116 protein-coding genes, 3 tRNA genes and 1 pseudogene (2 of these 120 cut by a window edge) are annotated in these 114204 nt (G+C 74.0%); 91 read left to right on the top strand and 29 right to left on the bottom strand.

Annotated features, from left to right (window positions below; all coding sequences use genetic code 11):
- The 4 genes from BLASA_RS23640 to ilvC all read left to right on the top strand — a co-directional run.
- On the top strand, window positions 1-1654 hold the 3' portion of the coding sequence (locus BLASA_RS23640) for a putative bifunctional diguanylate cyclase/phosphodiesterase (RefSeq protein WP_014377558.1). Its footprint begins 1160 nt before the window's first position; only the last 1654 of its 2814 coding nucleotides appear in the window; the start codon falls outside the window, past its left edge; the stop codon is at window positions 1652-1654.
- 235 nt (window positions 1655-1889) lie between these two features.
- Entirely contained in the window at window positions 1890-3779 is a 1890-nt protein-coding gene (locus BLASA_RS17555; protein ID WP_014377557.1) for an acetolactate synthase large subunit, read from the top strand.
- A 93-nt stretch (window positions 3780-3872) separates the two neighbouring features.
- Window positions 3873-4400: an acetolactate synthase small subunit gene (ilvN, locus tag BLASA_RS17550; RefSeq protein WP_014377556.1), complete on the top strand. Its 528-nt coding sequence runs from the start codon at window positions 3873-3875 to the stop codon at window positions 4398-4400.
- Between the two features lie 142 nt (window positions 4401-4542).
- Entirely contained in the window at window positions 4543-5571 is a 1029-nt protein-coding gene (ilvC, locus tag BLASA_RS17545) for a ketol-acid reductoisomerase (RefSeq protein ID WP_014377555.1), read from the top strand.
- Window positions 5572-5634: 63 nt separating this feature from the next.
- On the opposite strand, the gene BLASA_RS17540 is transcribed toward ilvC, so the two are convergent.
- Together BLASA_RS17540 and BLASA_RS23635 are read right to left on the bottom strand one after the other, a co-directional pair.
- Window positions 5635-6222 (bottom strand): hypothetical protein, encoded by a 588-nt coding sequence (locus BLASA_RS17540; protein WP_014377554.1) that lies wholly within the window; start codon window positions 6220-6222, stop codon window positions 5635-5637.
- A gap of 123 nt (window positions 6223-6345) precedes the next feature.
- The gene (locus BLASA_RS23635; RefSeq protein WP_014377553.1) at window positions 6346-7044 is read right to left on the bottom strand and encodes a hypothetical protein; all 699 of its coding nucleotides are present in this window, start codon (window positions 7042-7044) and stop codon (window positions 6346-6348) included.
- A 125-nt stretch (window positions 7045-7169) separates the two neighbouring features.
- Here BLASA_RS23635 and serA point away from each other — a divergent pair, with 125 nt between their 5' ends.
- From serA to cimA, 3 genes are all read left to right on the top strand, one after another.
- Window positions 7170-8771: a phosphoglycerate dehydrogenase gene (gene serA / locus BLASA_RS17530; RefSeq protein WP_014377552.1), complete on the top strand. Its 1602-nt coding sequence runs from the start codon at window positions 7170-7172 to the stop codon at window positions 8769-8771.
- 16 nt (window positions 8772-8787) lie between these two features.
- A complete protein-coding gene (locus BLASA_RS17525; protein ID WP_014377551.1) occupies window positions 8788-9810 on the top strand; it encodes a 3-isopropylmalate dehydrogenase in 1023 nt (340 codons plus the stop codon).
- A 249-nt stretch (window positions 9811-10059) separates the two neighbouring features.
- Window positions 10060-11640 (top strand): citramalate synthase, encoded by a 1581-nt coding sequence (cimA, locus tag BLASA_RS17520; protein ID WP_014377550.1) that lies wholly within the window; start codon window positions 10060-10062, stop codon window positions 11638-11640.
- Here cimA and BLASA_RS17515 read toward each other — a convergent pair.
- Together BLASA_RS17515 and BLASA_RS17510 are read right to left on the bottom strand one after the other, a co-directional pair.
- Window positions 11631-12359 carry a glutamine amidotransferase gene (locus tag BLASA_RS17515; RefSeq protein WP_014377549.1) on the bottom strand — a complete coding sequence of 243 codons (729 nt, stop codon included), beginning with the start codon at window positions 12357-12359 and terminating at the stop codon, window positions 11631-11633. The two genes, cimA and BLASA_RS17515, sit on opposite strands and share 10 nt — an antisense overlap.
- A gap of 9 nt (window positions 12360-12368) precedes the next feature.
- Window positions 12369-12698, bottom strand: a complete 330-nt coding sequence (locus BLASA_RS17510) for a putative quinol monooxygenase (protein WP_014377548.1) — start codon at window positions 12696-12698, stop codon at window positions 12369-12371.
- A gap of 161 nt (window positions 12699-12859) precedes the next feature.
- Between BLASA_RS17510 and BLASA_RS17505 the strand changes: the two genes are divergently transcribed.
- The 6 genes from BLASA_RS17505 to BLASA_RS17480 all read left to right on the top strand — a co-directional run bounded on the left by BLASA_RS17505 (window position 12860) and on the right by BLASA_RS17480 (window position 16666).
- On the top strand, window positions 12860-13672 hold the full coding sequence (locus BLASA_RS17505; protein WP_014377547.1) for a fumarylacetoacetate hydrolase family protein: 813 nt from the start codon (window positions 12860-12862) through the stop codon (window positions 13670-13672).
- Entirely contained in the window at window positions 13669-15144 is a 1476-nt protein-coding gene (gene gltX / locus BLASA_RS17500) for a glutamate--tRNA ligase (protein ID WP_014377546.1), read from the top strand. The genes BLASA_RS17505 and gltX overlap by 4 nt, the downstream gene beginning before the upstream one ends.
- Window positions 15141-16226 (top strand): CPBP family intramembrane glutamic endopeptidase, encoded by a 1086-nt coding sequence (locus BLASA_RS17495; RefSeq protein ID WP_014377545.1) that lies wholly within the window; start codon window positions 15141-15143, stop codon window positions 16224-16226. The genes gltX and BLASA_RS17495 overlap by 4 nt, the downstream gene beginning before the upstream one ends.
- A gap of 79 nt (window positions 16227-16305) precedes the next feature.
- Window positions 16306-16377, top strand: a tRNA-Gln gene (locus BLASA_RS17490).
- Window positions 16378-16420: 43 nt separating this feature from the next.
- Window positions 16421-16493, top strand: a tRNA-Glu gene (locus BLASA_RS17485).
- 100 nt (window positions 16494-16593) lie between these two features.
- Window positions 16594-16666 (top strand) — tRNA-Glu (locus tag BLASA_RS17480).
- A 66-nt stretch (window positions 16667-16732) separates the two neighbouring features.
- Here BLASA_RS17480 and BLASA_RS17475 read toward each other — a convergent pair.
- On the bottom strand, window positions 16733-17833 hold the full coding sequence (locus BLASA_RS17475) for a sulfite oxidase (protein ID WP_014377544.1): 1101 nt from the start codon (window positions 17831-17833) through the stop codon (window positions 16733-16735).
- Window positions 17834-17916: 83 nt separating this feature from the next.
- On the bottom strand, window positions 17917-18618 hold the full coding sequence (locus BLASA_RS17470) for an IclR family transcriptional regulator (protein ID WP_041775829.1): 702 nt from the start codon (window positions 18616-18618) through the stop codon (window positions 17917-17919).
- A gap of 73 nt (window positions 18619-18691) precedes the next feature.
- Here BLASA_RS17470 and leuC point away from each other — a divergent pair, with 73 nt between their 5' ends.
- Both leuC and leuD read left to right on the top strand, forming a co-directional pair.
- Window positions 18692-20098, top strand: a complete 1407-nt coding sequence (gene leuC, locus BLASA_RS17465; protein ID WP_014377542.1) for a 3-isopropylmalate dehydratase large subunit — start codon at window positions 18692-18694, stop codon at window positions 20096-20098.
- Between the two features lie 3 nt (window positions 20099-20101).
- Window positions 20102-20701: a 3-isopropylmalate dehydratase small subunit gene (gene leuD / locus BLASA_RS17460; protein WP_014377541.1), complete on the top strand. Its 600-nt coding sequence runs from the start codon at window positions 20102-20104 to the stop codon at window positions 20699-20701.
- 74 nt (window positions 20702-20775) lie between these two features.
- Here leuD and BLASA_RS17455 read toward each other — a convergent pair whose 3' ends face one another.
- The 3 genes from BLASA_RS17455 to cofC are packed head-to-tail and all read right to left on the bottom strand — an operon-like array spanning window position 20776 to window position 24404.
- Entirely contained in the window at window positions 20776-21696 is a 921-nt protein-coding gene (locus BLASA_RS17455) for an NUDIX hydrolase (protein ID WP_041775828.1), read from the bottom strand.
- Window positions 21680-23752, bottom strand: coding sequence for an RNA degradosome polyphosphate kinase (locus BLASA_RS17450; protein ID WP_041776670.1), 2073 nt, complete (start codon window positions 23750-23752; stop codon window positions 21680-21682). Before BLASA_RS17450 ends, BLASA_RS17455 begins: the two co-directional genes overlap by 17 nt.
- A gap of 4 nt (window positions 23753-23756) precedes the next feature.
- Window positions 23757-24404: a 2-phospho-L-lactate guanylyltransferase gene (gene cofC, locus BLASA_RS17445; RefSeq protein WP_014377538.1), complete on the bottom strand. Its 648-nt coding sequence runs from the start codon at window positions 24402-24404 to the stop codon at window positions 23757-23759.
- A 114-nt stretch (window positions 24405-24518) separates the two neighbouring features.
- Here cofC and BLASA_RS17440 point away from each other — a divergent pair, with 114 nt between their 5' ends.
- The 3 genes from BLASA_RS17440 to BLASA_RS17430 are packed head-to-tail and all read left to right on the top strand — an operon-like array spanning window position 24519 to window position 27477.
- Entirely contained in the window at window positions 24519-25334 is an 816-nt protein-coding gene (locus tag BLASA_RS17440) for a lysophospholipid acyltransferase family protein (protein WP_014377537.1), read from the top strand.
- The gene (locus BLASA_RS17435; protein ID WP_014377536.1) at window positions 25331-26326 is read left to right on the top strand and encodes an NAD(P)H-dependent glycerol-3-phosphate dehydrogenase; all 996 of its coding nucleotides are present in this window, start codon (window positions 25331-25333) and stop codon (window positions 26324-26326) included. Before BLASA_RS17440 ends, BLASA_RS17435 begins: the two co-directional genes overlap by 4 nt.
- Window positions 26327-26334: 8 nt before the next feature.
- Complete coding sequence (locus BLASA_RS17430; RefSeq protein ID WP_231839486.1) at window positions 26335-27477, top strand: cystathionine gamma-lyase; 1143 nt, start codon at window positions 26335-26337, stop codon at window positions 27475-27477.
- On the opposite strand, the gene BLASA_RS17425 is transcribed toward BLASA_RS17430, so the two are convergent.
- Window positions 27448-28236 (bottom strand): CDP-alcohol phosphatidyltransferase family protein, encoded by a 789-nt coding sequence (locus BLASA_RS17425; RefSeq protein WP_014377534.1) that lies wholly within the window; start codon window positions 28234-28236, stop codon window positions 27448-27450. The two genes, BLASA_RS17430 and BLASA_RS17425, sit on opposite strands and share 30 nt — an antisense overlap.
- A 97-nt stretch (window positions 28237-28333) precedes the next feature.
- On the opposite strand from BLASA_RS17425, the gene BLASA_RS17420 reads away from it, so the two are divergent.
- Window positions 28334-29470 (top strand): D-alanine--D-alanine ligase family protein, encoded by a 1137-nt coding sequence (locus tag BLASA_RS17420; RefSeq protein WP_014377533.1) that lies wholly within the window; start codon window positions 28334-28336, stop codon window positions 29468-29470.
- 68 nt (window positions 29471-29538) lie between these two features.
- Entirely contained in the window at window positions 29539-30156 is a 618-nt protein-coding gene (locus BLASA_RS17415; RefSeq protein WP_166486577.1) for a hypothetical protein, read from the top strand.
- Between the two features lie 35 nt (window positions 30157-30191).
- Here BLASA_RS17415 and BLASA_RS17410 read toward each other — a convergent pair whose 3' ends face one another.
- Together BLASA_RS17410 and BLASA_RS17405 are read right to left on the bottom strand one after the other, a co-directional pair.
- Window positions 30192-30755: a DUF3515 domain-containing protein gene (locus tag BLASA_RS17410; RefSeq protein ID WP_014377531.1), complete on the bottom strand. Its 564-nt coding sequence runs from the start codon at window positions 30753-30755 to the stop codon at window positions 30192-30194.
- 11 nt (window positions 30756-30766) lie between these two features.
- Window positions 30767-31000, bottom strand: a complete 234-nt coding sequence (locus BLASA_RS17405; RefSeq protein WP_014377530.1) for an Lrp/AsnC ligand binding domain-containing protein — start codon at window positions 30998-31000, stop codon at window positions 30767-30769.
- A 92-nt stretch (window positions 31001-31092) separates the two neighbouring features.
- Here BLASA_RS17405 and BLASA_RS17400 point away from each other — a divergent pair, with 92 nt between their 5' ends.
- From BLASA_RS17400 to BLASA_RS17390, 3 genes are read left to right on the top strand one after another with little or no spacing between them, the layout of a single operon-like run.
- Window positions 31093-32133, top strand: coding sequence for a thiamine-phosphate kinase (locus BLASA_RS17400; protein ID WP_014377529.1), 1041 nt, complete (start codon window positions 31093-31095; stop codon window positions 32131-32133).
- On the top strand, window positions 32117-32647 hold the full coding sequence (locus BLASA_RS17395) for a GNAT family N-acetyltransferase (protein WP_041776666.1): 531 nt from the start codon (window positions 32117-32119) through the stop codon (window positions 32645-32647). Before BLASA_RS17400 ends, BLASA_RS17395 begins: the two co-directional genes overlap by 17 nt.
- Window positions 32635-33261 (top strand): AAA family ATPase, encoded by a 627-nt coding sequence (locus BLASA_RS17390; RefSeq protein WP_014377527.1) that lies wholly within the window; start codon window positions 32635-32637, stop codon window positions 33259-33261. Before BLASA_RS17395 ends, BLASA_RS17390 begins: the two co-directional genes overlap by 13 nt.
- 147 nt (window positions 33262-33408) lie before the next feature.
- Here BLASA_RS17390 and rpmB read toward each other — a convergent pair whose 3' ends face one another.
- The gene (gene rpmB / locus BLASA_RS17385; RefSeq protein ID WP_014377526.1) at window positions 33409-33600 is read right to left on the bottom strand and encodes a 50S ribosomal protein L28; all 192 of its coding nucleotides are present in this window, start codon (window positions 33598-33600) and stop codon (window positions 33409-33411) included.
- 185 nt (window positions 33601-33785) lie between these two features.
- Between rpmB and BLASA_RS17380 the strand changes: the two genes are divergently transcribed.
- The 12 genes from BLASA_RS17380 (at window position 33786) to smc (ending at window position 46202) form a co-directional block, all read left to right on the top strand.
- Window positions 33786-35384, top strand: coding sequence for a DAK2 domain-containing protein (locus BLASA_RS17380; RefSeq protein ID WP_014377525.1), 1599 nt, complete (start codon window positions 33786-33788; stop codon window positions 35382-35384).
- 2 nt (window positions 35385-35386) lie between these two features.
- Window positions 35387-37579: an ATP-dependent DNA helicase RecG gene (recG, locus tag BLASA_RS17375; protein ID WP_041775827.1), complete on the top strand. Its 2193-nt coding sequence runs from the start codon at window positions 35387-35389 to the stop codon at window positions 37577-37579.
- 13 nt (window positions 37580-37592) lie between these two features.
- Window positions 37593-38147 (top strand): 16S rRNA (guanine(966)-N(2))-methyltransferase RsmD, encoded by a 555-nt coding sequence (gene rsmD, locus BLASA_RS17370; protein WP_014377523.1) that lies wholly within the window; start codon window positions 37593-37595, stop codon window positions 38145-38147.
- Window positions 38144-38629 carry a pantetheine-phosphate adenylyltransferase gene (gene coaD / locus BLASA_RS17365; RefSeq protein WP_014377522.1) on the top strand — a complete coding sequence of 162 codons (486 nt, stop codon included), beginning with the start codon at window positions 38144-38146 and terminating at the stop codon, window positions 38627-38629. The genes rsmD and coaD overlap by 4 nt, the downstream gene beginning before the upstream one ends.
- Window positions 38626-39306, top strand: a complete 681-nt coding sequence (locus tag BLASA_RS17360; RefSeq protein WP_014377521.1) for a hypothetical protein — start codon at window positions 38626-38628, stop codon at window positions 39304-39306. Before coaD ends, BLASA_RS17360 begins: the two co-directional genes overlap by 4 nt.
- 117 nt (window positions 39307-39423) lie before the next feature.
- Window positions 39424-40065, top strand: a complete 642-nt coding sequence (locus BLASA_RS17355) for a YceD family protein (protein WP_166486576.1) — start codon at window positions 39424-39426, stop codon at window positions 40063-40065.
- 2 nt (window positions 40066-40067) lie between these two features.
- Complete coding sequence (rpmF, locus tag BLASA_RS17350) at window positions 40068-40247, top strand: 50S ribosomal protein L32 (RefSeq protein WP_014377519.1); 180 nt, start codon at window positions 40068-40070, stop codon at window positions 40245-40247.
- A gap of 20 nt (window positions 40248-40267) precedes the next feature.
- Entirely contained in the window at window positions 40268-41053 is a 786-nt protein-coding gene (gene rnc / locus BLASA_RS17345) for a ribonuclease III (RefSeq protein ID WP_014377518.1), read from the top strand.
- A gap of 4 nt (window positions 41054-41057) precedes the next feature.
- Window positions 41058-41960, top strand: a complete 903-nt coding sequence (gene mutM, locus BLASA_RS17340) for a bifunctional DNA-formamidopyrimidine glycosylase/DNA-(apurinic or apyrimidinic site) lyase (RefSeq protein ID WP_014377517.1) — start codon at window positions 41058-41060, stop codon at window positions 41958-41960.
- Complete coding sequence (locus BLASA_RS17335) at window positions 41957-42226, top strand: acylphosphatase (protein WP_041776664.1); 270 nt, start codon at window positions 41957-41959, stop codon at window positions 42224-42226. The genes mutM and BLASA_RS17335 overlap by 4 nt, the downstream gene beginning before the upstream one ends.
- Before the next feature lie 149 nt (window positions 42227-42375).
- The gene (locus BLASA_RS17330; protein ID WP_014377515.1) at window positions 42376-42567 is read left to right on the top strand and encodes a hypothetical protein; all 192 of its coding nucleotides are present in this window, start codon (window positions 42376-42378) and stop codon (window positions 42565-42567) included.
- Window positions 42568-42635: 68 nt separating this feature from the next.
- Complete coding sequence (smc, locus tag BLASA_RS17325; RefSeq protein WP_014377514.1) at window positions 42636-46202, top strand: chromosome segregation protein SMC; 3567 nt, start codon at window positions 42636-42638, stop codon at window positions 46200-46202.
- A 17-nt stretch (window positions 46203-46219) separates the two neighbouring features.
- Here smc and BLASA_RS17320 read toward each other — a convergent pair whose 3' ends face one another.
- The 3 genes from BLASA_RS17320 to BLASA_RS17310 all read right to left on the bottom strand — a co-directional run bounded on the left by BLASA_RS17320 (window position 46220) and on the right by BLASA_RS17310 (window position 49529).
- A complete protein-coding gene (locus BLASA_RS17320; RefSeq protein ID WP_014377513.1) occupies window positions 46220-46933 on the bottom strand; it encodes an alpha/beta hydrolase in 714 nt (237 codons plus the stop codon).
- A gap of 92 nt (window positions 46934-47025) precedes the next feature.
- The gene (locus tag BLASA_RS17315; protein ID WP_014377512.1) at window positions 47026-47838 is read right to left on the bottom strand and encodes an endonuclease/exonuclease/phosphatase family protein; all 813 of its coding nucleotides are present in this window, start codon (window positions 47836-47838) and stop codon (window positions 47026-47028) included.
- Window positions 47835-49529 (bottom strand): alkaline phosphatase D family protein, encoded by a 1695-nt coding sequence (locus tag BLASA_RS17310; RefSeq protein WP_014377511.1) that lies wholly within the window; start codon window positions 49527-49529, stop codon window positions 47835-47837. The genes BLASA_RS17315 and BLASA_RS17310 overlap by 4 nt, the downstream gene beginning before the upstream one ends.
- An 84-nt stretch (window positions 49530-49613) precedes the next feature.
- Between BLASA_RS17310 and ftsY the strand changes: the two genes are divergently transcribed.
- Window positions 49614-50840: a signal recognition particle-docking protein FtsY gene (gene ftsY / locus BLASA_RS17305; RefSeq protein WP_014377510.1), complete on the top strand. Its 1227-nt coding sequence runs from the start codon at window positions 49614-49616 to the stop codon at window positions 50838-50840.
- A gap of 4 nt (window positions 50841-50844) precedes the next feature.
- Here the strand turns inward: ftsY and BLASA_RS17300 are convergent, their stop codons facing one another.
- From BLASA_RS17300 to BLASA_RS17285, 4 genes are read right to left on the bottom strand one after another with little or no spacing between them, the layout of a single operon-like run.
- Window positions 50845-51588, bottom strand: coding sequence for an energy-coupling factor ABC transporter ATP-binding protein (locus BLASA_RS17300; RefSeq protein ID WP_014377509.1), 744 nt, complete (start codon window positions 51586-51588; stop codon window positions 50845-50847).
- A complete protein-coding gene (gene cbiQ / locus BLASA_RS17295; protein ID WP_014377508.1) occupies window positions 51585-52367 on the bottom strand; it encodes a cobalt ECF transporter T component CbiQ in 783 nt (260 codons plus the stop codon). The genes BLASA_RS17300 and cbiQ overlap by 4 nt, the downstream gene beginning before the upstream one ends.
- Before the next feature lies 1 nt (window position 52368).
- Window positions 52369-52683 (bottom strand): PDGLE domain-containing protein, encoded by a 315-nt coding sequence (locus BLASA_RS25635; protein WP_014377507.1) that lies wholly within the window; start codon window positions 52681-52683, stop codon window positions 52369-52371.
- Window positions 52680-53384: an energy-coupling factor ABC transporter permease gene (locus BLASA_RS17285; protein ID WP_014377506.1), complete on the bottom strand. Its 705-nt coding sequence runs from the start codon at window positions 53382-53384 to the stop codon at window positions 52680-52682. The genes BLASA_RS25635 and BLASA_RS17285 overlap by 4 nt, the downstream gene beginning before the upstream one ends.
- 220 nt (window positions 53385-53604) lie before the next feature.
- Here BLASA_RS17285 and BLASA_RS17280 point away from each other — a divergent pair, with 220 nt between their 5' ends.
- The 24 genes from BLASA_RS17280 (at window position 53605) to whiG (ending at window position 75096) form a co-directional block, all read left to right on the top strand.
- Window positions 53605-54948, top strand: coding sequence for an ammonium transporter (locus tag BLASA_RS17280; protein WP_014377505.1), 1344 nt, complete (start codon window positions 53605-53607; stop codon window positions 54946-54948).
- The gene (locus BLASA_RS17275) at window positions 54945-55283 is read left to right on the top strand and encodes a P-II family nitrogen regulator (protein ID WP_014377504.1); all 339 of its coding nucleotides are present in this window, start codon (window positions 54945-54947) and stop codon (window positions 55281-55283) included. The genes BLASA_RS17280 and BLASA_RS17275 overlap by 4 nt, the downstream gene beginning before the upstream one ends.
- Before the next feature lie 80 nt (window positions 55284-55363).
- On the top strand, window positions 55364-57733 hold the full coding sequence (locus BLASA_RS17270; RefSeq protein WP_014377503.1) for a [protein-PII] uridylyltransferase: 2370 nt from the start codon (window positions 55364-55366) through the stop codon (window positions 57731-57733).
- Between the two features lie 84 nt (window positions 57734-57817).
- Window positions 57818-58006 carry a hypothetical protein gene (locus tag BLASA_RS17265; RefSeq protein WP_014377502.1) on the top strand — a complete coding sequence of 63 codons (189 nt, stop codon included), beginning with the start codon at window positions 57818-57820 and terminating at the stop codon, window positions 58004-58006.
- Window positions 58007-58084: 78 nt separating this feature from the next.
- On the top strand, window positions 58085-59662 hold the full coding sequence (gene ffh / locus BLASA_RS17260) for a signal recognition particle protein (RefSeq protein WP_014377501.1): 1578 nt from the start codon (window positions 58085-58087) through the stop codon (window positions 59660-59662).
- Window positions 59659-60771 (top strand): amidohydrolase family protein, encoded by a 1113-nt coding sequence (locus BLASA_RS17255; RefSeq protein ID WP_014377500.1) that lies wholly within the window; start codon window positions 59659-59661, stop codon window positions 60769-60771. The genes ffh and BLASA_RS17255 overlap by 4 nt, the downstream gene beginning before the upstream one ends.
- A 19-nt stretch (window positions 60772-60790) precedes the next feature.
- Complete coding sequence (locus BLASA_RS25195) at window positions 60791-60961, top strand: hypothetical protein (protein WP_014377499.1); 171 nt, start codon at window positions 60791-60793, stop codon at window positions 60959-60961.
- An 80-nt stretch (window positions 60962-61041) separates the two neighbouring features.
- A complete protein-coding gene (locus BLASA_RS17250) occupies window positions 61042-62790 on the top strand; it encodes a proline--tRNA ligase (protein WP_014377498.1) in 1749 nt (582 codons plus the stop codon).
- 310 nt (window positions 62791-63100) lie between these two features.
- The gene (gene rpsP / locus BLASA_RS17245) at window positions 63101-63625 is read left to right on the top strand and encodes a 30S ribosomal protein S16 (protein ID WP_014377497.1); all 525 of its coding nucleotides are present in this window, start codon (window positions 63101-63103) and stop codon (window positions 63623-63625) included.
- A 3-nt stretch (window positions 63626-63628) separates the two neighbouring features.
- The gene (locus tag BLASA_RS17240; protein WP_014377496.1) at window positions 63629-63865 is read left to right on the top strand and encodes an RNA-binding protein; all 237 of its coding nucleotides are present in this window, start codon (window positions 63629-63631) and stop codon (window positions 63863-63865) included.
- 11 nt (window positions 63866-63876) lie between these two features.
- A complete protein-coding gene (rimM, locus tag BLASA_RS17235; protein ID WP_014377495.1) occupies window positions 63877-64422 on the top strand; it encodes a ribosome maturation factor RimM in 546 nt (181 codons plus the stop codon).
- A 71-nt stretch (window positions 64423-64493) separates the two neighbouring features.
- The gene (gene trmD / locus BLASA_RS17230; protein WP_014377494.1) at window positions 64494-65240 is read left to right on the top strand and encodes a tRNA (guanosine(37)-N1)-methyltransferase TrmD; all 747 of its coding nucleotides are present in this window, start codon (window positions 64494-64496) and stop codon (window positions 65238-65240) included.
- The gene (locus BLASA_RS17225; RefSeq protein ID WP_014377493.1) at window positions 65233-65730 is read left to right on the top strand and encodes an NUDIX hydrolase; all 498 of its coding nucleotides are present in this window, start codon (window positions 65233-65235) and stop codon (window positions 65728-65730) included. Before trmD ends, BLASA_RS17225 begins: the two co-directional genes overlap by 8 nt.
- A 162-nt stretch (window positions 65731-65892) precedes the next feature.
- On the top strand, window positions 65893-66249 hold the full coding sequence (gene rplS, locus BLASA_RS17220; protein ID WP_014377492.1) for a 50S ribosomal protein L19: 357 nt from the start codon (window positions 65893-65895) through the stop codon (window positions 66247-66249).
- Window positions 66250-66327: 78 nt separating this feature from the next.
- Window positions 66328-67278, top strand: coding sequence for a signal peptidase I (gene lepB / locus BLASA_RS17215; protein WP_014377491.1), 951 nt, complete (start codon window positions 66328-66330; stop codon window positions 67276-67278).
- Between the two features lie 149 nt (window positions 67279-67427).
- On the top strand, window positions 67428-68150 hold the full coding sequence (locus tag BLASA_RS17210; RefSeq protein ID WP_041775826.1) for a LuxR C-terminal-related transcriptional regulator: 723 nt from the start codon (window positions 67428-67430) through the stop codon (window positions 68148-68150).
- 109 nt (window positions 68151-68259) lie between these two features.
- Window positions 68260-69048: a ribonuclease HII gene (locus BLASA_RS17205; RefSeq protein WP_014377489.1), complete on the top strand. Its 789-nt coding sequence runs from the start codon at window positions 68260-68262 to the stop codon at window positions 69046-69048.
- The gene (locus BLASA_RS17200; RefSeq protein ID WP_014377488.1) at window positions 69045-69365 is read left to right on the top strand and encodes a DUF2469 domain-containing protein; all 321 of its coding nucleotides are present in this window, start codon (window positions 69045-69047) and stop codon (window positions 69363-69365) included. Before BLASA_RS17205 ends, BLASA_RS17200 begins: the two co-directional genes overlap by 4 nt.
- 70 nt (window positions 69366-69435) lie before the next feature.
- Complete coding sequence (locus BLASA_RS17195; protein WP_014377487.1) at window positions 69436-70020, top strand: calcium-binding protein; 585 nt, start codon at window positions 69436-69438, stop codon at window positions 70018-70020.
- A gap of 95 nt (window positions 70021-70115) precedes the next feature.
- Window positions 70116-70475 carry a YraN family protein gene (locus tag BLASA_RS17190; protein ID WP_014377486.1) on the top strand — a complete coding sequence of 120 codons (360 nt, stop codon included), beginning with the start codon at window positions 70116-70118 and terminating at the stop codon, window positions 70473-70475.
- Window positions 70472-71992 carry a YifB family Mg chelatase-like AAA ATPase gene (locus tag BLASA_RS17185; protein ID WP_014377485.1) on the top strand — a complete coding sequence of 507 codons (1521 nt, stop codon included), beginning with the start codon at window positions 70472-70474 and terminating at the stop codon, window positions 71990-71992. The genes BLASA_RS17190 and BLASA_RS17185 overlap by 4 nt, the downstream gene beginning before the upstream one ends.
- Window positions 71989-73236, top strand: coding sequence for a DNA-processing protein DprA (dprA, locus tag BLASA_RS17180; protein ID WP_014377484.1), 1248 nt, complete (start codon window positions 71989-71991; stop codon window positions 73234-73236). The genes BLASA_RS17185 and dprA overlap by 4 nt, the downstream gene beginning before the upstream one ends.
- A 31-nt stretch (window positions 73237-73267) precedes the next feature.
- Window positions 73268-74206: a tyrosine recombinase XerC gene (locus BLASA_RS17175; protein ID WP_014377483.1), complete on the top strand. Its 939-nt coding sequence runs from the start codon at window positions 73268-73270 to the stop codon at window positions 74204-74206.
- Window positions 74207-74295: 89 nt separating this feature from the next.
- Window positions 74296-75096, top strand: a complete 801-nt coding sequence (gene whiG / locus BLASA_RS17170) for an RNA polymerase sigma factor WhiG (protein WP_014377482.1) — start codon at window positions 74296-74298, stop codon at window positions 75094-75096.
- Here whiG and BLASA_RS24375 read toward each other — a convergent pair.
- Complete coding sequence (locus BLASA_RS24375) at window positions 74987-75742, bottom strand: M23 family metallopeptidase (RefSeq protein WP_014377481.1); 756 nt, start codon at window positions 75740-75742, stop codon at window positions 74987-74989. The two genes, whiG and BLASA_RS24375, sit on opposite strands and share 110 nt — an antisense overlap.
- Window positions 75743-76035: 293 nt before the next feature.
- Here BLASA_RS24375 and rpsB point away from each other — a divergent pair, with 293 nt between their 5' ends.
- The 5 genes from rpsB (at window position 76036) to BLASA_RS17145 (ending at window position 80578) form a co-directional block, all read left to right on the top strand.
- Complete coding sequence (gene rpsB, locus BLASA_RS17165; RefSeq protein WP_014377480.1) at window positions 76036-76971, top strand: 30S ribosomal protein S2; 936 nt, start codon at window positions 76036-76038, stop codon at window positions 76969-76971.
- Between the two features lie 93 nt (window positions 76972-77064).
- Window positions 77065-77880 carry a translation elongation factor Ts gene (tsf, locus tag BLASA_RS17160; protein WP_014377479.1) on the top strand — a complete coding sequence of 272 codons (816 nt, stop codon included), beginning with the start codon at window positions 77065-77067 and terminating at the stop codon, window positions 77878-77880.
- Window positions 77881-78067: 187 nt separating this feature from the next.
- Window positions 78068-78817, top strand: a complete 750-nt coding sequence (gene pyrH, locus BLASA_RS17155; protein ID WP_041776657.1) for a UMP kinase — start codon at window positions 78068-78070, stop codon at window positions 78815-78817.
- Between the two features lie 84 nt (window positions 78818-78901).
- The gene (gene frr, locus BLASA_RS17150) at window positions 78902-79459 is read left to right on the top strand and encodes a ribosome recycling factor (RefSeq protein WP_014377477.1); all 558 of its coding nucleotides are present in this window, start codon (window positions 78902-78904) and stop codon (window positions 79457-79459) included.
- Window positions 79460-79480: 21 nt separating this feature from the next.
- Complete coding sequence (locus BLASA_RS17145; protein ID WP_014377476.1) at window positions 79481-80578, top strand: phosphatidate cytidylyltransferase; 1098 nt, start codon at window positions 79481-79483, stop codon at window positions 80576-80578.
- 3 nt (window positions 80579-80581) lie between these two features.
- On the opposite strand, the gene BLASA_RS17140 is transcribed toward BLASA_RS17145, so the two are convergent.
- Complete coding sequence (locus tag BLASA_RS17140) at window positions 80582-81685, bottom strand: GNAT family N-acetyltransferase (RefSeq protein ID WP_014377475.1); 1104 nt, start codon at window positions 81683-81685, stop codon at window positions 80582-80584.
- Between the two features lie 17 nt (window positions 81686-81702).
- Here BLASA_RS17140 and BLASA_RS17135 point away from each other — a divergent pair, with 17 nt between their 5' ends.
- The gene (locus BLASA_RS17135) at window positions 81703-82353 is read left to right on the top strand and encodes a TrmH family RNA methyltransferase (RefSeq protein ID WP_014377474.1); all 651 of its coding nucleotides are present in this window, start codon (window positions 81703-81705) and stop codon (window positions 82351-82353) included.
- Here the strand turns inward: BLASA_RS17135 and BLASA_RS17130 are convergent.
- Window positions 82350-83120: a polyphosphate kinase 2 family protein gene (locus BLASA_RS17130; RefSeq protein ID WP_014377473.1), complete on the bottom strand. Its 771-nt coding sequence runs from the start codon at window positions 83118-83120 to the stop codon at window positions 82350-82352. The genes BLASA_RS17135 and BLASA_RS17130 overlap by 4 nt on opposite strands.
- Window positions 83121-83249: 129 nt before the next feature.
- Here BLASA_RS17130 and BLASA_RS17125 point away from each other — a divergent pair, with 129 nt between their 5' ends.
- The 3 genes from BLASA_RS17125 to BLASA_RS17115 all read left to right on the top strand — a co-directional run bounded on the left by BLASA_RS17125 (window position 83250) and on the right by BLASA_RS17115 (window position 86731).
- Complete coding sequence (locus tag BLASA_RS17125; RefSeq protein WP_051005059.1) at window positions 83250-84773, top strand: FAD-dependent oxidoreductase; 1524 nt, start codon at window positions 83250-83252, stop codon at window positions 84771-84773.
- A gap of 63 nt (window positions 84774-84836) precedes the next feature.
- Window positions 84837-86012 (top strand): 23S rRNA (adenine(2503)-C(2))-methyltransferase RlmN, encoded by a 1176-nt coding sequence (rlmN, locus tag BLASA_RS17120; protein WP_041776654.1) that lies wholly within the window; start codon window positions 84837-84839, stop codon window positions 86010-86012.
- Window positions 86009-86731, top strand: coding sequence for a VIT1/CCC1 transporter family protein (locus BLASA_RS17115; protein ID WP_014377470.1), 723 nt, complete (start codon window positions 86009-86011; stop codon window positions 86729-86731). The genes rlmN and BLASA_RS17115 overlap by 4 nt, the downstream gene beginning before the upstream one ends.
- Window positions 86732-86735: 4 nt before the next feature.
- On the opposite strand, the gene BLASA_RS17110 is transcribed toward BLASA_RS17115, so the two are convergent.
- The 3 genes from BLASA_RS17110 to BLASA_RS17100 all read right to left on the bottom strand — a co-directional run bounded on the left by BLASA_RS17110 (window position 86736) and on the right by BLASA_RS17100 (window position 88651).
- Window positions 86736-87608 carry an LCP family protein gene (locus BLASA_RS17110; RefSeq protein ID WP_014377469.1) on the bottom strand — a complete coding sequence of 291 codons (873 nt, stop codon included), beginning with the start codon at window positions 87606-87608 and terminating at the stop codon, window positions 86736-86738.
- A 113-nt stretch (window positions 87609-87721) separates the two neighbouring features.
- Window positions 87722-88156 (bottom strand): LPXTG cell wall anchor domain-containing protein, encoded by a 435-nt coding sequence (locus tag BLASA_RS17105; RefSeq protein ID WP_014377468.1) that lies wholly within the window; start codon window positions 88154-88156, stop codon window positions 87722-87724.
- A 192-nt stretch (window positions 88157-88348) separates the two neighbouring features.
- The gene (locus BLASA_RS17100; RefSeq protein ID WP_014377467.1) at window positions 88349-88651 is read right to left on the bottom strand and encodes a DUF2631 domain-containing protein; all 303 of its coding nucleotides are present in this window, start codon (window positions 88649-88651) and stop codon (window positions 88349-88351) included.
- A 76-nt stretch (window positions 88652-88727) separates the two neighbouring features.
- On the opposite strand from BLASA_RS17100, the gene dxr reads away from it, so the two are divergent.
- The 5 genes from dxr to BLASA_RS17075 all read left to right on the top strand — a co-directional run bounded on the left by dxr (window position 88728) and on the right by BLASA_RS17075 (window position 95394).
- Complete coding sequence (gene dxr, locus BLASA_RS17095; protein ID WP_014377466.1) at window positions 88728-89924, top strand: 1-deoxy-D-xylulose-5-phosphate reductoisomerase; 1197 nt, start codon at window positions 88728-88730, stop codon at window positions 89922-89924.
- Between the two features lies 1 nt (window position 89925).
- Window positions 89926-91296 carry a M50 family metallopeptidase gene (locus BLASA_RS17090; RefSeq protein ID WP_331371102.1) on the top strand — a complete coding sequence of 457 codons (1371 nt, stop codon included), beginning with the start codon at window positions 89926-89928 and terminating at the stop codon, window positions 91294-91296.
- 161 nt (window positions 91297-91457) lie between these two features.
- Window positions 91458-92618, top strand: a complete 1161-nt coding sequence (gene ispG / locus BLASA_RS17085; RefSeq protein ID WP_014377464.1) for a flavodoxin-dependent (E)-4-hydroxy-3-methylbut-2-enyl-diphosphate synthase — start codon at window positions 91458-91460, stop codon at window positions 92616-92618.
- 3 nt (window positions 92619-92621) lie between these two features.
- The gene (locus BLASA_RS17080) at window positions 92622-93473 is read left to right on the top strand and encodes a DUF4081 domain-containing GNAT family N-acetyltransferase (RefSeq protein ID WP_014377463.1); all 852 of its coding nucleotides are present in this window, start codon (window positions 92622-92624) and stop codon (window positions 93471-93473) included.
- 31 nt (window positions 93474-93504) lie between these two features.
- Window positions 93505-95394 (top strand): penicillin-binding transpeptidase domain-containing protein, encoded by a 1890-nt coding sequence (locus BLASA_RS17075; RefSeq protein ID WP_041775824.1) that lies wholly within the window; start codon window positions 93505-93507, stop codon window positions 95392-95394.
- A gap of 39 nt (window positions 95395-95433) precedes the next feature.
- On the opposite strand, the gene BLASA_RS17070 is transcribed toward BLASA_RS17075, so the two are convergent.
- Entirely contained in the window at window positions 95434-95886 is a 453-nt protein-coding gene (locus BLASA_RS17070; protein WP_014377461.1) for a DUF4439 domain-containing protein, read from the bottom strand.
- A gap of 12 nt (window positions 95887-95898) precedes the next feature.
- A complete protein-coding gene (locus tag BLASA_RS17065; RefSeq protein WP_041776653.1) occupies window positions 95899-96387 on the bottom strand; it encodes a hypothetical protein in 489 nt (162 codons plus the stop codon).
- Window positions 96388-96677: 290 nt separating this feature from the next.
- Between BLASA_RS17065 and rimP the strand changes: the two genes are divergently transcribed.
- From rimP to truB, 11 genes and pseudogenes are all read left to right on the top strand, one after another.
- Complete coding sequence (rimP, locus tag BLASA_RS17060; protein WP_014377459.1) at window positions 96678-97301, top strand: ribosome maturation factor RimP; 624 nt, start codon at window positions 96678-96680, stop codon at window positions 97299-97301.
- On the top strand, window positions 97298-98449 hold the full coding sequence (gene nusA, locus BLASA_RS17055) for a transcription termination factor NusA (protein ID WP_014377458.1): 1152 nt from the start codon (window positions 97298-97300) through the stop codon (window positions 98447-98449). The genes rimP and nusA overlap by 4 nt, the downstream gene beginning before the upstream one ends.
- Before the next feature lie 8 nt (window positions 98450-98457).
- Window positions 98458-98724 (top strand): YlxR family protein, encoded by a 267-nt coding sequence (locus tag BLASA_RS17050; protein ID WP_041776652.1) that lies wholly within the window; start codon window positions 98458-98460, stop codon window positions 98722-98724.
- 179 nt (window positions 98725-98903) lie between these two features.
- Window positions 98904-99047: pseudogene (locus tag BLASA_RS26345) on the top strand (translation initiation factor IF-2 N-terminal domain-containing protein); the annotation flags it as partial.
- A gap of 960 nt (window positions 99048-100007) precedes the next feature.
- Window positions 100008-101843: a translation initiation factor IF-2 gene (gene infB / locus BLASA_RS26015; protein ID WP_014377456.1), complete on the top strand. Its 1836-nt coding sequence runs from the start codon at window positions 100008-100010 to the stop codon at window positions 101841-101843.
- 153 nt (window positions 101844-101996) lie between these two features.
- Window positions 101997-102293, top strand: coding sequence for a DUF503 domain-containing protein (locus BLASA_RS17040; RefSeq protein ID WP_014377455.1), 297 nt, complete (start codon window positions 101997-101999; stop codon window positions 102291-102293).
- Window positions 102294-102409: 116 nt separating this feature from the next.
- On the top strand, window positions 102410-102922 hold the full coding sequence (gene rbfA, locus BLASA_RS17035; RefSeq protein WP_014377454.1) for a 30S ribosome-binding factor RbfA: 513 nt from the start codon (window positions 102410-102412) through the stop codon (window positions 102920-102922).
- Window positions 102919-103161 carry a hypothetical protein gene (locus BLASA_RS17030; protein ID WP_014377453.1) on the top strand — a complete coding sequence of 81 codons (243 nt, stop codon included), beginning with the start codon at window positions 102919-102921 and terminating at the stop codon, window positions 103159-103161. Before rbfA ends, BLASA_RS17030 begins: the two co-directional genes overlap by 4 nt.
- Complete coding sequence (locus BLASA_RS17025; RefSeq protein ID WP_014377452.1) at window positions 103158-104228, top strand: DHH family phosphoesterase; 1071 nt, start codon at window positions 103158-103160, stop codon at window positions 104226-104228. Before BLASA_RS17030 ends, BLASA_RS17025 begins: the two co-directional genes overlap by 4 nt.
- A gap of 64 nt (window positions 104229-104292) precedes the next feature.
- Window positions 104293-105567 carry an MATE family efflux transporter gene (locus BLASA_RS17020; RefSeq protein WP_231839485.1) on the top strand — a complete coding sequence of 425 codons (1275 nt, stop codon included), beginning with the start codon at window positions 104293-104295 and terminating at the stop codon, window positions 105565-105567.
- 94 nt (window positions 105568-105661) lie between these two features.
- Window positions 105662-106576 (top strand): tRNA pseudouridine(55) synthase TruB, encoded by a 915-nt coding sequence (truB, locus tag BLASA_RS17015; protein WP_041775822.1) that lies wholly within the window; start codon window positions 105662-105664, stop codon window positions 106574-106576.
- 50 nt (window positions 106577-106626) lie between these two features.
- Here truB and larB read toward each other — a convergent pair whose 3' ends face one another.
- Complete coding sequence (larB, locus tag BLASA_RS17010) at window positions 106627-107301, bottom strand: nickel pincer cofactor biosynthesis protein LarB (protein ID WP_014377449.1); 675 nt, start codon at window positions 107299-107301, stop codon at window positions 106627-106629.
- Window positions 107302-107358: 57 nt separating this feature from the next.
- On the opposite strand from larB, the gene BLASA_RS17005 reads away from it, so the two are divergent.
- From BLASA_RS17005 to BLASA_RS16980, 6 genes are all read left to right on the top strand, one after another.
- Window positions 107359-107697, top strand: a complete 339-nt coding sequence (locus tag BLASA_RS17005; protein WP_014377448.1) for an antibiotic biosynthesis monooxygenase family protein — start codon at window positions 107359-107361, stop codon at window positions 107695-107697.
- Between the two features lie 103 nt (window positions 107698-107800).
- Window positions 107801-108949, top strand: a complete 1149-nt coding sequence (locus tag BLASA_RS17000) for a branched-chain amino acid aminotransferase (RefSeq protein ID WP_014377447.1) — start codon at window positions 107801-107803, stop codon at window positions 108947-108949.
- 13 nt (window positions 108950-108962) lie between these two features.
- Complete coding sequence (locus BLASA_RS16995; protein WP_014377446.1) at window positions 108963-109931, top strand: bifunctional riboflavin kinase/FAD synthetase; 969 nt, start codon at window positions 108963-108965, stop codon at window positions 109929-109931.
- Window positions 109932-110080: 149 nt separating this feature from the next.
- Window positions 110081-110350, top strand: coding sequence for a 30S ribosomal protein S15 (gene rpsO, locus BLASA_RS16990; RefSeq protein ID WP_014377445.1), 270 nt, complete (start codon window positions 110081-110083; stop codon window positions 110348-110350).
- Window positions 110351-110624: 274 nt separating this feature from the next.
- Window positions 110625-112889 (top strand): polyribonucleotide nucleotidyltransferase, encoded by a 2265-nt coding sequence (locus BLASA_RS16985; protein WP_014377444.1) that lies wholly within the window; start codon window positions 110625-110627, stop codon window positions 112887-112889.
- A 75-nt stretch (window positions 112890-112964) separates the two neighbouring features.
- Window positions 112965-114204: the 5' portion of a M16 family metallopeptidase gene (locus BLASA_RS16980; RefSeq protein WP_014377443.1), read on the top strand. The gene runs 125 nt beyond the window's last position; only the first 1240 of its 1365 coding nucleotides appear in the window; its start codon is at window positions 112965-112967; its stop codon lies beyond the right edge, outside the window.

The following is a 114204-nucleotide window of genomic DNA, read 5'->3' as shown; positions in this document are numbered from 1 at the left end:
TGCCACCCGGAGCCGGCTGGGCTGGACCGACCGGGAGCTGACCGGCCGGCGGCTGACAGACCTGCTCGATCCGGCCGACCACGGGGTGCTGACCGGCGTGGTCACCGGGTCCCGGCGCTCGGCGCACCCCCTTCCCACCACGGTGCGCCTGCGCACCCGCACGGGGGACCTGCGGTACGTGGAACTGGCCGGCTCGGCACGGGCCGGTCTTCCGGACTCGGCCTTGGGCGATGGCCTCGTGCTCCATCTGCGCGACGTGACCGAGCGGCACGTCGCCCAGCGCGAGCTGGAGCGGCTCGCCTACACCGACTACCTCACCGGTCTGCCCAACCGCGCCCGGTTCGTCGCCGCGCTGGAGGAGGCCGGGGCGCGCGCCGCCGACGGCGAGCGGAGCTGCGTGCTGCTGGTCGACCTCGACGGTTTCAAGGCGGTCAACGACGTGGCCGGCCACGACGCCGGTGACCAGCTGCTCGCCCAGGTGGCCGACCAGCTGCGCGCGGGGGCGCGGGAGCAGGACCTGGTGGCCCGGCTGGGCGGCGACGAGTTCGCCCTGCTGGTGCCGGGCGGGCCCGACGAGGCGACCGGTCTGGCCGAGCGGCTGGTCGTCGCCCTGGACCGGTCCTTCCGGGCGCCCACCCTGGGCGACGACGGGGGCGGCCCGCTGTTCGCCGTCTCGGGCAGCATCGGGCTGGCCGAGGTGGGCGGCTCCGGCGACGTGCCGGCCGTCGTCCGCCAGGCTGACCTGGCGCTGCGGGCCGCGAAGGCGGCGGGGAAGCGCTGCGTGCGCTCCTCCGGCGAGGCGATCGACGCCGCGATCGGCCGGCGCACCCGGCTGGCCCGTGATCTGCCGACCGCGCTGGAGCAGGGGCAGCTGCGGGTCCTCTACCAGCCGGTCGTCGGCGTGCACGACCGGCGGGTGCTGGGCCTGGAGGCGCTCGTGCGCTGGGAGCACCCGCTGCTCGGCACGGTGTCGCCTGACGAGTTCATCCACCTCGCGGAGGAGGACGGGCTCATCGTCCCGCTGCAGCGCTGGGTGCTCGAGGTGGCCACGCGCCAGGCCGCCGTGCTGATGGCCGACGGCTGGGACGTCCAGATGGGCGTCAACGTCTCGGTCCGGCACCTGCAGGCCGGCTGCCTGGCTCCGGACGTCGCCGCGGCGCTGGCCGCGGCACATCTGCCACCGGGCAAGCTGATGCTGGAGCTGACCGAGTCGGTGCTGCTCGACGCGGAGGGCGGGCTGGTCAGCGACCTGGAGACCCTGCGCGGCATGGGCGTCGTGCTCTCGCTCGACGACTTCGGCCGCGGGTGGTCGTCGCTGGCCTACCTCGCCCGGCTGCCGGTCCAGGTCCTGAAGATGGACCGCGAGTTCGTGGCAGGGATCGAGACCGGCCCGCGGGGGCGCGCCCTCGTGGCCAGCGTGGTGGAGCTCGGCCGGACGCTCGGCATGGACGTCGTCGCCGAGGGCGTCGAGACCGAGGAGCAGGTCGCCGAGCTGCGGGCGATGGACTGCCGCTATCTCCAGGGCTACCTGTTCGGGCGGCCGATGCCGTTCGCCGACCTGCGGGCGCTGCTGGACACCTTCGACCCGACCGTCCTCGACGGGGGAGCGGCGGATCTGGACTCCGGTGTCCACATGGTGAGACCGGGCAGTTGACGTCCCGCCGTCGTGAGGCGCACAGTGTCTGCGTGCCTCGCACCAGCATGCTCGCCGACGCCCGCACCTGCGGCGTCCTCGTAATCGCGTAGCGCGTCCGGTCACCGACCGACGCGCTGACCCTTCGTGCCCGTGGCACGAGGGGTTTTTTGTTGGCCCTGACCTGCCGCACAGCGAGCACGCCGCCCGTCGCACCAGCCCGTACCACCGCCGCAAGGCACAGGAGATCCGCGCAATGACCAGCACCCAGCACGAGGCCCCGGGCTCCGAGGCCCCCACCCGCGAGGCTGCCGCGGCGCTGACCGGCGTCGAGACCACGGCCCGCTCCCTGGCCGACGCCGCCGCCGAGCCGGCCACCGGCATCACCGGGGCGCAGAGCCTCGTCCGCTCCCTCGAGGCGGTTGGCGTCGACGTGGTCTTCGGCATCCCGGGCGGCGCCATCCTGCCCGCGTACGACCCGCTGTTCGACTCCCACGTGCGGCACGTGCTGGTCCGCCACGAGCAGGGCGCCGGCCACGCGGCCACCGGGTACGCCCAGGCCACCGGCCGGGTGGGCGTCTGCATGGCCACCTCCGGCCCCGGCGCGACCAACCTCGTGACCCCGCTGGCCGACGCCTACATGGACTCGGTCCCGATCGTCGCCATCACCGGCCAGGTCCCCAGCGCCGCCATCGGCACCGACGCCTTCCAGGAGGCGGACATCCGCGGCATCACGATGCCGGTCACCAAGCACAACTTCCTCGTGACCAGCGCTGCGGAGATCCCGCAGCGGATCGCCGAGGCGTTCCACCTGGCCTCCACCGGCCGCCCCGGGCCGGTCCTGGTCGACATCCCCAAGGACGTCCTGCAGGCCACCACCGATTTCGCCTGGCCGCCGCGGATGGACCTGCCCGGCTACAAGCCGACCACCCGCCCGCACGGCAAGCAGGTGCGCGAGGCGGCCACCCTGATCGCCGGTGCCCGCAGGCCGGTGCTCTACGTCGGCGGCGGCGTGCTGAAGGCGGACGCCACCGAGGAGCTGGTCGAGCTCGCCCGCCTGACCGGCGCCCCGGTGGTCACCACCCTCATGGCCCGCGGCGCGTTCCCCGACAGCGACCGCCAGCACCTGGGCATGCCGGGGATGCACGGCACCGTCGCGGCGGTGACCGCCCTGCAGAAGTCCGACGTCATCGTCGCGCTGGGAGCGCGCTTCGACGACCGCGTGACCGGGGAGCTGTCCAGCTTCGCACCGGAGGCCCGAGTCGTGCACGCCGACATCGACCCGGCCGAGATCGGCAAGAACCGCAAGGCCGACGTGCCGATCGTGGGTGACGCCAAGGAGACGATCGCCCAGCTGACCGAGGCGCTCCGTGCCGAGCACGCGGCGGGCCGCACGCCGGACCTCGCGGCCTGGTGGGCACAGCTGGACGACTGGCAGGAGCGCTACCCGCTCGGCTACGACTGGCCGGAGGACGGCGCGCTGTCGCCTCAGTACGTGATCGAGCGGCTGGGCGCGATCGCCGGCCCCGACGCCATCTACACCTCCGGCGTCGGCCAGCACCAGATGTGGGCCGCCCAGTTCATCCGGTACGAGAAGCCGGGCACCTGGCTCAACAGCGGCGGCCTGGGCACCATGGGCTACGCCGTCCCGGCCGCGATGGGCGCCAAGTACGGCTGCCCCGACACGACCGTCTGGGCCATCGACGGCGACGGCTGCTTCCAGATGACCAACCAGGAGCTCGCCACCTGCGCCATCGAGGGGATCCCGGTCAAGGTCGCCGTCATCAACAACGGCAACCTCGGCATGGTCCGGCAGTGGCAGACCCTCTTCTACGAGGGCCGGTACTCGAACACCAAGCTGCAGGAGCGGGGGACCGGCGGAGGTGCCCGGCAGAAGCCGGTGCGCATCCCCGACTTCGTCGCGCTGGCCGAGGCGCTCGGCTGCGTCGGGCTCCGCTGCGAGAGCAAGGACGACGTCGACGCCGTCATCGAGAAGGCCATGGCGATCAACGACGCCCCGGTCGTGATCGACTTCATCGTCGGCTCCGACGCCCAGGTGTGGCCGATGGTCGCCGCGGGCGCCAGCAACGACGCGATCCTGGCCGCGCGCGACGTGCGCCCGGTCTTCGGCGACGGGCAGGTCTAGGACCCCCCCTTCCCCCACCCCTCGCTCCGCTCGCGACGGGCCCCTCGAGGGGGCCGCCACGGTGCCGGTCGATCCGAAAGGTCACCTTCCGCAATGTCACGCCACACGCTGTCGGTCCTCGTCGAGAACAAGTCCGGTGTGCTGGCCCGCGTCTCGGCCCTGTTCAGCCGGCGCGGGTTCAACATCGAGTCGCTGGCCGTCGGGCCCACCGAGAACCCCGACCTCTCGCGCATGACGATCGTCGTCGACGCGGAGAGCCAGCCGCTGGAGCAGATCACCAAGCAGCTGAACAAGCTCATCGAGATCATCAAGATCGTCGAGCTGGACGGCGGCGCCGCCGTCCAGCGCGAGCTGCTCCTGGTGAAGGTGCGCGCCGCCATGGCGGAGCGCACCCAGGTGCTGCAGACCGCGGAGCTCTTCCGCGCCCGGGTCATCGACGTCAACCCCGACACGGTGACGCTCGAGGCCACCGGGACGCCGGACAAGCTGCAGGCCCTCCTGGCGGTGCTCGCGCCGCTCGGCATCAAGGAGATGGCCCAGTCCGGCACCGTGGCCCTGGGCCGGGGACCGCGGGCCATGTCGGGCGCCGGTACCTTGCGCCCGGTCGAGCGCACCGCGTGACCACAGCCCTGGGAGCATCGCAGCGAGGCCGGCGTTCGGCTTCGAGCGAGGAGCGGACCAGGGCGCGGAGTCGCGCCATCGACACCGCTTGATCCCGCAGCCTGAGACTTCGCACAACCAACCGAAGGGAAACGCACACAGCATGGCCGCCGAGATCTTCTACGACGACGACGCCGACCTCTCGATCATCCAGGGGCGCACCGTCGCCGTCCTGGGCTACGGCAGCCAGGGGCACGCGCACGCGCTCTCCCTGCGGGACTCGGGCGTCGACGTCCGAGTCGGCCTGCCGGAGGGCAGCAAGAGCCGGGCCAAGGCCGAGACCGAGGGCCTCCGCGTCGTGACGCCGGCCGAGGCGTCGGCCGAGGCCGACCTGATCATGATCCTGGCGCCCGACCACGTGCAGCGGAACCTGTACAAGGACTCGGTGGAGCCGAACCTGCAGGACGGCGACGCGCTGTTCTTCGGCCACGGCTTCAACATCCGGTTCGGCTACATCCAGCCCCCGGCCGGCGTGGACGTCGCGATGGTCGCCCCCAAGGGCCCCGGCCACCTCGTGCGCCGCGAGTTCGAGAACGGCAAGGGCGTGCCCTGCCTCGTGGCGGTCGAGCAGGACGCCGGCGGTTCGGCGCTCCAGCTGGCGCTGTCCTACGCCGCGGCCATCGGCGGCACCCGCGCCGGCGTCATCCGGACCACCTTCGCCGAGGAGACCGAGACCGACCTGTTCGGTGAGCAGGCCGTCCTCTGCGGTGGCGCGAGCGCGCTGATCACCGCCGGGTTCGAGACCCTGACCGAGGCCGGCTACCAGCCCGAGGTCGCCTACTTCGAGTGCCTCCACGAGCTGAAGCTGATCGTCGACCTCATGTACGAGGGCGGCATCGCCAAGCAGCGCTGGTCGGTGTCGGACACCGCCGAGTACGGCGACTACACCTCCGGCCCGAAGGTCATCGACGCCCGCGTCAAGGAGTCGATGCAGGACGTGCTGGCGGCGATCAAGGACGGCTCCTGGGCCGCGGCGTTCATCGCCGACCAGGACGCCGGCGCGCCCGACTTCAAGGCCAAGCGGGCCGCTGCCGAGGCGCACCCGATCGAGGAGACCGGGCGCAAGCTGCGCGGCCTGATGAGCTGGGTGTCGGCCTCCGACGACTACACCGGGACCGCTGCCCGGAACTGAGGCAGGACGCGAGACGGCCCCCGCTGCGCGAGCAGCGGGGGCCGTCTCGCGTGTGGCCGTCGGTCAGACCGACTGGCCCCGCGAGGCGAAGTACTGCCGGGACTGGCCCGACCGGAGCAGCACCACGATGAGGACCGGCAGGATGAAGCCCAGCAGGCCGGTGACGACGAAGCCCTGGTCCCGGATCAGCCCCCACACCAGGTAGAGCAGCTGGGTGACGATCGAGGCGTAGCTGCCGAGGAGCAGCAGCTTCGGGTCCTGCCCGCGCAGCACCTGGATGCCGCCGATCAGCAGCACGACGGCCGCCGCGAACGACAACAGCGCCAGGATGCCCAGCAGCGCGTCCACCGCGAACAGCGTGCCGAGGGCGAAGAGGCTGAGCAGGCCGCCCAGGGTGCCCAGGCCCCCGATGACGACGCCGATGACCGCGGCGGCGGTCACCTGGGTCGGGCGCTGACCGCTGGGAGCCTGGCCGTAGCCGGCGGGGGCGTTCGGATGGCCGCCGGGCGGGTCCCAGCCCTGGGCCGGCTGGCCGTAGCCCTGGCCGGGCTGGCCGTAGCCCTGGCCGGGCGGGGGACCCCAGCCGGGCTGGCCCTGTGGCGCGCCGCCCTGGGGGTCGTCGGGGTCGGAGCCGTGGGTGGGGCTGGACATCGCAGCGTCCTCCTGGTCGGGGGGGCCGACGTGGCTCCCTGGTGACCGATCGTAGGGATCCTCACGCCGGTACGGGCTCCATGAGCTGACGCGGCCGCAGGTCCCCGCCCCGGATCACCCGGATCAGTGACCGGTGCGGCGGTACCGGTGCGCGGCGAAGTAGTGCGCGGCGGACTTCGTGCTGAGCAGCACGACGATCGCCGCGGCGGCCAGCAGGAACAACAGGTTCCCCACGAGCTCGGCGGCGCCGCTGCCGGCGAGGCTGCCGAGCATGCCCAGCAGGGCGATCGCGACGGCCACGGAGCCGCCGACGAGCAGCAGGACCCGGCTGCGTCCGGTCAGCGCCCAGACCGAGCCCCAGATCATCACCACCGTCCAGGCCAGGGCCAGCAGGCCGACCACCAGCAGGGCGCCACCGACCGCGCCGGCCATCGAGCCGAAACCGGGGACCTCCTGCTCCAGGTCGTCCCCGACGGTGGTGGCCGTCGCCCCCGCGATGATCAGGAACAAGCTGATCAGGGCACCGAAGGCCCCGAAGACGAAGCCGAGCACCGCAGCGGTGATCACCCCACCGGGCTTGGCGGGGGCCGCGGACGTGCCGTAGGCGCCGTAGGGCTGCTGGAAGCCCGCCGGCTGGCCGTACTGCTGGCCGTACTGCTGGGGGTAGGGCTGCTGGCCGTAGGAGACCGGCGTCGTGAACTGCTGCGTGTAGGCGGGGTCGCCGTACTGCCCCTGACCGTGCTCCGGCCGGCCGTACTGGGGCCCGCCGCCGGGACCGGAGGGCTGGGACTCGGAACGACCGTGGTCGTCGGACTGGCTCACTGTTCTCCTCCGTCGGGCGCCGGATGATTCCGGTTCTCCGCCGTCAGGATGTCGGGGCGCCCCCGCCGGAGCAAGGACCTGGGCGGTGGCCCCGCGGGTCCGCCGCCTCCCTAGGCTGTCCACCCGTGACCACGTCCGCGCCCGTCGTCCTGATCGCCGAAGAGCTCGCGCCCAGCGTCCTGGGGGTGCTCGGGACCGGCGTCGAGATCCGGCATGTCGACGGGGCCGACCGGTCGGCACTGCTGCCCGCGCTGGCCGAGGCGGCTGCCGTGATGATCCGCAGCGCGACGCAGATCGACGCCGAGGCGCTCGCCGCGGCCCCGAACCTGAAGGTGGTCGCCCGCGCGGGGATCGGCCTGGACAACGTCGACGTGGCCGCCGCCACCGAGCGCGGCGTCATGGTCGTGAATGCCCCCACCTCCAACATCGTCAGCGCCGCCGAACACGCCGTGGCCCTGCTGCTGGCCGCCGCCCGGCACATCCCGGCCGCCGACGCGTCGCTGCGCGAGGGCCAGTGGAAGCGGTCGGCGTTCACCGGCGTCGAGGTCACCGAGAAGACGGTCGGCGTGGTGGGCCTCGGGCGCATCGGTCAGCTGGTGGCCCAGCGGCTGGCGGCGTTCGACGTCGAGCTGATCGCCTACGACCCGTACATCCAGCCGGGGCGTGCCGCCCAGCTGGGTGTGCGCATGGTGTCGCTCGAGGAGCTGCTCCGGGAGTCGGACTTCCTGACCATCCACCTGCCCAGGACGCCGGAGACCGTCGGCCTCATCGGCGCCGCCGAGCTGGCCACCACGAAGCGGGGGGTGATCGTCGTCAACGCTGCCCGTGGTGGGCTGGTCGACGAGGCGGCGCTGGCCGACGCGCTGCGGTCGGGGCAGGTGGGCGCCGCGGGCATCGACGTCTACGCCACCGAGCCGTGCACCGACAGCCCCCTGTTCGCCCTGCCGAACGCCGTCGTCACCCCGCACCTCGGTGCCTCGACGACGGAGGCCCAGGACAAGGCCGGCGCCGCGGTCGCACGCTCGGTGCGCCTGGCGCTGCTGGGCGAGTTCGTGCCGGACGCGGTGAACGTGCAGGCCGGCGGCGTGGTGGCCGAGGACGTGCGCCCGGGGCTCCCGCTGGCCGAGAAGCTGGGGCGGGTGTTCACCTCCGTCGCCGGCGGCCTGGCGCAGTCGGTCACCGTGGACGTCCGCGGCAAGCTCGCCGAGTTCGACGTCTCGGTGCTCTCCCTGGCCGTGCTCAAGGGCGTCTTCTCCGACGTCGTCGAGGAGCAGGTCACCTACGTCAACGCCCCGCTGCTCGCCGAGCAGCGCGGCCTGGAGATCGCCCTGACCAGCGACCCGGAGAGCCCGACCTACCGGAACTACGTCCGGGTCTGCGGCGCCATGGCCGACGGCACCCAGGTGACCGTCTCCGGCACGCTCTTCGGCAAGAACCAGGTGCCGCGGCTGACCGAGGTGGCCGGCTTCGAGATCGACCTGGCCGCGTCCGGCCACCTGCTGTTCTTCGTCTACGCCGACCGCCCGGGGATCGTCGGCGCGGTCGGGGCGGCGCTGGGCGAGGCCGGGATCAACATCGCCGGCGCCCAGGTCAGCCGGGCCGACGAGGGGGGCGAAGCGCTCATGGCCGTGACCGTGGACAGCCCCGTCGGAGCCGAGCTGCTCGAGGAGATCGCCGGGCTCATCGGGGCGAAGGACGCCCGGGCCGCGGACCTCACGACGCTCTGACCTAGGGTCGCTTCCCATGCGCCTGGCAGTGATCCCTGGAGACGGCATCGGCCCGGAGGTCGTGGCGGAGGGACTGAAGGTCCTCCGCGCGGTCGCCCCCGATCTGGAGACGGCCCCGTACGACCTCGGGGCGGCCCGGTGGCAGCGGACCGGTGAGCTGCTGCCGGACACCGTGCTCGACGAGCTGCGCCAGCACGACGCGATCCTGCTCGGCGCGATCGGCGACCCCGGGGTGCCGCCGGGCATCCTGGAGCGCGGCCTCCTGCTGCGGCTGCGCTTCGAGCTCGACCACCACGTCAACCTGCGCCCGGCCCGGCTCTTCGACGGCGTCCGGAGCCCGCTGGCCGACCCCGGCCCGATCGACATGCTCTGCGTCCGGGAGGGCACCGAGGGCCCCTACGTGGGGAACGGCGGTGTGCTGCGCCGGGACACCCCGCACGAGGTCGCGACCGAGGTCAGCCTCAACACCGCGTTCGGGGTCGAGCGGGTGGTCCGGTACGCCTTCGAGCGGGCCGCCGCCCGTCCGCGCAGGCACCTGACCCTGATCCACAAGACCAACGTCCTCACCCATGCCGGCGGCCTCTGGTCGCGGACCGTCGAGGAGGTCTCGGTCGAGTTCCCCGAGGTCGCCGTCGCCTACCAGCACGTCGACGCCGCCTCGATGTTCTTCATCACCGACCCGGGCCGCTACGACGTCATCGTCACCGACAACCTCTTCGGCGACATCGTCACCGACATCGCCGCCGCGGTGACCGGGGGGATCGGCCTGGCCGCGAGCGGGAACCTCGACGCCTCGGGCACCAATCCGAGCATGTTCGAGCCCGTCCACGGCTCCGCGCCCGACATCGCCGGCCAGGGGATCGCCGACCCGACCGCGACGGTGCTGTCGGTCGCGCTGCTGCTGGATCACCTGGGTCGCGCGGAGCAGGCCCGCAAGGTGGACGCCGCCGTCGCCTTCGACCTGTCCACCCGCGACCCGCAGCGGCCGATCCGCACCTCGGACGTCGGCGACCGCCTGGCCGCGCTCGCCGGCGGCTGAGCGGGGCCAGCCCGGGGCGGCCGACCTCGCCGCACCGTCGCCGTCCTCGGGCTGCAGCCCGAGGACGGCGGACCCACGGTGAGGACGGCGATCGTGCTCGAGACCGTCCCGCTGTGATTCACTGACCGCGATGCACCCCAGCGGCACGATTCTCATCGCCTAGCGCGCAGTCAGCTCCCCGACTGCGCGCAGACCTCCCGTACCGGGGGGTCTTTTTCGTGTTCGGGCCCACGTCCCCGCGGAGATCCCATGACCAGCACCGACTTCCACGTCTTCGACACGACCCTGCGCGACGGCGCGCAGCGGGAGGGCGTCAGCTACTCGGTCGCCGACAAGCTCGCGGTCGCCCGCCTGCTGGACGAGATCGGGGTCGGCTACATCGAGGGGGGCTGGCCCGGCGCCCTGCCCAAGGACACCGAGTTCTTCTCCCGGGCGCGCACCGAGCTCCAGTTGAAGCACGCGCAGCTGGTCGCGTTCGGCTCGACCCGCAAGGCCGGGGTCGCGGTGGAGGACGACCTGCAGGTGCGGGCCCTGCTGGACGCGGAGACGCCGGTCGTGTGCCTGGTCGCCAAGTCCGACGTCCGGCACGTGCGGGAGGCGCTGCGCACCACGCTGGAGGAGAACCTGGCGATGGTGGCCGACACCGTCGCCTTCCTGGTCGGACACGGCCGGCGGGTGTTCGTCGACTGCGAGCACTTCTTCGACGGCTACGCCGCCGACCCCGGCTACGGGGTGCGGGTGCTGGACGCGGCGTTCGCCGCGGGCGCGGAGGTCGGCGTCCTCTGCGACACCAACGGCGGCATGCTGCCGATGGGGGTCGGCCGGGTCGTCGCCGACGTGCGGGCGCGGACACCCGGGAAGCTCGGCATCCACTGCCAGGACGACACCGGCTGCGCCGTCGCCAACACCCTCGCCGCGGTCGAGGCCGGGGTCACCCACGTGCAGGGGACGGCGAACGGCTACGGGGAGCGGGCGGGCAATGCCGACACCTTCGTGCTCGTCGCGAACCTGGTCACCAAGATGGGCATCCCCGCGGTGCCGGCCGAGTGCCTGCCGGAGCTGCAACGGGTCAGCCACGCCATCGCGGAGCTGGCCAACATCGCCCCCGACGACCACCAGCCCTACGTGGGTGCCTCGGCCTTCGCGCACAAGGCAGGTCTGCACGCCAGCGCCATCAAGGTCAGCCCGGGGTTGTACAACCACCTCGACCCCACCGTCGTGGGCAACGACATGCGCATCCTGGTCACCGAGATGGCCGGCCGGGCGTCGGTCGAGCTCAAGGGCCGGGAGCTCGGTGTGGATCTCGCCGGCCAGGCCGATGCCATCGGCCGGGTCGTGGACCAGGTGAAGGTCCTGGAGGCCGACGGCTGGTCGTTCGAGGCTGCCGACGCCTCCTTCGAACTGCTGCTGCGGTCCCAGCTGCCCGAGGCCCCGCCGCCGCTGTTCGAGCTGGAGAGCTACAGGACCTCGGTCGAGCACTGGCGCAACGGCGTGGTGGTCAGCGAGGCCACGGTGAAGGTGCACGTCGACGGGGAGCGGATCATCAGCACCGGCGAGGGGAACGGCCCGGTCAATGCGCTGGACAACGCGCTGCGCCAGGCGCTGGTGAGCCGCTACCCGCAGCTGGCCGACGTCGCGCTGGCCGACTACAAGGTCCGCATCCTGGGCTGGAAGGGCGGCACGAGCGCCACCACCCGGGTGCTCATCGACACCACCGACGGGGCGGGGGAGTGGACCACCGTCGGGGTGCACGCCAACATCGTCGAGGCGTCGTGGCACGCGCTGGTGGACGCGCTCGCCTACGCCGTCCTGCGCCGTCCTCAGCCGTAGCGGGCGACGAAGTTCGCCAGCAGCCGTCCGGGCGCGGTCACGGCCGCGGGGGTCAGCCGCCCGATCACCGCGTCGGTCTCGCTGGGCGCGAAGTACCCGGCGTGCTGGTAGATGCGCACCCGCTGCACGATCCCGGCGACGTCGAGCTCGGGGTGGAACTGGGTGGCGTAGAGGTTCTGCCGCACCTTGAACATCTGCACGGGGCAGGTCGCCGACGACGCCAGCAGCACCGCCCCGGGCGGCAGCTCCCGGCAGGCCTCCTTGTGCCCGGCGAAGGCCTGGAACCGGTCGGGGATCCCGGCCAGCAGCGGGTCGTCGCGGCCCGCGGGCGTGAGCGTCACCTCCACCGCCGACACCGGCTCGGCGTACGTGCGGTCGACCACCCCGCCCTGGTGGGTGCCCAGCGTGCCGATGCCGTAGCAGGCCCCGAAGAAGGGCTGATCCCGCTCGACGAGCTCGTCCAGCAGCTCGCCGACCTCCCGCTCCACCCGGACCTGGACGGCCGACTTCTCCGCCGCGGGGTCGCTGGAGTTGAACGGCCCGCCGCCGAGGAAGACCCCGGCGTAGCCGTCCAGGTCCAGCGCCGGCAGCGGGCCGGCCTCCAGCCGGATGCGGTGCAGCCGGTCCGCGGAAAGCCGGGTGAAGCGCCGGAACGCGGCGTACTCCGCGTCGGCCGCCTCGTCCTCGGCGCGGGACGAGAGCAGCAGGAAGGGGCGCACGACCGGGGGTCAGCGCGGCTGGATCTCGCCCATCGGGCCCCAGCCGGAGACCTCGGGGGCGTCCACGTAGATGATCTGCGGCTGGGCCGACACCAGGTCCGGCGCCTGCTCGACGAAGCGCGTGAAGGCGTCGGTGGCCACGTGCGCACCGCCGGCCGCGGCGTCCCGGAAGCCCTCGACGCAGACGAACGTGTCGGGCTCCTCGAGGCTCCGCGACCACTCGAAGAACAGCGAGCCCTCCTCGGCGTTCACCGCGCGGGCGTAGTCGGCGGCCAGCCCGGCCCATTCGTCGGCGCGGTCGGGGCGGACAGGGAACTTCACGACGATCAGGATCACCATGACATCGTCGTCCTCCGGACGACACCGCCGCCATTCGCCGTCCCCCGGCCCGCGGAGCGGTACGTCCCCGGCCCCCGACCGCGGGCGAGGAAAGAGCCGGGCTCCGTCCGGGATCCGGCTGGTCGGCAGGCACCCTGCCGCCCGGCGGCTAGTGTCGGGTCGTGCGCATCGTCCGTTTCGCCTCCCCGCAGGGCATGTCCTTCGGCGTCCTCGACGGGGACGGCCAGGTCGCCCAGATCGAGGGCCACCCCTTCGGCCAGATCTCCTTCACCGGTACGCGCTTCGCGCAGGCCGACATCCGGCTGCTCTCGCCGATCCTGCCGAGCAAGGTGGTGTGCGTCGGCAAGAACTACGCCGAGCACGTCAAGGAGATGAACACCGGGGACGCCCCGGAGCAGCCCCTGCTGTTCCTCAAGCCGTCCACGTCGGTCATCGGCCCCGGCGACGCCATCCGCATCCCGCCGGGCAGCACGAACGTGCACCACGAGGCGGAGCTCGCCGTCGTCATCGGCGCCCGCGGTGCCCGCAACGTGACGCCGGAGCAGGCGCTGGGCAGCGTGTTCGGCTACACGGTCGGCAACGACGTGACCGAGCGGGACATGCAGAAGAGCGACGGACAGTGGACCCGGGCCAAGGGCTTCGACTCGTTCTGCCCCCTGGGCCCGTGGATCGAGACCGACCTGCCCGGCATCGGCCTGGACGCCGCCGACCTCGAGGTCACCTGCGACGTCGACGGGGAGCGCCGCCAGTCCGGTCGCACCAGCCAGCTGCTCTTCGACATCCCCACCCTGATCTCCTACATCTCGCAGGTGATGACCCTGCTGCCCGGTGACGTCGTGCTGACCGGCACCCCGTCGGGCGTGGGCCCGATCCGCCCGGGCCAGACGGTCACGGTCACGATCCAGGGGCTGGGCACGCTCACCAACACGGTGACCGAGTCCGAGGCCGTCTCCACCGCCGGTGGCGCCCGGTGACGGTGCGCACCCGCTTCTGCCCGTCCCCGACGGGCATGGTCCACGTCGGGCTGATGCGGACGGCGCTGTTCAACTGGGCGCACGCCCGGCACTCGGGCGGCACGTTCGTCTTCCGCATCGAGGACACCGACGCCTCCCGCGACTCCGAGGAGTCCTACCGCCACCTGCTCGACTGCCTGCGGTGGCTGGGCCTGGAGTGGGACGAGGGCCCCGAGGTCGGCGGTCCGCACGGCCCCTACCGCCAGTCGGAGCGGTACGACATCTACCGCGAGGTGGCGGCGAAGCTGCTCGAGGCCGGGCACGCCTACGAGTCCTTCTCCACCAACGAGGAGGTCGACGCCCGCCGGCGCGCGGCCGGCCAGGACCCCAAGCTCGGCTACGACAACGCCGACCGGTTCCTCACCGACGCGCAGAAGACCGCCTTCCGGGACGAGGGCCGCCAGCCGGTGCTGCGGCTGCGCATGCCCGACGAGGACCTGGTCTGGACCGACCTGGTGCGCGGCGAGGTGCGGTTCGCCGCCGGGTCCGTGCCGGACTTCGTGCTCGTCCGGGGCAACGGTGCGCCGCTGTACCCCTTCGTCAACCCGGTCGACGACGCCCTGATGCAGATCACCGACGTGCTGCGTGGCGAGGACCTGCTGCCCTCGACCCCGCGCCAGCTCGCCCTCTACGGCGCGCTGACCGACATCGGCGTCGCTCAGGGCACCCCCCGGTTCGGCCACCTGCCCTACGTCACCGGGGAGGGCAGCAAGAAGCTCTCCAAGCGCGATCCGCAGTCCAACCTCGACGTGTACCGGGAGCGGGGTTTCCTGCCGGAGGGGTTCGCCAACTACCTGGCGCTGCTGGGCTGGTCGATCGCCGAGGACCGGGACATCTTCTCGACGGCCGAGATGGTCGCGGCCTTCGACGTCACCCGCGTCAGCGCCAACCCGGCGCGCTTCGACCTCAAGAAGGCCGAGGCGATCAACGCCACGCACCTGCGGGCCCTGCCGGTCGAGGAGTTCACCGAGCGGGTGACCCCGTACCTGGCCGGCGCCGGCCTCGTCGCGGAGCCGCCGACGGCGGAGCAGGCCGCGGTGCTGTCGGCGATCGCGCCGCTGGCCCAGGAGCGCATGATCGTGCTGTCGGAGGCGGTCGGCCTGCTGGGCTTCCTCTTCGTCGACGAGGTGGAGATCGATCCTGCGGCGGCGGAAAAGCAGCTGTCCGGCGAGGCCGCGGTCGAGGTGCTCGACGCGGCGGCGACGGCGCTGCGCGACCTCCCCGGGTGGACCACTCCGGCGATCGAGCAGGCGCTGAAGGAGGCGCTGGTGGAGGGCCTGGGCCGCAAGCCGCGGCAGGCCTTCGGGCCGGTGCGCGTCGCGGTGAGCGGCCGGACGGTGTCCCCGCCGCTGTACGAGTCGATGGAGCTGCTGGGCCGGGAGCGGACGTTGGCGCGCCTGGCCGCGGCCCGCACGGTCGCCACCGCGGGATGACCCCGCCGGGACCCGGTGGCGGGCCGGCCGGGGCACCCTACGCCGGCCCGCCGCCGACGCTGCGCCCGGAGCCGGGACGGTTCCCGCTCAGCCCGTGGCCCCAGGCGGCCGGTACCGCCCCGGCTCCGGCGCCCGTCGTCTGGCCGCCGCCTCCCGGCACGCCGCCGCACGACGAGCCGCAGCCGTACCTGCTCGCCATGCGCGCCCGCGACTGGGCGTGGTGGCGGCCGCTGGTCGGGTGGGGCCTGCTGGGCGTGGCCGCCGTGGTGGTCGGCGCGCTCCTCGGCGTGATCGGCATCCTCACCGGTGTCCGCCCCGCCCTGTCGCTGCTCGCCGCGACCGACCCGGTCGTCCTGCTGCTCACGAACGCCGCCCTCGCCGTCGCGGTGCCGGTGGTCTGGCTGGCGTGGGCCGTGGCGCACGGCATGGCTGCGGGATGGTCGTCGTCGGTGCGCGCGCGGTTGCGCCGGCGGCTGCTGCCTCGGCTGGTCCTGCTGGCGACGCTCGCCGCCGGAACGGCCCTGGGGCTGTCGGTGCTCCTCCACGTCACTGCCGAGGACGGTGGCAGCGAGGGACCGGTCCGGTCGTGGGGCTGGCTGCTCGTCGTCGTCCTGCTGACCACGCCGGTGCGGTCCGCGGCCGAGGAGTACCTGTTCCGGGGGTACCTGAGCCAGACGGTCGCCGGCTGGACCGGCGCCCGGACGAGCGGAGCGGTGGTGGCCGCCGTGGTCAGCTCGGTCCTGTTCTCGCTCGTCCACCTGCCGCCGGACCTGGCGACGTTCCTCGCCCGCTTCGCGTTCGGCCTGACCGCCTCGGCGATCGTGGTCCTGACCGGCGGGCTGGAAGCGGCGATCGCGCTGCACGTGGTCACCGACGTGCTGGTGCTGCTGCTGGCCGGGCTGCTGGGCCCCGGAGTGGCCGCTGCGGCGCTGTCCGGCCCCGTGCCGGCCGCCATCGGACTGGCCGGCCTCGGAGGCTACGTGGCGCTGATCGCGTGGTGGCGGCGGCGCGCGCAGCCCGAGACGCGCACCCCGGCGCTGGACCTCCGCCCGCCGGCGCCGGAGCTTGCTCCGGCGGACTGACCCGCTGGCCGGGGGGTGGGTTCGACCGGCCGCCGGAGCGTCAGGTATCGTCTTCTCCGGCGCCGCGAGGTGCTACCCATGGGGTATGGGGTAATTGGCAGCCCGACGGTTTCTGGTTCCGTTAGTCTAGGTTCGAGTCCTGGTACCCCAGCGAGGAGCCTGGTTCCTCTTGCAGTACAGCAGTGACACAGCACGGCCCCGTCGTCTAGCGGCCCAGGACGCCGCCCTCTCACGGCGGTAGCGAGGGTTCGAATCCCTTCGGGGCTACGCGACCGAGAGCTCCCGGCCTTCCGGCCGGGGGCTCTCGCCGTCTCCGGGGACCCCTGTGCGGGCCGGCTCTCCGGCCATGGCAACATGTCCGCTGTCCGGCCCCGTCGTCTAGCGGCCCAGGACGCCGCCCTCTCACGGCGGTAGCGAGGGTTCGAATCCCTTCGGGGCTACGCGCTCGAGAGCCCCCGACCTGCTGGTCGGGGGCTCTCGCCGTCTTCGGGCCGGAGCGACGCCGGTCAGGTCAGGACCGTGACCGCGACCCGCTGCACGAGGTTGTTCGCCATGCCCTGGCGGTTCCACTCCTGCTCGACCGGCTGGGTGCCCTGCTCGTCGGTGGCCCGGACGATCAGCTCGTGGACACCAGCGGCCGCGGTCCAGTCGTAGGTCCAGGCCCGCCAGCTGAACGGGTGGGCGGGGTCGGCCGGGGCCAGGACGGCGTCGTCCCAGGTCCGGCCGCCGTCAGTGCTGACCTCGACCCGCGTGATGGCCGCGCGGCCGGACCAGGCCCGCCCGGACAAGGGCGCGGCACCGGCGCGGACGAACCGTTCCCGGGTCATGAAGTCGGGCCAGCCCGGCGGGGCCAGCAGGGCGCGCGGTCGGATGCGGGTGACCGGCTCGCCCTGGTCGTCCGCGTGCACCTTCAGCCGGTAGGCGGTGGCGTTCTGGTAGCCGGTGAACGGCTCGGTCAGGACGTCGATCCTGGTCAGCCACTTCACCTGCGCCATCCCGTACCAGCCAGGGAGCACCAGCCGGAGCGGGGCGCCGTGCTGCGGCGGGAGCGGCTGCCCGTTCATCGCCCAGACCAGCAGCGCATCCGGACGCAGCGCCTCGGCCAGCGGCAGCCCGCGGGCGTAGTCCTGCTCGACGCCGCGCTCCACGCCGTGGTCGGCGCCGGTGAAGACGACGTCGACGGAGGCGGGGTGGACCCCCGCCTCTCTCAGCAACGGCGCCAGCGGCGTGCCGGTCCACTCCGCCGTCCCGACGGCTTCCAGGAGCCACGGCTGGCTGACCGGCCGGGGTTCGAGGCGGGCCCGGCCGTTTCCGGCGCACTCGAGCAGGACGCGAGAGGTGACGGCGGGTCGGCGCATGAGCTCGTCCAGGCCCAGGGTGAGCGGCCGGTCGACGGCGCCGTCGATCCGCAGCTCCCAGGACGCGGGGTCGGCGGCGGGGATGTCGAAGTGGGTGAGGACGTAGTGCAGGCCCGGTGGGGTGACGTCGTACCGGAGCGCCTCGAGCGGCAGGCCGTGGTTGCGGGTGGCCAGGGCGAGCTCGTCGAGACCGATGCCCTCGCCGGGCTGGGCGACACGGGCCGTTCCGCGATTGCCGGTGGCGGTCATGGGTCAGTGTCCAGCCGGTCGCGCGGTCACGTCCAGAGCTTCGTCGCTCACCGCCAGGCGGTCGTGTCGTCGGCGCCCCGGGGCTAGCGTGCCGCGCGGGAGATGGCCGCGGAGGCGTCGAGCACCGCGCCGATGACCTCGGCGCCGGGCCGGCGGCCCAGCCGCTCCACCGGGCCGGAGATCGACACCGCGCCGAGCACCGCCCCGGTCGCGTCACGCACCGGCGCCGACAGCGAAGCCACCCCGGGCTCGCGTTCGGCCACGCTGTGTGCCCAGCCGCGCCGGCGGACGTCGAGCAGCGTGCGGGCGGTGAAGCTGGCGTTCGGCAGCAGCCGGTTGACCTCGTCCACGGGCATGAAGGCCAGCAGGGCGTGCGCGGCCGAGCCCGCGGTCATGGGCAGGCGCGCGCCCACCGGCACGGTGTCCCGCAGGCCGCTGGTGCGCTCGGCGGCGGCGACGCAGACCCGGGTGGCCCCGTCGCGCACGTAGAACTGGGCACTCTCGCCGGTGGCGTCGCGCAGGGTGACCAGGTGCCGGCCGGCCATCTCGCCGATGTCGGCGGTACCGCGCCCCAGCTCCGCGAGCGCCGGGCCGGGGGCCCAGCTGCCGCCGTCGGTACGGCGCACCAGGCGGTGACCCTCGAGCGCGACGGCCAGCCGGTGGGCCGTCGCGCGGGGGAGACCGGTGCGTGCGACGAGCTCGGCGAGGGTCGCCGGCTCGTGCGCGACGGCGTGCAGGATCGAGACCGCTTTGTCCAAGACCGCTACCGGGTTAGGCTGTCCCACACAGCAATACTCGCATCCCGCAGAGTGGGACAGCTACTCCGGGATCGACCAGTCACCCGAAGGGGACGAGACCGTGCCGAAGACCCTGGCCGAGAAGGTCTACGACGCGCATGTCGTGCGCCGCACCGACGGCGAGCCCGACCTGCTCTACATCGACCTGCACCTCGTGCACGAGGTCACCAGCCCGCAGGCCTTCGACGGCCTCCGGGCCGCCGGGCGCACGGTCCGCCGTCCCGAGCTCACGATGGCCACCGAGGACCACAACGTCCCGACGCTGGACATCCTGGCGCCCATCGCCGACCCGATCAGCCGCGCGCAGGTGGAGGCCCTGCGGAAGAACGCCGCCGAGTTCGGCATCCGGCTCGCCCCGATGGGCGACCGCGACCAGGGCATCGTGCACGTCATCGGCCCGCAGCTCGGGCTGACGCAGCCGGGGATGACCATCGTCTGCGGCGACAGCCACACCTCCACCCACGGCGCCTTCGGGGCGCTGGCCTTCGGCATCGGCACCAGCGAGGTCGAGCACGTGCTCGCCACCCAGACGCTGCCGCAGTACCGCCCGAAGCAGATGGCGGTCACCGTGGACGGCGAGCTGGCCCCCGGCGTCTCGGCGAAGGACATCATCCTGGCCGTCATCGCGCAGATCGGCACCAACGGTGCCGCCGGCCACGTCATCGAGTACCGCGGCAACGCCATCGAGGCGCTGTCGATGGAGGCCCGGATGACCATCTGCAACATGTCGATCGAGGCCGGCGCCAAGGCCGGTCTGATCGCCCCCGACCAGACCGCCTTCGACTTCCTGCAGGGCCGGCCGCACGCCCCGCAGGGCGCCGACTGGGACACCGCGGTCGAGTACTGGTCGACGCTGCGCACCGACGAGGGCGCGGTCTTCGACGCCGAGGTCGTGCTGGACGCCTCGTCCCTGATGCCGTTCGTCACCTGGGGCACCAACCCGGGGCAGGGGCTGCCGATCAGCGAGCGGGTGCCCGACCCCGCCGAGATGGCCGACGAGGGCGAGCGCCGTGCCGCCGAGCAGGCGCTGGCCTACATGGGCCTGACCCCCGGCACCCCGCTGACCGAGATCGAGGTCGACACCGTCTTCCTCGGCTCCTGCACCAACGGCCGGATCGAGGACCTGCGGGTCGCCGCGGACCTGCTGCGCGGCAAGAAGATCGACCCGGGCACCCGGATGCTCGTCGTCCCCGGCTCGGTGGGCGTCAAGAGCCAGGCCGAGGCCGAGGGCCTGGACAAGGTGTTCGTCGAGGCCGGCGCCGAGTGGCGCGGCGCCGGGTGCTCGATGTGCCTGGGCATGAACCCCGACCAGCTCAAGCCGGGGGAGCGGTCGGCCTCGACCAGCAACCGCAACTTCCAGGGCCGCCAGGGCAAGGGCGGGCGCACCCACCTGGTGTCGCCGTCGGTGGCCGCGGCCACCGCACTCACCGGCCGCCTGACCGCCCCCGCCGACCTGATCGGAGCCTGAGCCATGGACGCCTTCACCACGCACACCGGTACCGCGGCGCCGCTGCGCCGCAGCGCCGTCGACACCGACCAGATCATCCCGGCCGAGTACCTGAAGCGGATCACCCGCACCGGCTTCGAGGACGGGCTGTTCGTCGCCTGGCGCACCAACGAGCCGGACTTCGTCCTCAACAAGTCCGAGTACGCCGACGCCTCGGTCCTGGTCGCCGGCCCGGACTTCGGCACCGGGTCCTCCCGGGAGCACGCGGTCTGGGCGCTCCTCGACGGCGGCTTCCGGGTGGTCATCTCCTCGCGGTTCGCCGACATCTTCAAGAACAACTCGACCAAGTCCGGGCTGCTCACCGTGGTCATGGCGCAGGCCGAGGTCGAGAAGCTGTGGGCCGCGATCGAGGCCGACCCCAGCACGCAGATCACCGTCGACCTGCAGGCCAAGGAGGTCACCTACGGCGACACGACCGTCCCGTTCGAGGCCGACGACTACACCCGGTGGCGGCTCCTGGAGGGGTTGGACGACGTCGGGCTGACCGAGCGGCACCTCGACGACGTCGAGACCTTCGAGGCCCGCCGTCCGGCCTGGCTGCCGGAGGCGATCCCCGCGCGCTGACCTCGCCCATCCCCGGGCAGAGGAACCTGTGCATGTGGATTCCGTCGCGAAACCGTGTGCATAGGTTCCTCTGCCTATGACGGGGCGTCGGGGTCGGGGTCGAAGTCGCGGTAGTAGTCGGCGACCAGCGCGCCCGGCCGGCCGCCGAGGGCCCACGTGCTGCCCTTGGCGGCCGGCGGCAGCAGGCCTGGCACGCCGTGGCCGTGCACGCCGAGCGCCTGCAGCAGCGACGGGATGGCTGCGCCCTGGCTGCAGACCACGGTGACGCCCGGGCCGGCCAGCAGCCGGTGCACCGCCGTCAGGGCCCGCTCCGGGTCGCTGGAGAACTCCTGCTCGCCGAACTCGGGCCACTCCAGGGTCTCCACTGCGAGGGACGCGGCCAGGGGCGCCACCGTCTGCCGGCAGCGCACCCTCCCGGCGGCGGCCACGGTGGTCGGACCGAACAGCGGGAGCGCCGCGGCCAGGCGCTGCGCCTGCCGCCGTCCCTTGGCGTCCAGCGGCCGGAGCTCGTCGGGGCCCTCGAACTCGTGCCGGTGGCCGGCGCGACCGTGCCGCACGAGGAGCAGGTCCACCTCCCGCGGGACGTCGGCGCGGGCTGCGTCGGCCATGACCTGCCGGTCGTGGTCGTGGCTGCACAGCCCTGCGGCCTCGTCGGCCGGCAGCCAGCGCAACTCGTCGACCTCGTCGTTGGCCACGAAGCTGCCGCCCACGCAGCGCATGAGCCAGTAGTCGACCCGCTTCGCGGCCCCGTCCACGGCGTACCGGGTGGTGAGCCCGCGGCGTCCGGCGACCACGTCCAGGCCGGTCTCCTCCACCACCTCGCGGTGCGCCGCACCGAGCGCGTGCTCACCCCGGTCCAGCTTGCCCTTGGGGAGCGACCAGTCGTCGTAGCGGGCGCGGTGGACCACCGCGATCTCAGTGCCGCCGTCGTCGGCCGGGCGCCACACGATCCCGCCCGCGGCGGCGATCACCGGCGGCTCAGCCGGCGAGCTCATGGATCCGGCGCATCAGCTCGGCCTGGTAGTCGCGCCCCTCCAGCCGTTCCCACTGCCCGTCGCTGCGCAGCTCCCAGCTGCGCACCCCCGGGGCCATGGCGGGGGACAGCGACTCCTCCAGCTGGGTACGCAGGGTTTCGTCGCAGACCCTCAGCAGCACCTCGACGCGGCGGTCCAGGTTGCGGTGCATGAGGTCGGCGCTGCCGATCCACCACTCGGGATCGCCGCTGTTGTGGAACGAGATGACCCGCGAGTGCTCGAGGAACCGGCCGACGATGGAGCGCACCCGGATGGTCTCCGACAGCCCCGGGACGCCGGGCCGGAGCGCGCAGATCCCGCGGACGAACAGCTCCACCGGGACGCCGGCCCGCGACGCCTCGTAGAGGGCATCGATCAGGCGCTCGTCGACGATCGAGTTGGCCTTGATCCGGATGCCCGAGGGGCGTCCCTCGGCCGCGTGCCGGGCCTCGCGCCGGATCTTCTCGAGCAGCCCGTTGCGAATGCCGTGCGGGGCGACCATGAGGGTGCGGTAGTTGGTCTGGCGGGAGTAGCCGGTGAGCGTGTTGAACAGGTCGGTGAGGTCGGCGCCCACCCGCGGGTCGGCGGTGAGGATGCCGAGGTCCTCGTAGATGCGCGCGGTCTTGGGGTTGTAGTTGCCCGTGCCGATGTGGCAGTACCGCCGGATCACGCCCTGCTCGCGCCGCACCACGAGCGCCGTCTTGCAGTGGGTCTTGAGCCCCACCAGGCCGTAGACGACGTGGCAGCCGGCCCGCTCCAGCGACCGGGCCCAGGTGATGTTGGCCTCCTCGTCGAAGCGTGCCTTGATCTCCACGAGGACGACGACCTGCTTGCCCGCCTCCGCCGCCTCGATGAGCGCGTTGACGATGGGCGAGTCGCCGGAGGTCCGGTAGAGGGTCTGCTTGATGGCCAGCACGTTGGGGTCGGCGGCGGCCTGCTCGATGAAGCGCTGCACGCTCGTGGCAAACGAGTGGTACGGGTGGTGCAGCAGGACGTCGCCCTCGCGCAGCGTGGCGAACACGCTCTTGGGGGTCTCGCCCTCGCTCAACCGCGGGTGCGTCGCCGGCACGAACGGCTCGTCCTTGAGCTCGGGGCGGTCGAGGTCGTAGAGGGCGAGCAGCGAGGCCAGGTCGAGCAGCCCCGGCACGTGGACCACGTCCGAGGGGGAGACCTCCAGCTCCGACATGAGGACCTCGAGGATGCGGGGGTCCATCGGCTCGCCCACCTCGAGGCGCACCGCCGGGCCGAAGCGGCGCCGGGCGAGCTCGCGCTCCAGCGCCTGCAGCAGGTCCTCGTCCCGGTCCTCCTCCACCTCCATGTCGGCGTTCCGGGTGACCCGGAAGAAGTGGTGGTCGAGCACCTCCAGGCCCGGGAACAGCTGAGCCAGGTGGGCGGCGATCAGGTCCTCGAGCGGCAGGAAGGTCGCCGTGTCGTCCTGCGAGGCGACCCGGACGAACCGGGGCACGTTGTTCGGCACCTTGAGCCGCGCGAAGCGGGGGGCGTTCGTGTCGGGGTCGCGCACCGACACGGCGAGGTTCAGCGACAGCCCGCTGATGTAGGGGAAGGGGTGCGCCGGATCGACGGCCAGCGGCGTGAGCACCGGGAACACCTGGTCGCGGAAGTAGTCCCGCAGCCGCCGGGCGGCGTCGTCCTGCAGGTCCTCCCAGTGGACGATCCGGATGCCGGTCTCCTCCAGCCGGGGCAGCACGTCCTTGTTGAAGACGTCGGAGTGCCGCTGGACGAGTTCCTGGGTCCGCGTGGTCACCCGCTCGAGCTGCTCGCGGATGGTCAGCCCGTCGGGCGAGCGGACGGTGAGGCCGGTGCTCTGCCGGCGCTTCAGCCCGGCGATGCGGACCATGAAGAACTCGTCGAGGTTGCTGGCGAAGATCGCGAGGAACTCGACCCGTTCCAGCAGGGGCAGCGAGTCGTCCTCGGCGAGCTCGAGCACCCGGGCGTTGAAGTCCAGCCAGGACAGTTCGCGGTTCAGGTATCGGTCGGCGGGCAGGTCGCTGGTCGGGGACGCGCTCTCGCTGGGCACCTGGTCATCGTGCCGCACCCAGGGCGAGGGCGAGAGTCGGCGACCGCCGCACCAGCGCGGTGGTCCTGGGTCCGACGCCCAGTTCCAGGGCCGCCCGCAGGTCGGCGGGGGTGTCGACGTCGCGCAGCAGCCCCGGCCAGGCGCCCGTCAACGGCACCGCGCCGCCGCTCCGGTGCTCCCGCGCCGAGCCGCGGCCGAACCGGGGGCGCAGCGCGGTGCCGACGGCGGTGAGCAGGGTGGTCCCGGTGCCCTGCCGGTCGGCGACGAAGCAGCGGGGCGAGGCCTCCGCGGCCGTCAGGGCCGCGGCGAGCTCGTCCGGCCGCAGGGCGGGCAGGTCGGAGGAGAGCGCCGCCACGGCGGGGCCGTCGGCCAGCCCGGCGCCGTGCTCGAGCGCCGGGTTCAACCCGCGGTCGGGCCGGTCGGGAACGGGGCGCGCGCCGAGGCCCTGCACCAGGTCGGCGGCCGCCGGCTCGTCGGTGACGACGACGACCGAACCCACCCGTGGGCAGGCCAGCGCGGCCGCGACCGTGTCGCCGAGCAGGGCGAGCACCAGGGCGCCGTGGTCCCCGCCGGGAGCGCCGGTGAGCGGCTGCAGCCGCGTCTTCGCCACGGCGAGCCGCTTCGCCGGGACCACGACCGACCAGCTGGACACGGCGACAATGTGAGCACACCGGTGCCGGAGGCCCGGCCGGCCGGGACCCGGTGCACCGGGAGCAGCGGGACGGGTCGATCATGGGCTGGCTCGCAGGAGAGGGGAGGCCGGCCGATGCCGCAGATGTTCTCGCGTGGCTCGCGTGCGGGCCGGCCCGGTGGCCGCCGCCCGGGCAGGTGGGCCACCCGCGGGCCCATCTCCTCCGCCCTGTGGCTGTGCATCCTGGTGATCTACCCGGTGTCCGCGCTGCTGTTCCGGCTGCGGTACCGGCACGGTGAACGCATCCCGGTGCGCGGGCCGGTGCTCCTGGTGGTCAACCACGTGTCGGTGCTCGACCCGCTGGCCTGCGCCCGGCTGGTCTTCGACCACGGCCGCATCCCGCACTTCCTGGCCAAGGAGGCGGTCTTCCGCGGGCCGGCCGGGACGATCCTGCGGTCGGCGGGCCAGATCCCGGTGGCGCGGTACTCCAGTGCCGCCCGGGGGTCCCTGGACGCCGCCGAGGAGGACCTGCGGGCCGGCGGCCTCGTGGTCATCTACCCCGAGGGCTCGGTCACCCGCGATCCCGGCTGGTGGCCCATGCGGGCCCGGACCGGCGCCGCGCACCTCGCCCTGACCACCGACGCCGTCGTCCTCCCGGTGGCGCAGTGGGGGCCGCAGCGGGTGCACGACTACCACGCCGAGAAGCTGCACCTGCGGGTACGCACGCCCACCGACCACCTCGTCGGTGAGCCGATCGACCTCTCCGCCCGCCGGGCAGAGGTGCGGGCGGGCCGCCCGCTGGACGGTGAGCTGTTGCGGGAGGTGACGGACCTGATGATGTCGAGGGTGCGCGACCAGCTGGCCGAGCTGCGGGGCGAACCGGCGCCGGCGACGTTCCACCCGGGGCCCGGGCAGGACCGTCCCCACGGCGTCCCGGGGAGCGCGGCGTGACGCGGGCCGCGGTGCTCGGTGCCGGCTCCTGGGGGACGACGTTCGCCAAGGTCCTCGCCGACGCCGGCTGCGAGGTCGTCCTCCACGCGCGGCGGGCGGAGCTGGCCAAGGCGATCACCGAGGACGGCGAGAACCGGGACTACCTGCCCGGTGTCCGGCTGCCGGAGCGGCTGCGGGCGACCGCCGACCCGGGTGAGGCGCTGCTGGACGCCCAGGTCGTGGTGCTGGCGGTCCCGTCGCAGTCGCTGCGGGACAACCTGGCCTCCTGGCGCGACCTGCTGCCGCCGGACGCGACGCTGCTGTCGCTGATGAAGGGCATCGAGCTCGGCAGCACGAAGCGCATGAGCGAGGTCATCTGCGAGGTGACCGGGGCCGGGCCGGAGCGGGTGGCGGCGCTGAGCGGGCCGAACCTGGCGCGGGAGATCGCCGAGGAGCAGCCGGCCGCCACGGTCATCGCGTGCTCCGATGCCGACCGCGCGGCCGTGCTCCAGGCCGCCTGCCACACCCGCTACTTCCGGCCCTACACCAATCCCGACGTGGTCGGCTGCGAGCTCGGCGGCGCCGTGAAGAACGTCATCGCGCTGGCCTGCGGCATCGCCGAGGGGCTCGGGTTCGGGGACAACACCCGGGCGTCGCTGATGACCCGGGGCCTGGCCGAGACCGCGCGCCTGGGCCTGGCGCTGGGCGCGGAGCTGACCACGTTCGCCGGCCTGGCCGGGCTCGGCGACCTGGTGGCCACCTGCAGCTCGCCGCTGTCCCGCAACCGCACCTTCGGCGAGAAGCTCGGCCGCGGGATGACGGTCGAGGAGGTGCAGCAGAGCACCCGGCAGACCGCCGAGGGGGTGAAGAGCTGCCGGTCGGTGCTCGACCTGGCCCGGGCGCACGGCATCGACGTGCCGATCACCGAGGCGGTCGTGCGGGTGTGCCACGAGGGGGAGGCCCCGGGCCGGATGGTGCGGGAGATCATGTCGCGGGAGGCGAAGCCGGAATGAGGGGTGCAGTGAGTGGCGAGCTGGCCGGTTACGGCGACGGGACGCGGGCCGTCCGGGCCGGTGAGGACCCGGCGGTGCCGGGGGCGCCGCTGCGGCCGTCGCCGGTGTTCGCCGCACCGTTCCACCTCGGCGACCAGCCGCCGCGGGCCGGCGGGGTGGACGCCTACGCCCGGACAGAGCACCCGACGTTCCGGCACTTCGAGGACGCCGTCGGTGCGCTGGACGGCGGCCGGTGCCTGTCCTTCGCCACGGGGATGGCGGCGCTGACCGCCGCCGTCCTCGCCTGCGCCCGTAGCGGGGACCGGATCGTGCTGCCGTCGGACGGCTACTACACGACCCGGTTGCTGGCCGCCGAGGAGCTGGCCCGGTTCGGCATCGACGTCCGGTACGTGCCCACTCCGGAGATCGGGCGGGTCGCCGCCGAGGGCGGCCTGGCCGGCGCGCGCCTGGTCCTGCTGGAGACGCCGAGCAACCCGCAGCTCGACGTCTGCGACATCGCCGCGGTCGCCGACGCGGCCCACGCGGCCGGTGCGCTGGTCGCCGTCGACAACACCACGGCGACGCCCCTGGGACAGCGGCCGCTCGCCCTCGGCGCCGACCTCACGGTGGGCAGCGACACCAAGGCGCTGACCGGGCACAGCGACGTGCTGCTGGGGCACGTGACCGTGACCGACGACGACCTGTACGCGCAGCTGAAGGGCTTCCGCGACCGCACCGGCAGCACGCCGGGCCCGTTCGAGGCGTGGCTGGGCCACCGGTCGATGAGCACGCTGGACCTGCGGTTGGCCCGCCAGGCGGCCAACGCCGCGGCCGTCGTGGAGGTGCTCGCCGGGCATCCCGCCGTCACGAACCTGCGCTGGCCGTGGCGCGCCGGTGACCCGTCGTTCGCACTGGCGTCGGTGCAGATGCTGCGGCCCAACGGAGTCGTGTCGGCGGAGCTGGCCGACGAGGTGGCCGTCTCCGGGCTGCTGGGCGCCAGCCGGCTGTGGGCGGCGGCGACCAGCTTCGGCGGGGTGCACAGCACCGTCGACCGGCGGGCGCAATGGGGTGGCGACGACGTGCCGGCCGGATTCGTCCGGTTCTCGTGCGGCATCGAGGACACCGCCGACCTGGTCGCCGACCTAGCCGGCGCGCTCGACGCTCTGGGCTGACCCGGCCCGGCGGCGGGCGCCGGCCACCGTGAGCCACACGCTCACGGCGGCGTAGTAGCCGAGGTAGCCCAGGCTCAGGACGACGACCACGGGATGCGGATCCGGGTACTGGACCAGCAGGACCGCGTAGGAGACCAGCCAGACGGCGGCGAGCGCCAGGTTGAGGCTGCGCAGCGTCCGGGTGCGGGACGGGTAGACGTACTTGACCGGCACGAACACCAGCACGGTCAGGACGACCAGCGTCACGGCGGCGCCGGTGGTCCCGACGTCCAGCACGATCAGGTAGAACGCGACCACGTTCCAGTAGCTCGGGAACCCGAGGAAGTAGTGGTCCTCGGTCTTCGCGTCGGTCCGGCAGAACTGGTAGCACGAGGCGAGCAGCGGCAGCGCGGCCACCACCCAGCCCAGGGGGCCGCCGGGCAGCCGGTCGGTCGTCCAGAGCAGGACCACGGGCGCGAACACGTAGGTCAGGTAGTCGACGATGTCGTCCATGCGGGCGCCGTCGAACCAGGGGATCGTCTGCTTGACCCTGGTGCGGCGGGCCAGCATGCCGTCGGTCCCGTCGATGACCAGCGTGGCCAGTACGAGCCACAGCGCGGTGACCACGTCGCCCTCGATCGCCGCCAGCACCATGAGCAGCCCGAGCACCGATCCGCTGGCGGTGTAGAGGTGCACCGCGGCACCGGCCAGCCGCAGCCGACGGGAGAACCCCGCGTCCGCGTCGGTGGTGGCCGCCGTGCCGGCCGCGTTCTCGTGCACGCGACGAGGCTGCCACACCGCGGAGTGGGAGGTGGGGTGACGGGTGTGCCGACGTCGCGCCAGGGCGGTGCAGGAGCCCTCGGTTAGGGTCGCGGCAATGAGCGGACAGGCGGGCAAGGTGCGTGTGGCGGTCGTCTTCGGCGGGCGCAGCGAGGAGCACGCGATCTCCTGCGTGTCGGCCGGCAGCGTGATGGCCGCGCTGGACCCCGAGCGGTACGAGGTCGTCCCGGTGGGCATCGCGCGGGACGGCCGCTGGGTGCTGCCCGACCCCGGCCAGCAGCTCACCATCACCGACGGCGGCCTCCCCGAGGTCACCGGGGGCACGGCGGTCTCCCTGGTCGGCGACCCGGAGGCCCGGGGGCTGGCCGTGCTGGAGGCCGGTGCGGCCGTCGGGCGGGTGCTCACCGAGGTCGACGTGGTCTTCCCGGTCCTGCACGGCGCCTTCGGCGAGGACGGCACCGTCCAGGGGCTGCTGGAGATGACCGGCCTGCCCTACGTGGGGTCGGGCGTGTTCGCCAGCGCCGCGTCGATGGACAAGGAGTTCACCAAGAAGCTGCTGGCCGCCGCCGGCCTGCCCCAGGGGCCGCACGTCGTCCTCCGGGACGCGCACGGGGCGGTCTGCGCCGATCCCACCGTCCTCGACGAGGCCGCGCGCGAGCGGCTCGGCCTGCCGGTCTTCGTCAAGCCGGCCCGGGCCGGGTCCAGCATCGGCATCACGAAGGTCACCGACTGGGCGCAGTTCCCCGCCGCGGTCGCCGAGGCCGCCGCGGTCGATCCGAAGGTGATCGTCGAGGCGGCGATCCCCGGCCGGGAGGTCGAGTGCGGTGTGCTGGCCGCACGAGGGTCGGGGCTCCCCGAGGCGAGCCTGCCCGCCGAGATCCGGTTGCGCCCCGGCGTCGACTGGTACGACTTCGCCGCGAAGTACCTCGACGACGCCGCCGAGTTCGACATCCCCGCCGACCTCTCGGCCGACCGGATGGCCGCCGTGCAGGACGCCGCCCGGCGGGCCTACCTGGCGCTGGACTGCCGTGGCCTGGCCCGGGTCGACTTCTTCCTCGGGACGGGTCCGGACGGCGAGGACCGGCTGGTGATCAACGAGGTGAACACCATGCCCGGGTTCACCCCGATCTCGATGTTCGCCCGCATGTGGGCGGCCACCGGCGTGGACTTCGCCGAGCTGGTGGACCGGCTGGTGGCGGGGGCGCTGGCCGACGGCGCCCGCCCGGGCCGGTGACCCCGTGGCGGCCGGCCTCCCGCGGGGGCGCGCCCGCCGCACCCTCCCGGCTCGCTGTCCTCGTCCCGGTGCTCCTCGCCGCCGTGTCCCTCGTGCCCGGCTGCGGACGCACGGTCGACGGCGTGCCGACGGCCGCCGCACCGTCGGACCGGCCGACCACCCCGGCCGAGCTCGAGCAGCTGCTGGTGGCCGTGGTGCCCTCGGGGCTGCCGCGGCTGCCCGATGACGAGGTGGAGCCGCCGGCAGGGGCCAAGCGGCTGGAGGACGTCGCCGGCTACGCCCCCGATCCGGCGCGCGAGCGGGCCGTGCTCGCGAGCTACGGCTACCGGTTCGGCTGGGAACGCTTCTGGGGCCGGGAGTCCGGCCCGATGACGGGGCTCTTCGTCGACCAGTTCCAGCAACGGTCCGGGGCGCGGGCCTACGCCGAGGACCTGGCGCGCAACGATGCCGAGCTCTACGGCGGCACGCTGAGCGAGGACCCGCCGGAGCTGCCCGGGAACTGCCGGCTGCTCACGGTGGACGCTCCCGTGCCGCAGGCCGGCCTCACCGATCCCGCCGCATTCGCGTGGTGCTGGCACGGCGTCTTCAGCGTGTCGGTCACGGCCGTGGCCGAGACGGCCGACGACGCCGTCCGGGAGGTCGGCGCCGTGCTGGACACGCAGCTGGCACTGCTGCCCCCGGCATGACCCCCGGTCGGGCAGGGAACGGCCGGGTGCGGCGCTCAGGGGGCGGGGCGTGGCTCCTGGTAGGGGAGCGCCTCGGCGAGCGGGATGGTGAGGGCGGTGACCGGAGCGCTGTCGACGTCGGCCGGGAGCCGCACCTCCACGTAGACCGGCCGGTCGACCGCCGTCCACACCGTGGTGTCCGGATCGCTGGTGTCCACGTGCCACTGCACGCCGTTGATCTGGATGGCCGAGGCCCCGACCGTCCAGCCGGCGGGGCGCTCGACGCCGCAGGTCAGCACCACCGGTGGGTCACCCCAGGCGTAGACGTACGGGGTGTCCGACTGCACCCGGCGGGAGGGTTCGCCGGCCAGCTCCAGCGGCAGGTCGGACATGAGCGCCGGGCACGAGGCCTCGGCCTCGGGGGTGACCGGCGGGGTGTCCAGCGGCAGCACCGGGAGGTCCTCGGGCCGGACGGGGGCGACCCCGTCGATCTCCGCCGGGCCGGCGGCCGAGCTCTCCTCGGCACGGTCGCCGACCACGTTGACCAGCACGATGAGCGCGATGACCACCGGCACGGTGATCGCCGTGATCAGGAGCGCGGCCCGGCGGAGCGGGTCCACGGGGGACCCGCTCAGATGTTGACGACCGGGCACGTCAGGGTGCGGGTGATCCCGTCGACCGACTGCACGCGCGCGACGACCAGGCGACCCAGGTCGTCCACGGTCTCCGCCTCGGCGCGGACGATCACGTCGTACGGGCCGGTGACGTCCTCGGCCTTGGTGACGCCGCTGATCTCGCTGATCGTCGAGGCGACCTGGGCGGCCTTGCCGACCTCGGTCTGGATGAGGATGTAGGCGTGGACCACGGGAGATCCTTCCTCCGGCAACAGTGCCGAGACGTCGTCCCCGCCGGCTGGCGGACTCGTCGGCAACCTACCGCAGGAACTGGAGAGCACCGATGAGCCGACCCCGCCCGCTGGTCCCACGCGGTGATCCGGCCGACAGCGTCCGGGTCGTCGGCGAGTTCGGCGTCATCTCCCGGGTGCTGGCCCGGTCGGGGACCGCGGCAGCCGCGGAGGTGGGGCCCGGGGACGATGCGGCCGTGCTCCGGGCGCCGGACCAGCGCGTCGTCGTCACCACCGACGTGCTGGTGGAGGGGCGGCACTTCCGGCGGGACTGGTCGTCGGCCGAGGACGTCGGGCACAAGGCGGCGGCGGCGAACCTGGCCGACGTCGCGGCGATGGGCGCGACCACCACGGCACTGGTCGTGGGGCTGGCGTGCCCACCGGACACCCCCACCAGCTGGCTGGAGGGGGTCGCCACCGGGCTGGCCGACGAGTGCGCGCCGATGGGTGCCGCGGTGGTCGGTGGCGACACGGTGGCCGCCGCGGCGGACAGCGCCGGTGTCGTGCTGTCGGTGACCGCGCTCGGCGACCTGGGCGGGCGGGCGCCGGTGCTGCGCTCGGGGGCCCGGCCGGGCGACGTCGTGGCGCTGGCCGGGCGGCTGGGTTGGTCGGCGGCCGGGCTCGCGGTCCTGCGCCGCGGTTTCGCCAGCCCGCTGGCCGTCGTGACCGCGCACCGCCGGCCGACCCCGCCCTACGCGGCGGGTCCGGCGGCGGCCGACGCGGGCGCCACCGCGATGTGCGACGTGAGCGACGGCCTGGTGGCCGACGCCGGACATCTCGCCCGGGACAGCGGCGTGCTGATCGACCTCGACCGCGCCGCCCTGGAGCAGGCCTGCCTGGAACCGGTCGGGCCGCTGCAGCAGGTGGGCTCGGCCCTCGGGGTCGACCCGATGGCGTGGGTGCTCAGTGGTGGTGAGGACCACGCGCTGCTCGCGACCTTCCCCCGCAAGGCCATCCTCCCGGAGGGCTGGGTCCCCATCGGCACCGTGCGCCCCGGGAAGCGGGGGGCCGGTGTGCGGGTGAACGGCGAGGCCGCGGAGGAGGCGCTGCGTGCCGTCGGGGCGGAGCGGGGGGGCCATGTCCACTTCGGCTGAGCGGGTGCTGCCGGACGGGTCGGTGGCCCGGCTGCGGGCCGTTCCCTACGACGACCCGCTCGCGCGGACCCTGGTCGAGGCGGTCCAGCAGGAGTACGTGGCGCGGTACGGCGGCCGGGACGAGGCCGTCGTCGACCCGGCGGAGTTCCGGCCGCCGGCGGGCCTCTTCCTCGTCGCCGAGCTGGACGGCGCGCCCGCGGGGTGCGGCGCGTGGCGGGTCCACCCACCCGGCGGGGTGGAGATCAAGCGGGTCTACGTGGCGGCTGGGTTCCGCCGGCGCGGCCTCGCGCAGGCGATCATGGCCGAGCTCGAGTGCTCCGCCGCACGTGCCGGGCACCGGTCGGTGGTGCTCAACACCGGCCGGAGGCAGCCGGAGGCCGTCGCTCTCTACGCCGACCTGGGCTACGTTCCCGTCCCCGGGTTCGGGGTGTACGCGTGCTCGCCGGAGGCCGTGTTCCTCGGCAAGGAGCTGGCAGCCCTGACGCACGGCGAGGAGTCGACGTGGGCATCGTGACCATCTCCGCCCCCTACGGTGCCGCGGGCGCGGAGATCGCCCCGGCCGTCGCCGAGCAGCTGGGGCTGCCGTTCCACGACCGGGCGATCCCGGCGCAGGTGGCCGGCCGGCTGGGTGTGCCGGTGGCCGAGGCCGAGGCCAACGACGAGACCGTCGTCCGCGGGCTGTGGCGGCTCGTCGCCTCGCTCGGGACCATGCCCGACCCCGTGGGCGGGGTGGTACCGGGCGCGCCGCTGCCGGACGCCCGGGCCTACCGGGAGCAGACCGAGCGGGTGCTCGCCGAGCTCGCCGCGGGCGACGGCGGCGTCGTGCTCGGGCGGGCCGCGGCGATGGTCCTGCGCGGCCGGACCGATGCGCTGCACGTGCGGCTCGACGGCTCCCGGGAGCGCCGGCTGTCGGCGGCGGTGGCGCGGTCGGGCCGACCGCGCGAGGAGGTGGCGCGGGAGATGGCGGTGACCGACCGCGGGCGGGAGGCCTACGTGCGGCACTTCTACCGGGCCGACCCCGCCGCGGCCGGCCACTACCACCTGGTGGTGGACAGCACCGAGCTGCCGGTCGAGACGGTCGTGCAGCTCGTGGTGACGGCGGCGCGCGGGCGCGGCATCGGTCGGTGATCCGTCCGCGGCCGGCGCCGGGCGCGACGTCGCGGCGCTGCCCGCCCTGCGGGAGGCGCGGGACGATCGCCGCGCACACGACGAACCCCGGAGGTCGATGACCTCCGGGGTTCGTCGGCAGTTCAGCTGGGGGTCGAAGCCCCCGGGTCAGCTGCGGGCGACCTTGCCGGCGCGGATGCACGAGGTGCACGCGTTGATCCGGCGACGGTTACCGGGGGCGATCAGCGCCCGCACGGACTGGATGTTCGGGTTCCAACGGCGCGGCGTGCGGCGGTGCGAGTGCGACACCGACATACCGAAACCGGGGCCCTTGCCACACACATCGCACACGGCAGCCACGGTGGATCACTCCCAGAAGAATCGTTCACAGACGGCGGGGCAAGGCAGCACCCGCATCAAGACCGTCATGGAGTCTAACCGTTCCTCGCGCGGGACGTCGCGGTGCCCTCCGATCGTGCCCCGGCGGGCCCCGTTCCGGCTCGCGACGGCGGGACATGTCGGTCCGGGTGGGTAGCCTCCCACCCGTGCTGCAGGCGCTGGACGACGCCGCGGTCGGTCAGTGGTGCCGCGCCGCGGTCGAGGCGCTGTCCGGCGCGCGGAGCAGGCTGGACGACATCAACGTCTTCCCCGTCCCGGACGGGGACACCGGCACCAACCTCCTGCACACCGCCGAGGGCGCCCGTGCCGCACTCGACGCCGCCCTCGCCGGTGAGTCCCCGTGGGCGGTCCTGGCCCGGGGTGCGGTGCTGGCCGCCCGCGGCAACTCGGGCACGATCCTCGCCCAGCTCCTGCGCGGGCTCGCCGACCAGCTGGCCGACCAGCCCCCCGCGGACGGGCCGGTCCTCGCCGCGGCGCTGCGCAAGGCCGCCGAGGGCGCGTACACCGCGGTCGCCGACCCGGAGGAGGGCACTTTCCTCACGGTCGCCCGGGCCGGCGGTGAGTCCGCCGTGGCGGCCGTCGACGTGGGCCGCACGGCACTGGCCGACGTCGTCGTGGCGGCCGCCGACGGCGCCCGCGCCGCTCTCGACCGGACGCCCGGCCAGCTCACGGTCCTGCGCGAGGCGGGGGTCGTCGACGCCGGGGGCGCCGGGCTGTGCCTGGTGCTCGACGCCCTGGTGCGCACCGTCACCGGCATCGAGCCCGTCCGGCCGGCGCTGGCCCTGCCCGACCGGCACCGGCACGGCTCCGAGCACGCCCCCCACCAGCCGCCGCCCGGTCCGGGCAGCGAGGTCCAGTACCTGCTCGCCGACGCCGACGAGGTGGCGGTCACCCGTCTCCAGCAGCGCCTGGCCGAGCTGGGCGACAGCCTCGTCGTCGTCGGCGTCGACACCCCGACCGGTCGCGAGTGGAACGTCCACGTCCACGTGTCCGACGTCGGCGCGGCCATCGAGGCCGGCATCGAGGCGGGGCGACCGCACCGCATCTCGGTCACCCCGCTCGCGCCGGTGCCCCCGCCGGCACCGGTCCCCGGACTCCGCGCGGTCGTCGCCGCCGTCCACAGCGACGGTCTGGCCGCTCTCTTCCGGGCCGAGGGCGTCCGTGTCGTCGTCTGCGACCCCGACGGCATCACCGAGGACGATCTGCACGACGAGATCGTCGCCTCGGGCGCGCAGGAGGTGGTCGTGCTGCCCAACGACGCCGGCCTCCTCGCCGTCGCCTCCCGGGCGGCCACGCGGGCGCGGGAGGCGGGGCGCGAGGTCGGCGTCGTGCCCACCCGTTCACCCGTGCAGGGGCTGGCCGCCGTGGCGGTCGCCGATCCCGGCCAGCGGTTCGGGGACGACGTCATCGCCATGGCCGAGGCCGCCGCGGCCACCCGCTGGGCCGAGGTCACCGTGGCCGACCAGGAGGCGCTGACCTCCGCCGGCCGGTGCCACCCCGGCGACGTGCTCGGATCCGCGGAAGGGGACGTGGTCGTGATCGGCCCCGACCTCGCGTCCGTGGCCTGCGACCTGCTGGACCGCCTGCTGTCGGCCGGCGGGGAGATGGCCACCCTCGTCGTCGGTCCGGACGAGGAGCTCGGCGACGCCGTCTGCGGGCACCTCTCCGGAGTGCACCCCACGATCGAGGTCGTCCGGTACGGCGGCGGCCCGAGCTCGCTGCCGGTGCAGATCGGGGTGGAGTGACGATGGCCGTCACCCTGGAGACGCCGCTGGCCCGGGTCCTCGGCCCCAAGACGGCCACCGGGATGGCGGAGACCCTCGGCCTGCACACCGTGCGGCACCTGCTCCGGCACTACCCGCGCCGCTACGCCCGCCGCGGGGAGCAGGCAGATCTGGCCGATGTCCAGGTCGGCGACCGCGTCACCGTCCTGGCCCAGGTCAGGAGCGTCACGACGCGCCCGATGCGCAACCGCCGCGGCAGCCTCACCGAGGTCGTGGTCGGGGACGGCGGCGGGCGGATGAAGCTGGTGTTCTTCAACCACCGGCACGGACAGCTGAAGGTCAACGCGTGGGGCATGTTCGCCGGCACGGTCGGCGAGTACCGGGGGGAGAAGCAGTTCGCGCACCCCGACATGCACCTGATCGACGCCTCCGACGAGGACACCGACTGGGCGCGCGCGCTGGTACCGATCTACCCGGCGAGCAAGGACGTCTCCAGCTGGGTGATCCAGAAGTCCGTCCGGCTCCTGCTGGGCGCCGGCGGTGGGCTCGCCGAGCTCGTCGAGGACCCGCTGCCCGAGGAGATCCGCGCCCGGCACGGGCTGCTCCCGCTCGCCGCCGCACTCCTCGACATCCACCGGCCGACCACGACGGAGGACGTCGAGCGCGCCGAGCACCGCCTGAAGTGGGACGAGGCGCTCACCCTGCAGCTCACCCTCGCCGCCCGCCGCCGGGCCGCGGCCCTGGAGCCGGGCACCGCGCGGCCCCGCCGGCCCGGCGGGCTCCTCGACGCGGTCGACGCCGCCCTGCCCTTCGCCCTCACCGAAGGCCAGCGCGCGGTGGGGGAGGAGCTGGCCGCGGAGCTCGACCGCGACCAGCCGATGCACCGGCTGCTGCAGGGCGAGGTGGGCTCCGGCAAGACGGTGGTGGCGCTGCGCGCCATGGCGCAGGTCGTCGACGCCGGCGGCCAGGCCGCACTGCTCGCCCCGACCGAGGTGCTCGCTGCCCAGCACGCCCGCGGCATCCGGCAGCTGCTCGGCCCGCTCGGTCGGGCCGGGGAGATCGACGGCGACCCCGCCGGTACCCGCGTCACCCTGCTCACCGGCTCGCTGAAGGCGGCGGCCCGCCGCACCGCGCGGGCGGAGGTCGCCGAGGGCCGGGCCGGCATCGTGGTCGGCACCCACGCGCTCCTGCAGGAGGGCGTGGAGTTCGCCGACCTCGGGCTCGTCGTCGTCGACGAGCAGCACCGGTTCGGCGTCGAGCAGCGCGACGCGCTGCGCGCCAAGGGCGGCCGGCCGCCGCACGTGCTGGTCATGACGGCCACCCCGATCCCGCGCACCGTGGCCATGACCGTCTACGGCGATCTGGAGATCTCCACGCTGCGCCAGCTGCCGAGCGGCCGCGGCGGCGTCTCCAGCTCCGTGGTCCCGGTGGTCGAGAGACCCGGCTGGATCGACCGGGCCTGGGAACGCCTCCGGGAGGAGGTCGCCGCCGGCCGCCAGGCCTACGTCGTCTGTCCGCGCATCGGCGACGTCACCGGCCCCGGCGACGAGCCCGAGGACGCCGACGGCGCCCCGGACGACGAGCAGGGCCGCAGCGACCGGCGGCCGCCGCTGGCGGTCCTCGACGTCGCCGAGGCACTGCGCGCCGGACCGCTGGCCGGGCTGCGGCTCGACGTCCTGCACGGCCGGATGACCCCCGACGAGAAGGACGCCGTCATGCGCGCCTTCGCGACGGGAGAGATCGACGTGCTGGTCGCCACCACCGTCGTGGAGGTCGGTGTCGACGTCCCCAACGCCACGGTCATGGTGGTCATGGACGCCGACCGGTTCGGCGTCAGCCAGCTGCACCAACTCCGCGGCCGGGTGGCCCGCGGCACGCACGCCGGGCTCTGCCTGCTGGTCACCGACGCCCCCTCGGCCTCGCCCACCGGCCAGCGGCTGGCCGCCGTGGCCGCCACCTCCGACGGGTTCGAGCTCGCCCGGCTGGACCTGGAGACCCGGCGGGAGGGCGACGTCCTCGGCGCGGCGCAGTCCGGCCGGCGCTCGGCCATCAAGCTGCTGTCCCTCCTCGAGGACGAGGAGCTCATCAGCCAGGCCCGCGCCGAGGCGCACGCTCTGCTCGGGACCGATCGCGGCCTCGCCGACCACCCGGGGCTCGCCGCCGAGGTCGCCGCCCTGGCCACCGACGAGCGCGCCCAGTGGTTGGAGAAGGCATAGTGCCGGAGAAGGCATGACGCGGCTGATCGCGGGCGTCGCGGGGGGCCGGCGGCTCCGGGTTCCGCCCGCCGGTGTCCGGCCGACCGGCGACAAGGCCCGCGGCGCCCTGTTCAACTCCCTCGGCTCGCTGCTGGACCTGGAGGGCGCCGCGGTGCTCGACCTCTACGCCGGCTCCGGCGCGCTGGGCCTGGAGGCGCTGTCCCGCGGGGCCACCGAGGTCGTCTTCGTCGAGTCCGGGCCCAGGGTGCTGCCGGTGCTGCGGGCCAACCTCGCCGCCGTCGGGCTGCCCGGCGGCCGGGTGATCGCCGGCTCGGTGCCCGCGGTGCTGGCCAGGGCGGCCCCGCGGGCGTTCGACGTCGTCCTCGCCGATCCGCCGTACGAGGTGCCGGTGGACGAGGTGCAGGACGTGCTGCGCGCGCTGGTCACGGGGGAGTGGCTGGCCCCCGGAGGGGTCGTCGTCGTCGAGCGGTCCAGCCGCGAGACGGGCTGGGAATGGCCGACACCCCTGGACGCTCTGCGCGAACGGCGCTACGGCGAGGCAGTGCTCCGGTACGGTCGGCGTCCGTGAGGCGTGCCGTCTGCCCAGGTTCCTTCGATCCGGTCACCAACGGGCACGTCGACGTCATCGGCCGGGCTGCCGGGCTCTACGACGAGCTGGTCGTCGCCGTGCTGGTCAACCCGGGCAAGGCCGGGTTCTTCCCGGTCGAGGAGCGCATGGACCTCCTCCGCGAGGCCGTCGCCGACCTGCCCAACGTCACCGTCGACAGCTTCCAGGGGCTGCTCGTCGACTACTGCCGCAGCCACGACATCCCGGTGATCGTCAAGGGGCTGCGGGCCGTCAGCGACTTCGAGTACGAGCTCCAGATGGCCCAGATGAACCGGGAGCTGGCCGGCATCGAGACCCTGTTCGTGCCCACCGCGCCGCAGGTCGGTCACCTGTCCTCCAGCCTGGTCAAGCAGATCGCCACCTTCGGCGGCGACGTCTCCCGGCTGGTGCCCACGGTCGTCCACGACCGGCTGGCCGAGCGCGCCCGGCGGGATGCGCAGTGACCCGCCCGCCGCGCGGTTCCAGCACGGAGGTCGTCTACCGGCTGTACGAGACGGTCGACGAGCTGACGACCGTCATCGAGAACGCGCGCAGCGTGCCGATGTCGAGTTCCTGCATGGTCCCCCGCGACGTCGTGCTCGACCTGCTCGACGACCTGCGGGAGTCGCTGCCCGAGGACGTGCAGGCGGCCGGCGCGATCGTCGAGCAGCGCACCGAGATCCTGCAGCAGGCCCAGGCCGAGGCCGAGCGGCTGACCGGCCGCACCCGCGCCGAGAGCGAGCAGCTGCTCGTCCAGGCCCGCCGGCAGCGCGACGAGATCCTCGGCACCGCCCGCCGCCAGCGGGACGAGCTGCTCGCCCAGGCCCAGGGCGAGGCCGAGCAGATCCTGGTCGACGCCGAGGCGGAGGCCGAGGCGCTGGTCGCCGAGGGGCGCCAGCACCGGGCCGCGCTGATCGCCGAGGGGCAGGCCGAGCACGAGCGGCTGATCACCGAGACCGAGGTCTACCGCACCGCCGTCGACCGCGCCGACGAGCTCGGCGCGCAGTCGCACGCCGATGCCAACCGGATGCGGGCCGAGGTCGACGAGTACGTCGACACCCGGCTGGCCGAGTTCGGGGCCACCCTCGAGCGCATGCTCCGGTCGGTGGACAAGGCGCGTACCACCCTGCGGGAGCCCTGAGACCTTCCGCACGGTCGGTGCCACCCGGCCATCGGGTAGGCTCGACCCCTGGTCCGACCGCCGGCGGCTACCCGCCCGGCCGGCCACCCCTCCCTGCTCCCGACCGCGAGTACTGACATGCCTGCCGCTCAGCCGTTCCCCTCCGGCGCCCCGTCCTCAAGGCCAACGGCCTCCGAGGACCGGCGTCCGTCCGCCAACCCCTGGAAGTACGACCTCCGGGAGCTCGGCCGCCGCGCGGGCACCATGCAGGAGCTCGACCGCAGGGCCCCGGCGCCCGCCGGCTGGGGCCTGGAGCTGATCCGGGTCCCGGAGAAGGCCGACGTGCACCTGCGGCTGCGGCTGGAGTCCGTCATGGAGGGCGTGCTGGTCACCGGAGACCTCGACGTCCCCGTCGTCGGCTCCTGCGCCCGCTGCCTCGAGCCGACCGAGGACACCCTGACCCTCGACGTCCAGGAGCTCTACGCCTACGCGGGCAGCACCACCGAGGCGACCAGCGAGGAGGACGAGGTCCGCCGCGTCGAGGGTGACTTCCTCGACCTCGAGCCGCTGGCCCGCGACACCATCGTCCTGAACCTCCCGCTGTCGCCGGTCTGCACCCCGGACTGCGGCGGCCTGTGCGTCGACTGCGGTCAGCGGATCGACGACCTCCCGGCAGACCACACCCACGAGGTGACCGACCCCCGGTGGGCCGCCCTCGCGGAGCGTTTCGCTTCCTCGCCGGGCACCCCCGGCGAATCCACCACCCCAGAGGAGAACTGATCGTGGCCGTTCCGAAGCGGAAGATGTCGCGCGCCAACACCCGCATGCGCCGGTCGCAGTGGAAGGCCACCGCGCCGACCCTGTCGCCGTGTCCCAACCGCGCCTGCGGCGAGCTCAAGCCCCCGCACCAGGCGTGCCCGACGTGCGGCCAGTACGACGGCCGCCAGGTCCTGTCGGTCTGACCTCCGGCACCCGTACCGCCATGGGGACGACGGCCGCCGCGACGCACCCTGCCGAGAGTGCGGCGGGCGGTCGCGCCCCGGACGGGGCGGCACACCCCGGCGGCGAGGCACACGCCGCGCGGGCCGCTGCGTGGCTCGACGACGCTCTCGGCGTCCGGCTGCCCGACGACCTGCTGGGCCTGATGCTGACGCACCGGTCGTTCGCGTACGAGAACGGCGGCCTGCCGACCAACGAGCGCCTGGAGTTCCTGGGCGACTCCGTGCTCGGCCTCGTCGTCACCGACGAGCTGTACCGCAGCCAGCCGGGCCTCCCCGAGGGCCAGCTGGCGAAGCTCCGCGCGTCGGTGGTCAACATGACGTCGCTGGCGCGGGTCGCCCGCCGGCTCGGCGACGGCGGCCTCGGCCCCCACGTGCTGCTGGGGCGCGGTGAGGAGACGACCGGCGGCCGGGAGAAGGACTCGATCCTCGCCGACGCCCTCGAGGCGCTGGTCGGCGCGATCCACCTCGGCTGCGGGCTGGACACCGCCTCCGCGGTCGTGCACCGGCTGTTCGACCCGCTGCTGGTCGAGGCCGCCACCCGCGGCGCCGGCCTGGACTGGAAGACCAGCCTGCAGGAGCTCGGTGCCGCGCAGGGGTTGGGCGCGCCCACCTACCAGGTGGACGACGAGGGACCCGACCACGCCAAGACCTTCACCGCCGCCGTGCTGCTCGCCGGCATCGTCCGGGGCACCGGCAGCGGCCGCACGAAGAAGGCCGCCGAGCAGGAGGCGGCCGAGATCGCCTGGCGCGCCCTGTCCGAGGAGTAGGACCGTGCCCGAGCTACCCGAGGTCGAGGTGGTGCGCCGGGGACTGGAGCAGTGGATCGCCGGTCGAACGGTCGCCACCGTGGAGGTGCAGCACCCCCGGGCCGTCCGGCGGCACCTGGAGGGCGCCGACCACTTCGTGCAGGCCCTGACCGGGCGCACCCTGGCCGCCGCCCACCGGCGCGGCAAGTACCTCTGGCTGCCGCTGGCCGAACCGGACGGCACGCCGTCGGGGCGGGCGCTGGTGGCGCACCTGGGCATGAGCGGGCAGCTGCTCGTGGAGAAGCCGTCGGCCCCCGACGAGACCCACCTGCGGGCCCGGTTCACCTTCGCCGACGGCGGCCGCGAGCTGCGCTTCGTCGACCAGCGCACCTTCGGCGGGCTGGCGGTGGAGGAGTGCGCTCGGGCTGGTGGGGTGGCCGGACCGGCAGCGGAGGAGATCCCGCCGCGGCTCGCGCACATCGCCATCGACCCGCTCGATCCCTCCTTCGACGTCGACGCCTTCTCGGTCGCGCTGCGCCGCCGGCGGACCGAGGTCAAGCGGGCCCTGCTCGACCAGACCCTGATCGGCGGGGTGGGCAACATCTACGCCGACGAGTCGCTGTGGCGGGCCCGGCTGCACGGCGCCCGCCCCACCGACAAGCTCACCGGCGCCCAGGTCGCCGACCTGCTGGAGGGCGTCCGCGACGTGCTCGGCGAGAGTCTCGCGCAGGGCGGCACCTCCTTCGACTCGCTGTACGTCGACGTCAACGGGCAGAGCGGCTACTTCTCCCGGCACCTGGCCGTCTACGGGCAGGCCGACCGGCCCTGCCCGCGCTGCGGGACGGCGATCCGCCGGGAGTCGTTCATGAACCGCAGCAGCTACAGCTGTCCGGTGTGCCAGCCGCGCCCGCGAGCGCGCCGGTCATGAGCCGCCGCGCGGTGGCCGTCGTCTCGGGGCGGGTGCAGGGCGTCGGGTACCGGTGGTTCGTGCGCGGCCGGGCCGAGGGGGCCGGGGTGTCCGGCTCGGCGACGAACCGGCCCGACGGGCGGGTCGAGGTCGTCCTCGAGGGGGCGGAGGACGCCGTGGCCGCCGTCCTCGGCGTCCTCGACGGCCCGGACGCGCCCGGGGCGGTCACGCGGGTCGACGTCCGCGACGAGCCCGCACGCGGGGTGCGGACGTTCACCACAGGGTGACCAACGCGACATCGCCCGGACATGGGAGGCTGGCCCGCTCGCGTTGACCTGCGTCACAGGTGCTGTCACCCTGGAAGCACCCCAGCCGCGCCGACCGTTTCCCGGGGCGCCGGCTACTCCCTCCCACTGTCTGAAAGGCCGTCCCAGCCATGGCCAAGGCCCTGTTCGGTCACGTCGTCGCCCCCGCGCAGCTCCGCGTAGCCGAGGAGAACGCCGTCCTGCGGGCGAAGGTGCGTCGGCTGGAGCAGGAGCTCGCCGAGCTGCGCGCCCAGCGCGACGCCGCGATCGCCCACGAGCTGCTCTCCATGGCCGGCGACGCCGCCCAGCCCGCACTCGCCTGAGTCACACCCGCACCAGCGGCCTCGCGGCCACCCTGACCGGGGCGGATCCCGGCTAGAGTCTCCTTCCCGTGCACCTGTCGAGCCTCACGCTGAAGGGCTTCAAGTCCTTCGCGTCCGCCACCACGCTGCGGCTCGAACCCGGGATCACCGCCGTCGTCGGCCCCAACGGCTCCGGCAAGTCCAACGTCGTCGACGCCATCTCCTGGGTCCTCGGCGAGCAGGGCGCCAAGAGCCTGCGCGGCGGCAAGATGGAGGACGTCATCTTCGCCGGCACCGCCGGCCGTCCGGCGCTGGGCCGCGCCGAGGTGACCCTCACCATCGACAACTCCGACGGCGCGCTGCCGATCGAGTACACCGAGGTGTCGATCACCCGCCGCATGTACCGCTCCGGGGAGAGCGAGTACGAGATCAACGGCGACAAGGTGCGGCTGCTCGACGTCCAGGAGCTGCTCAGCGACTCCGGCATCGGCCGCGAGATGCACGTCATCGTCGGCCAGGGCCAGCTCGACGCCGTCCTGTCCGGCCGCCCCGAGGACCGGCGCGCGTTCATCGAGGAGGCGGCCGGCGTCCTCAAGCACCGCAAGCGCAAGGAGAAGGCCCTCCGCAAGCTCGACGGGATGCAGGCCAACCTGGACCGGCTGGCCGACCTCACCGCCGAGCTGCGCCGCCAGCTCAAGCCGCTGGGCCGCCAGGCGGAGGTGGCCCGCCGTGCCGCCGGCGTGCAGGCCGACCTGCGAGATGCCCGGCTCCGGCTGCTGGCCGACGACCTCGTGCAGCTGCGAGATGCCCTCGACCGGGACGTCGCCGACGAGACCGCCGCACGGGAGCGACGGACCGTCGTCGAGCGGGAGCTGGCCGAGGTGTCCCGCCGGGAGAGCGCGCTGGAGAGCCGGTTGGCCCACACCACCCCGCAGCTGCAGGTCGCCTCCGACACCTGGTACCGGCTGTCCACCCTCGGCGAGCGGTTCCGGAGCGTGGCCCAGCTGGCCGCCGAGCGGCACCGGCACCTGTCCGCGGCCGCCCCGGCCGCAGCGGCCGGGCGGGACCCCGAGCAGCTGGAGGTCGAGGCCGACAAGGTCGCCGCGACCGAGGCCGAGCTCGCCGCCGGGCTGGCGGCCGAGCGGGAACGGCTGGCGCGGGTGGTGGCCGGCCGCACCGACCTGGAGCGGGCCCTGGCCGAGGCGGAGAAGGCCTGGGTTGCCGCCGCCCGGGCGCTGGCCGACCGCCGGGAGAGCCTGGCCCGGCTGTCCGGCGAGGTGGCGGCGGCCCGCTCACGGGTCGGCGCCGGTCAGGCCGAGATCGACCGGCTCGCGGTCGCCGCCGCCGAGGCGGCCGACCGGGCGGAGGTGGCCGCCGATCGGCTGGCCGACCGCCGCGGTCAGCTCGCCGAGCACGAGGACGCCGACGTCGGGCTCGTCGCGGCCCACCAGGACGCCGTCGCCGCGCACACCGCCGCCGCCCGCCGGGTCACCGAGCTCGCTGCTGCCGAACGCGCCGCAGAGAGCGACCGTGCCTCCTGGCAGGCCCGGCGGGACGCGCTCGCCCTGGGGCTGGCGCCGGCCGACGGCGCGGCCGCGGTCCTCGGCTCGGGCCTTCCCGGGGTGGTCGGCCCGCTGACCGAGCAGCTGACCGTGGCACCGGGTGACGAGGTGGCGGTCGCCGCCGCGCTCGGGGGCATGGCCGACGCCGTCGTCGTCTCCGGGGTGACCGAGGCGGCCGAGGCGCTGGCCCACCTGACCGGCACCGGCGGCGGCCGCGCCGGGCTGCTGGTCACCGGCGGACTCCCCCCGGTCCCGCGGGAAGGCTGGCCGGAGCTGCCCGAGGGGATCCGCTGGGCCCTGGACGCGGTGCAGGCGCCCGAGCCCCTCCGGCCGGCGCTGGCCCGTGCCCTGGAGCGGGTGGCCCTGGTGCCCGACCTCGACGCCGCGGTGGCGCTGGTGCGCGTGCACCCCCGGGTCCGGGCCGTCACCGCCACCGGTGACCTGCTCGGCGCCGACTGGGCCCTCGGCGGGCAGACCGACGCGCCGTCGAACCTGGAGGTGCGGGCCCGCGTCGACGAGGCGGCGGCCGAGCTGGCCGCCGCCACCGCGCACGCCGCCGAGCTCGCCGAGCAGCTGACCCGCGCCCGGCGCACCGCCCAGGACCGCTCCGCCGACGTCGACACCGCGCTCGCCGCCCGGCAGGCCGCCGACCGCAGCCGCTCCGCCGAGGCCACCGCGCTGGCCGAGCTCGGCGCGGCGGCCCGCTCCGCGTCGGCCGAGGCGGAGCGGCACGCGGCCGCCCGGGTGCGCGCCGAGGAGTCGCTGGAGCGGGCGATCACCGCCCTGTCCACCCTGGAGGGCCGGCTCGCCGAGGCCCAGGCCGCGCCGCTGGAGGACGAGCCGCCCACCGAGGTTCGCGACCGGCTGCGCGCCGAGGTGGCGGCGGCCCGGCAGGGGGAGACCGAGGCACGGTTGTCGGTGCGCACGGCCGAGGAGCGGGCCCGCGCACTGCAGGGTCGGGCCGAGTCGCTGCGCCGCCAGGCCCGGCAGGAGCGCACCGCCCGCGAGCGGGCGGCCGCCGCCCGGGTCGCCCGTCAGCGGGGTGCGGCGGTGGCGGCCGCGGTCCGCGCCGACGCCGAGGCCGCCCTGGTGGCGCTGGGCTCCTCGCTGGCCCGGGCCGCTGCCGAGCGGGATGCGCTCGCGTCGTCCCGGAGTTCCTTCGAGGCCGAGCTGCTGGAGGTGCGCGGCCGGGTGCGTGCGGCCACCGCCGAACTGGACCGGCTCACCGACGAGGTGCACCGCGACGAGGTGGCGCGCACCGAGCAGCGGTACCGTATCGAGACGCTGGAGACCCGGGCCGCCGAGGAGTTCGGGGTCGACCTGCCCACGCTGGTCGCCGAGTACGGGCCGCGCGCGCCGGTGCCGCCGGCACCCCAGCAGGTCGCCGAGGCCGACGCCGCCGGGCAGCCCGTCCCCGAGCCGCAGCCCTACGACCGGGCGGTCCAGGAACGGCGGGCCGCCCGTGCCGAGCGCGACCTCGCGACCCTGGGCAAGGTGAACCCGCTGGCGCTGGAGGAGTTCGCCGCGCTGGAGGAGCGGCACACCTTCCTCGCCACCCAGCTGGAGGATCTCAAGAACACCCGGCGGGACCTGCTCACCGTCGTCCGCGAGGTCGACGGCCGGATCCACGACGTCTTCGCCGCCGCCTTCGCCGACGTCGCCCGCGAGTTCGAGCAGGTCTTCGCCACCCTCTTCCCCGGCGGCTCGGGGCGCCTGGTGCTCACCGAGCCCGACAGCATGCTCACCACCGGCGTCGAGGTGGAGGCGCGGCCGCCGGGCAAGAAGGTCAAGCGGCTCTCGCTGCTGTCCGGCGGCGAGCGCTCGCTGACCGCCGTCGCCCTGCTCGTGGCGATCTTCCGCGCACGCCCCTCCCCGTTCTACGTCCTCGACGAGGTCGAGGCGGCGCTGGACGACGTCAACCTGGGCCGGCTGCTGGTGCTGGTCGAGCAGCTGCGGTCGACGTCGCAGCTGATCATCATCACCCACCAGAAGCGGACGATGGAGATCGCCGACGCCCTCTACGGCGTCAGCATGCGCGGCGACGGCATCACCGGCGTGATCAGCCAGCGGCTCCGGGAGCTGGACACCGCCTGAGCTGCGTCCATCCCCGATCAGCGGCTTCCCGAGGACGCCTCGATCAGGATGTCGGCGAGTTCCCGTGGTCGGGCGAAGAACGGGGAGTGGGCCGAGTCGATGTGCCGGACGTCCTCGGCCTTGCCCGCCGCCATCAGCTCCTGCACGGCGGCCGGCAGCCCCACGTCCCCGTCCGCCACGACGTAGGTCGTCGGGAGTGTCGACCACCCGGCGGCCCGCAGCGGTGTGGTGCACGAGCTCAGCGACTGGGGGGTCAGCCGGGCCACGGCCGCGGCGGTGACGTCGGGAGGGCAGTCCGCGTAGAACACCTGTTCCGGCTGTGCGGGGGTCATCCAGCGGCCGTCCTCGGAGACCTGCCAGAACGCCGGCGGCTCGCCACCGGCGGCGTCCAGCAGGCTCACGCCGACGTCGAGCAGGAACGCGCAGACGTAGACCAGCCGGACGACGTCGTCCCGGCCGGCGCTGGCCTCGGTGATCGGCAGGCCGCCGTACGAGTGCCCGACCAGGACCGTGGGGCCGGCCACGTCGTCCAGGACGGCCCGCACCGCCGCGGAGTCGTCGGCCAGGTCCCCCAGCGCGTCGACGTCCGGGCCGGTGCTCGGCAGGTCGACGGTGCGGACCGGGAAGCCCCGCTCGGTGAGCAGCGGAACGACGTGGTCCCAGGACCACGACCCGTGCCAGGCGCCGTGGACGAGGACGATCGTGGGAAGGGCTGCGGGCTCGGCGGTCATGGCGCTGATGCTGGGGCGCACGTGTGGTCCCGGGTAACGGCAGGTCGGCCCGTGTGCCGTAGGGCAAATGATGTACCGCCCGGTCGGCCTCCCTAGACCCCGGAGCGGACCTCCACGTCGACGACGACCGGCAGGTGGTCCGAGGCGCCCTCGGCGTCGAGCACGTAGGCCCCGGCGACGGTGACCCCGGGGGAGACCCACACCTGGTCGATCCGCCGGTGCGGGGAGCCGGCCGGGTGCGTCATCCCGGCGTCGGACTGCCAGAACTTCCAGCCGGCCTGGTCGTTCCGCGCCCGGGCCAGCTGCCAGGCGTCGGTGAACCGCTGCCGCAGCGCGTCGAGCTCGGGGGCATCCGGCTCGGTGTTGAAGTCGCCGACCAGGACGCCGGTGTCCATCGGCTCGGTGTGCAGCCCGGCGAGCGTGGACACCTGGGCGGCCCGCTCCTGCGCCGAACGGGTGGTCAGGTGCGTCGCGGTGATCCACAGCGCCCCGCCGTCGAGCTCGACCATGGTGCGCAGCGCGCTCCGCGGCTCGCCGGTGCCGGGCAGCCGGTGGACGTCGCTGATCAGGATCGGCAGGCGGGAGAGCAGCGCGTTGCCGTACTGGCGCCGCGGGGCGTCTGCCGCCTTCGTGCCCGCCCGCTGCTCGTCGATGGCCGGCCCCCACGCCAGCTGCATGTCCAGCGCCCGGGAGAGCAGCAGCGCCTGGTCGACGTCCTCGCTGCGCTCGCCGTAGTAGCGGTCGACCTCCTGCAGGCAGATGACATCGGCGTCCACCGAGGCCAGCAGCGTGGCCAGCCGGGGGAGGTCGTGCCGGTCGTCGTCGCCCACCCCGTGGTGGGTGTTGAAGGTGACCAGCCGCACCGGGATCGGCGGCTGGTCGGGACCCGGGGCCGGCTTCGTCACCGCTCCACCCTCTCAGGCTCGGACAGGGGCATGTCGACGACCTCGGACAGCGACGTCGACCCCAGTTCGCTCACCGACAGCACGAACCGCGCCTCCCGCCCGTCCAGCACGAGCTCGCCGATCTGGTTGCCGAAGTACGGGCCGACCTGCTTCTCCCACTCCAGCCCGGCCGGCTCGGCGCCCACCAGGCGGGCCAGCCGCTCGGTGAACCGCCGTGCGCGCCGGCTCCACCCGATCCTGAAGGCGACCTTGATCGGGTGCGGGGCCTGGTTGTGCAGCGGGGAGACGGTCAGCTGGTGCACCCGGGAGACCAGCCCGGACGGTTCGACCACCTCCGCGGCGTAGGCGTGGTGGACGTCGCCGGAGATGACCACCGTCGTCGCCGGGGCCGCCCCGTGCTCGCCGCGGGCCACGCCGGTGACCGCGCGGCCGAGCCGGTCGAAGGAGTGCGCGAACGCGGCCCAGTGCTCCAGGTCCGACGCCTGCCGCAGCGCCTCGGCCAGCGTGCCGCGCCACCGGCCGTGGTGGCGGACGTTCAGCGTCGCGTTCCACCGCTCCAGCGAGTCGACGGCGTGCGGCAGCAGCCAGGGCAGCGACGTGCCGAGGATGAGGTGCTGCACCCCCTCGTCGCACGCCCGGCGCATGGCCGCCTCGACCCAGTCGAACTCCGCCTCGTCCAGCATCCGGCGGCCGGTCTCCTCCAGCACCCGGCCGGCCCGGGTGTCGATCATGACCAGCCGGGCGTCACCCCAGTGCCGGACGTAGCTCCACCGCGTGCTGGCCGGGGTCGCGTCGGCCTGCGTCGCCATCTCGTGGAGCAGCGGCCCGGCGTCGACGGGCACGTCCGGGGAGGCGTCGACGAGCTCCTGGATCGCCCGCCAGGTCTTGTTCTCGGCCAGCTCCTGCGGGCTGAGGTTGCCCAGGTGCTGGTAGATCCAGTAACTGGCCAGGCCAGCGGTGATCCGCCCGGCCCACCAGTCCTTGCGCGACATCTTCGCCCGCCAGGCCGCCGAGGTGTTCCAGTCGTCGATCATCTCGTGGTCGTCGAAGATCATCGAGGACGGGATGGTGGACAGCAGCCACCGCACCTGCGGGTCCTGCCAGGACTCAACGTAGAGCTGGGTGTACTCCTCGAAGTCCGCCACCTGGGCGTTCGGGGCCGTGCTCGTCAGCTCCCGGTCCCGCCGGCGGGCGAGCCATCCGTGGGTCCGCTCGGTGAGCTCGTCGGCGTACACCTGGTCGCCGAGCAGCACCAGCGCATCCGGCCACTCCTCCTCCGGCTGGGTCGCGATCCGCTGCGCGTAGAAGTCGAGCGCGTCCGGCGGGATGCCCTCGGAGTCCGCGACCGTGTGCCGGCTGGCGTACCGGCACGACCCGAAGGCCAGCCGGAAGGGACCCGGGCCTCCGGGGGTGCGGATCCGGCTGGGCGGGAACTCCGACTCCACGGGTGGCCAGACCTGCACGCCGTCGAGGTGCACCTCGTACGGCGTGGTGCTGCCCGGTTCGAGGTCTTCGACGAGGACCAGGGCGTAGTGGTGACCGCCGACGCGGAACGTCCGGGCGCGCCGGCCCAGCACGTCGACCTCGCACGGGCGGTCGGTCTCCACCCACACGGTCGCCGACACCGGGTCGACGTGCCGCAGGAGCGGCCCGAGCACGAGGGCGGGGGCGCTGGCGGCGGGTTGCGGCATGGGGACAGCCTGGCCTACGACGCGGGGCGCAGGGAGTCGGTGTCCCCGCCGCCTCCCCCGACGGGGGCTGGGAGACTCGGGTCCATGGAATTCGTGCTGATCGCCATCGCGATCCTGGTCGTCGGACTGATCCTCGGGGTGAGCCTCCTCGTCGGCCGTGGCCGGCGGACGACGCGACTCGACGACGACGCCCTCGGCGGCACGACGCTCACCCGGCCGCGACCGCCCGCGCCGCCGGTCGAGCAGCCACGGCCGACCGGGTCCACCGCGTCGGGGCTGGGCCTCCCGCAGACCGACCAGCCCGATGCGGTCGTCCCCGAGACGCCGCCGTCCGTCGAGCTGCCCCCGGCCGAGCCCGAGCCGGGGCTGGTCTTCGAGACGCCCTTGCCGTCGGCCGGCCGGCTGGTGCGGCTGCGGTCGCGCCTGGCCCGATCGCAGTCCTCCCTCGGCCGCGGCCTGCTCACCGTCCTGGCCCGCGAGCAGCTGACCGAGGACGACTGGGAGGAGATCGAGGAGACCCTGCTCGCCGCCGACGTCGGGGTCGCCTCGACCACCCGGATCGTCGAGCGGCTGCGCACCCAGTCGCTGGTGCTGGCCACCGCCTCCGGCGCCGACCTGCGCGAGCTCCTCGTGCGCGAGCTGACCGCCGTGCTGGGCCCCGACCTGGACCGGACGCTCGGCACCGGTCGGAGCGAGGGGCGCCCGGGCGTCGTCCTCGTCGTCGGTGTGAACGGGGCCGGGAAGACGACCACCGTCGGCAAGCTCGCCCGGGTGCTGGTGGGCGACGGCAGGAGCGTGATCCTCGGCGCCGCCGACACCTTCCGTGCCGCGGCCGCCGACCAGCTCGAGACCTGGGGCGAGCGGGTCGGGGTCCTCACCGTCCGGGGGCGCGAGGGCGGCGACCCCGCCGCCGTCGCGTTCGAGGCGGTGCGCACCGGCGTGGAGGCCGAGGTCGACACCGTCGTCGTCGACACCGCCGGGCGGCTGCACACCAAGTCCGGGCTCATGGACGAGCTCGGCAAGGTGAAGCGGGTCGTGGAGAAGCAGGCGCCGGTCACCGAGGTGCTGCTGGTGCTGGACGCCACGACGGGGCAGAACGGCGTCGTGCAGGCACGGGTGTTCACCGAGGCCGTGCACGTCACCGGCGTCGTCCTCACCAAGCTCGACGGCACCGCCAAGGGCGGCATCGTGGTCCGGGTGCAGCAGGAGCTGGGCATCCCGGTGAAGCTGATCGGCCTCGGTGAGGGCCCCGACGACCTGGCGCCGTTCGAGCCGCGGGCGTTCGCGGAGGGGCTGGTCGGCGAGGCCTGAGCGGTCAGCCCGCGGGCGAGAAGCCGTAGGGCAGCTCGAGCCGGTGGGCGGCCAGGAGGCCGGCATCGGACAGCACGTCCGGCGTCGGGCCGTCGGCGACGATCACCCCGCCGTCGAGGATCACCGACCGCGAGCACAGCTGAGCGGCGTAGGGCAGGTCGTGGGTGACCATCAGCAGCGTCACCGGCAGCCCGGCCAGCACCTCGGCCAGTTCCCGCCGGCCCGCCGGGTCGAGGTTGGACGACGGCTCGTCGAGCACCACGATCTCCGGCTGCATCGCCAGCACCGTGGCGACGGCGACCCGGCGCCGCTGGCCGAACGACAGGTGGTGCGGCGGGCGGTCGGCGGCGTCGGCCATGCGCACCTGCTGCAACGCCGCGGCGACCCGGGCGGCGACCTCGGGCTCGGGCAGCCCCAGGTTGCGGGGGCCGAAGGCCACGTCCTCGCCGACGGTCGGCATGAACAGCTGGTCGTCGGGGTCCTGGAAGACCACGCCGACCCGGCGGCGGATCTCCTGCAGCGCGCGCTTCCCGACCGGCAGGCCGGCCACGGTCACCTGCCCGCGGCCGGCCCGCAGGATGCCGTTGAGGTGCAGCACCAGGGTGGTCTTGCCCGCGCCGTTGGGGCCCAGCAGGGCCACCCGCTCGCCGCGGTCGATCCGCAGGTCGACACCGAACAGCGCCTGGTGCCCGTCGGGATAGGCGTAGGCGAGGTCCTCGACCAGGAGGGACGGCGGGGCGGCGGTCACCCCAGCAGCATCCCGGCCAGCAGCACCGCGGCCGCGGCCAGGGGCAGGGTCAGCGCCACGGCCCACGCGCGGGGATCGACCGCGGCGGCCGGCCCGGTGGGCAGGCGGCCGCCGTAGCCGCGGCTGAGCATCGCGAGGTGCACCCGCTCACCGCGCTCGTAGGACCGGACGAACAGCGCGCCCGCGGTCGCCGCCATCACCCGCAGGCCCCGCAGGCCACCGCTCCGGAAGCCGCGGGACTCCCGGGCCACCCGCATCCGCTGCAGCTCACCGCCGACCACGTCGGCGTAGCGGATCATGAACATCAGGATCTGCACCAGCAGCTGCGGCAACCGCAGCCGCTCCAGGCCGCGCAGCAGCTCGCGAGGCTCGGTGGTCGCGGCCAGCACCGTGGCCGCCAGCACGGCGATCGTCGCCTTGGCCAGGATGCCCCCGCCGGTGGCCAGCCCGTTCTCGGACAGCGACAGGCCGAACACCTCCACCCGTGGCCCGCGGGCCACGAACGGCAGCAGGACGGCGAATGCGACGAACGGGACCTCGACCACCAGCCCGCGGGCCAGCCGTGCGGGCGCGACGCCGGCCACCGCCGCGACGCCGAGGACGAGGAGCAGGTCTCCGGCGTAGACGGCCGGCGCCCACGCGGCCTCCACCGGGGTGGCGACGACGACGAGGGCGAACGTCAGGACCCCGACGAGCTTGACCTGCGGCGCCAGCCGGTGGACGGGACTGGCGCCGGCGATGTAGCGGGCGCTCAGCGTGCCTGCATGGCCGGCACTCACGTCAGTCGGCGACCGGGGTGGTGTCGCGCCCGCGCCGGCGGACCACGAACGCAAGACCGCCGGCCAGCACCAGGGTCACGGCGACGCCGATGATCCCCGCGGTCCCGCCCGACAGCGCGCCCTCCTGCCCGCCGATCGCGTAGTCGGCCAGGGGGGAACCGGCCACGGCGCTGTCCTCGGCGGTGTGGCCGAAGCCGGCGTCCTCGGCGGCCCACTCCAGGCCGTCGGGTGCGGAGCTGGCGAAACCGCTGAGCACGGCCGCGACCAGCAGGGTCACGGCCAGTCCGGTGATCCAGAACCAGCGACGGCGGCTCATCGAGCGACCCCCGTCGGCTCGAGGCCCGGACGGCTGGCCAGGTCGACGTCCTGCCGCAGGTGCCTGGCGGCGTGCACGAGGTCGGGCCGGGCGGTGAGCACGGCACCCAGGACGGCGACGGTGATCGCCGCCTCGCCCAGGCCGATCAGCAGGTGCACTCCGGTCATCGCGCCGGCGACCGCGCCCAGCGGCACGTCTGCGACGCCGCCGAGGCCGAACAGCCCGACGAAGGCCAGCGCCGCGACGGGTACCGACAGGAAGGCGCCGATCCCGGATGCGACCAGCAGCGAGGGGCGGGTGCGTGGCAGGACGGCGGTGAGCGCGCGCGCCACTCCGTAGCCCACCGCGACGGCCACCACGCCGAGCAGGGTGACGTTGGTGCCCAGCGCGGTGAGTCCGCCGTCGGCGAAGAGCACGGCTTGGACCAGCAGCACCACGGTCATGCTGAGCACCGCTGTCCACGGGCCGACGAGGACGGCGGTGAGCGCGCCACCGATCAGGTGACCGCTGGTGCCGGCCGCGACGGGGAAGTTGACCATCTGGACGGCGAAGACGAAGGCGGCGGTCAACCCGGCCATGGGTGCGGTGCGGTCGTCGAGCTCCTGCCGCGCCTTGCGGAGGGCGACGGCCACGGCGCCCGCGGCCACCACCCCGGTCGCGACGGACGTGGGCGCATCGAGGAATCCATCGGGTACGTGCACGGGGTCGACCTTATTGCACATCGTTCGCAACTAGCGACTCGCGGTCGGGCCGGGCCCGCGGACGGCCCGTGCAACACGCCCGCAACGAGCGGCCGAATTCGCGGGCGGTGAGTTCACCGCCGCGAAACGCGGCGGCGGCGTCGCCGGAAACACCGCCCCGGCACGGTGAGCACCACTCGACCACCGGCCGTCCGCGGCCCCACTACTGGAGGAGGTTACCGTGGTCAACACCGGCGACACCGCCTGGATCCTCGTCAGCGCCGCGCTCGTGATGCTGATGACCCCCGGCCTGGCGCTCTTCTACGGCGGCATGGTCCGTGCGAAGAGCGTGCTGAACATGATGATGATGAGCTTCGGGGCGCTGGCGCTGATCAGCGTGCTGTGGGTCCTCTACGGCTACTCGATGGCCTTCGGGGACGACGTGGGCCTCGGCCTGCTGGGTGACCCGGCGCAGTTCTTCGGCCTCGCCGGGTTGATGGAGGACGTCACGACCGACGACGGCGGCCTGCCCGCCATGGCGTTCGTCGGCTTCCAGGCCGTCTTCGCCGTCATCACCGTCGCACTCGTCTCCGGCGCCGTCGCCGACCGGGCCCGGTTCGGCGCGTGGATGGTGTTCGCGGGCATCTGGGCGACCGTCGTCTACTTCCCGGTCGCGCACTGGGTCTTCGACTTCAGCCTCGACGAGCACGTCGGGGGCTGGATCGCCAACGACCTCGCGGCCATCGACTTCGCCGGCGGCACCGCGGTGCACATCAACGCCGGTGCTGCGGGCCTGGCGCTGGCCCTGGTGCTCGGCAAGCGGCGCGGTTTCGGCCGGGAGGCGATGCGCCCGCACAACCTGCCGCTGGTGATGATCGGCGCCGGCCTGCTGTGGTTCGGCTGGTTCGGCTTCAACGCGGGCTCGGCGCTCGCCGCGAACAACACCGCCGCCGTCGTCTGGGTGAACACGCTGGTGGCCACCGGTGCGGCCACCCTCGGCTGGCTGCTGGTGGAGAGGATCCGGGACGGTCACTCGACGTCGCTGGGCGCCGCCTCGGGCGTCGTCGCCGGTCTGGTCGCCATCACACCGGCCTGCTCGGCGGTCTCCCCGATCGGCGCGATCGTCATCGGTCTGATCGCCGGTGCCCTGTGCGCCCTGGCCGTGGGCCTCAAGTACACGTTCGGCGTCGACGACTCGCTCGACGTCGTGGGCGTGCACCTGGTCGGCGGCCTGTGGGGCACGATCGCCATCGGCTTCCTCGCCGACCCGGACGCGCCGGCGGGGGTGGAGAGCCTGTTCTTCGGCGGCAGCGCCGCCCAGCTGTGGCGGCAGGTCGTCGGGGCGGTCGCCGTCCTCGTGTTCTCCTTCGTCCTTACGCTGATCATCGGCACCGTCCTCCAGAAGACGATGGGCTTCCGCATCTCCGAGGAGGACGAGGTCACCGGCATCGACACCGCCGTGCACGCCGAGTCCGGGTACGACTTGGCCGCGCTCGGCAGCAGCGGTTCCACCGCCCCACCGGCCGGCCGGGCCCGCGCCACGGCGCAGGACCCGGCCCGCACCACCGAGAGGACGCTGGCATGAAGCTGGTCACCGCGATCGTCAAGCCGTACAAGCTCGACGACGTCAAGAACGCCCTCGAGCTGATCGGCATCGCCGGGCTCACCGTCAGCGAGGTCCAGGGCTTCGGCCGCCAGCGGGGGCACACCGAGGTCTACCGGGGTGCCGAGTACCAGGTGGACTTCGTGCCCAAGATCCGCATCGAGGTGGTCGTCAGCGAGCTGGACGCCACCCGGGTCGTGGACGCCGTGGTCGAGGCCGCCTCCACCGGCCAGATCGGCGACGGCAAGGTCTGGGTCACCACGATCGACGAGATCGTCCGGGTGCGCACCGGGGAGCGCGGCGAGGACGCCGTCTGAGCACCGCCGGGGACGCCGGCCGGGGCGCACGGGCCCGGCCGGCGTCCTCCTGCCCGGCGTCCGACCATCGAGGGGGAGTCGTGCTGGACACCGAGGCGCTGCCGGGGCTGAGCCGGGCCGCGCGGGTCGCGGCCCTGGACAGGTGGCTGGCCGGGCTGCTCCACGATGCCGTCGCCGGGACGCCCGTGCCGCCGGCCCACCGGGGGAGCCCCGGGGCCGGGCCGGGCACCGACGGGCTGGCGCTCGTCGCCGTCGGCAGTCTCGGCCGCCGGGAACTGCCGCCGTACGGGGACCTCGACCTGGTGCTCGTGCACGAGGACCGCCCGGAGATCGCGGCGATCGCCGACGCGCTCTGGTACCCGGTCTGGGACGCCGGCCTGCGCCTGGACCACTCGGTGCGCTCGGTGCCCGAGGCGGTCACCGTCGCCTCGACCGACCCCAGGGCCGGGCTGGGCCTGCTCGACGCCCGGCTGATCGCCGGGGACGCGGACCTGGCCACCCGGCTGCGGACGGCCACTCTCGCCAGCTGGCGGCAGTCCGCCTCCCGGCTGCTGCCGGAGCTGCGGGACCTGCGCCGGGAGCGGGGCCGGCGGCTGGGGGAGCTCGCCTTCCTGCTCGAACCTGACCTCAAGGACGCCTACGGCGGGCTGCGCGAGGGGCAGGTGCTGCGGGCGGCCGCCGCCGCGCAACTCGCCGACGAGCCCACCGCCGAGGCCGAGCGGGCCTACGCCTTCCTGCTGGACGTGCGCGACGAGCTGCGGCGTCGCTCCGGCCGGCCCTCCGACCTCCTGGTGCGCCAGGAGCAGTCGGGCGTCGCCGCGGCGCTCGGGCTGGCCGACGAGGACCAGCTGCTGCGGGAGGTCAGCCTCGCCGGACGGCGGCTGGCCTTCGTCGCCGACGAGACCTGGCGCCGGGTGGAGGCCGCGCTGGTCCGCCGGCCGCGCGGCCGCCACCGCCGGGTGCGCCGCGAGCCGCTGGCCGAGGGCGTCGTCCGGCAGGGTGACGAGGTGGTGCTCGCCCGCGACGCCCGCCCGGCCGACGACCCGGGGCTGCTGCTTCGCGCCGCCGCGGCCGCCGCCCGTGCCGGCCTGCTGCTCTCCCCGTACACCCTCAAGGTGCTCGCGGTGCACGGGCCGCCGATGCCCGAGCCATGGCCCGCGGAGGCCCGCTGGTCGTTCCTCCGGGTGCTGGCCAGCGGCCGCGCTGCCGTCCCCGTCCTGGAGCAGCTGGACCAGCAGGGCCTGCTGTCCCGGCTGCTGCCCGAGTGGAACCGGGTCCGGTCGCTGCCGCAACGGCACCCGTGGCACCGCTACACCGTCGACCGCCACCTCATCGAGGCCGCCGCCGCGGCCTCCGAGCTGACCCGCGACGTCGACCGGCCCGACCTTCTCCTGGTGGCTTCGCTGCTGCACGACATCGGCAAGGGCTGGCCCGGCGACCACAGCGTGGCGGGCGAGCCGATCGCCGCGGCGATCGGCGCACGGATGGGGTTCGCCGAGCCCGACGTCGCGGTCCTCGGCACGCTGGTGCGCCACCACCTGCTGCTCCCGGCGACGGCGACCCGGCGGGACATCGACGACCCCGCGACCATCGAGCGGGTGGCGGCCACCATCGGTTCCGACGCCTCGGTGCTCCAGCTGCTGCACGCCCTGGCCCAGGCCGACGGCGCCGCGACCAGCACCTCGGCGTGGTCGCCGTGGAAGGCCCATCTGGTGGCCGCGCTGGTCGCCCGCGTGCAGGCCCGGATCGGCGGCACCCAGCTGGCCGACGCGGAGCCGGTGCTGCACCCCACCCGCGCCCAGGTCACCGCGCCGGCTCCCGACATCCCCGGGGTGACCCGCGCGGTGACGGTCGGCATCGCGGAGGTCGCCGACGGGCAACAGGTGACGATCGGCGCCCCCGACCGGCCGGGCCTGCTCAGCACCTGTGCCGGGGTGCTGGCGCTCAACCAGCTGGACGTACGGGCGGCGAAGCTCACCGTGGCCGACGGCTACGGCACCGGCGTGTTCGCGGTGCATCCCCGCTTCGGCCGGGCGCCGGTGCCGGAGATCCTGGCCGACGGCGTGCGCGCCGCCCTCGAGGGGACGCTGTCCCTGTCCGACCGGCTGCGGCAGCGCGAGGCCGACTACCGCGAGGAGACCCGCGGCGCGCCGCCACGGATCTCCTGGCACAACCACGAGGTGAGCGGCCGGGCCACCGGCATCGTGGAGGTCCGCGCCGGTGACCGCGCCGGGCTCCTCTACCGGCTGACCGCGGCGATCGCCGGCGAGGGCCTGGACGTGACGAGTGCGCGGATCGAGACCCTGGGCGGTGACGCGGTCGACTGCTTCTACGTGGCCAACCCCTCGGGCTCCCCGGTCGATCTCCGGCAGCGCGAGCGCGTGGACGCCGCTCTGGTGGCGGCCACCCGCGGCGGCGTGATGCCCGCCGGCCCGGACACGCCGGGCTGATCTCCGCGGTTCTGTCAGAGGTGCGTGCGACCGTCGGCAGGAGTGGGGGGACGGACCGGTCCCCTCTGCCGAGAGGAGTCGATCGTGGACAGCCACCAGTGGCCCTGCCCCTCCTGCGGGGACGACCGCGACTTCGTGCAGCCGCCCTGCGTCGACGGGCACACCGAGGACGGCGGCGAGTGCCCGGAGTGGGCCTGCGCCGACTGCGGCACCGCGCTCGTCACCGGCGCCCCGGCCGTGGTGCCGGTGGCCCCGGTCTCCCGCGCGGCCTGAACCGCGCGCGCGTTCCCTCGATACGCTGGGTCCCAGGTGGCGCGGCGAGCCCGCGCCCGTGACTGCTGAGGACGTGCTGTGTTCGAGACCCTCTCCGACCGCCTCGACAAGGTCTTCACCGGCCTGCGTGGCAAGGGTCGGCTCTCCGACGCCGACATCGACGCCACCGCGCGCGAGATCCGCATCGCGCTGCTGGAGGCCGACGTCGCCCTGCCGGCGGTACGGGCGTTCATCACCGCGGTCAAGGAACGCGCCCGGGGCGCGGAGGTCTCGCAGGCGCTGAACCCGGCGCAGCAGGTCATCAAGGTCGTCAACGAGGAGCTCATCCAGATCCTCGGTGGCGAGACCCGCCGCGTCCGGCTGGCCAAGCAGTCGCCGACGGTGATCATGCTCGCCGGTCTGCAGGGTGCCGGTAAGACCACGCTGGCCGGCAAGCTCGGCCGCTGGCTGAAGTCGCAGGGCCACACGCCGCTGCTCGTGGCCGCCGACCTGCAGCGCCCGAACGCGGTGAACCAGCTGGCGATCGTGGCCGGGCAGGCCGGGGTCGACGTCTTCGCCCCCGAGCCGGGCAACGGCGTCGGTGACCCGGTGCAGGTGGCCCGCGACTCGATCGACCACGCCCGCCGCACGATGCACGACGTCGTCGTGGTCGACACCGCCGGCCGGCTCGGCATCGACGCCGAGCTGATGCAGCAGGCCGCCGACATCCGCGACGCCGTGCAACCCGACGAGACGCTGTTCGTCGTCGACGCGATGATCGGCCAGGACGCCGTGACCACGGCGCAGGCGTTCCAGGAGGGCGTCGGCTTCAGCGGCGTCGTCCTGACCAAGCTCGACGGTGACGCCCGCGGTGGTGCCGCGCTCTCGGTCCGGTACGTGACCGGGCAGCCGATCATGTTCGCCTCCACCGGCGAGAAGCTCACCGACTTCGACGTCTTCCACCCCGAGCGGATGGCCTCGCGCATCCTCGGGATGGGTGACGTGCTCACCCTCATCGAGCAGGCCGAGCAGGCCTTCGACGCCGACCAGGCCGAGAAGATGGCCGGCAAGCTGGCGTCCCGCGAGGGCTTCACCCTCGAGGACTTCCTCGAGCAGATGATGGCCATCCGGAAGATGGGGCCGATCGCGAACCTGCTCGGCATGCTCCCCGGTGCCGGGCAGATGAAGGAGCAGCTCGCGCAGGTCAACGACCGCGATCTGGACCGCACCGCGGCGATCATCCGGTCGATGACCCCGCAGGAGCGGGTCGACTCGAAGATCATCAACGCCTCGCGTCGGGTGCGCATCGCCAACGGTTCGGGCGTGACGGTGACCGAGGTGAACTCGCTGCTGGAGCGGTTCGCCCAGGCGCAGAAGATGATGGGCCAGATGGCCGGCAGCATGGGCCTGCCGGGCATGGGGCCCATGTCGAAGAAGCAGCGCGGCCGTCAGCAGCAGGCCCAGGCGCGCGGCAAGGGCAAGAAGGGCAAGGGCGGCAAGGGGAAGGGCGGCCCGGCCCGCCGTCCCGTGGGTGCGCCCGGCCTGCCGCCGGGCGCCGGCAACACGTTCGGGGGGAACCCCTTCGGCGGCGGGATGCCCGGCCTTCCGCCGGGCCAGGGCATGCCCGACCTCACGAAGCTGAACTTCGACCAGTTCAAGGACGAGCGCGGCCGGTGAGCACGCTGCCGTCATCGGTCGGGCGGGCGGGGTCGGCACTGCACCTGTCCGGCGTCGTCCTGCCCGAGGGCGAGCACCGTGACGTCTGGGTGCGCGAGGGCCGGTTCACCTTCGAGCCGGTCCCGGGCGCGGAGACGGTCAGCCGGGGCGGCTGGCTGCTGCCGGGGCTGGTCGACGCGCACTGCCACGTGGGCATCGCCCGCGGCGGCGGTCATGTCGAGGACCTCGCTTCCGCGCGCAGCCAGGCGCTCACCGAGCGGGACGCCGGGGTGCTGGCGCTGCGGGACTGCGGCTCCCCGGTGGACACCCGCGCCCTGGACGACGACCCCGAGCTGCCCACGATCATCCGGGCCGGCCGGCACATCGCGCGCACCCGCCGGTACATCTCCGGGCTGGCCGTCGAGGTCGAGCCGGACGACCTCGTGGCGCAGGTGCGGGTGCAGGCCCGCCGCGGCGACGGCTGGGTCAAGCTGGTGGGTGACTGGATCGACCGGTCGGTCGGCGACCTCGCGCCCGAGTGGCCGGCCGACACCCTGGCGGCGGCGATCGCGGCCGCGCACGAAGAGGGGGCGCGGGTCACCGCGCACACCTTCGGCACCGACGCGCTGCCCGGACTCGTCGAGGCCGGGATCGACTGCATCGAGCACGGCACCGGGCTGACCGAGGAGCTGATCGGCGAGATGGCCCGCCGCGGCACCGCCGTCGTGCCGACGCTGGTCAACGTGGAGAACTTCCCGGGCTTCGCGGCGGCGGGGGAGAAGAAGTTCCCCACCTACGCCAGCACGATGCGGCGGCTGTACGCGAACTCCGGCGCGGTCGTGCGCGCCGCCTACGAGGCGGGCGTCCCGGTGTTCGCCGGCACCGACGCCGGCGGCGGCATCGACCACGGCGTCATCGCCGACGAGATCCGCGCGCTGTGCCAGGCCGGCATCCCCGCGGAGGACGCGCTCGCCGCGGGTTCGTGGCGGGCGCGGGAATGGCTCGGGCTGCGCGGCATCGAGGAGGGTGCGCCGGCCGACGTGGTCGTCTACGAGCGCGACCCGCGCGCCGACCTCGACTCGTTGCAGCGACCGCAGCGAACGATCCTCCGCGGTCGCGTCGTCGGCTGACCGCAGGTTGACTTGGCGCATGGTCACGCCACTCCCGGAGCCGGACCCGTTGATCGATCCGACGGAGCCGGCGCCCGACGACCCGGGCGAGCTGCTGCCGGACACGCCCGACACGCTGCCGCCGGCGCCGATCGAACCGTCACCCGAGGACCCCGGCGGCGACCCGGGCGGGGTTCCCGAACCTGCCTGACCCCTCCGGCGGGGCGGCAGCGGTCACCGGGGCCCCAATCCCGTGGACGCCGGCGCGCGGTCGCCTGGGAGACTGCCTCCGTGCTGTTGCGGATGTCCTCCCTGTTCCTGCGGACCCTTCGGGACGACCCGGCCGACGCCGAGGTCCCGAGCCATCGCCTGCTCGTGCGCGCCGGCTACATCCGCCGGGCCGCTCCCGGCGGGTTCAGCTGGCTCCCGCTGGGGTTCCGCGTCTTCCGCAACGTCGAGCGCATCGTCCGCGAGGAGATGGACCGGATGGGCGCGCAGGAGGTGCACTTCCCCTCGCTGCTGCCCAAGGAGCCCTACGAGGCCACCGGCCGCTGGACCGAGTACGGCGACAACCTGTTCCGGCTCAAGGACCGCCGCGGCGTCGACCACCTGCTCGGCCCCACGCACGAGGAGATGTTCACGCTCCTGGTGAAGGACCTGTACTCGTCGTACAAGGACCTGCCGCTGTCGCTCTACCAGATCCAGACCAAGTTCCGGGACGAGGCACGTCCCCGGGCCGGCCTCCTGCGCGGGCGCGAGTTCACCATGAAGGACAGCTACTCCTTCGACGTCGACGACGCCGGTCTGGACCGGTCCTACGCCGCACACCGCGACGCCTACATCCGCATCTTCGACCGGCTCGGCCTCGAGTACGCCATCGTCTCGGCGATGTCGGGCGCCATGGGCGGCTCCAGGAGCGAGGAGTTCCTGCACCCGACGTCGATCGGTGAGGACACCTTCGTCCGATCGCCGGGTGGCTACGCGGCGAACGTCGAGGCGGTCACCACCGTCGTCCCCGACGAGATCCCGCTCGACGGCCTGCCCGAGGCGCACGTCGAGGACACCCCGGACACCCCGACCATCGACACGCTGGTCGCCGTCGCCCGGCAGCTGTTCCCCGACGCCGGCTACACCGCCGCGTCGACGCTGAAGAACGTCGTCGTCACCCTGGTGCACCCCGACGGCACCCGCGAGCCGCTGGTCATCGGCATCCCTGGGAACCGGGACGTCGAGGCCAAGCGGCTGGAGGCCCAGCTGGCGCCGGCCGAGGTCGAGCCGTTCACCGAGTTCGACAAGCATCCCGCGCTGGTGAAGGGCTACATCGGCCCGCAGGTGCTCGGGAGCGGGAGCGAGTCGACGATCCGCTACCTGGTCGACCCGCGGATCGTCTCCGGCACCCGCTGGATCACCGGCGCCAACGCACCCGGCAAGCACGTCTTCGACCTGGTGGCCGGGCGCGACTTCACCTGGGACGGCGTCATCGAGGTCGCCGAGGTGCTCGCCGGCGACCCGGCGCCCGACGGCTCCGGCCCGCTGGAGCTCGCTCGCGGCGTGGAGATGGGCCACATCTTCCAGCTGGGCCGCAAGTACGCCGAGGCGCTCGACCTCAAGGTGCTCGACGAGAACGGCAAGCTCGTCACGGTCACGATGGGTTCCTACGGCATCGGCGTCTCCCGTGCGGTGGCCGCGATCGCCGAATCCACGCACGACGAGCTCGGCCTGGTCTGGCCGCGGGAGGTCGCCCCGGCCGACGTGCACGTCGTCGCCACCGGCAAGGACGCGGCGATCTTCGAGGCCGCCGAGTCGCTGGCTCAGGAGCTGGTCGCCGCCGGTCTCACCGTCCTCTACGACGACCGGCCGAAGGTCAGCCCGGGGGTGAAGTTCAAGGACGCCGAGCTGCTCGGCATGCCGACGATCGTCACCGTCGGCCGTGGACTGGCCGAGGGCGTCCTGGAGCTCCGCGACCGGAAGACCGGCGAGCGGGAGGAGATCCCGGTCGACGACGCCGCGAACCGGGTCCTGAACGCGGTGCGCGGCTGATCGGTGCACCACGCTCAGGTGACCTGATCGTGGAGTGTCCTTCCTCATGGTCTGCGGTGCGGGAGGACTCTCCACGGTGGGGGCGGACGACGTCCGCTGGGTTGCACGGGCGGCCGACGGCGGGTGTGCTCGGCGGAGCGGACCCGGCTGATTCCAGGCCCGGTCCGTGCGTCTGGCATCATGGACCGTCGAACACGGCGCCGGCGGCCCTCTCACCGTTGGTGCCCGTGTCCCTGGCTCCGCCCCGGCGTACCCCCACACGTCGCTCCGGCGAGCAACCACACAGCGTTCGAGGAGTACACCACCCACCGTGGCCACCAAGATCAAGCTCATGCGCCTGGGCAAGATGCGCGCGCCGTACTACCGCATCGTCGTCGCCGACGCCCGGACCAAGCGTGACGGCCGCTCGATCGAGACGATCGGCAAGTACCACCCGAAGGAGGACCCGTCCTTCATCGAGGTCGACACCGAGCGGGCGCAGTACTGGCTCGGTGTCGGGGCACAGCCGACCGAGGCCGTCGCCGCCATCTTCCGGGTGACCGGTGACTGGCAGAAGTTCAAGGGCGAGGCCGCGCCGCCGCCCATGAAGGTCGCCGAGCCCAAGCCGGACAAGAAGGCCATCTACGAGGCCGCCGTCCGCGCGGGCATGGACGAGCCGGCCGCCGGGGCGACCACCCAGAAGAAGAAGGCCGCTCCCAAGGCCGACGCTCCGAAGGCCGACGCTCCGAAGGCCGACGCTCCGAAGGCCGACGCTCCGAAGGCCGACGCTCCGAAGGCCGACGCCGCTGAGGCCGCTCCGGCCGAGGCCGCTCCGGCCGAGACGCCGGCCGAGTAAGACGTGCTCGAAGAAGCGCTCGAGCACCTGGTCAGGGGCATCGTCGACAACCCCGACGACGTCACCGTCAACCTGCTCACCAACCGCCGCGGCAAGACCCTCGAGATCCGGGTCCACCCGGACGACCTCGGCAAGGTCATCGGCCGCGGCGGGCGCACCGCCAAGGCGCTGCGCCAGGTGATGACCGGGGTCGGCGGACGGGGCCTGCGGGTCGACGTCGTCGACACCGACGGGCGCTGAGCACCAGCTCTTTGAGCACCGAGAACGAACCCACCGACACCGTGGTGGTCGGCCGCATCGGCCGGCCCCACGGTGTCCGTGGTCTGGCCACCGTCGAGGTGCGCACCGACGACCCCGAGGGGCGCTTCGCCCCCGGGGCGGTGCTGCTGACCGACCCGCCGGAGCGCGGCCCGCTGACCGTCGTCGATCGGCGGTGGCACAGCGGCACCCTGCTGCTGCAGCTGGCCGGGCCCACCGGCGAGGTCTACGACGTCCGCGAGGCCGTGGACGAGCTCCGCAACACCCTCCTGGTGGTCCCGATCGCGGACCTGCCGGAGCTCGAGGAGCCCGACTCCTTCTACGACCACCAGCTCGTGGGGCTGACCGTCCGGCTGCCCGACGACTCGGTCCTCGGCGAGGTCACCGCGGTCCGGCACGAGGCCCAGGACCTGCTGGTGGTGGGCCGCAGCGAGGGCGGGGAGGCGCTGATCCCGTTCGTCTCGGCGATCGTGCCCACCGTCGACGTCGCGGGCGGCTTCCTGGTGGTGGACCCGCCCGAGGGGCTGCTCGACCTGTGAGCGGACAGGGGCCTGAGCATCGCAGCGAGGAACGAGCGAGGAGCGGAGCGGCCCGCGGGAGCGAACCGGGTGTGCTGACCGACGCCTTCCGCATCGACGTCGTCACGATCTTCCCCGAGTACCTGGCGCCGCTGCGCCAGTCGCTGCTCGGCAAGGCGATCGAGCGCGGCCTGTTGAGTGTGGGCGTCCACGACCTGCGCGAATGGACCGACGACGTGCACCGCACCGTCGACGACGCCCCCTACGGCGGCGGTCCCGGCATGGTGCTGAAGCCCGAGCCGTGGGGAAGGGCCCTGGAGGCCGTCCGCCCGCCCGGCACCCGGCTCGTCGTCCCGACCCCCGCGGGCCGGCCGTTCACCCAGCGGATGGCCGCCGAGTGGGCCACCGAGCCCGGGCTGGTCTTCGCCTGCGGCCGCTACGAGGGGATCGACCAGCGGGTCGCCGACTGGGCCGCCGGCGCCGGGCCGGTTTCGGAGGTCTCCATCGGCGACTACGTGCTCGCCGGCGGGGAGTCCGCGGTCCTGGTCATGACGGAGGCCGTCACCCGGCTGATTCCCGGGGTGGTCGGGAACCGGGAGTCCGTCGAGTTCGACTCGCACGCCGACGGCCTGCTCGAGGGTCCCTCCTACACCCGCCCGGCGACCTGGCGCGGCCACGAGGTGCCGGCCGTCCTGCTCTCCGGCGACCACGCCGGCATCGCCCGCTGGCGGCGGGCGGAGTCGCTGCGGCGCACCGCGGCCCGCCGTCCCGACCTGCTCTCGGCCCTGCCGGGCGACGCGCTCACCGACGCGGAGCGGGCGGCGCTGGCCGGTGACTGACCGGCCGGTCCTGCGCACCACGGCGCGGGTCGTCGTCCTCGACCCCGCAGGCCGGGTGCTGCTGCTCGGCGCCCGCCTGCCCGATCCCTCCGTGCCGCCCGGCGAGGTGCTGTTCTGGTACACACCCGGCGGGGGAGTGGAGGACGGCGAGACGCTGCGCGCGGCCGCTGTGCGGGAGCTCGCCGAGGAGATCGGACTGGTGGTCGCCCCGGCCGCGCTCGAGGGGCCGGTCTGGCTGCGCCGGCACGTCGGGTCGTTCGGCGACCGGCTCTACGACACCCGCGAGACCTACTTCGTGCTGCGGGACGTCGTCCACGAGGTGGTGCCCGGGGCGCTCACCGAGCTGGAGCTGCTCGCCGACGAGCCGCACCGCTGGTGGAGGGCGGAGGAGCTGGCGGCCGGCGAGGACCTCGTCCCGGCCGAGTTGCCGGCGCTGCTCGCCGAGCTGGCCACCGGGCCCTGGACCGGCCCGCCGCGCGTCGTCGGCTGAACGTGTGGCACAGTAGAGAGCTGCTGCTGACCGACGGCTTCGCCGCCGGGAGCTCCACACCGGAGCCGCAGCTCCCCGGAACGGACAGCCGGGGCGTTCCGCTGTCCGGACCGAGATCGACCCCGCTGCTTAGTACGTAGCCAGAACATGAGGACTGCCGAGATGAACACGCTGGACGCACTCGACGCCGACTCGCTGCGCGACGACATCCCCTCGTTCCGCCCGGGTGACACCGTCAAGGTGCACGTCCGCGTCATCGAGGGCAACCGCTCGCGCATCCAGGTCTTCCAGGGCGCGGTCATCCGCCGTCAGGGCGGTGGCATCCGCGAGACCTTCACCGTGCGCAAGGTCAGCTTCGGTGTCGGCGTCGAGCGCACCTTCCCGGTGCACACCCCGGTCGTCGAGAAGATCGAGGTCCTGACCCGCGGTGACGTGCGTCGCGCCAAGCTGTACTACCTCCGCGAGCTGCGCGGCAAGGCCGCCAAGATCAAGGAGAAGCGCGAGACCGTCGCGCGCTGACCTCCTGCGAGGACACGCCTGGCAGCCGGCCCGACCGGCTGGATCTCGGCGGGTCCCCCGCGCCGTACGCTGCTACCGATGAGCAGCGACCGGCCCGGGGGGCCCGCCGACGTCGTTCCGGGTGAACCCGGCGAGCCCGACGAGACCTCCACCGCCGGCGCGGCGTCCGGGAGGGTGCGACGCCGGCCTCGTACTGACGACGGGAAGAAGGGCTCGCTGCTGCGCGAGCTGCCCGTCCTGCTGCTGATCGCCTTCGTCCTGGCCCTGGTGGTCAAGACCTTCTTCGTGCAGGCCTTCTTCATCCCGTCGGGCTCCATGGAGCAGACGCTGCACGGCTGCGCCGGCTGCACCGGCGACCGGGTGCTGGTCAACAAGGTGCCGTACTGGTTCGGGGAGCCCGAGCCCGGAGACATCGTCGTCTTCCGGGGGCCGGACACCTGGACGCCGGAGATCTCCGTGGACGAGCCGGGCAACTGGTTCACCGGGGCGCTGCTGTGGCTGGGCCGGGCGATCGGCGTCGCCCCGCCGCGCGAGGACGACTTCGTCAAACGGGTGATCGCCACCGAGGGGCAGACGGTCCAGTGCTGCGACGCCGAGGGCCGGGTCACCGTGGACGGCGAACCGCTCGAGGAGCCCTACATCTTCGAGAACGACCCGATCGAGCGGCGGGCGTTCGGGCCGGTGACCGTGCCGGAGGGGCGGCTGTGGGTCATGGGTGACCACCGTTCGGCGTCGGCGGACTCCCGCTCGCACGTCGGGGACGAGTACGCCGGGACGATCGGGATGGACGACGTCATCGGCAAGGCCGCACTCATCGTCTGGCCGATCGACCGGTTCGGCCTGCTCGACTCGCCCGACATCCAGGACCCCGCGGCGGCCGCAGCGGTCCCCGGAGCGCCGGCCGGGGGCGGGGTGTCGCCGGTCGGTGCCGTCGCCGTCCTGCCGTACGCGGTGGGCCTGGCCGGTGCCGTGCCGGTCACCGCCTGGCGCCGGCGGCGGCGCACACGGAGTACCCACCTCGACCGGTAATGGTCGCGCCGTTACGGGCGTGACTTTCCGTGCGCCGAATGGTGATGCGCAGTATCACCAGAGAAAAATGCTGGAAAAGCGTTCAAGCAACCGTTTCACCCTTCCGTTGGAGACATTGCACCTTCCCGGAAGTCGAAACGGAGTCTGTTGTGTCTGCACCTGTGGCGAGCACCGCCCGCGGGGTCACCCGCGTGCTCCTCCTCGCCGACGCGCCCGTCCTGCGTCGGGGGCTGGTCAGCATGATCAACGAGACCGCCGGCATGCAGTCGGTGGGCACCCCCGGCGAGATCCGGCGAGCACTCACGCTGGTCGAGACCGCCCGTCCCGACGCGGTGGTGGTCGAGCTGGGCGCCGGCCGGGCAGCGACCCTGGGCGCCTGCCGTGATCTGCGCCGTCGCTTCCCCCGGGTCGCGATCATCGCCCTGGCCACGTCCGAGGACCCGGCCGTGGTCAACGAGGCCCTCGCCGCCGGCATCCGCGGATATCTGATGATGAACACCTCGCCGACCCTGCTCGGCTGGGCCATCCTGGCCGCCCGCGCCGGGCGCACCGTCGTCGATCCGCAGATCCGCCGGGTCGAGCCGTCGGCGGTGCCGGCCGCCAAGCCGTTCGCCCCCGAGGTGCCGCTGACCCGCCGCGAGCAGGACGTGCTCGACGAGCTGCTGCAGGGCCAGTCCAACCGGCAGATCGGCCGCAACCTGTTCATCAGCGAGGACACCGTCAAGTCCCACGTCAAGGCCATCCTGCGCAAGCTGGGTGCCCGGGACCGTGCGCATGCGGTGTCGCTGGTCCTCTCCAACCGGACGCCGGGCTGCACCTGCGGCGCCCACGCCCTCCAGGCCGCCGCCCCCGAGGCGACGGCCGACATCTGACCGGTCCTCCGCCGGACGCGCCGCGGGCCGGTCCCTACCCGGGGGCCGGCCCGCGGTGCGTCCGGGGGGCGACGACGGTGTCCCCGGGGCGTCGTACTGTCGTGCCGCGATGGCTGTCCGTCCCACCCACACCGCGTCCGCTGCGGCGGCCCGTGCCCGGCGCACGTTCGCCGACGACCGGCCCGAGGCGCTCTGGGACATGGAACGCGCGCTGCGCCGTCGGGGCTTCCAGACGGTCGCCGGGGCCGACGAGGCCGGCCGCGGCGCCTGCGCCGGCCCGCTGGTCGCCGCGGCCTGCGTCCTGCCCGCGGGCCGGCGGGGCCAGGTGCCGGGGCTCGCGGATTCCAAGCTGCTCACCGCCTCGGCCCGGGAGCGGGTGTACGCCGAGATCCTCGAGCGGGCGGTGTCGTGGTCGGTCGTCGTCCTCCCGGTGGCGGACCTGGACGCCCGGGGCATGCACGTCACCAACATCGAGGCGCTGCGCCGCGCCGTCAGCATGCTCGACCCGGGGCCCGACTACGTGCTGACCGACGGCTTCCCCGTGCCCGGGCTCGCCCGGCCGGGTCTGGCCGTGTGGAAGGGCGACCGGGTCGCGGCCTGCGTGGCCGCCGCCTCCGTGCTGGCCAAGGTGAGCCGCGACCGCATCATGGTCGACCTGCACGCGCGCTGGCCCGAGTACGACTTCGCCGGCCACAAGGGCTACATCACCGATGTCCACACCGCCGCGCTGGAGCGTCACGGTCCGTGTCCTGAGCACCGGATGCGCTATGTGAACGTGGCCCGGGCCCGCGACGTGCACGCCGCCCGGACGGCCCGACTGACCGGTTCGGGCGCCATGGTCGATGATGGGTCCATGCGCCCTGAGTCCCGAGCCCTCACGAGCACCGAGGACCGATGAGCACCGAAGATCTCGAGAAGTACGAGACCGAGATGGAGCTGCAGCTCTATCGCGAGTACCGGGACATCGTCCGGCAGTTCACCTACGTGGTGGAGACCGAGCGGCGGTTCTACCTCGCCAACTCCGTGGACCTGCAGGTGCGGGAGGCCGGGGGAGAGGTCTTCTTCGAGCTGAAGCTCTCCGACGCCTGGGTGTGGGACATGTACCGGCCCGCCCGGTTCGTCCGCAACGTGCGCGTCCTGACGTTCAAGGACGTCAACGTCGAGGAGCTGGACAAGCCCGACCTCGAGCTGCCCGAGAACCCGCGGATCACCTGACCGCCTGACGCCGGTTGCATGCGCCGCCGCCGCTCACCGGTCCCGGAGGGGCCTACCGGAGGACTGCGCCGTGCCGCCGTTCGTCCCCCTGGATCAGTACAACATCATCATCGGGACCGACCGGTCGGAGGTGCTCATCGGCACCGACGGACCTGACCTCATCTGCGCCCGGCTCGGGAATGACGTCATCCACGCCGGAGGGGGCGACGACCTGGTCCTGGGAGACACCACCACCTTCTTCGGCAACGTGAACGCTTCGGGCGGGAACGACACGGTGTTCGCCGGTGCAGGAGACGACGAGGTGCTGTCCGGACCCGGTAACGACCGGGGCTTCGGCGGTGGCGGGGACGACTTCCTCGCGCTGGCGCTGGGCAACGACTACGGCGACGGCGGCCCCGGCTCGGACAGCGTCATCGGTGGGTTCGGGCGGGACGTGGTCGGAGGCGGACCCGGCGACGACGAGGTCGCGGGCGGGTTCGACGCGGACGTCGTCTCCGGGGGGCCCGGGAACGACACGATGTACGGCGAGGCGCCGGGAGGGCAGAACCCGCCGCCCGGCGTCCCGGTGCCCGGGCCCGCCCGGGACGTCTGCCTCGGGGGCGGCGGGACCGACACGGGCCTCGACTGCGACGTGCCCGTCTCGATGGAGGGCTGACAGGTCTGGGGACGCGGCGGTCCACAGGGCCGCCGCGTCTCCACAGATTCTTCCGAGGGGTACTCGCCGGGTGGCCGCGGCGGGACCGTCGGCGGGTGCCCACCACTACCGAACTCGGCGTCCACGGCGAACGGATCGCCGTCGCCTTCCTCGCCGACCTCGGCCTACGAGTCCTGGACCGTAACTGGCGCTGCCGAGAGGGCGAACTCGACATCGTCGCCCGGGACGGCGACGCCCTCGTCTTCTGCGAGGTGAAGACCCGCCGGGGGACCGGCTACGGCCAGCCCGTGGAGGCGGTCACGCAGGCCAAGTCCCGGCGGATCCGGGTGCTCGCGCAGCGCTGGCTGGCGGCTCACGACGAGCACGCGCCCGAGGTGCGCTTCGACGTCGTCGGCGTGCTGGTCCGCCCGGAGCGCCCGGCGCTGGTCACCCACCTGCGGGCGGCGTTCTCGTGACCCTGGCCCGCACCTGGTCGGTCGGGCTCGCCGGGGTCCAGGGCGCGATGGTGGAGGTGGAGGTCGACATCGCGGCCGGCCTGCCCGGGGTCGTGCTCGTCGGCCTGCCGGACGCGGTGGTGCGCCAGTCGGTGGACCGGGTGCGGGCGGCCGTCGTGAACGCCGGCGGCGAGTTCCCCACCCGGCGGATCACCATCGGGCTCTCGCCCGCGTCCATGCCCAAGCAGGGCAGCGGCTTCGACCTCGCGCTGGCTGCCGCGGTCCTCGCGGCCGCGGGCACGCTGCGCCGCCGGGCGGTCGACCAGCTCGTGCTGCTCGGCGAGCTTGGCCTCGACGGGTCGGTGCGGGCCATCCGGGGCGTCCTCCCGGCGGTCCTCGCCGCCGCACGGGCCGGCCACCGCCAGGTCGTCGTCCCGCTGGCCAACGCGGCCGAGGCCGCGTTGGTCGAGCGGGTGGAGGTGCTCGCCGTGGAGAGCCTGGCGCAGTTGGTCGAGCACCTGCGCGGGGCGACGGTCCTGCAGCCGTACGCGCGCGGACCGCTGCCCGACCAGCCTCCGGTGCCCGACCTCGCCGACGTCGTCGGCCAGGTCGCCGGGCGGCGGGCGGTCGAGGTCGCCGCCGCCGGTGGGCATCACCTCTTCCTCACCGGCCCGCCCGGTGCCGGGAAGACGATGCTGGCCGAGCGGCTGCCCGGCCTGCTGCCGCCGCTGGACGAGCAGGCGGCGCTGGAGGTCACCGCCATCCACTCGATCGCCGGCACCCTGCCGTCCGACGCGCCCCTGGTCACCCGACCGACGTTCGAGGCCCCGCACCACTCGGCGACCATGGCGGCGCTGATCGGCGGTGGCTCCGGCCAGATCCGGCCGGGTGCGCTGTGCCGGGCGCACCGTGGCGTCCTGTTCATCGACGAGGCGCCGGAGTTCCCGCGGGCCGTCCTGGACACCCTCCGGCAGCCGCTGGAGCGCGGCCAGGTGACCATCCAGCGGGCCGCCGGGTCGGCGACCTTCCCCTGCCGGGCGCAGCTGGTGCTGGCCGCCAATTCGTGCCCGTGCGCGAGCGCGGCCGGCGACACCGCGTGCACGTGCAGTCCGCTGGAACGCCGGCGCTACCAGTCGCGGCTGTCCGGTCCGCTGCTCGACCGGGTCGACCTACGGGTGGACCTCCCACCGGTCACCCGCGCGGCCTGGCTCGACGGGCTGGACGCCCCGGAGCCGACCACGGTCGTGGCCGAGCGGGTGGTCCGGGCGCGCGCAGTGGCGGGGGAGCGGCTCGCCGGCACGGGCCTGGCACTCAACAGCCAGGTGCCCGGACGCATGCTGCGCGAGCGGTTCGCCGTCCCGCGCTCGTCGCTGCGGCTGGCCGAGCGCGCCCTGGAGCGCGGCGCGCTCTCGGTGCGCGGCTTCGACCGGGTGGTGCGGGTCGCCTGGACGCTGAGCGATCTGGCCGGCTGCACGGTGCCGGGTCCTGACGAGGTGGCCGAGGCACTCGGCATGCGTCTGCAGCGGAGTGCGGCATGAGCCTCGACGAGGACCTCGAGGATGCGCGCGCGGCCGCATCCGTCACCGGCGGGGTGCACCCGGGGATCCGGCGGGCGAGGGCGTGGCTGAGCCGGGCCGTGGAGCCGGGCACCATCGACCTCTTCCGGTACGTCGAGGACGTCGGTGCGGTCGAGGCGGTGCGCCGGCTACGGGCCGGGACGGCGCCGGACCGGATCCGCTCCCTCGTGGGTGCGCGGGCGCAGCAGGACGCCAGCCTGGCCGACCTGCACCGCGCCGAACGGTGCGGGGCCCGGCTCGTCGTTCCGGAGGACGACGAGTGGCCGGCGTACCCGCTGCACGCCCTCACCGTGGCCGTCGCGGGGGAGCCGTTCGCAGCCCGCGACCAGTCCGACCGCACCCGCGCGCTCGTGCCGCCGCTCGGTCTGTGGGTCCGTGGTCCGGGACGGCTGGACGTGGTGGCCGACCGGTCGGTCGCCGTGGTGGGTTCGCGCGCCTCCACCGCCTACGGCGAGCACGTCGCCGCCGAGCTGGGTCACCAGCTGGGGGAGCGGGGCTGGACCGTGGTCTCGGGAGGGGCGTTCGGCATCGACAGCGCCGCCCATCGTGGCGCGCTCGCCGCCGAGGCGCCCACCATCGCGGTGCTGGCGTGCGGGGTCGACCGGGTCTATCCGGCGGCACACGGCGCACTGTTCGGGCGGATCGCGGAGACCGGCCTGCTGGTGAGCGAGTGGCCGCCCGGCTGCGCACCGCTGCGGCACCGGTTCCTCGTCCGCAACCGGCTGATCGCCGCGCTCACCCGCGGCACCGTGGTGGTGGAGGCCGCGGCTCGCTCGGGCGCCCAGGCGACCGCCAACCGCGCCCGGCGCCTCGGCCGGGCGCTGATGGTGGTCCCCGGGCCGATCACCTCTGCGCTGTCGGTCGGCTGCCACGAGCTGCTCAGGGACGAGGAGGCCGGCGCCGTGCTGGTCACCTCGGCCGCGCACGTCATCGAGGCCGTCGGCGGTATCGGCACCGATCTGGCACCGCCCGTCGAGCGGCCGACCTCACCGCGCGATGAGCTCTCCGACGTCGCGACACGGGTGCTGGACGCCTGCCCGGTCCGCATCGGGGTCAGCCCGGAACGGCTCGCGAGCATCGCCGGCTGCACGGTCCTCGACGTCCTCCGGGTGCTGCCGTCGCTGGAGCTCGCCGACCTCGTGCAGTGGACCGGTACCGGCTGGCGGCTGGCCCCACCGCCGAACCCACCCGGCGCGGCGGCTTGACCGGTGGCGGGCGCCGACGGACCGTGCCCCCGTGGCCACTCCCAGCACCGCAGAGGTCCGCGCCGGGTTGCCCCCGGCGCTGGCCGAGGCGCTGGCCGGCTACGAGGAGCACCTGAGCGCGCAGCGCGATCTCTCGGCGAACACGCTCCGCAGCTACGTCGGTGACGTCGCCCGGTTGCTCGACCACCTGGCCCGGCGCAGCGGCACGCAGCCGCACGACCTCGACCTCGCCACGCTGCGCAGCTGGCTCGCGCAGGGGCGCACCCGCGGGCACAGCCGGTCCACGACCGCCCGGCACGCCTCGGCCGCCCGGTCGTTCACCGCCTGGCTGCGCCGGGCCGGGCTCATGCCCGAGGACGTCGGCCAGCGGCTGGTCAGCCCCAAGGCCCACCGCACGCTGCCTGACGTGCTGGCCCCCGACCAGGCGCGTGCGCTGGTGGAGACGGCGGCCGGGGCCGAGGATCCGGTGCGGCTGCGCGACGCCGTCGTCCTGGAGCTGCTGTACGCCAGCGGCATCCGGGTCAGCGAGCTCGTCGGCCTCGACGTCGACGACGTCGACCGGGGACGCCGGCTGCTGCGGGTGCTGGGCAAGGGCCGCAAGGAGCGCAGCGTGCCCTACGGGTTGCCGGCCGAGCGGGCAGTGGACGCCTGGCTGACCCGGGGTCGCCCGGCTCTCGCGACGCCGGACTCCGGCCCGGCGCTCCTCCTGGGCCTGCGGGGACGGCGGCTCGACGCCCGGGAGGCCCGTCGCACGGTGCACGCCGCCACCTCCAGCGTCCCGGGGGCCCCGGACATCGGCCCGCACGGGCTCCGGCACTCCGCGGCCACCCACGTGCTCGAGGGGGGCGCGGACCTGCGTTCCGTCCAGGAGTTGCTCGGCCACGCTAGCCTCGCGACGACGCAGATCTACACGCACGTGACGGTCGAACGGCTCCGTGCGGTCCATGCCCAGGCGCACCCTCGTGCCTGAGGCGGGCCGGCCGGCGGAGCGGACGGCGGCACTCATGACCACGCGGGACCACGGACGGGGCCCCCGCAGCACGACGGAGGAGCGCGACCGTGTCTGAGGCAACCATCCGCCGTATCGACGAGTCCGGTGACGACGCCGACGCCCTGCTGCACGACCTGTGGACCCGGTACGTCGAGGGCCGGGACCCAGGCCTCCGGGACCGGCTGATCCTGCACTACGCCCCGCTGGTCAAGTACGTCGCCGGCCGGGTCGGCAGCGGTCTGCCCGCGCACGTCGAGCAGGCCGACCTCATCTCCTACGGCACCTTCGGGCTCATCGACGCGATCACTCGGTACGAGCCCACCCGCGAGGTGAAGTTCGAGAGCTACGCGATGGCCCGCATCCGCGGGGCGATCATCGACGAGCTGCGCAACACCGACTGGATCCCGCGGTCGGTGCGGGTCAAGGCCCGCGCGTTCGAGCGCACGGTCGCCGAGCTGGAGAGCAAGCTCCACCGGACGCCGACCGACGAAGAGGTCGCCGACGCCATGGACATGGACGTCGAGGACATCCGGAAGTTCCTCGGTCAGCTGTCCCTGGTGAACGTCGTCGCACTGGACGAGCTGCTCACCGACGACGACGGCGGCTCCCCACGCCTCGGCGACACCCTCCAGGACCCCACCGCGCTCGACCCGCAGGCGATGGCCGAGCACGGCGAGGCCCGCCAGCTGCTGGCCCGCGCCGTCGAGCAGCTGCCCGAGCGGGAGAAGGTCGTCGTCTCCCTCTACTACTTCGAGGGCCTCACGCTCGCCGACATCGGCCGGGTGCTCGGAGTGACCGAGAGCCGGATCTGCCAGCTGCACACCAAGGCGGTGCTGCACCTGCGCACCAAGCTCGCCGACATCGCCTGAGCTGCCGGGGGACCCGCTCGGCGGCCGAGGAGGCCTGCCGGTGCCGATCGGCTTCCAGGGGTCGACGACCCGCAGCACTCGGCGGACGACCGCCGGACGCTCTGGCGGGCGCAGCTCCCGGGCTGAGCCCGTCCCCGAACGGCAGCAGCCGGACCCGCGGTGGCCGCAGCAGCAGCAGGGGATCGAGGTAGTCCTCCCCTCGGCGCGCCCCCCAGTGCAGGCAGGCGTCGGCCGGGCACCCCTCGTGCCCGGGCAGCAGCGCGCCCAGGGGCGCACCCCGCTCCACCCGTTCGCCCGCGCCCACCGACGGCCGGACGGGCTCGTACGTCGTCCGCAGCCCGCCGGCGTGGTTGACGCTGACCACCGGCCGGCCGGCGACCATCCCGGCGAACACGACGATCCCGTCGCCGGCCGCCAGCACCGGCGTCCCCGCGGTACCCGCCAGGTCGGCACCGCGGTGCCCGGGGCCGTACCGGTGCGCCGGGGCCTCGAACGGCCGGGTCACCGTCGGGCCATCGAGCAGGGGAGCGGCCCAGGCGGGGAACTGGCGCACCCCGGTCACGGGAACCGGCCCGGCCGCCGCCGACGCGAGCGCGGGCACGGCCAGCGACGCCAGCAGGACGAGCGCGGTGAGGCGGGTGCGCATACCGGGAGCGTGCGCCGCCGTGCGCCCCGGACGGTCCGCGCGGCGGAATCTGTGGACCGGTCCGACCGCTGGGGATAGGCCCCTGCGCACCCGCGTATGCTGTCCGGTGCGGCCCGTCTACGCGGGTCGACTTCGCGCGTCCTTCACCCGCCGGTCGGCGGGGCAGTCGCCACCTCGGTCCCGGCCCAGCCGGGTGAGTGGTGCCGCAGGACGCCAGGGCGTGCACCACCCGGTGCCCGCGACAACCGGAACCGCGCGGCCTCGGCCGCGCGCGGGAGCAGAGAGGCTGCGATATGGCAGTCGTCAGCATGAAGCAGCTGCTCGACAGCGGCGTCCACTTCGGGCACCAGACCCGTCGCTGGAACCCGAAGATGAAGCGCTTCATCTTCACCGAGCGCAACGGCATCTACATCATCGACCTGCAGCAGACGCTCGGGTACATCGACAACGCCTACGAGTTCGTCAAGCAGACGGTCGCCCACGGCGGCTCGATCCTGTTCGTCGGCACCAAGCGTCAGGCGCAGGAAGTCGTCGCCGAGCAGGCCACGCGCGTCGGCATGCCCTACGTCAACCAGCGCTGGCTGGGCGGCATGCTCACCAACTTCCAGACCGTCTTCAAGCGGCTCGAGCGGCTCAAGGAGCTCGAGGACATGGAGCAGACCGGCGTGCTGGTCAGCCTGTCCAAGAAGGAGCAGCTGGTCCTCAGCCGCGAGAAGGCCAAGCTCGAGCGCAGCCTCGGTGGTATCCGCGACATGAAGAAGGTGCCCAGCGCCATCTGGATCGTGGACACCAAGAAGGAGCACATCGCCGTCGGCGAGGCGCGCAAGCTCAAGATCCCGGTCGTCGCGATCCTGGACACCAACTGCGACCCCGACGAGGTCGACTACAAGATCCCGGGCAACGACGACGCGATCCGCAGCATCACGGTGCTGACCCGCGTGATCGCCGACGCGGTCGCCGAGGGCCTCATGGCCCGCTCGGCCGCGCAGGCGAACGCCGGCCGCGAGGACGGCGGGGAGCCGGCCGTCGGCGCCGGCGAGCCGCTGGCCGACTGGGAGCGCGAGCTCCTGACGGGTGGGGACGCCGCGGCTGCCCCGGCCGCGGACGACGCGACCGTCGCCCCGCTGCCCGAGACCCCGGCCGAGCCGGCCGACGTCACCGTCGGCGAGGTCGCTCCGGTCGAGGACGTCCCCGCCACCACCGGTGGCAAGGAGAACAACGCCGTCTGACGGTTCGGCGCCGTCCTCCCCGCTGACCCGCGGAGGACGGCGCCGCCGCACGGCCGTTCCACAGCAAGCACCACCCGACCAGAGGGAAGAGACATGTCTGCCTTCACCGCAGCCGACGTCAAGCGTCTCCGCGACGCCACCGGCGCCGGCATGATGGACTGCAAGAAGGCCCTCACCGAGGCCGACGGCGACTACGACAAGGCCGTCGAGTTCCTGCGGGTCAAGGGCGCGAAGGACGTCGGCAAGCGTCTGGAGCGCTCCACCACCAACGGTGTCGTCGTCAGCAAGGACGGCGCGCTGCTGGAGCTGGACTGCGAGACCGACTTCGTCGCCAAGAACGCCGACTTCGTCGCGCTGGCCGACCGCCTGCTGGAGATCGGCTTGCAGAACACGCCGGCCGACGCCGAGGCCCTGCTGAACACCGAGGTCGACGGCCAGACCGTCGCGGCGCTGGTCGAGGGTGAGTCCGCCCGGATCGGCGAGAAGCTGGTGCTCAGCCGTTTCGTGGCCTTCGAGGGCGCCACCGCGACCTACCTGCACAAGCGGGCCACCGACCTGCCCCCGGCGATCGGTGTCGCCGTGCAGTACTCCGGTGGCAGCGAGGACGCCGCCCGCAGCCTGGCGATGCACATCGCCGCCGCGCGGCCGCGCTACCTCACCCGCGACGAGGTCCCGGCCGAGGCGGTCGAGACGGAGCGCCGCGTCGCCGAGCAGACCGCCAAGGAGGAGGGCAAGCCCGAGCAGGCGATCACCAAGATCGTCGAGGGTCGGGTCAACGCCTACTACAAGGACTTCGTCCTGCTCGAGCAGCCGTCGATCACCGAGCCCAAGCGCACGGTGAAGCAGATCGTCGACGAGGCCGGCATGACCGTCGAGCGCTTCGCGCGCTTCGAGGTCGGCCAGGCCTGAGCCGCACCCGGTACCGATGACCGGCCCCGTACCCCTCGTGGGACGGGGCCGGTCGTCTGTCCGGCACCGGCCGCTGACCGACGCCCGGCAGGAACCGGGCCCCGGGATGCGGCAGGATCCACTGACACCGACAGCCCTCCACCGATCCGACCCCAGGGATGACGCGTTGACCGACACCAGCCCGCCGATGTCCGCCCCGACCGCCTTCCGTCCGGCCGACGGGAGCGGCTACCAGCGCGTGCTGCTCAAGCTGTCCGGCGAGTCGTTCGGCGGCGGCAACGTCGGGGTCGACGCGGATATCGTCCGGGGCATCGCCGAGCAGCTGGCCGAGGTGGTGGCCAAGGGCACCCAGGTCGCCGTCGTCATGGGCGGGGGCAACTTCTTCCGCGGCGCGGAGCTCTCCCAGGCCGGCATGGACCGCACCAAGGCCGACTACATGGGCATGCTGGGCACGGTCATGAACTGCCTGGCGCTGCAGGACTTCTGCGAGAAGGCGGGTCTGGAGACCCGGGTGCAGTCGGCCATCACCATGGGCCAGGTGGCCGAGCCCTACATCCCGCGCAAGGCCATCCGGCACCTGGAGAAGGGCCGACTGGTCATCTTCGGTGCGGGCGCCGGCATGCCGTACTTCTCCACCGACACGGTGGCCGCGCAGCGGGCGCTCGAGATCGAGTGCCAGGTGCTCCTCATGGGGAAGAACGGCGTCGACGGCGTGTACGACGACGATCCGCGGACCAACTCCGCCGCCGTCATGTACGACGGCCTGGACTACGCCACCGTGCTGAACAAGCAGCTCAAGGTGGCCGACGCGACCGCGATCAGCCTGTGCATGGACAACCAGATGCCGATCGTCGTGTTCAACCTGCTGCGCGACGGCAACATCGCGCGTGCTACCGCAGGTGAGAGGATCGGCACGCTGATCAGTCAGCCGGCCTGACCGGCCGGCCGGCGGCGCACCGACGAGGACGACGGCCCGACGAGCGCCCCACCCTGGGGGCGCCGGCCGCAGGAGGGACAACCCGTGATCGACGACACCCTGCTCGACGCCGAGGAGAGGATGGACAAGGCCCTCTCGGTGGCGCGCGAGGACCTCGGCTCGGTCCGCACCGGGCGGGCGGCCCCCTCGATGTTCAACAAGATCGTCGTGGATTACTACGGGGCGCCCACGCCGGTGCCCCAGATGGCGTCCATCACCGTGCCCGAGGCCCGGATGGCGGTCATCAAGCCCTACGACAGCAGCCAGATGTCGGCCATCGAGAAGGCCATCCGGGACAGCGACCTGGGCGTCAACCCGACCAACGACGGCCAGCTCCTGCGGGTCGTCTTCCCGCAGCTGACGGAGGAGCGGCGCCGCGATCTGGTCAAGATGGCCCGGTCGAAGGGCGAGGACGCCAAGGTCGCCATCCGCAACATCCGCCGCCGCGCCAAGGAAGAGCTCGACCGCATCGTCAAGGACGGCGAGGCGGGTGAGGACGACGTGCGCCGCGCGGAGAAGGAGCTCGACGACCTCACCGCCCAGCACACCTCCGGCATCGACGACGCGGTGAAGAACAAGGAGACCGAGCTGCTCGAGGTCTGACCTCGTCGCGGTCGCACGCCCATGACGCCTCCCTCCGCCGACCGCCCGGGTGCACTGCGCCCGGGCGGCGAGCCGTGGCCGCGGGTCGGTGGTGGTCGTGCGCCGGGCAGCGGGCGGCGGGACGACGACACCGGTCCGGTGCCGATCCCCTCGGCCCGCCCGGTCCCGCCCCGCCCGCCGCCGCCGCGGGCACCGGCCCCCGTACCCGAGGACACCGCGGCGTTTCCCGTGCCCGAGCGCGGGGCCCAGGGGGCCTCGGCGGTGCCGTCGCCGGAGGACGTCGGGCAGCTGCCCACCACGGAGCGGCCGGTGAGCCGGGCCGGGCGGAACCTGCCCGCCGCGATCGGCGTGGGCGTCGGGCTGGTGGCGGTCATCGTCGCCTCCCTGCTGGTGTGGCGCCCCGCCTTTCTCGGCGTGCTCACCGCGGCGATCCTGGTCGCCGTCGTGGAGCTGACCCGGGCGCTGGCCAAGGGCCGCTTCTCCGCGCCGCTGGTGCCGCTGCTGGTCGGGGCGTTCGCCATGGAGGCCCTCGCCTGGACCCGGGGACCCACCGGTCTGCTCACCGGGTTCTTCCTCACCGCGCTGGCCGTGCTGCTCTGGCGGCTGGCCGGCGGGCCGGTCGGCTACCGGAAGGACGCCGCCGCCGGCGTCCTGACGGCCCTGTACGTGCCGTTCCTGGCCGGTTTCGCGGTCCTGCTGCTGGTGCCCGACGACGGCGCGGCCCGCGTGCTGGCGTTCATCGTGACCGTCGTGGCCAGCGACGTCGGCGGCTACGCCGCCGGTGTCCTCTTCGGCAAGCACCCCATGGCCCCCTCGATCAGCCCGAAGAAGTCGTGGGAGGGCATGGCGGGCTCGGTGGTGGCCTGCGTGCTCGTGGCCACGCCGATCATCGTCCTCGCCCTCGGCGGGCCGTGGTGGGGCGGGCTGCTCTTCGGCGCCGCGCTCGCCATCTCGGCGACCGTGGGGGACCTGGCCGAGTCGCTGATCAAGCGTGATCTCGGCATCAAGGACATGGGCGACCTGCTGCCCGGGCACGGCGGGATCATGGACCGGCTGGACTCGCTGCTGCCCTCGGCGGCCGCCGCCTACCTGCTGCTCGCGGTGCTCGTCCCCGTCTAGGGCTCAGGCCGGCCGGTCCACCGACCACGTCGTGCCGATGGGCTCGAAGCCGCGCCGGGTGTACCAGTGCCGCGGCCAGTCGTCGGCGGACGCCTCCAGGACGACGAGGTCGCAGCCGGCGTCGGCGGCGATGCCGAGCAGCCGGGCCAGGACGGCGCCGGCGTATCCCCGGCCGCGCGCCGCCGGGTCGGTCAGCATGGATTCGACGGCCGCCGTGGCGCCGTCGACCCGGAGCTGGCCGGCGGCCACGACCCGGCCCTCCTCGCGCACCGCGACGTCGGTGACGGCGACCACCCGGTCGTTGAGCCGTTCCCGGCCGACCAGCTGGCGCACCACGGCATCCAGCCGGTCGCCGAGCGAGGCCAGCCCGCGCCGCCAGGAGCGCTCCCACAGCTCGTGCACCTCCCGCTGGTCGACCACCTCCGCGCCCGCACCGGGGCGCGGCACCGGCAGCTCGGTGCGGCGGGCCATGAGCACCAGTTCCTCGGCGTTCCAGCCCCGCGCGGCCAGCGCTCGGGCGACGGGGCCCGCGTCCGGCCAGGCCAGCAGTGCAGCGCGCTGCGGCCAGCCGGCGTTGCCGCCGACCTCCTCGGCCGCGGCTTCGACGGCTGCCGCGTCCACCGGGGCGGTGAGCAGCAGCCGGTTGTTGTCGTGGGAGGACGGGACGTCGGGGTCCAGCACGGCCACCCCGCCGGGGACGTCGCCGACGCCGACGGCCCGCCGGACCGGCACCGACGTGTAGAAGGTCAGGGCGCGGGCGAGGGCGTCGGACGGCTCCGGCAGCACGACCGGCGTCGGCGGACGGTAGAGAACCACCGCGACGACCGAGCTCGTCGGCAGCGGCCCGTACAGGTGGGGGAACCGGAGCTCGGCCGGGTCGTCGGGATGCCCGGGCTCGAACCGCACCGGATCGGTCAGCCGTCGGGGGTCGACCACCAGCAGGGCGAGATCCCGCCGGCCGGGGAAGAGGCGCCGCGCGGGCAGGTGCACCAGGTCCGGGGTGGACAGGTGCACGAAACCGTCCGGCCCCGGCCGGATCGACCCCTGCCGCAGCGCGGCGCGCCACTGGGCCGGTTCGACGAGGTGCACGAGGACGTCGGGAGTCACCCTGCGATCCTCCCTGGGTGCACGAGGACGAACTGCCCGGCCCCACCGACTGGGGGACCACGGTCGGTACCGGCCCCTGGGAGGGGCCCTGGCCGGACGACCCGCGCTACGACCCGCAGCTGCTCGCGGAGGGGGACCGGCGCAACGTCGTCGACCGGTACCGCTACTGGACCGTCGAGGCGATCGTCGCGGACCTCGACCGACGCCGGCACCCCTTCCACGTCGCCATCGAGAACTTCGGCCACGACCTGAACATCGGGACGGTGGTGCGCACCGCCAACGCCTTCCTCGCCGCTGAGGTGCACGTGGTGGGCCGGCGGCGGTGGAATCGTCGGGGCGCCATGGTCACCGACAGGTATCAGCATCTCCGCCACCACGAGGACGTCGGCGGACTGCTGGCTTTCGCCGCCGAGGGCGGGCTCGCCGTCGTGGCGGTCGACAACGGGCCCGGCGCCGTGCCGATCGAGACCGCCGCGCTGCCGGAGCGCTGCGTGCTGCTGTTCGGCCAGGAGGGGCCGGGTCTGACGGCGGAGGCCCGCGCCGGGGCCGCCATCACCGTCTCGATCGCCCAGTTCGGCTCCACCCGGTCGATCAACGCCGGCGTGGCCGCCGGCATCGCCATGCACGGCTGGGTGCGGCAGCACGCTGACCTGGGCGCGAACCGTTAGCCGCCGGTGAGCGGCGGGTCCGGATCGATGCCCCGGGCGCGCAGCGCCGACTCGACGGCCTCGCACACCGTGCGGACGACGGCGACCCGCGCCCACCGCTTGTCCTCGGCGGGGATGACGTGCCACGGGGCGACCGGTGTGGAGGTGCGCTCGAGCATCTCCTCCACCGCTGCCGCGTAGACGCCGCGCTTCTCCCGGTTCCGCCAGTCCTCGTCGGTGAGCTTCCAGGCCTTGTACGGGTTCGCGCGGCGGGACTCGAAGCGGCGCAGCTGCTCCTCGGGGGAGACGTGCATCCAGAACTTCACCAGCACGGTGCCCTCGGCGGCCAGCGACGTCTCCAGGTCGACGATCTCCTGGTACGCGCGGCGCCACGCGTGCTCCTCGGCATAACCCTCGACCCGCTCGACCAGCACCCTCCCGTACCAGGAGCGGTCGAGCACGGCCATGCCGCCCCAGCCGGGCAGCACCGGCCAGAAGCGCCACAGGAAGTGGTGCCGCTTCTCGTCACGGGTGGGAGCGGCGAACTGGGCCACCCGCACGTGCCGGGGATCGAGCTCACCGACCAGCCGCTGGATCGCCCCGCCCTTGCCCGAGGCGTCCCAGCCCTCGAAGAGCACCAGCAGCGGAGGGCCGAGGTCCCCGGGACCGATCTGGCCGCCGAGCAGCAGCCGCAGGTGGGTGAGGCGGTGCTGGGCCTCGGCCAGCTGGATCTTGCCCTCCTTCTTGTCCAGGCGGGCGGTCAGATCGACGTCGGCGAGGCGGCTCATGAGCGCCAGCCTGACGGTGCTGCGGTCGATACGCAGCCCGGCGCCGAGCCCGCCCGTGCCCGCGGCTACCGCCGGCCGCAGCGGGTAGGGGGCACGGGATCACCCGCCGACTTCACCGGAGGCCTCGTCGTGCCCGATCATGCAGACCGCCACATCTCGCCGTGGATCGACACCATGGCGGCCCCGCACCTCGGGGGGACGGCGATCCGGACGGCCCCGGCCGACGTCCTCGTCCTCGGCGGGGGGATCACCGGGCTGACCACCGCCCTGCTCCTGCAACGGGAGGGTCGGGCGGTGACGCTCGTGACCGCCGGGCGGATCGGGGACTCGGTCACCACCCGGTCCACGGTGAAGCTCACCTACGGCCACGGCACTCTCTACTCCGCGATCGAGAGCACACGTGGCCTCGACGCGGCCGCCGCGTACGCGCAGGCCAACGTCGCCGGTCTGCAGCAGGTCGTCGACCTGGTCGCCGACCTCGGCATCGACTGCGGGCTGGAGCGCGGGCTGCCGCACGTGGTCTACGCGGAGGACGACGCGACGGTGGCGCACGTCGAACGCGAGGCGGAGGTCGCGCGGCGCATCGGCCTGCCCGTCACCCTCGGCCGGGAGGCGCCGCTGCCCTTTCCGGTCCCCGCGGCGCTGTCCTTCGCCGACCAGGCGCAGTTCCATCCGGGGCGCTACCTCGCCGGCCTGGCCGAGGCCTTCGTGCGCGCGGGCGGCTCGGTGATCGAGGACGTGCGGGCGCAGGCCGTCGACGAGGACGACGACGGGTGCACGGTCGAGACCACCGCCGGCCGGCTGTCGGCAGCGCACGTCGTCGTCGCCACCCATTACCCGTTCCTCGACCGTGGCGGCCACTTCGCGCGGCTGAAGCCGAGCCGGTCCTACGGCGTGGCCGGCGTCCTGCCCTCCGGGGTACCGGCGGGGATGACCATCAACGCGGGGTCGCCGACCCGCTCGACGCGGACGGCCGTGCTCGAGGGGGAGGATCTGCTGATCGTCGTCGGCGAGGGGCACGAGGTCGGCCACGTCACCGACACCGACCAGCGGTGGGCGCGGCTGCAGGACTGGGCCCGCGAGCACTTCGGGGTCACCGACTTCCGCTACCACTGGTCGGCGGAGGAGCTGACCAGCCTCGACCGGGTGCCCTTCACCGGGTACGTCATGCCCGGCTCGCAGCGGGTGCTCACCGCCACCGGGTTCGCGGGCTGGGGCATGACCAACGGGACGGCGTCGGCGATGCTGATCCGCGATCTGGTCCTCGACCGGGACAACCCGTGGGCGGCCACCTTCGACGCCCGCCGCGCCGCCACCTCGCTGCCGGGGCCGGAGTTCGTGAAGCAGAACGCCCACGTCGCCACCACCTGGCTGAAGGGCCGGGTGCTCGGCGCCCCCAAGGGCTCGCCGCAGGACCTGCTCCCCGGCGAGGCGGCCGTCCTCGAGGCCGACGGGAAGCAGACCGCGGCCTACCGCGACGAGGAGGGCGCGCTGCACGCCGTCTCCTCGGTCTGCACCCATCTCGGCTGCACCGTCGCCTGGAACGAGGGCGAGAAGAGCTGGGACTGCCCCTGCCACGGCTCGCGGTTCGGGTCCGACGGGCGGGTGCTGCACGGGCCGGCGTCGCGGCCGCTGGAGCCACGCGAGCTGTGAGTCCGTGAGCTTCACCTCGCCACCGCCGGGTCCGTCCCCGCGGGTGGGACCATGGACGGCGCCATGACTGCCCTCCCGCTCGTCTTCGACGCCCCCCGCCGCGGCAAGCCGCCCCGCCACCTCGCCGACCTCACCCGCGAGGAGGCCCGGGCGGCGGTCGCCGAGCTCGGCCAGCCGGCGTTCCGGGCCGACCAGCTGGCCCGGCACTTCTACCGCGGGGTCACCGACCCGGCGCAGATGACCGACATCCCGGCCGCCGTCCGCGAGACGCTGCGCGAGGCGCTGCTGCCGGGGCTGCTCACCCCTCTGCGCCACCAGACCGCCGACAGCGGCCGCACCCGCAAGACCCTGTGGCGGCTGCACGACGGTGCGCTCGTGGAGAGCGTCCTCATGCGCTATCCCGACCGCGCCACCGTCTGCATCTCCAGCCAGGCCGGCTGCGGCATGGCGTGCCCGTTCTGCGCCACCGGCCAGGCCGGGCTCACCCGCAACCTGTCGGCCGCCGAGATCATCGGTCAGGCCGTCGCAGCCGGGGCGGCCATGGCGAACGGGGAGATCGACGGCGGGCCGGGACGGCTGTCCAACGTGGTGTTCATGGGCATGGGGGAGCCGCTGGCCAACTACGCCCGGGTGCGCACGACCCTCGACGCCCTCCTCGGCACCGCTCCCTACGGCCTGGGCCTGTCGCAGCGGTCGGTGACCGTCTCCACCGTCGGCCTGGTGCCGGCCATCCGCCGGCTCACCGAGGAGGGGCGCAACGTCACCCTCGCGGTCAGCCTGCACGCCCCGGACGACGAGCTGCGCGACACCCTGGTGCCGATCAACACGCGCTGGAAGGTCGGCGAGGTCATCGACGCCGCCGACGCCTACGCGCAGCGGACGGGCCGTCGCTACTCGGTGGAGTACGCGCTCATCCGCGACGTCAACGACCAGCCGTTCCGGGCCGACCTGCTCGGGAAGTTGCTCGCGGGCAAGCTCGCCCACGTGAACCTGATCCCGCTGAACCCGACGCCCGGCAGCCCCTGGGACGCCAGTCCGCTGCCGGCCCAGCGGGAGTTCGTCGCCCGCCTGCGCGCCGCCGGGGTGGCGACGACGGTGCGCGACACCCGCGGCCAGGACATCGACGGCGCCTGCGGGCAGCTGGCGGCCGCCGACCAGGTGGACGGGGTGCCGAGCGTCGCCGTCCCGGTGCCGTCCGTCGAGCCGCCGGGCGAGCTGGGAGCCGAGGGCGACGAGTGACCTCGGCCGGCGCCCCGTCCGAGGCCGAGGCGCACGAGCACACCCACGCGGACGTGTCCGGCGGCTGGCTGCGGGCCGCGGTGTTCGGCGCCATGGACGGGCTGGTCACCAACACCGCGCTGGTCGCCGGCGTGGGCGGTGGCGGCGCCGCCCCGCGGGCGATCGTGCTGGCCGGCGTGGCGAGCCTGGTCGCCGGCGCCGTCTCGATGGCGCTGGGTGAGTACACCTCGGTGAAGACCCAGAACGAGCAGCTCGACCTGGAGGTCGAGAAGGAGCGGCGGGAGCTGGAGCGCAACCCGGCCGGCGAGCTCGCCGAGCTCACCGCGATGCTGCAGGACCGCGGGGTCGACGCCCGGCTCGCCCGCCAGGTCGCCGTCCAGCTGTCGGCGAACCCCGAGACCGCCCTGCGGCTGCACGTGCTGGCCGAGCTGGGTGTCGACTCCGACGACCGGCCCTCGCCCCGCGTCGCGGCGGTCTCCTCGTTCCTGACGTTCGCGACCGGCGCGGTGCTGCCGCTGCTCCCGTACTTCCTCGGCGTCCCGGTGCTGTGGGTCGCCCTGCTCTGCGGCGGCCTGGGCCTGCTGCTGGCCGGGGCGCTGTCCTCGCGGTTCACCCCGCGGCCCTGGTGGTACGCCGGACTGCGGCAGCTCTTCTTCGGGGCGGCCGCGGCGGGGATCACCTACCTCATCGGCTCGGCGATCGGCGTCGCCGTCTCCTGAGCGCTCAGCCGCAGGACATGCCGGCGGCGTCGAGCGCACTGCTGGTCGCGTCGGTCGGGAAGCGGGCCAGCGTGCCGTCGACCGCTTCGCCGACCGGCAGGACCTCCACCTCGTCGAGCTCCGTGCCGGCCAGGGCGAGCAGCTCGCCGGTGGACGTGCCGGTGTCCACGGTCAGCGCGCCCGACGCCGCCCAGGCCAGCGACTGCAGCCGCCAGGGTCGCCACCGGGCGCTGTCCACGGCGCCGGACAACGCGGACACGACCGTCCCGGCCGTCGTGGCGCGGCCATCGGGGTCCTCCGGAGCGGCGACCCACTTCCCGCCGACCAGGTGCTCGGGGTGGCGCGAGCGCACCATCGCCAGCGCCGTCGCGCCGTCGACGTGCCGGGGACCGGCGGCGGGCAGCTCCAGGCCGGCGAGCCGATCGCGCACGGGCTCGGGGACGTCGACGTCCAGGCCGCCCGCGGCGTCGACCACGGCGGCGAACCCGGCCAGGTCGACGGCGACCAGGTGGTCGGCGGCGACGCCGAGCCCGCAGAGCGCGTCGACGGTCGACTGCGGTCCGTCCAGCCAGCTCAGCGCCAGGCGCCCCGGCGACGCCCTGCGGGAGACGACGACATCGCGCGATACGGAGAAGGCGCTGGTGTGCTCTCCGGAGTCGTGCACGATGAGGACCACGTCGGCGCGGCTGCCGCGCACCTCATCGGTACTGCCGAAGTCCTCGACGGAGGCGCCTTCAGGCAGCGCGGCACGAGAGTCGAGACCGACGAGGACCCAGGTGGTGCCCGGCCCCTCGGGCAGCGCGACCGCCACGCGGTCGACCCGGAAGACGACCAGCGACACGTCGAGGGTGAGCGCGCCCAGCACCAGCAGGACCACGCCCGCGACCGTCCATCCCAGGCGGCGGCGCCGGTCAGGGACGGGAGCGCGACGTGACGGACGCCGGCCAGGAAGGTCCTGGCCGGCGTCCGCCGTGGAGCTGTCGGTCACGCTCAGGTCTGCGCGACCCCATGGCCGCGGCGGCGGGCGGCCACGATCGTGCCGGCGCCGGCCAGGACCAGCACACCGCCGAGCACGAGCGGGACGGTGACGTCGGCGCCGGTGTCGGCGAGCAAGGGCTTGGCGGCGGCCGCGACGGTGAGGGGGTAGGTGACCGTGGTGCCGTCGGCGCGGGTGACGACGAGGTTGTGCGCACCGGCCGCGGTGCCGGCCGGCGCCGTGAACGGCACGGTCAGGATGCCCGCGGCGTCGGCGGTGAGCGTGCCGAGGTGCTGCGGGGTCGAGTGCAGGACCAGGGTGACCTGCTCCAGGGGCAGGTAGCCGGTCAGCCGCAGGTACCGGGTCTCACCAGGGACGGCGGCCCTCTCGGGGGTCAGCGTCGCGCCGGGGGCGACCGTGGCGCAGCCCGAGGCGCACTCGGGGGGCACCGGCAGGTCACCGAGGGTGATGGCGACGAGCGGGTAGGCGCGCTCACCGAGGTAGTCGTCGCAGATCGCCAGTTACCCTCCCGCATCGTCACGACACGCCGTCGATGTGCGCCCAAACGGTCGAGAGGTGTGCCTGATGTGCAGGAGGCCCGCGCCCATGGGCGCGGGCCTCCTCGGTCGTGCGGCGACTGATCAGCGGCGCCAGGCGGTCTTCTTGCGGCGGATGTCCCAGATCAGGACGAGCGCCATCACACCGGCGAATGCGAGCAGCCAGAGGTCCTCGACGCGCCCCTCGTGGTTGCCGACCATGTACAGGAGGATCACGACCACGCTGATCCAGCCGCCGATCTGGCCCCACTTGCCGGTCTCGCCGTGCCAGCCCCAGTCCTCGGGCTGCTCGTGCTCGACGGGGTGCTCGCCGGCGCGGACGACCCCTTCCTCACGTCCGGGCTGGTTGACCCGCTGGGTCGACGGGGAGTGGAATGCCTCGGTCACCCGACCATTCTGGCAGGAGCCGGCCCGCGGCACCCTCCGAGGTGGGCGCGCGCGGCGGGTCGGGGAGGATGGCGGCGTGAGTTCACCGCGCGAGGTCACCGTCCTCGGCTCGACCGGATCCATCGGCCGGCAGGCGATCGACGTGGCCCAGCAGTTCCCGGACCGACTGCTGATCACCGGCCTGGCCGCCGGCGGCGGAGATGTCGCCCTGCTCGCGGAGCAGGCCCTGGCGCTGGGCGTCCGCACCGTCGCGGTGGCGCGGGCAACCGCCGCTCAGGACCTCCAGCTGGCCTTCTACGCCGCCGCGTCGAAGCGCGGCTGGTCCCGCGGGGAGTTCCAGCTGCCGGAGATCCTCGCCGGGCCGCGCGCCGCCGAGGAGCTGGCCGCCCGCCCCGCCGATGTCGTCCTGAACGGCATCAACGGCTCCATCGGGCTACGGCCGACCCTGGCGGCGCTGGCGGCGGGGCGCACGCTGGCCCTGGCCAACAAGGAGTCCCTCATCGCCGGTGGGGAACTCGTCCTCGCCGCCGCGAGACCGGGCCAGCTCGTCCCGGTGGACTCGGAGCACTCCGCGCTGGCGCAGTGCCTGCGCGGCGGCTCCCGCGCGGAGGTCGCCCGCCTGGTGCTCACCGCCAGCGGCGGGCCGTTCCGGGGGCGATCGGCCGCCGAGCTCGCCGACGTCACCGTCGAGCAGGCGCTCGCCCACCCGAACTGGAACATGGGCCCGGTCGTCACGATCAACTCCGCGACCCTGGTCAACAAGGGGCTCGAGCTCATCGAGGCCCACCTGCTCTTCGGCGTGCCCTACGCCGACATCGACGTCGTCGTGCACCCCCAGTCGATCGTGCACTCGATGGTGACCTTCGCCGACGGGGCGACGATCGCCCAGGCCAGCCCGCCGGACATGCGGCTGCCGATCGCACTGGGCCTGACCTGGCCGGACCGGCTGCCGCACGTCCAGCCGGCGCTGGACTGGTCGGCCGCCAGCACCTGGGAGTTCCTGCCGCTGGACTGCGACGCGTTCCCCGCGGTCCGGCTGGCCCGTTCGGCCGGGGAGGCGGGCGGCGTCGTCCCGGCCATGTACAACGCGGCCAACGAGGAGGCGGTCGCCGCGTTCACCGCGGGTCGGCTCTCGTTCCCAGGGATCGTGCAGCTCGTCGCGCGTACGCTCGACGCCGCGCCGGACCTCGGCGCTGCCTCCTCCGTGGACGACGTGCTGGCGGCGGAGAAGTGGGCCCGGGAGCACGCCCGGGGAGTGATCGACGGAGGCTGAGCTGAGCGGGATCCTGCTGACGATCCTGGGGATCGTCCTCTTCGCGCTCGGGCTGATGTTCTCCATCGCCTTCCACGAGGCGGGGCACTTCTACTGGGCGCGGAAGTTCGGCATGCGCGTCCCGCAGTTCATGGTCGGCTTCGGGCCGACGGTGTTCTCCCGGCGCCGTGGGGAGACCGAGTACGGCGTCAAGGCGATCCCGATGGGCGGCTACATCCGCATCGTCGGCATGATCCCGCCGGCCGAGGAGGGCGAGAGCAAGCGCGCCACCCGCATGCGCAGCTTCATCGCCGAGGTCCGTGGCCAGGCGCTCAACGACGTGCGGCCCACCGACGGGGACCGGGTCTTCTACAAGAAGCCGTGGTGGCAGCGGGTCATCGTGATGTTCGCCGGGCCGTTCCACAATCTGGTCCTGGCGGTGGTGTTCTTCACCGTGGTGCTGGTCGGCTTCGGCATCCCCGAGATCAGCACCCGCATCGCGGAGGTGCCCGACTGCGTCCTGCCCGCGGGGGCGGAGACCGCGCGCGCGGAGAACGCGTGCTCGATCCCGATCACGCCGGACGGCGAGCGCTGCGCGGCCGGGGCTCCCGGCTGTGCCCTGCCGCCGCGCAGTCCCGCCACGGACGCGGGACTGGAACCGGGCGACACCATCCTGGCCCTGGACGGCGAGCCGGTCTCCCAGGAGACGGACGTCGGCTGGAAGCGGGTGCAGGAGTCGATCCAGCTGAGCGCGGGCGAGCCCGTCGTCTTCACCGTCGACCGGGACGGCGAGCGGCTCGACCTCACCGTCACCCCCACCGAGAACCAGGTCTACGCCGACGAGGAGGGCGAGCGCACCAAGACCGTGGGCTTCGTCGGCATCCAGCCCGCGGTGCCGGACGTGCGCCAGTCGGTGACCGAGGTGCCCGGCCACCTCGGCACCATCGTCGTCCGCTCGGTGGACCGGCTGATCGAGATCCCCGAGCGGGTGCCGCAGCTGTTCCGCGCCGCGTTCCTCGGCGAGGAGCGCGATCCGCTCGGCCCCATCGGCGTGGTGGGCGTCAGCCGGATCTCCGGTGAGGTCTTCGCCTTCGAGGAGTTCTCGGCGGGGAAGAAGATCAGCTTCTTCATCCAGCTGCTCGCCGGCATGAACCTGGTGCTGTTCCTCTTCAACATGCTGCCGATCTACCCGCTCGACGGCGGCCACATCGCCGGAGCGCTGTACGAGAAGGTGCGCTCCGTCGTCGCGCGGCTGCGCGGCAGGCCCGACCCGGGCCCCTTCGACATCGCCCGGCTGATGCCGGTGGCCTACGCCGTCGCGGGGGCGTTCCTCACGCTGTCGCTCCTGCTGCTGGTCGCCGACGTCGTCAACCCCGTCCGGCTCGGCGGCTGACTCCTTCCCGCGACGACCGCCCGGATCGGCCCGGCGGCGGGCTACCCGGCTCCGCTGCCGCGCCGGTGCGGGCACCGTGACGGGTGCCGCGGCCGGGCGGGGCCGCGCAGGTCACAGTCGTGCCCGCGGCACCGATCGTCCCGCGGGGGATACTGGCTGACATGGCGATCCCTGTCGGCCTCGGCATGCCCGCTGCGCCCCCGCCCGTCCTCGCTCCCCGGCGGAAGACCCGTCAGCTGGACGTGGGCGGCGTCGGCGTCGGCAGTGACTCCCCGGTCAGCGTCCAGTCGATGTGCACGACCAAGACCGCGGACATCAACGCGACGCTCCAGCAGATCGCCGAACTGACCGCCTCCGGCTGCCAGATCGTGCGGGTCGCCGTCCCGGACACCGACGACGTCGAGGCGCTGCCGATCATCGCGAAGAAGTCGCAGATCCCGGTCATCGCCGACATCCATTTCCAGCCGCGGTACGTGTTCGCCGCGATCGATGCCGGCTGCGCCGCCGTCCGCGTGAACCCGGGCAACATCAAGAAGTTCGACGACAAGGTCGGCGAGATCGCCAAGGCGGCCAAGGGCGCCGGCATCCCGATCCGGATCGGCGTCAACGCCGGGTCCCTGGACAAGCGGCTGCTCGTCAAGTACGGCAAGGCCACGCCCGAGGCGCTGGTCGAGTCAGCGCTGTGGGAGTGCTCGCTGTTCGAGGAGCACGACTTCCGCGACATCAAGATCTCGGTCAAGCACAACGACCCGGTGGTCATGGTGCGCGCCTACGAGCTGCTCGCCGCCCGGTGCGACTACCCGCTGCACCTCGGCGTGACCGAGGCCGGCCCGGCGTTCCAGGGCACCATCAAGTCCGCCGTCGCCTTCGGCGCGCTGCTCAGCCAGGGCATCGGCGACACCATCCGCGTGTCGCTGTCGGCTCCGCCGGCCGAGGAGGTCAAGGTCGGCAACCAGATCCTGGAGTCGCTGAACCTGCGTCAGCGCGGCCTGGAGATCGTCAGCTGCCCCTCCTGCGGGCGTGCGCAGGTCGATGTCTACAAGCTCGCCGACGAGGTCACCGCCGGCCTGGAGGGCATGGAGGTGCCGCTGCGCGTCGCCGTCATGGGCTGCGTCGTCAACGGCCCGGGCGAGGCCCGCGAGGCGGATCTCGGTGTCGCGTCGGGCAACGGCAAGGGACAGATCTTCGTCAAGGGCGAGGTCATCAAGACCGTGCCGGAGTCGCAGATCGTGGAGACCCTCATCGAGGAGGCCCTGAAGATCGCCGGTGAGCAGGGAGCTACCGGTGAGCCCTCCGGCTCGCCGGTCGTCACCGTCGGCTGACCCGTGCTCCGATCGCCCGCCGCCCGGCTCCTCGACGAGGCCGACGAGCCGGCCGTCCAGAGGTTGCTGGCCACCGACCCGGTCGCCGCCTGCGTGATCGCCGGCCGGGTGGAGGTCGCGGGGACCTCGACGGTCTCCCTCGGGTCACCGCTCTGGGGCGTCGGCTCCGGCGGCGATCTCGAGGCGGTCTGCCTCGCGGGAGCCAACCTCATCCCGTTCGCGCTACCCGGCGCCGAACACGCCGCCGCCGTGGCCTTCGCCGAGCGGGCGCGCCGGGCCGGCCGGCGCTGTTCCACGATCGTCGGTCCCTCGGCCACGGTGGAGCCGTTGTGGGAGCTGGTGGCGCCGGTCTGGGGCCCGGCGCGGGACCACCGCCCCCGGCAGCCGCTCCTGGCCATCGACGGCCCGCCCGCTGTCGCGCCCGAACCGCGGGTCCGGCCGGTCCGCGCCGACCAGCTCGACGTCCTGCTCCCCGCCGCGGTGGCGATGTTCACCGAGGAGGTCGGGGTCAGCCCGCTGCGGGTGGACGGCGGCGCCGGCTACCGCACGCGGGTCCACGAGCTGGTGCGCGCCGGCCAGTCGCTGGCCTGGATCGAGGACGGCACGGTGTTGTTCAAGGCGGAGATCGGCGCGGTGTGCCGCGGGGCCTGCCAGATCCAGGGCATCTGGGTGGCGCCCGCACTCCGCGGGCAGGGGATCGGAGCCGCGGGCACGGCCGCCGTGGTGGAGTACGCCCGCGCCGTGATCGCCCCGGTGGTCAGCCTGTACGTCAACGACTACAACACCCGGGCGCGGGCCGCCTACCGCCGCGTCGGATTCCGCCAGGTGGGCGAGTACGCCAGCGTGCTGTTCTAGCACCGTTCGATCCGTCTGAGAGCCTGTCCTGGTGCGGACACGACGCGGCCCTGCTCTGCTGACCTCCCTCGTCGTGACCGTCGTGGTGCTGGCCGGCTGTTCCGGCAGCAGCGAGGACGACGTCCGCGCTGCGGCGCAGGAGTTCCTCACGGCCTGGGCCGAGGGGGACCTGGCCGCAGCGGCCGAGGCCACCACCGATCCGGAGGCCGCCACCGCACTGCTGGAGCAGACCGCCGGCGACCTGCCCGGCGCCGCCCTGGAAGCGGAGCTGGGCGAGGTGGTCGTCGAGGACGGCACCGCCACCGTCGACTGGTCGGCCACCTGGGACCTCGCCGCCGCGCCGGAGTGGAGTTACGACGGCACCCTGCGGCTCCGGGAGGGCGAGGACACCTGGCAGGTCGTCGCGGAGCCGGCGACGGTGCACCCGGAGCTGGGGGAGGGGCAGCACCTCCAGCTCAGCCGCACCCTTCCCGAGCGTGCTGCGATCACCGACGCCACCGGTGCACCGCTGTTCACGCCCACCGAGGTGGTCACCGTGGGCGTCGATCTCGGGCAGGTCACCGACCTCCCGGCGCTGGCCGCGGCCCTCTCGGCGGCCACCGGCATCGCGGCGGAGGAGATCGTCGCGGACGTCCAGGCCGCGCCGGAAGGCCAGTTCGTCCCGGTCATCCCGCTGCGCCGTCCCGCGTTCGAGGCCATCCGCGCCCAGGTGTACGACCTGCCGGGGGCGGTCTTCCCGACCGAGACGCGGACGCTCGCGCCCACGTCCACGTTCGCCTCGGCGCTGCTCGGCCGGGTGGGACCCGCGACCGCGGAGATCCTGGAGGAGACCACCACGGACGGGCAGCCGCGGTACGCCGCCGGCGACCAGCTGGGCCTCTCGGGTCTGCAACGGGCCTTCCAGGAACAGCTCACCGGCATCCCCGGGTTCACCGTCTCCGTCATCAGCACGGACGCGACGACGGGCGACACCGGCCAGGAGATCGCATCGGTGCAGCCCGTCCCGGGGGAGCCGGTGCAGACGCCGCTGGTCCCGGCGGTCCAGAACGCCGCGGACGCCGCCGTGGCCGGCGAGTCGCGGCCCACCCACCTGGTGGTCGTCCGCCCCGGAACGGGCGAGATCCTCGCCGTCGCCTCCAACGAGGCAGCCGCCGCCGGGAACGCGCTGACCGGTCAGTACCCGCCCGGATCCAGCACGAAGGCGGTGACGGCCACGGCCCTGCTCTCCACCGGGCTGACCCCGTCGACCCCGGTTCCCTGCCCGGCGACGACGACCGTCGAGGGACGTGAGTTCGAGAACCAGGACCAGTTCGACCTCGGTACCGTGCCGTTCACCGAGGCCTTCGCCCAGTCGTGCAACACCACGTTCATCCAGCAGGGGCTCCAGCTGCCGGACGCCGCGCTCGCCGACGCGGCGGCCGCCTACGGCGTGGGCACCGACTGGGAGCTGCCGGTGGACATCTTCAGCGGCAGCGTCCCGCGCGACAGCACCGGCACCACCAAGGCGGCCAACGCGATCGGGCAGGGGCAGGTGCTGATGAGCCCGGCGCAACTGGCGCTGGTCGCGGCCGGCATCGCCAGTGGCACCCCGGCCGCCCCGGTGGAGGTTCTGGGTGCCGACCCCGCGGGGCCGGCACCCGCGGGGCCGGCGGCCGGGGTGCTGGACGGGCTGCGGCCCATGATGCGGCAGGTCGTGCTGACGGGCACCGCGCAGGCGCTGGCCGACCGGGGTGAGGTCTACGGCAAGACCGGCACCGCCGAGTACGGGACCGGCACCCCGCCGGACTCGCACGGTTGGTTCATGGGCTACCAGCTCGACGGCCCGGCCGGTGACATCGCCTTCGCCACGTTGGTGGAGGGCGGTCAGTCCAGCAGCGCCGCGGTGGCCGTCACCGACGCCTTCCTGGGTGCGCTGGGCTGAGCACGGCCCCGTCGCGGGGGCGGCGGCGTCCTCCTGCGGCTACAGGCCGGGGAAGGCGCGGGTCACCGGCGTCTGCCCGGCCGCGGTCCGCCAGCCCACGGCGCGCACCTCGGCGGCGCTGAGCACCTCCGTCGCCAGTGCCCGGGTGGACCGTTCGGCGGCCCCGTCCACGACCCGCACCCAGGCCGCTGACACGCCGTCCTCCAGGACGGCGGCGAGGGCGGCCGCGTCGACGTCGGACAGCACCGGGAACGGCAACGCGTAACCGGCCTCCGGCAGCACCGGCTCGGCGCCCCGTTCGTCGAGCAGGGCGACCAGCGCATCACGGATGTCGCGGTGCGCGTCCTCGGCGGCGACCGCGGCCGCGCGTGCCTGCGTAGGCAGGGTGGCGCCGACCACGCCGTACCCCCAGACGGCGGCGTGCGCCGCGGCCAGGGCATCGCTCAGCGCAGCGTTCTCGCTGGCTGTCGGGGTGCTCTCGTCATCAGCCACGGCAGTTCTCTCTCATGCCAGGAGGGCCTCGTGTCCGCGCAGCCCGGCCGCGATGGAGGCGAGCAACGCCGCCCGCGCACCGGTCTGGTCCAGGACGGCGGTCGCGTGCGAGGTCGCGGCGACGGCCACCTGCGCCCGCAGCCACGCCTGCCCCTGGCCGGGTGCGGGGGCGGCCGGAGGCGGGGTGGCCGAGGGCGTGCTGTCCGGGGCTGCGGCGCGCAGCCGGTCGAGCTGCTCCCCGGCCTGGCCGGCCAGTGCGCCGGCCGCCGCCGCGAGGGCCGGGTCGGCCTGGAAGGCGAGGTCGTAGGCCTGGACGAGGGTCTCCTGCACGGCCACCTGGGCCGCCAGCTCGTCGGCCTGCTCGTCGGTGACGGCGTCCCGCTCGTCGGCGGGGGACGACGAGGTGCACCCGGTGACCGCGACCGCCAGTCCGGCCGCGGACACGGCGAGCATGGTCCGGCGGGTGAACGTCCGCGGGCCGTGGGCGGGGCTGGGAGGCATCACCGCCCATCCTCGCAGCCAACCGCTCCCGCAGCCGTTCGTGCGGCGGGTCGGGCGTGCCGGGAGCACTCCGCCACCATCGTGGTCCCCACCCGTCCCACCGGTCCCACCGACCGCCCCGGTGCCGCAGGCGGTGCGGCCGCCCCGCGCCGGGCCGGTGGTGCGGGGTGGGCGGTAGCCTGGGCACTTCCCCTCGGCACCGGCTCCGGTCAGCGACGCAGGTCCACGGCGCCGGACCCCAGGGGTGTGCGCACGGCATCGTGCGGTCGACCGAGCCTGAGGAGGCAAGCGTGTCCGCCTCTCGCGGAACCCAGCGCAGCGACCCGGCCACCGCCCGCCTGGCCGGCTGGATCGAGCCGGTCGTCGCCGACGCCGGCTACGACCTGGAGGAGCTGGTGGTCACCCCCGCGGGCCGGCGCAGCGTGGTGCGTGTGGTGGTGGACCGCGACGCGGGTGTGACCCTGGACGGCATCGCCGAGGTCAGCCGGGCGGTCTCCGAGGTGCTGGACCACAACGACGACGGCATGGGGCGCACGCCGTACGTGCTGGAGGTGACCAGCCCCGGCGTCGACCGGCCGCTCACCGAGGCCCGCCACTGGCGGCGCAACACCGGCCGGCTGGTGGCCGTGGCCGTCGGCCCGGCGGGCGCCACCGAGCAGCTCGCCGGTCGGATCACCGCGGTGGAGGCCTCCGGAGTGACGCTGGCGGTGGAGGCCAAGGGGAAGCCGGGAGCGAAGAAGCGCCCGCCCCAGCCGCGGCTGGTGCCGTGGGCGGAGCTGGGCGCCGGGCGGGTGCAGGTGGAGTTCGCCCGCACCAGCGACACCGCCGACGACGACATCGCGCAGGACGACGCCGCTGAGCTCGACGACCTGGACGGGGCCGAGCTCGCGGACGACGACGGAGGAGACAAGTGAACATCGATGTCACGGCGCTCAAGGCGGTCGAACGCGAGAAGGGCATCCCGGTCGACACGGTGATCGAGGCCCTCGAGACCGCGCTCGTGACGGCGTACCGGCACGCCGACGGAGCGGCCAAGCACGTCCGCGTGCACGTGGACCGCAAGAGCGGCGAGGTGGCCGTACTGGCGCAGGAGCTCGGCCCCGACGGCGAGGTCGTGCGGGAGTGGGACGACACCCCGACCGACTTCGGCCGGATCGCGGCCAGCACCGCCAAGCAGGTGATCGTCCAGCGGCTGCGGGATGCCGAGCACGAGCAGACCTTCGGCGAGTACGCCGGCAAGGAAGGCGACATCGTCAGCGGGATCATCCAGGCCGACCAGCGGCGCAACGCCAGCGGGATCGTGATGATCGACATCGGCAAGGTCGAGGCGGTGCTTCCGTCGGCCGAGCAGGTACCGGGCGAGACCTACACGCACGGCAGCCGGATCAAGGCCTACGTGGTGGCCGTGTCCCGCACGTTCCGTGGGCCCCAGGTCAGCGTGTCGCGCACGCACCCGAACCTGGTGCGCAAGCTGTTCGCCCTGGAGGTTCCCGAGATCGCCGACGGCAGCGTCGAGATCGTCGCGGTCGCCCGGGAGGCGGGCCACCGGTCGAAGATCGCGGTGCGCACCTCGGTGCCCGGGCTGAACGCCAAGGGTTCCTGCATCGGCCCCATGGGCCAGCGGGTCCGCAACGTCATGAGCGAGCTGCACGGCGAGAAGATCGACATCGTCGACTGGTCGGACGACCCGGCGTCGTTCGTGGCCTCGGCGCTGAGCCCGGCGCGGGTGAGCAGCGCCCAGCTCGTCGACGCCCAGGCCAAGGCGGTGCGGGTCGTCGTCCCCGACTACCAGCTGTCGCTGGCCATCGGCAAGGAGGGGCAGAACGCCCGCCTCGCCGCCCGGCTCACCGGTTGCCGCATCGACATCCGCAGCGACGCCCAGACCGAGGACGCCGGCGCAACACCCTCGCCGGGGGTGGGCCGCCCGCCGCTGCGGACGGCGCCGGTGGCTCACCCGGCCGGGGGACGCGGCGGCGCCCCCGGAGGCCGATCCCAGGCTCCGGGGGGCGGTTCACGCAGCGCCCCGCGCCGGGCGGAACAACGCGGACCGGCCACGCGCTAGAGTTGCAGATGGCCGAAACGTCGGGTCCGGTCCGCACCTGTGTGGGATGCCGGAAGCGCGCGTCGGTCGACGACCTGCTGCGCGTCGTCGTCGTGGCCGGGGATCTCGTCCCCGATCTACGTCGGCGCCTTCCCGGTCGCGGTGCCTCGCTGCACCCGACCGCGGAATGCCTGCGCGCGGCGGAGCGACGCCGGGCCTTCTCGCGGGCGCTGCGCACCAGCGCCCCGGTGGAGGTCGGTCCGCTCCGGGATCACGTTCTCGGCACCTCGTCCTGAGGTGCCGAGGGGGAGAACCGGATCGGGCGACAGCAGTTCTCAGTCGGGCCGGCACCAGGCCGGTCCGCACGTCGACAGGACACCGTCGGATGACTCAGCCGTGAAGTTCTCACGATGACCATGCGCCACTAACGACGAGGTCGAGCGGGCAAGCCGCCGGCCTCACAAAGAGGAGACCCGTGCCAGGCAAAGCCCGCGTACACGAACTCGCCAAGGAGTTCGGTGTCGACAGCAAGACCGTGCTCGCCACGCTCAAGGAGCAGGGCGAGTTCGTGAAGTCCGCGTCCTCCACCGTCGAGGCCCCCGTGGCCCGGCGGCTCCGTGAGGCGCTCGGCGCCGCCACCGGCGGCGGCAACGGTGGGAGCGCGACCGCTCCCACCCCCGGTGCGCCGGCCCCCCAGCCGGCTCCGTCCGCTCCCGCCGCCCCTTCGGCGCCGGCCGCTGCCGCCCCGTCGGCCCCGGTCCGGCCCTCGGCTGCCGGCCCTCGCCCCGGACCCCGTCCGCCGGCGCCCGCGCCGCAGGTTCCCGCGGCCGAGGCTCCGGCCGCCCAGGCACCCGCTGCCCAGGCACCGGCTGCCCAGGCACCGGCTGCCCAGGCACCGGCTGCCCAGGCACCGGCTCCGGCGGCTCCGCCGCAGCAGCCGGCCGCTCCGCGTCCGGCCGGCCCACGTCCCGGCCCGGCCGGGGGTGCCGCTCCCGGCGGTCCCCGTCCCGGCCCGCGTCCGGCTCCCCGTCCGGGCAACAACCCCTTCAGCAGCGCGCCCCGTCCGGCTCCGGCCGCCGGTGGCCCGCGTCCCGGCTCGGCAGCAGGCGGTCCCCGTCCCGCGCCCGGTGCCGGTGGTCCCCGTCCCGCACCAGGTGCCGGTGGTCCCCGTCCGGGTCCCGGTGGTCCCCGTCCGGCGCCCGGCGCCGGTGGGCCGCGTCCGTCGGCCGGCCCGGGTGGTCCGCGCCCGAACCCCGGCATGATGCCGCAGCGCCCGTCGCCGGGCATGATGCCCGGCCGGCCCGCCGGTGGCGGCCGTCCCGGTGGCGGCGCCGGTGGCCCCGGTGGCCGTGGCCGTCCGGGTGGTCCCGGTGGTGGCGGTGGTTTCCGTCCCGGCGGCGGCGGTGCCCCCGGTGCCGGCGCGCCCGCCGGTGGTGGCTTCCGCGGTGGCGGCGGTCCGCGTGGCCGTGGTCGCGGTGGCTCCGGTGCCAGCACGGCCGGTGCCTTCGGCCGTCCCGGTGGCCGGGGTCCGGTCCGTGGCCGCAAGAGCAAGAAGCAGCGGCGTCAGGAATTCGACTCGATGGCGGCGCCCAGCATGGGCGGCGTCTCGCTGCCGCGCGGCAACGGGCAGACCGTCCGGCTGCCGCGGGGTGCCTCGCTGACCGACCTGGCCGAGCGGATCAACGCCGAGCCGGCCGCGCTGGTCACCGCCCTGTTCCACCTGGGCGAGATGATCACCGCGACGCAGTCGGTCAACGACGACACGTTGCAGCTCCTCGGTGCCGAGATCGGCTGGGTCATCCAGGTCGTCAGCCCCGAGGACGAGGACCGCGAGCTGCTCGAGACCTTCGACCTCACCTTCGGTGACGAGGAGGGCGACGAGGAGGACTGGGCATCCCGCCCCCCGGTGGTGACCGTCATGGGTCACGTCGACCACGGGAAGACCAAGCTGCTCGACGCCCTGCGGCACGCCAACGTGGTGTCGAAGGAGGCCGGGGGCATCACCCAGCACATCGGCGCCTATCAGATCGTCACCGAGCTGGAGCACAACGAGCGGCCGATCACCTTCATCGACACGCCGGGTCACGAGTCGTTCACCGCGATGCGTGCCCGAGGCGCGAAGGTCACCGACATCGTCGTGCTGGTCGTCGCGGCCGACGACGGCGTCATGCCCCAGACGGTCGAGGCGCTCAACCACGCCCAGGCCGCCGAGGTGCCGATCGTGGTCGCGGTGAACAAGGTGGACAAGGAAGGGGCCAACCCCGCCAAGATCCGCCAGCAGCTCACCGAGTACGGCCTCGTCGCCGAGGAGTACGGCGGCGACACGATGTTCGTCGACGTCTCGGCGATCACCCGGCAGGGTCTCGGTGACCTGACGACGGCGATCCTGCTCACCGCGGACGCCTCGCTGGACCTGCGCGCCAACACCGAGCAGGACCCGCAGGGTGTGGTCATCGAGGGCAAGCTGGACAAGGGGCGCGGCCCCGTCGCCACGGTGCTCGTCCAGCGCGGCACGCTGCGCCAGGGCGACTCCATCGTGGCCGGCGACGCCTACGGTCGCGTCCGGTCGCTGCTCGACGAGCACGGCAACAAGCTCAAGGAAGCCCTGCCCGCGCGTCCGGTCCAGGTCGTCGGCCTGACCTCCGTGCCGCGAGCCGGAGACACCTTCCTCGTCGTCGAGGAGGACCGGACGGCACGGCAGATCGCCGACCGTCGTCAGGCCCGCATCCGCAACGCGCAGAACGCCTCCATGCGCAAGCGGATCAGCCTCGAGGACCTCGACGCCGCGCTCAAGGAGACCCGTCAGCTCAACCTGATCATCAAGGGCGACAACTCGGGCACCGTCGAGGCGCTCGAAGAGGCGCTGATGAAGATCGAGATCGACGACGAGATCGCGCTGCGGGTCATCCACCGCGGCGTCGGCGGCATCACCAAGAGCGACATCGACCTCGCGCTGGCCGACGACGTCATCGTCCTGGGCTTCAATGTCCGGGCCGAGGGCCAGGCCACCGAGCTCGCCGCCCGCGAGGGGGTGGACGTCCGGTACTACACGGTCATCTACCAGGCGATCGACGAGATCGAGGCCGCCCTCAAGGGCATGCTCAAGCCGGTCTACGAGGAGGTCCAGCTCGGTACGGCGGAGGTCCGCGAGGTCTTCCGGGTGCCGAAGATCGGCAACGTCGCCGGTTCGCTGGTCCGCAGCGGCACGATCGTCCGCAACTCGAAGGCCCGCCTGATCCGCGACGGTGCCGTGGTCGCCGACAACCTGTCGGTGGATTCCCTCCGCCGGTTCAAGGACGACGCGACCGAGGTCCGCGAGGGCTACGAGTGCGGTATCGGCCTGGGGTCGTTCAACGACATCAAGGTCGACGACGTGATCGAGACCTTCGAGATGCGCGAGAAGCCGCGCGACTGATCTGCCCAGCTGGTCCCCTGATGATCAGGTCACCTGATCATCAGGGGTCCTGGCTCACCGTCGACGGTGAGCCAGGACCCCACCAGCTGAGTCAGAAGGCTCGTCCCGGCGGCGGGGGGCGTGCGGCGGCTCTCGGAGAGAGAGGTTGATCCGGTGTTCACTGGCACGCTCACCGCCGACCTGCTGCTGGGTGACGTCCACTCGCTCAAGGGCAAGCGGGCCGTCGTCCGGCCGATCGTGGCCGAGCTGCGGCGCCGCTTCGCCGTCGCCGCCGCCGAGGTGGGCGGCCAGGACCTGCACCGCCGCGTGCAGGTCGGGGTCGCCACCGTGGCCGGGGAGGCCGCGCAGGTCACCGACGTGCTCGACGCCTGCGAGCGGTTGCTGGCCGAGCGGCCGGAGGTGACGCTGCTGTCGACCCACCGGCAGCTGTTCAGCGACACCGATTGTTGAAGGACCCCCGTGCCCCCCTCGATCGCAAGCTCGCGATGGGGGTCCCGCACGGGGGCCGCCCACCGATCTCGTCCGTCCGGCGCCCTCCTTCGGGTGCCCCCCAAGGAGGTCCTCCGATGGCCGATCCGGCCCGCGCCCGCAAGCTGGCGGTGCGCATCCGTCAGATCGTCTCCACCGCGATCGAGTCCCAGATCAAGGACCCCCGGCTGGGCATGGTGACCGTCACCGATGCCCGCGTCACGAGCGACCTCCGCGAGGCGACGGTCTTCTACACCGTCTACGGCGACGAGACGCAGATCGCCGACTCGGCGCGGGCACTGACGAGTGCGACCGGCGTGCTCCGCTCGACCGTGGGAAAGCAGACCGGCATCAAGTTCGTGCCTTCGCTGACGTTCGTCGCCGACATCGTGCCGGACACCGCTCGCGAGCTCGAGGAAGCGCTCGAGCGCGCCCGGCACGCCGACGCCGAGCTGGCCCGGGCCCGCGAGGGCGCGAGCTACGCCGGCGAGGCCGACCCCTACCGCAAGCCGGCGGAGGACGAGGACGACGAGGAATCCGACCCGGACCCGGCGGCCACTGCCGATGACATGTCCGGCGAGGATTCCGTCGAGAGCAGGAGCGCGCGATGACCGAAGTCGATCCGGATCCGAACGAGCCGGAGCAGGGACAGGGCCGGTCGGTCCTGGGCGGGCACGCCGTCCCCGACCGGGGCGACCCGACCGACGGCGGCAAGCACGGCCAGCTCGGCGAGGTGCCCAGCATCACCGCCGACGAGCCCGACGACGGTGGTCCCGGCTACCCGGTGGGCGGCGGCGACATCACCGAGCACCAGGGCGGCCGGATGGCCGATCCCGACCCGGGCGCGTGAACCCCGCGATCCCTGACGGGCGCACGGCCGATGCTCTGGCGGCGGCCACCCGGTCGGCGGCCGAGGTGCTGGCCGAGGCCGCGCAGGCCCGCTCGACCGTCGTCCTGTCCGGTCACGTCCAGCCCGACGCCGACGCTCTGGGCAGCACCCTGGCGCTCGCCGAGGGCCTGCGCCGCCGGGGGGCACGGGTGCTGGCGACCTTCCCCGGTCCCTTCACGCTGCCGGACTCCCTCGGCTGGCTCCCGGGTGCCGAGGGGCTGGTGCCCTCCGATGCGGTGCCCTCTTCGCCCGACGTCTTCGTCAGCCTCGACGCGGCATCCCCATCGCGGCTGGGCGAACTGGCCCCCCTGCTCGACCGCGCGGCCACCTCGGTGGTCGTCGACCACCACGCCAGCAACCCCGGGTTCGGCCGGGTGCGGCTGGTCGACCCCACCGCACCCGCCACGGTGACGCTCGTCGCGGACCTGCTCGACGGCCTGGGGGTTCCCCTGGACACCCAGCTGGCCACGTGCCTGTACGCCGGTCTGGCCGCGGACACCGGCTCCTTCCGCTTCGGCAGCACCCGGCCGGAGACGCACGAGCTCGCGGCCCGCCTGCTCGGCACCGGCATCGACCACGCGGCCATCAGCCGCCGTCTGTTCGACACGGCGCCGTTCGGCTGGCTCGGGCTGCTCTCGGTGGTCACCGGGCGGGCGACGCTCGAACCCGAGGTCGGCGCCGGCCTGGTCTGGACCTGGTCCAGCACGGCCGAGGCGGCCGAGCACGGCCTGCCCGGCGAGCAGCTGGAGGCGCTGGTCGACGTCATCCGCTCGGCCGAGGAGGCCGACGTGGCCTGCGTCCTGAAGGGGCAGGACGACGGCTCGTGGTCGGTCTCCCTGCGCTCGCGGGGAGCCACCGACGTGGCCCGCATCGCCATGGCGCTGGGCGGCGGCGGCCACCGAGCCGCGGCCGGCTACACCTCGCACCTGCATCGCGAGGGCACGGTCGCCACCCTGCGGGCAGCGCTCCATGATCTGTCGGCCTCCGGCCGACCACCGCGTCCAGGTGCCGTCCCCGACGGGGGCTGAGCCGGCCCACGGCTCCACGTCGGGAGGCCTCCGGCCCCCACTCCGCGGACCGTCGATCGTCGGGTTGGCCCTCCCGGCGCTCGTCGTGCTGGCGGCGGAGCCGTTCTACCTCCTGGTGGACACCGCGGTCGTCGGCAACCTCGGCACCGTGGCGCTCGGCGGACTCGCCGTCGGCGGCGGCCTCCTGGCCTGGGCGGCGGCGCTGCTGAACTTCCTGGCCTACGGCACCACCGCCCGTGCCGCCCGCCGGGCAGGCGCCGGTGACCGGCGGGGCGCCGTCCAGGAGGGTGTCCAGGCCACCTGGCTGGCGCTCGCCCTGGGTGTCCTGGTGCTGGTCCTGTTCCAGCTCCTCGCCGGTCCGCTCACCCGGGCGCTGGCCGGCGGTGCCGGGCCGGTGGCGGAGGCAGGGGAGCGGTGGCTGCGGGTGGCGGCGCTCGGCGCCCCGCTCCTCCTGGTCTCGCTGGCCGGTAACGGCTGGCTGCGCGGGGTGCAGGAGCTGCGCCGTCCGGTGCGCTACGTCGTCGCCGGCAGCCTGCTGAGCCTCGTCCTGTGCCCGCTCCTGGTGCACCAGGCCGGCCTCGGTCTCGTCGGCTCCGCGGTGGCCAACGTGACCGGACAGGCGCTCACCGCCGCACTCTTCGTGCGCGCGCTGCGCCGGGAGGACGTGTCGTGGCGGGCCCGTCCGGGCGCGCTGGTGCGCCAGATCGTCATCGGCCGGGACCTGCTCCTGCGCGCGGCGGTCCTCCAGCTGGCCTTCCTGGTCGCCGCCGGCGTCACCGCGCGGACCGGCACGGCCGCCCTCGGCGCGCACCAGATCGCGCTGCAGCTGTTCTTCTTCCTGGCCCTGGTGCTCGACGCCTACGCCATCGCCGCGCAGACCCTGGTCGGGCAGGCGCTGGGGCGCGGCCGCCCGGACGAGGCACGGGCCACGGCCCGCCGGGTGACGGCGTGGGGACTGGGCACCGGGTGCCTCGTGGCCGTCGTCCTCCTGGCCCTGCGGGACGTCGTCCCGCCGCTGTTCACCGACGACCCGGCGGTGCTGGCGCAGGCCGCCGTCGTCTGGTGGTTCCTCGCCGGCTTCCAGCCGCTGGCGGGGGTGGTCTTCGCCCTGGACGGCGTGCTGATGGGCGCCGGCGACGTCGGGTACCTGCGGACCCTCACCATCGGCGCCGCGCTGGTCGGCTTCCTGCCGCTGTCGCTGCTGTCCGCGCCGATGGGCTGGGGCCTGGTGGGCGTGTGGACGGGGCTGACGCTGTTCATCGCGCTGCGCCTGGTAGGGGTGCTGGCCCGGGTGGTGGGTGACCGCTGGACGGGCGCGCCTGAGACGGTTGCCGCATGAGTGCCGCGAGAACGACGCCCGAGCGAGGAGCGGAACGACGGCGGAGGCGACGGCCGGCATGGACCGAGGAGCGGAACGAGGGCGGAGTCGAGCAGTGAGTCGCAGGCCTGATGCCGACGTCCCGCCCGGTCTGCTGCTGGTGGACAAGCCCGGTGGCATGACGTCCCACGACGTCGTGGCCCAGGCGCGGCGGGCGCTGTCGGTCCGCAAGGTCGGCCATGCCGGGACGCTGGATCCGATGGCCACCGGCCTGCTGGTCCTCGGCGTCGGTACGGCCACCCGGCTGCTCGGCTACGTCGGCGGGCACGACAAGACCTACGAGGCCACCATCCGGCTGGGCCAGTCGACGGTCACCGACGACCGTGAGGGGGAGGTGCTGAGCGCGACGGCGGCCGCTCACCTGGACGACGATGCGGTCCGGTCGGCCCTCGCTGCGCAGACCGGCCCCCTGCAGCAGGTGCCGTCGGCGGTCAGCGCGGTCAAGGTGGACGGCCGCCGCTCCTACGACCGCGTGCGGGCGGGGGAGACGGTCGAGCTGGCCGCCCGCTCGGTCACCGTGCACCGGCTCGAGGTGCACCGGGTCACCCGGCCGACCCCGGACCTGGTGGACGTCGACGTGACGGTCGACTGCACCGCCGGCACCTACATCCGGGCCATCGCCCGCGACGCCGGCGCGGCCCTCGGTGTCGGCGGCCACCTCACCGCGCTGCGTCGCACCGCCTCCGGGCCGTTCACCGTGGCGCAGGCCGGCGTGGTGGAGGACGCGGCGGCCTCGCTCGTGGCCGGGGGCGGGGCCGGCTTCCTCCCGCTCACCGAGGCCGCGCGGGTGGTCTTCCCCGAGCGCCGGCTCACCACCGAGGAGGCCCGGGCGCTCGGCTACGGCCAGCGGATCCCGGCGACGGGGTCCGGGGGACTGCACGCCGCCGTCGCTCCCGACGGCCGGCTGGCGGCGCTGGTGGAGGACGCCGGCAGCACTGCCCGCGTGACGGTGGGTTTCCCGCCGCCCTGAGCCGGTCGCGCCTGACACCGGAGGCTCGGTGCCCGGCTCGATCCCGTGCGCTACCGCTGGGCCGAACGGGCGATGCGGGCCGCGGCCACCCCGGCGCCGAAGCCGTTGTCGATGTTCACGACCAGCACCCCGGGTGCGCAGGCGGTCAGCATGGTGAGGAGCGCGGCCAGGCCGTCGAACGCGGCGCCGTACCCCACCGACGTCGGCACCGCGACCACGAGCCGGTCGGTGAGCCCCGCCACCACGCTGGGGAGCGCCCCGTCCATCCCGGCGACGACGACCACCGCGTCGGCCTCGGCCAGGTCGGGAGCGACGGCGAGCACCCGGTGGATCCCGGCCACGCCGACGTCGTCCACCCGGCGGCAGTCCACGCCGCAGGCGGCCAGCGTGGCGGCGACCTCGGCCGCCACCGGGCCGTCCGAGGTCCCGGCGCTCAGCACCAGGACCGCACCGACGGGCTCGGGCAGCGGGCCGAGCACCGCGCACCGCGCCTGCTCGTCGACCACCGCCTCCGGCCAGCGGTCGCGGATGGCCGCGGCCGTGGCGTCGTCCACCCGGGTGGCCCACGCCGGGCGGACGCCGGCGTCGAGGAGCCCGGCCAGGCAGGCCACGGTCTCCGCCGGTGTCTTGCCGGCCGCGAACACCACCTCGGGCGTGCCGGTGCGCGCGGCCCGGTCCACGTCCAGGCGGGCGAAGCCGAGGTCGACGGTGCGGTCGGAGGTCACCCGCTCAGGGTGCCGCACCGGCGGTTGACCGTCGTGCCCGCCGGGAAGGGGAGAGCCATGAGCGTCGTCAAGATCAACGCGATCACCGTGCCGAAGGACAAGCAGGAGCGCTTCGAGGAGCGCTTCCGCGGACGCGCGGGAGCCGTCGAGAGCACGCCCGGGTTCGAGTGGTTCGAGCTGCTGCGCCCCCTCGAGGGCACCGACCAGTACCTGGTCTACACCCGGTGGAGCAGCCAGGAGGCGTACGAGGCCTGGCAGTCGAGCCAGGACTTCGATCGCGCCCACGACGGGGGCGGCGACACCCTGGCCTCGGCGGCGCCGCACTCGGCGCACGTCTGGACCTACGAGGTGCTCGAGTACGCCGGGCCGAAGGCCAACCAGGAGAAGCAGGTCTGACCGGGGTTACTGTGACGGCGCCGGTCCCGCGCCTCGCGTGGCCGGGCACCGGCCCGCGCGCCGCCGGACCGGCGCCACGACGCAGCACGCCCAGGTGGGAGCCATGACCGACACGCTCGCCGACAGCCGTACCTCCTCGCGAATGTTCCTCGCGGATGTGCCGGTGGTCGTGGAGGACGTGCAGCGCCGGTCCACCACCGAGCGCGCGGGGGTGCTGGCCGATCCCGGCTTCGGTCGGCACTTCACCGACCACATGTTCGTGGCGCGCTACCAGGAGGGCCAGGGCTGGTACGACGCCCGACTCACCCGGTACGGCCCGCTGCCGATGGATCCGGGCACCGCCGCGCTGCACTACGCGCAGTCGATCTTCGAGGGCCTCAAGGCCTACGCCCAGCCCGACGGCAGCGTGGCCACCTTCCGGCCCGAGGCCAACGCCGCCCGGTTCATCCGGAGCGCCGAACGCCTGGCCATGCCGCCGGTGCCCGAGGAGGCGTTCCTCGCCGCCGTCGACGCACTCGTCGACGCCGACCGTGACTGGGTGCCCACCGGTGCCGACCAGACGCTGTACCTGCGCCCGTACCAGCTGGCCAGCGAGTCCTTCCTGGGCGTCCGCCCGGCGCACGAGTACCTGTTCCTCGTCATCGCCAGCCCGGCCGGCGCCTACTTCCCCCGCGGGGTCCACCCGGTCTCGGTCTACGTGTCCGAGGACTACGTGCGGGCCGCGCCCGGGGGCACCGGCGACGTGAAGTGCGCCGGCAACTACGCCGCGAGCCTCCGGCCCCAGCAGCAGGCGAGCGAGCTCGGCTGCGACCAGGTCGTCTACCTCGATGCCGTGGAGCGGCGCTACATCGAGGAGCTGGGCGGGATGAACCTGTTCTTCGTCCTCGGGTCCGGCTCTGATGACGGAGCCGCCGAACTCGTGACTCCCGAGCTCTCCGGCACGTTGCTGCCGGGCATCACCCGCGACTCGCTGATCACCGTCGCCCGGGAGCTGGGCCACCGGGTGACCGAGCGGAAGGTCAGCCTCGAGGAGTGGCGGCAGGGCGTGGCCGACGGGACGGTGACCGAGACCTTCGCCTGCGGCACCGCCGCGGTCATCACGCCCGTCGGCGAGGTCAAGGCGCGCACCGGCGACTTCACCGTCGGCGACGGGACGCCGGGCACGCTCACCATGCGGCTGCGCGAGGCACTGCTCGACATCCAGCACGGGCGGGTGGCCGACACGCACGGCTGGCTGCACCGGGTCTCCTGACCGGACCGGTCGCATGCTGCGCTGGCGGGGGCTGGAGTCCACCCCGGGGGATCTCGGCCGCTCGGTGGTCACCATCGGGATGTACGACGGCGTCCACCGCGGGCACCAGAAGCTGATCGGGGCCGCCGTGGCGCGGGCGCGGGCGATGCGCCGTCCCTGCCTGCTGCTCACGTTCGACCCGCATCCGGCCGAGGTGGTGCGCCCGGGCTCCCACCCGGCGATCCTCACCGCGCTGGACCGCAAGGCCGAGCTCGTCGCCGGCCTCGGCGTGGACGCCATGTGCGTACTGCCGTTCACCCCCGAGTTCAGCCGGCTGGCGCCGGAGACCTTCACCCACACCGTGCTGGTCGAGCACCTGCACGCCGCCCAGGTGGTGGTGGGGGAGAACTTCACCTACGGGCACAAGGCAGCCGGCACCATCACCTCCCTCGCCGAGGAGGGGCGCCGGTTCGGCTTCTCCGTCGAGGGGGTCCCCCTGGCTCAGGACTCGTCCGACGACGGCGAGGTCACCATCTCCTCCACCTACATCCGCGCCTGCGTCGCCGCCGGGGACATGGTGTCGGCGGCCCGTGCGCTCGGCCGGCCGCACCGGGTCGACGGAGTCGTCGTGCGCGGCCACCGGCGCGGACGCGAGCTCGGCTACCCGACGGCCAACGTGGAGACCGCCCCGTTCACCGCCATCCCGGCCGACGGTGTCTACGCCGGACACCTGGTGACCCGGCACGACGACGGCGCCAGCGGTGAGCGGCTGCCGGCCGCGATCTCGGTAGGCACCAACCCGACGTTCCAGGGCACCCGGCGCACGGTCGAGGCATTCGCGCTCGACTACAGCGGCGATCTCTACGGCGAGCACGTCGGGGTGGAGTTCGCCGCCCGGCTGCGCCCGATGGCCGCCTTCGACGGGGTGGAGGCGCTGCTCGCCGCGATGGCGCAGGACGTCTCCGACACCCGTACGGCCCTCGGGATGCCCGAGACGCCCTGACTCGCGCGGGTCGCTGCGGCGACGCTCGGTGATGTGTGCCGGACACCGACGCTGGTAGCCTCGTGGCAGCCGGTACTCCCGGCGTGTGTGCCGCCTGCCCCCGTGAACCAGACCGGGGGCCACACGTGACCCGCCCCCGGAGGCGAACCATGGCGCTCGAGAGCGCGATCAAGCAGCAGATCATGACCGAGTACGCGACGGTCGAGAAGGACACCGGTTCGCCTGAGGTGCAGGTCGCGATGCTGACCCGCCGGATCAGCGACCTCACCGAGCACCTCAAGATGCACAAGCACGACCACCACAGCCGGCGGGGTCTGCTCCTGCTGGTCGGCCGGCGTCGCCGGCTGCTGAACTACCTGGCGAAGACCGACATCAACCGGTACCGCTCGCTCATCGAGCGGCTCGGCCTGCGCCGCTAGCACGACGAGGGGGCCGTTCCCGTTCACACCGGGACGGTCCCCTTCCTCGTGCGGCACCCGCCGCACGGGGAGAACCGGCCCGCCGCCGGACGCGCCCTCCATGGGCCGGTCCTCGGTAGTGGCTCCCGGGACGTATCGGTTCCCCGGAAAGGGGAACGACACCGCCCGGGGGCTTCGATCGAGCACCGGTCGCCCCGGACGCAGGACGGCGAGAGGCCGTCAGAGGAGTCGCAGGTCGGCACGAGGCCGATGCGACGAGAAGAGAGAAGGACACATGTCCGCACCCACCACCACCGGCACCATCGCTGCCGAGTTCGACCCCGAGGACGGGGTCACCACCGCCACCGCGGTCATCGACAACGGCAGCTTCGGCAGCCGCTCCATCACCTTCGAGACCGGCCGGCTCGCCCGTCAGGCCGCCGGGTCCGTCGTCGTCACCATGGGCGACACCATGCTCCTGTCGGCCACCACGGCCGGCCGTCAGCCCAAGGAGCAGTTCGACTTCTTCCCGCTGACCGTCGACGTCGAGGAGCGGATGTACGCCGCTGGGCGCATCCCCGGCTCGTTCTTCCGCCGCGAGGGCCGGCCGTCCGAGGACGCGATCCTCACCTGCCGGCTGATCGACCGCCCGCTGCGCCCGACGTTCGCCAAGGGGCTGCGCAACGAGGTCCAGGTCGTCATCACCGTCATGTCGCTGGACCCCGGCCACCTCTACGACGTGCTGGCGATCAACGGCGCCTCGGCGTCCACCCAGCTCTCCGGCCTGCCGTTCTCCGGCCCGGTCGGCGGCACCCGCGTCGCGCTGATCAACGGCCAGTGGGTCGGCTTCCCGACCCACGCCGAGCTCGAGGACGCCGTGTTCGACATGGTCGTGGCCGGCCGCGTGCTGCCCGACGGCGACGTCGCGATCATGATGGTCGAGGCCGAGGCCACCGAGAAGACCATCGAGCTCGTCGCCGGTGGCGCCCCCGCCCCGACCGAGGAGGTCGTGGCCCAGGGCCTCGAGGCGGCCAAGCCCTTCATCAAGGCGCTGTGCGAGGCGCAGGCCGCCGTCGCCGAGAAGGCCGCCAAGCCGGTCGCCGAGTTCCCCCGCTTCCTGGACTACCAGGACGACGTCTACGCCGCCGTCGAGGCGCAGGTCGGCGACAAGCTGGCCCAGGCGCAGCAGATCGCCGGCAAGCAGGAGCGCGAGGACGCCACCGACGCGCTCAAGGACGAGGTCAAGGCCGCCCTGGCCGGCCAGTTCGAGGGCCGCGAGAAGGAGATCTCCGGAGCCTTCCGCGCGCTCACCAAGAAGGTCGTCCGCCAGCGCATCCTGCGCGACAAGGTCCGCATCGACGGCCGCGGGCTCACCGACATCCGGCCGCTGTCGGCCGAGGTCGAGGTCATCCCGCGGGTGCACGGCTCGGCGCTGTTCGAGCGCGGCGAGACCCAGATCCTGGGTGTCACCACGCTGAACATGCTCCGGATGGAGCAGCAGCTCGACACGCTGTCGCCGGTGAACCGCAAGCGCTACATGCACAACTACAACTTCCCGCCGTACTCCACCGGTGAGACCGGCCGCGTGGGCTCGCCCAAGCGCCGCGAGATCGGCCACGGCGCGCTCGCCGAGCGCGCCCTGATGCCGGTGCTGCCCGACCGCGAGGAGTTCCCCTACGCGATCCGGCAGGTGTCCGAGGCGCTGGGCTCCAACGGCTCCACCTCCATGGGCTCGGTCTGCGCCTCCACGCTGGCCCTGCTCAACGCCGGTGTGCCGCTGAAGGCGGCGGTCGCCGGTATCGCCATGGGCCTGGTCTCCGACGAGGTCGACGGCAAGACGGAGTACGTCGCCCTGACCGACATCCTCGGGGCCGAGGACGCCTTCGGTGACATGGACTTCAAGGTCGCCGGCACCAAGGACTTCGTGACGGCTCTCCAGCTGGACACGAAGCTCGACGGCATCCCGTCCGACGTCCTCGCCGGTGCGCTGACCCAGGCCCGCGCGGCCCGGCTGCACATCCTCGACGTCATGGGCGAGGCCATCGACGGCCCCGACGAGATGAGCCCGTACGCCCCGCGGGTGACCACGGTGCGCATCCCGGTCGACAAGATCGGCGCGGTCATCGGCCCCAAGGGCCAGATGATCAACGCGATCCAGGACGAGACCGGCGCGGACATCACCATCGAGGACGACGGCACGATCTACGTCGGCGCCTCCGACGGCCCGTCGGCCCAGGCGGCGGTGGACCGCATCAACGCCATCGCCAACCCGACGCTGCCCAAGGTCGGCGAGCGCTTCCTCGGCACGGTCGTCAAGACCACGCCGTTCGGTGCCTTCGTCTCGCTGCTGCCCGGCCGCGATGGCCTGGTGCACATCAGCAAGCTCGGCGGCGGCAAGCGCATCGCCAAGGTCGAGGACGTGGCGAACGTCGGCGACAAGATGCAGGTGGAGATCACCGACATCGATGCCCGCGGCAAGATCAGCCTCGCGCCGGTCGCCGAGGGCGACGCCGGCCAGGCCGCTCCGGCCGAGGCCACCGACGCCCCCGCAGGTGAGTGACCGAGCCAGCGAGGTCACTCCAGAGACGGGGCACCTATGGGCATGGACCGGACGAGCGCCAGCGAGGATGGGTCCGTGACCACGCCTACTGACGTGATCGGGACCGGGGTGGGTGCTGAGGCACCCGCCCCGGTTCCCGTAGGGACGACCGCGCTGCTCGACCTCGACGAGGTCGGCGGCCGGGTCGAGCGCACCGAGCTGCCCGGCGGGCTGCGGGTGCTGACGGAGACCATGCCGGGGGTCCTCTCGGCGACCCTGGGCATCTGGGTCGGGGTCGGCTCCCGGGACGAGACCCCGGCTGTCGCCGGCTCGTCGCACTTCCTCGAGCACCTGCTGTTCAAGGGGACCTCCTCGCGCAGCGCTCTGGAGATAGCGACCGCCATGGACGCCGTCGGCGGTGAGATGAATGCGTTCACCGCCAAGGAGCACACCTGCTACTACGCCAACGTGCTCACCAGCGACCTCCCGCTGGCCGTGACGCTGCTGGCCGACCTGGTCACCGACGCCACGAACACCGCGGCGGATCTGGAGTCCGAGCGGACGGTGGTGCTCGAGGAGATCGCGATGCGCGACGACGAGCCCTCCGACGCCGTCCACGACCTCTTCGCCGAGACCCTCTTCGGCGACACGTCACTGGGCCGCTCCGTGCTCGGCACGGTGAAGTCGATCGAGGGGCTCACCCGGGACGACGTCGACGGCTGGTACCGCTCCCGCTACACCGCCCCCTCCATCGTGGTGACGGCGGCCGGGCGGGTCGATCACCAGCAGGTCCTGGAGCTGGTGACCGCCGCGTTCGGTGACCGGCTGGCCGGGACCGATCGCCCGGCACCGCTGCGCACCGGTGACGTGGAGCTCGTGCGGCCTGCCCGGTCCTCCGGGCTGATCTCGCGCCGGACCGAGCAGACGCACCTGCTGCTGGGCACTCCCGCGATGGGGCGGCAGGACGAGCGTCGCTACGTGGCTGCCGTCCTCGACGCCGCGGTCGGTGGGGGCATGAGCTCGCGGCTGTTCCAGGAGATCCGGGAGAAGCGCGGTCTCGTCTACAGCGTCGGCTCCGCGCTCTCGCACTACGCCGGCGCCGGCGCGTTCTCCGTCTATGCCGGCTGCTCCAAGAAGCGGGTGCCCGAGGTCCTCCGGCTGGTCCGTGAGGAGCTCGATCGCGTGGCGGCGGACGGGCTGACCGCCGAGGAGGTCGCGCGAGCACGCGGTCAGCTCAAGGGCGGGCTGGTGCTGGGCCTGGAGGACACCGGCTCCCGGATGAGCCGGCTCGGCAAGAGCGAGCTGTCCTACGGCGAGTACGTGCCGGTGCGCGATG

Origin of the sequence: Blastococcus saxobsidens DD2, assembly GCF_000284015.1 — a bacterium.
In the GTDB taxonomy this organism is placed as follows: domain Bacteria; phylum Actinomycetota; class Actinomycetes; order Mycobacteriales; family Geodermatophilaceae; genus Blastococcus; species Blastococcus saxobsidens_A.
Note: the sequence above shows the minus strand (reverse complement) of the source record. Positions and strands in the feature narration are given on the sequence as shown.

Coding starts and splice junctions, on each gene's coding strand:
- BLASA_RS17555 (WP_014377557.1), top strand. CDS start 1,890: ATGACCAGCACCCAGCACGAGGCCCCGGGCTCCGAGGCCCCCACCCGC.
- ilvN (WP_014377556.1), top strand. CDS start 3,873: ATGTCACGCCACACGCTGTCGGTCCTCGTCGAGAACAAGTCCGGTGTG.
- ilvC (WP_014377555.1), top strand. CDS start 4,543: ATGGCCGCCGAGATCTTCTACGACGACGACGCCGACCTCTCGATCATC.
- BLASA_RS17540 (WP_014377554.1), bottom strand. CDS start 6,222: ATGTCCAGCCCCACCCACGGCTCCGACCCCGACGACCCCCAGGGCGGC.
- BLASA_RS17525 (WP_014377551.1), top strand. CDS start 8,788: ATGCGCCTGGCAGTGATCCCTGGAGACGGCATCGGCCCGGAGGTCGTG.
- cimA (WP_014377550.1), top strand. CDS start 10,060: ATGACCAGCACCGACTTCCACGTCTTCGACACGACCCTGCGCGACGGC.
- BLASA_RS17510 (WP_014377548.1), bottom strand. CDS start 12,698: ATGGTGATCCTGATCGTCGTGAAGTTCCCTGTCCGCCCCGACCGCGCC.
- BLASA_RS17495 (WP_014377545.1), top strand. CDS start 15,141: ATGACCCCGCCGGGACCCGGTGGCGGGCCGGCCGGGGCACCCTACGCC.
- BLASA_RS17475 (WP_014377544.1), bottom strand. CDS start 17,833: ATGACCGCCACCGGCAATCGCGGAACGGCCCGTGTCGCCCAGCCCGGC.
- leuD (WP_014377541.1), top strand. CDS start 20,102: ATGGACGCCTTCACCACGCACACCGGTACCGCGGCGCCGCTGCGCCGC.
- BLASA_RS17455 (WP_041775828.1), bottom strand. CDS start 21,696: ATGAGCTCGCCGGCTGAGCCGCCGGTGATCGCCGCCGCGGGCGGGATC.
- BLASA_RS17440 (WP_014377537.1), top strand. CDS start 24,519: ATGCCGCAGATGTTCTCGCGTGGCTCGCGTGCGGGCCGGCCCGGTGGC.
- BLASA_RS17420 (WP_014377533.1), top strand. CDS start 28,334: ATGAGCGGACAGGCGGGCAAGGTGCGTGTGGCGGTCGTCTTCGGCGGG.
- BLASA_RS17400 (WP_014377529.1), top strand. CDS start 31,093: ATGAGCCGACCCCGCCCGCTGGTCCCACGCGGTGATCCGGCCGACAGC.
- BLASA_RS17395 (WP_041776666.1), top strand. CDS start 32,117: ATGTCCACTTCGGCTGAGCGGGTGCTGCCGGACGGGTCGGTGGCCCGG.
- recG (WP_041775827.1), top strand. CDS start 35,387: ATGGCCGTCACCCTGGAGACGCCGCTGGCCCGGGTCCTCGGCCCCAAG.
- rsmD (WP_014377523.1), top strand. CDS start 37,593: ATGACGCGGCTGATCGCGGGCGTCGCGGGGGGCCGGCGGCTCCGGGTT.
- BLASA_RS17355 (WP_166486576.1), top strand. CDS start 39,424: ATGCCTGCCGCTCAGCCGTTCCCCTCCGGCGCCCCGTCCTCAAGGCCA.
- rnc (WP_014377518.1), top strand. CDS start 40,268: ATGGGGACGACGGCCGCCGCGACGCACCCTGCCGAGAGTGCGGCGGGC.
- BLASA_RS17335 (WP_041776664.1), top strand. CDS start 41,957: ATGAGCCGCCGCGCGGTGGCCGTCGTCTCGGGGCGGGTGCAGGGCGTC.
- BLASA_RS17330 (WP_014377515.1), top strand. CDS start 42,376: ATGGCCAAGGCCCTGTTCGGTCACGTCGTCGCCCCCGCGCAGCTCCGC.
- BLASA_RS17320 (WP_014377513.1), bottom strand. CDS start 46,933: ATGACCGCCGAGCCCGCAGCCCTTCCCACGATCGTCCTCGTCCACGGC.
- BLASA_RS17310 (WP_014377511.1), bottom strand. CDS start 49,529: ATGCCGCAACCCGCCGCCAGCGCCCCCGCCCTCGTGCTCGGGCCGCTC.
- ftsY (WP_014377510.1), top strand. CDS start 49,614: ATGGAATTCGTGCTGATCGCCATCGCGATCCTGGTCGTCGGACTGATC.
- BLASA_RS25635 (WP_014377507.1), bottom strand. CDS start 52,683: ATGAGCCGCCGTCGCTGGTTCTGGATCACCGGACTGGCCGTGACCCTG.
- BLASA_RS17275 (WP_014377504.1), top strand. CDS start 54,945: ATGAAGCTGGTCACCGCGATCGTCAAGCCGTACAAGCTCGACGACGTC.
- BLASA_RS25195 (WP_014377499.1), top strand. CDS start 60,791: ATGGTCACGCCACTCCCGGAGCCGGACCCGTTGATCGATCCGACGGAG.
- rplS (WP_014377492.1), top strand. CDS start 65,893: ATGAACACGCTGGACGCACTCGACGCCGACTCGCTGCGCGACGACATC.
- lepB (WP_014377491.1), top strand. CDS start 66,328: ATGAGCAGCGACCGGCCCGGGGGGCCCGCCGACGTCGTTCCGGGTGAA.
- BLASA_RS17205 (WP_014377489.1), top strand. CDS start 68,260: ATGGCTGTCCGTCCCACCCACACCGCGTCCGCTGCGGCGGCCCGTGCC.
- BLASA_RS17200 (WP_014377488.1), top strand. CDS start 69,045: ATGAGCACCGAAGATCTCGAGAAGTACGAGACCGAGATGGAGCTGCAG.
- dprA (WP_014377484.1), top strand. CDS start 71,989: ATGAGCCTCGACGAGGACCTCGAGGATGCGCGCGCGGCCGCATCCGTC.
- BLASA_RS24375 (WP_014377481.1), bottom strand. CDS start 75,742: ATGCGCACCCGCCTCACCGCGCTCGTCCTGCTGGCGTCGCTGGCCGTG.
- rpsB (WP_014377480.1), top strand. CDS start 76,036: ATGGCAGTCGTCAGCATGAAGCAGCTGCTCGACAGCGGCGTCCACTTC.
- tsf (WP_014377479.1), top strand. CDS start 77,065: ATGTCTGCCTTCACCGCAGCCGACGTCAAGCGTCTCCGCGACGCCACC.
- pyrH (WP_041776657.1), top strand. CDS start 78,068: ATGTCCGCCCCGACCGCCTTCCGTCCGGCCGACGGGAGCGGCTACCAG.
- BLASA_RS17145 (WP_014377476.1), top strand. CDS start 79,481: ATGACGCCTCCCTCCGCCGACCGCCCGGGTGCACTGCGCCCGGGCGGC.
- BLASA_RS17130 (WP_014377473.1), bottom strand. CDS start 83,120: ATGAGCCGCCTCGCCGACGTCGATCTGACCGCCCGCCTGGACAAGAAG.
- rlmN (WP_041776654.1), top strand. CDS start 84,837: ATGACTGCCCTCCCGCTCGTCTTCGACGCCCCCCGCCGCGGCAAGCCG.
- ispG (WP_014377464.1), top strand. CDS start 91,458: ATGGCGATCCCTGTCGGCCTCGGCATGCCCGCTGCGCCCCCGCCCGTC.
- BLASA_RS17065 (WP_041776653.1), bottom strand. CDS start 96,387: ATGCCTCCCAGCCCCGCCCACGGCCCGCGGACGTTCACCCGCCGGACC.
- BLASA_RS17050 (WP_041776652.1), top strand. CDS start 98,458: ATGGCCGAAACGTCGGGTCCGGTCCGCACCTGTGTGGGATGCCGGAAG.
- infB (WP_014377456.1), top strand. CDS start 100,008: ATGGCGGCGCCCAGCATGGGCGGCGTCTCGCTGCCGCGCGGCAACGGG.
- rbfA (WP_014377454.1), top strand. CDS start 102,410: ATGGCCGATCCGGCCCGCGCCCGCAAGCTGGCGGTGCGCATCCGTCAG.
- BLASA_RS17030 (WP_014377453.1), top strand. CDS start 102,919: ATGACCGAAGTCGATCCGGATCCGAACGAGCCGGAGCAGGGACAGGGC.
- BLASA_RS17005 (WP_014377448.1), top strand. CDS start 107,359: ATGAGCGTCGTCAAGATCAACGCGATCACCGTGCCGAAGGACAAGCAG.
- BLASA_RS17000 (WP_014377447.1), top strand. CDS start 107,801: ATGACCGACACGCTCGCCGACAGCCGTACCTCCTCGCGAATGTTCCTC.
- BLASA_RS16995 (WP_014377446.1), top strand. CDS start 108,963: ATGCTGCGCTGGCGGGGGCTGGAGTCCACCCCGGGGGATCTCGGCCGC.
- rpsO (WP_014377445.1), top strand. CDS start 110,081: ATGGCGCTCGAGAGCGCGATCAAGCAGCAGATCATGACCGAGTACGCG.
- BLASA_RS16985 (WP_014377444.1), top strand. CDS start 110,625: ATGTCCGCACCCACCACCACCGGCACCATCGCTGCCGAGTTCGACCCC.